Source organism: Acaryochloris marina MBIC11017 (assembly GCF_000018105.1).
In the GTDB taxonomy this organism is placed as follows: Bacteria; Cyanobacteriota; Cyanobacteriia; order Thermosynechococcales; family Thermosynechococcaceae; genus Acaryochloris; species Acaryochloris marina.
On sequence record NC_009925.1, the window covers coordinates 403,273 to 518,615 of the forward strand.

88 protein-coding genes, 1 tRNA gene, 1 other RNA gene and 11 pseudogenes (2 of these 101 only partly in view) are annotated in these 115,343 nt (G+C 47.9%); 53 read left to right on the forward strand and 48 right to left on the reverse strand.

The features are described 5' to 3' along the window. Positions 1-109 carry the 3' end of a photosystem II repair protein Psb32 gene (psb32, locus tag AM1_RS01855; RefSeq protein ID WP_012161092.1) on the forward strand. Its footprint begins 611 nt before the window's first position, so 109 of the gene's 720 nt are visible here — the last part of the coding sequence; its start codon lies beyond the left edge, outside the window; it ends in the stop codon at positions 107-109. Positions 110-206: 97 nt separating this feature from the next. Here psb32 and AM1_RS01860 read toward each other — a convergent pair whose 3' ends face one another. Beyond that, positions 207-1,214, reverse strand: coding sequence for a septal ring lytic transglycosylase RlpA family protein (locus AM1_RS01860; protein WP_012161093.1), 1,008 nt, complete (start codon positions 1,212-1,214; stop codon positions 207-209). Positions 1,215-1,939: 725 nt separating this feature from the next. Here AM1_RS01860 and purM point away from each other — a divergent pair. Continuing rightward, positions 1,940-3,001: a phosphoribosylformylglycinamidine cyclo-ligase gene (purM, locus tag AM1_RS01865; protein ID WP_012161094.1), complete on the forward strand. Its 1,062-nt coding sequence runs from the start codon at positions 1,940-1,942 to the stop codon at positions 2,999-3,001. A 51-nt stretch (positions 3,002-3,052) separates the two neighbouring features. Here purM and AM1_RS01870 read toward each other — a convergent pair whose 3' ends face one another. From AM1_RS01870 to ffs, 3 genes are all read right to left on the reverse strand, one after another. Next, positions 3,053-3,448 (reverse strand): hypothetical protein, encoded by a 396-nt coding sequence (locus AM1_RS01870; RefSeq protein ID WP_012161095.1) that lies wholly within the window; start codon positions 3,446-3,448, stop codon positions 3,053-3,055. 44 nt (positions 3,449-3,492) lie between these two features. Beyond that, complete coding sequence (locus AM1_RS01875) at positions 3,493-3,852, reverse strand: hypothetical protein (protein WP_012161096.1); 360 nt, start codon at positions 3,850-3,852, stop codon at positions 3,493-3,495. Positions 3,853-3,964: 112 nt separating this feature from the next. Beyond that, positions 3,965-4,061: signal recognition particle sRNA small type (ffs, locus tag AM1_RS38215), an RNA gene on the reverse strand. Between the two features lie 233 nt (positions 4,062-4,294). Between ffs and AM1_RS01880 the strand changes: the two genes are divergently transcribed. Both AM1_RS01880 and AM1_RS01885 read left to right on the forward strand, forming a co-directional pair. Next, positions 4,295-4,368 (forward strand) — tRNA-Pro (locus AM1_RS01880). A gap of 244 nt (positions 4,369-4,612) precedes the next feature. Continuing rightward, positions 4,613-4,795, forward strand: coding sequence for an Arm DNA-binding domain-containing protein (locus AM1_RS01885; RefSeq protein WP_041658739.1), 183 nt, complete (start codon positions 4,613-4,615; stop codon positions 4,793-4,795). On the opposite strand, the gene AM1_RS01890 is transcribed toward AM1_RS01885, so the two are convergent. Next, positions 4,792-5,592, reverse strand: coding sequence for an IS5 family transposase (locus AM1_RS01890; RefSeq protein ID WP_012161097.1), 801 nt, complete (start codon positions 5,590-5,592; stop codon positions 4,792-4,794). The genes AM1_RS01885 and AM1_RS01890 overlap by 4 nt on opposite strands. Positions 5,593-5,639: 47 nt before the next feature. Here AM1_RS01890 and AM1_RS01895 point away from each other — a divergent pair, with 47 nt between their 5' ends. Beyond that, positions 5,640-6,617 (forward strand): site-specific integrase, encoded by a 978-nt coding sequence (locus AM1_RS01895; protein WP_012161098.1) that lies wholly within the window; start codon positions 5,640-5,642, stop codon positions 6,615-6,617. Then, positions 6,566-6,812, forward strand: a pseudogene (locus tag AM1_RS44195) (amino acid ABC transporter substrate-binding protein); the annotation flags it as partial. The gene AM1_RS01895 and the pseudogene AM1_RS44195, both read left to right, overlap by 52 nt. Positions 6,813-6,885: 73 nt before the next feature. Here the strand turns inward: AM1_RS44195 and AM1_RS01900 are convergent. After that, positions 6,886-9,639 (reverse strand): bifunctional acetate--CoA ligase family protein/GNAT family N-acetyltransferase, encoded by a 2,754-nt coding sequence (locus tag AM1_RS01900; RefSeq protein ID WP_012161100.1) that lies wholly within the window; start codon positions 9,637-9,639, stop codon positions 6,886-6,888. A 789-nt stretch (positions 9,640-10,428) separates the two neighbouring features. Here AM1_RS01900 and pflB point away from each other — a divergent pair. The 7 genes from pflB to AM1_RS01935 all read left to right on the forward strand — a co-directional run bounded on the left by pflB (position 10,429) and on the right by AM1_RS01935 (position 24,468). After that, a complete protein-coding gene (pflB, locus tag AM1_RS01905; protein WP_041658748.1) occupies positions 10,429-12,657 on the forward strand; it encodes a formate C-acetyltransferase in 2,229 nt (742 codons plus the stop codon). Between the two features lie 69 nt (positions 12,658-12,726). Further along, complete coding sequence (ppsA, locus tag AM1_RS01910) at positions 12,727-15,252, forward strand: phosphoenolpyruvate synthase (RefSeq protein ID WP_012161103.1); 2,526 nt, start codon at positions 12,727-12,729, stop codon at positions 15,250-15,252. 47 nt (positions 15,253-15,299) lie between these two features. Beyond that, positions 15,300-16,127 carry a pyruvate formate-lyase-activating protein gene (pflA, locus tag AM1_RS01915; protein ID WP_083776679.1) on the forward strand — a complete coding sequence of 276 codons (828 nt, stop codon included), beginning with the start codon at positions 15,300-15,302 and terminating at the stop codon, positions 16,125-16,127. 42 nt (positions 16,128-16,169) lie between these two features. Further along, entirely contained in the window at positions 16,170-18,878 is a 2,709-nt protein-coding gene (adhE, locus tag AM1_RS01920) for a bifunctional acetaldehyde-CoA/alcohol dehydrogenase (protein ID WP_012161105.1), read from the forward strand. A gap of 81 nt (positions 18,879-18,959) precedes the next feature. After that, entirely contained in the window at positions 18,960-21,380 is a 2,421-nt protein-coding gene (locus tag AM1_RS01925; RefSeq protein ID WP_012161106.1) for a phosphoketolase family protein, read from the forward strand. Further along, positions 21,361-23,220 (forward strand): pyruvate kinase, encoded by a 1,860-nt coding sequence (locus tag AM1_RS01930; protein ID WP_041658777.1) that lies wholly within the window; start codon positions 21,361-21,363, stop codon positions 23,218-23,220. Before AM1_RS01925 ends, AM1_RS01930 begins: the two co-directional genes overlap by 20 nt. A 51-nt stretch (positions 23,221-23,271) precedes the next feature. Continuing rightward, the gene (locus tag AM1_RS01935) at positions 23,272-24,468 is read left to right on the forward strand and encodes an acetate kinase (protein ID WP_012161108.1); all 1,197 of its coding nucleotides are present in this window, start codon (positions 23,272-23,274) and stop codon (positions 24,466-24,468) included. Positions 24,469-24,624: 156 nt separating this feature from the next. On the opposite strand, the gene AM1_RS01940 is transcribed toward AM1_RS01935, so the two are convergent. The 5 genes from AM1_RS01940 to AM1_RS01960 all read right to left on the reverse strand — a co-directional run bounded on the left by AM1_RS01940 (position 24,625) and on the right by AM1_RS01960 (position 28,263). Further along, complete coding sequence (locus AM1_RS01940) at positions 24,625-25,023, reverse strand: pentapeptide repeat-containing protein (RefSeq protein ID WP_238549139.1); 399 nt, start codon at positions 25,021-25,023, stop codon at positions 24,625-24,627. A gap of 356 nt (positions 25,024-25,379) precedes the next feature. Further along, a complete protein-coding gene (locus tag AM1_RS01945; RefSeq protein WP_012161111.1) occupies positions 25,380-26,471 on the reverse strand; it encodes a photosystem II protein D1 1 in 1,092 nt (363 codons plus the stop codon). A 34-nt stretch (positions 26,472-26,505) separates the two neighbouring features. Then, complete coding sequence (locus AM1_RS01950) at positions 26,506-26,937, reverse strand: rhodanese-like domain-containing protein (protein ID WP_041658790.1); 432 nt, start codon at positions 26,935-26,937, stop codon at positions 26,506-26,508. A gap of 51 nt (positions 26,938-26,988) precedes the next feature. Next, positions 26,989-28,020, reverse strand: a complete 1,032-nt coding sequence (gene petC / locus AM1_RS44200) for a cytochrome b6-f complex iron-sulfur subunit (RefSeq protein ID WP_012161113.1) — start codon at positions 28,018-28,020, stop codon at positions 26,989-26,991. A 30-nt stretch (positions 28,021-28,050) separates the two neighbouring features. After that, positions 28,051-28,263, reverse strand: coding sequence for a YgaP family membrane protein (locus tag AM1_RS01960; protein ID WP_012161114.1), 213 nt, complete (start codon positions 28,261-28,263; stop codon positions 28,051-28,053). Between the two features lie 531 nt (positions 28,264-28,794). Between AM1_RS01960 and AM1_RS01965 the strand changes: the two genes are divergently transcribed. The 12 genes from AM1_RS01965 (at position 28,795) to hetL (ending at position 39,222) form a co-directional block, all read left to right on the forward strand. Then, positions 28,795-30,105, forward strand: a complete 1,311-nt coding sequence (locus AM1_RS01965; RefSeq protein WP_012161115.1) for an NAD(P)/FAD-dependent oxidoreductase — start codon at positions 28,795-28,797, stop codon at positions 30,103-30,105. A 250-nt stretch (positions 30,106-30,355) separates the two neighbouring features. Next, positions 30,356-31,630, forward strand: coding sequence for an efflux RND transporter periplasmic adaptor subunit (locus AM1_RS01970; RefSeq protein WP_238549140.1), 1,275 nt, complete (start codon positions 30,356-30,358; stop codon positions 31,628-31,630). 279 nt (positions 31,631-31,909) lie between these two features. Continuing rightward, a complete protein-coding gene (locus AM1_RS01975; protein ID WP_012161118.1) occupies positions 31,910-32,362 on the forward strand; it encodes a hypothetical protein in 453 nt (150 codons plus the stop codon). Positions 32,363-32,409: 47 nt separating this feature from the next. Further along, on the forward strand, positions 32,410-32,817 hold the full coding sequence (locus AM1_RS01980; RefSeq protein ID WP_012161119.1) for a hypothetical protein: 408 nt from the start codon (positions 32,410-32,412) through the stop codon (positions 32,815-32,817). Between the two features lie 49 nt (positions 32,818-32,866). Beyond that, positions 32,867-33,490, forward strand: a complete 624-nt coding sequence (locus AM1_RS01985; RefSeq protein ID WP_012161120.1) for a 4Fe-4S single cluster domain-containing protein — start codon at positions 32,867-32,869, stop codon at positions 33,488-33,490. Positions 33,491-33,857: 367 nt separating this feature from the next. Beyond that, a complete protein-coding gene (locus tag AM1_RS01990; protein WP_012161122.1) occupies positions 33,858-34,958 on the forward strand; it encodes an NAD(P)H-dependent flavin oxidoreductase in 1,101 nt (366 codons plus the stop codon). Positions 34,959-35,006: 48 nt separating this feature from the next. Continuing rightward, complete coding sequence (locus tag AM1_RS01995) at positions 35,007-36,005, forward strand: NAD(P)/FAD-dependent oxidoreductase (protein ID WP_012161123.1); 999 nt, start codon at positions 35,007-35,009, stop codon at positions 36,003-36,005. Between the two features lie 313 nt (positions 36,006-36,318). Further along, positions 36,319-36,456, forward strand: coding sequence for an ATP-binding protein (locus tag AM1_RS44365; RefSeq protein WP_390610032.1), 138 nt, complete (start codon positions 36,319-36,321; stop codon positions 36,454-36,456). Next, a complete protein-coding gene (locus tag AM1_RS02000; protein WP_012161124.1) occupies positions 36,440-36,916 on the forward strand; it encodes an ankyrin repeat domain-containing protein in 477 nt (158 codons plus the stop codon). Before AM1_RS44365 ends, AM1_RS02000 begins: the two co-directional genes overlap by 17 nt. Positions 36,917-36,976: 60 nt before the next feature. Then, entirely contained in the window at positions 36,977-37,777 is an 801-nt protein-coding gene (locus AM1_RS02005) for an IS5 family transposase (RefSeq protein WP_012161125.1), read from the forward strand. A 263-nt stretch (positions 37,778-38,040) separates the two neighbouring features. Beyond that, on the forward strand, positions 38,041-38,403 hold the full coding sequence (locus tag AM1_RS02010; protein ID WP_010481444.1) for an ArsR/SmtB family transcription factor: 363 nt from the start codon (positions 38,041-38,043) through the stop codon (positions 38,401-38,403). A 102-nt stretch (positions 38,404-38,505) separates the two neighbouring features. Continuing rightward, a complete protein-coding gene (gene hetL, locus AM1_RS02015) occupies positions 38,506-39,222 on the forward strand; it encodes a heterocyst differentiation pentapeptide repeat protein HetL (RefSeq protein ID WP_012161126.1) in 717 nt (238 codons plus the stop codon). 19 nt (positions 39,223-39,241) lie between these two features. On the opposite strand, the gene acsF is transcribed toward hetL, so the two are convergent. Then, positions 39,242-40,309, reverse strand: coding sequence for a magnesium-protoporphyrin IX monomethyl ester (oxidative) cyclase (gene acsF, locus AM1_RS02020; RefSeq protein WP_012161127.1), 1,068 nt, complete (start codon positions 40,307-40,309; stop codon positions 39,242-39,244). 321 nt (positions 40,310-40,630) lie between these two features. On the opposite strand from acsF, the gene AM1_RS02025 reads away from it, so the two are divergent. From AM1_RS02025 to AM1_RS02045, 5 genes are all read left to right on the forward strand, one after another. After that, positions 40,631-41,359, forward strand: coding sequence for a biliverdin-producing heme oxygenase (locus tag AM1_RS02025; protein WP_012161128.1), 729 nt, complete (start codon positions 40,631-40,633; stop codon positions 41,357-41,359). Positions 41,360-41,456: 97 nt separating this feature from the next. After that, positions 41,457-42,851, forward strand: coding sequence for an oxygen-independent coproporphyrinogen III oxidase (gene hemN, locus AM1_RS02030; RefSeq protein WP_012161129.1), 1,395 nt, complete (start codon positions 41,457-41,459; stop codon positions 42,849-42,851). Positions 42,852-42,940: 89 nt separating this feature from the next. Continuing rightward, entirely contained in the window at positions 42,941-43,483 is a 543-nt protein-coding gene (locus AM1_RS02035) for an NUDIX domain-containing protein (protein ID WP_012161130.1), read from the forward strand. Positions 43,484-43,866: 383 nt separating this feature from the next. Beyond that, positions 43,867-46,173 carry a PAS domain S-box protein gene (locus AM1_RS02040; protein WP_012161131.1) on the forward strand — a complete coding sequence of 769 codons (2,307 nt, stop codon included), beginning with the start codon at positions 43,867-43,869 and terminating at the stop codon, positions 46,171-46,173. Between the two features lie 730 nt (positions 46,174-46,903). Beyond that, on the forward strand, positions 46,904-50,128 hold the full coding sequence (locus tag AM1_RS02045) for an efflux RND transporter permease subunit (protein WP_012161133.1): 3,225 nt from the start codon (positions 46,904-46,906) through the stop codon (positions 50,126-50,128). A gap of 162 nt (positions 50,129-50,290) precedes the next feature. On the opposite strand, the gene AM1_RS37450 is transcribed toward AM1_RS02045, so the two are convergent. The 3 genes from AM1_RS37450 to AM1_RS02060 are packed head-to-tail and all read right to left on the reverse strand — an operon-like array spanning position 50,291 to position 53,589. Further along, positions 50,291-50,635 (reverse strand): FeoC-like transcriptional regulator, encoded by a 345-nt coding sequence (locus tag AM1_RS37450; RefSeq protein WP_012161134.1) that lies wholly within the window; start codon positions 50,633-50,635, stop codon positions 50,291-50,293. A gap of 36 nt (positions 50,636-50,671) precedes the next feature. Beyond that, positions 50,672-53,032, reverse strand: a complete 2,361-nt coding sequence (gene feoB, locus AM1_RS02055) for a Fe(2+) transporter permease subunit FeoB (RefSeq protein WP_012161135.1) — start codon at positions 53,030-53,032, stop codon at positions 50,672-50,674. A gap of 2 nt (positions 53,033-53,034) precedes the next feature. Continuing rightward, positions 53,035-53,589, reverse strand: a complete 555-nt coding sequence (locus AM1_RS02060) for a FeoA family protein (RefSeq protein WP_012161136.1) — start codon at positions 53,587-53,589, stop codon at positions 53,035-53,037. Between the two features lie 461 nt (positions 53,590-54,050). On the opposite strand from AM1_RS02060, the pseudogene AM1_RS02065 reads away from it, so the two are divergent. Further along, positions 54,051-54,946 (forward strand): annotated as a pseudogene (locus AM1_RS02065) (cation diffusion facilitator family transporter). Positions 54,947-55,040: 94 nt separating this feature from the next. Here the strand turns inward: AM1_RS02065 and AM1_RS02070 are convergent. Beyond that, a complete protein-coding gene (locus AM1_RS02070; RefSeq protein ID WP_238549141.1) occupies positions 55,041-55,451 on the reverse strand; it encodes a hypothetical protein in 411 nt (136 codons plus the stop codon). Positions 55,452-55,734: 283 nt separating this feature from the next. Between AM1_RS02070 and AM1_RS02075 the strand changes: the two genes are divergently transcribed. After that, the gene (locus AM1_RS02075; RefSeq protein WP_012161139.1) at positions 55,735-57,036 is read left to right on the forward strand and encodes an NAD(P)/FAD-dependent oxidoreductase; all 1,302 of its coding nucleotides are present in this window, start codon (positions 55,735-55,737) and stop codon (positions 57,034-57,036) included. 65 nt (positions 57,037-57,101) lie between these two features. Here the strand turns inward: AM1_RS02075 and AM1_RS02080 are convergent, their stop codons facing one another. Beyond that, positions 57,102-57,794 (reverse strand): Crp/Fnr family transcriptional regulator, encoded by a 693-nt coding sequence (locus tag AM1_RS02080; RefSeq protein ID WP_012161140.1) that lies wholly within the window; start codon positions 57,792-57,794, stop codon positions 57,102-57,104. 294 nt (positions 57,795-58,088) lie between these two features. On the opposite strand from AM1_RS02080, the gene AM1_RS02085 reads away from it, so the two are divergent. The 4 genes and pseudogenes from AM1_RS02085 to AM1_RS02100 all read left to right on the forward strand — a co-directional run bounded on the left by AM1_RS02085 (position 58,089) and on the right by AM1_RS02100 (position 62,167). Then, entirely contained in the window at positions 58,089-60,383 is a 2,295-nt protein-coding gene (locus AM1_RS02085; protein ID WP_012161141.1) for a nitric-oxide reductase large subunit, read from the forward strand. Positions 60,384-60,452: 69 nt separating this feature from the next. After that, on the forward strand, positions 60,453-60,827 hold the full coding sequence (locus AM1_RS02090) for a group I truncated hemoglobin (RefSeq protein ID WP_012161142.1): 375 nt from the start codon (positions 60,453-60,455) through the stop codon (positions 60,825-60,827). An 89-nt stretch (positions 60,828-60,916) separates the two neighbouring features. After that, positions 60,917-61,598, forward strand: a pseudogene (locus AM1_RS02095) (alternative oxidase). Between the two features lie 122 nt (positions 61,599-61,720). Then, complete coding sequence (locus AM1_RS02100) at positions 61,721-62,167, forward strand: CopD family protein (protein WP_012161144.1); 447 nt, start codon at positions 61,721-61,723, stop codon at positions 62,165-62,167. A 130-nt stretch (positions 62,168-62,297) separates the two neighbouring features. Here the strand turns inward: AM1_RS02100 and AM1_RS02105 are convergent. Then, a pseudogene (locus AM1_RS02105) lies at positions 62,298-62,705 on the reverse strand (transposase); the annotation flags it as partial. A 9-nt stretch (positions 62,706-62,714) separates the two neighbouring features. After that, positions 62,715-63,047: pseudogene (locus AM1_RS02110) on the reverse strand (transposase); the annotation flags it as partial. A gap of 65 nt (positions 63,048-63,112) precedes the next feature. Between AM1_RS02110 and AM1_RS02115 the strand changes: the two are divergent. Then, positions 63,113-64,150 (forward strand): IS701-like element ISAcma42 family transposase, encoded by a 1,038-nt coding sequence (locus tag AM1_RS02115; protein ID WP_012161146.1) that lies wholly within the window; start codon positions 63,113-63,115, stop codon positions 64,148-64,150. Between the two features lie 6 nt (positions 64,151-64,156). Here the strand turns inward: AM1_RS02115 and AM1_RS02120 are convergent, their stop codons facing one another. Next, a complete protein-coding gene (locus AM1_RS02120) occupies positions 64,157-65,575 on the reverse strand; it encodes an IS4-like element ISAcma16 family transposase (protein WP_012161147.1) in 1,419 nt (472 codons plus the stop codon). Between the two features lie 170 nt (positions 65,576-65,745). Here AM1_RS02120 and AM1_RS39570 point away from each other — a divergent pair. Next, positions 65,746-66,629, forward strand: a protein-coding gene (locus tag AM1_RS39570) for an IS630-like element ISAcma31 family transposase (protein WP_076611717.1) whose coding sequence is annotated in 2 segments (ribosomal slippage) — positions 65,746-66,072 and positions 66,075-66,629 — 882 coding nt in all. Because the reading frame shifts where the segments join, the coding sequence is not laid out codon by codon here. On the opposite strand, the pseudogene AM1_RS39575 reads toward AM1_RS39570, so the two are convergent. Beyond that, positions 66,585-67,297, reverse strand: a pseudogene (locus AM1_RS39575) (IS630 family transposase); the annotation flags it as partial. The gene AM1_RS39570 and the pseudogene AM1_RS39575 overlap by 45 nt on opposite strands. An 83-nt stretch (positions 67,298-67,380) precedes the next feature. On the opposite strand from AM1_RS39575, the gene AM1_RS39580 reads away from it, so the two are divergent. Continuing rightward, a protein-coding gene (locus AM1_RS39580; RefSeq protein WP_451991884.1) for an IS1-like element ISAcma33 family transposase occupies positions 67,381-68,210 on the forward strand; the annotation gives its coding sequence in 2 pieces (ribosomal slippage) (positions 67,381-67,723 and positions 67,723-68,210; 831 coding nt in all). Here the strand turns inward: AM1_RS39580 and AM1_RS02150 are convergent. Further along, the gene (locus tag AM1_RS02150; RefSeq protein ID WP_012161153.1) at positions 68,188-68,559 is read right to left on the reverse strand and encodes a hypothetical protein; all 372 of its coding nucleotides are present in this window, start codon (positions 68,557-68,559) and stop codon (positions 68,188-68,190) included. The two genes, AM1_RS39580 and AM1_RS02150, sit on opposite strands and share 23 nt — an antisense overlap. 43 nt (positions 68,560-68,602) lie before the next feature. Continuing rightward, positions 68,603-69,271 (reverse strand): annotated as a pseudogene (locus tag AM1_RS02155) (IS3-like element ISAcma13 family transposase); the annotation flags it as partial. 87 nt (positions 69,272-69,358) lie between these two features. On the opposite strand from AM1_RS02155, the gene AM1_RS02160 reads away from it, so the two are divergent. Continuing rightward, positions 69,359-70,660 (forward strand): NF041680 family putative transposase, encoded by a 1,302-nt coding sequence (locus tag AM1_RS02160; RefSeq protein WP_012161155.1) that lies wholly within the window; start codon positions 69,359-69,361, stop codon positions 70,658-70,660. A gap of 96 nt (positions 70,661-70,756) precedes the next feature. Here the strand turns inward: AM1_RS02160 and AM1_RS40785 are convergent. The 7 genes and pseudogenes from AM1_RS40785 to AM1_RS02195 form a co-directional block, all read right to left on the reverse strand. Continuing rightward, a pseudogene (locus AM1_RS40785) lies at positions 70,757-70,930 on the reverse strand (IS3-like element ISAcma13 family transposase); the annotation flags it as partial. A gap of 169 nt (positions 70,931-71,099) precedes the next feature. Next, positions 71,100-71,918 (reverse strand): IS21-like element ISAcma26 family helper ATPase IstB, encoded by an 819-nt coding sequence (gene istB, locus AM1_RS02165; RefSeq protein WP_083776682.1) that lies wholly within the window; start codon positions 71,916-71,918, stop codon positions 71,100-71,102. Positions 71,919-72,300: 382 nt separating this feature from the next. Next, positions 72,301-73,353 (reverse strand): annotated as a pseudogene (gene istA / locus AM1_RS42985) (IS21-like element ISAcma26 family transposase); the annotation flags it as partial. A 463-nt stretch (positions 73,354-73,816) separates the two neighbouring features. Then, a protein-coding gene (locus AM1_RS39590; RefSeq protein ID WP_076611717.1) for an IS630-like element ISAcma31 family transposase occupies positions 73,817-74,700 on the reverse strand; the annotation gives its coding sequence in 2 pieces (ribosomal slippage) (positions 73,817-74,371 and positions 74,374-74,700; 882 coding nt in all). Positions 74,701-74,913: 213 nt separating this feature from the next. Beyond that, a complete protein-coding gene (locus AM1_RS02185; RefSeq protein WP_012161159.1) occupies positions 74,914-75,822 on the reverse strand; it encodes a CPBP family intramembrane glutamic endopeptidase in 909 nt (302 codons plus the stop codon). Between the two features lie 369 nt (positions 75,823-76,191). Further along, positions 76,192-76,887 (reverse strand): sulfotransferase family 2 domain-containing protein, encoded by a 696-nt coding sequence (locus AM1_RS02190; protein WP_012161160.1) that lies wholly within the window; start codon positions 76,885-76,887, stop codon positions 76,192-76,194. A 189-nt stretch (positions 76,888-77,076) separates the two neighbouring features. Further along, positions 77,077-77,906, reverse strand: a protein-coding gene (locus tag AM1_RS02195; protein ID WP_238549142.1) for an IS5 family transposase whose coding sequence is annotated in 2 segments (ribosomal slippage) — positions 77,077-77,489 and positions 77,489-77,906 — 831 coding nt in all. Because the reading frame shifts where the segments join, the coding sequence is not laid out codon by codon here. A 647-nt stretch (positions 77,907-78,553) separates the two neighbouring features. Between AM1_RS02195 and AM1_RS39595 the strand changes: the two are divergent. Beyond that, positions 78,554-78,775, forward strand: a pseudogene (locus tag AM1_RS39595) (NF041680 family putative transposase); the annotation flags it as partial. Here AM1_RS39595 and AM1_RS02200 read toward each other — a convergent pair. After that, positions 78,773-80,356: an IS5-like element ISAcma17 family transposase gene (locus AM1_RS02200; protein WP_012161164.1), complete on the reverse strand. Its 1,584-nt coding sequence runs from the start codon at positions 80,354-80,356 to the stop codon at positions 78,773-78,775. The pseudogene AM1_RS39595 and the gene AM1_RS02200 overlap by 3 nt on opposite strands. A 116-nt stretch (positions 80,357-80,472) precedes the next feature. Between AM1_RS02200 and AM1_RS02205 the strand changes: the two are divergent. Further along, a pseudogene (locus AM1_RS02205) lies at positions 80,473-81,558 on the forward strand (NF041680 family putative transposase); the annotation flags it as partial. A 192-nt stretch (positions 81,559-81,750) separates the two neighbouring features. On the opposite strand, the gene sodX reads toward AM1_RS02205, so the two are convergent. The 3 genes from sodX to AM1_RS02220 form a co-directional block, all read right to left on the reverse strand. Beyond that, positions 81,751-82,023, reverse strand: coding sequence for a nickel-type superoxide dismutase maturation protease (sodX, locus tag AM1_RS02210; protein ID WP_148215860.1), 273 nt, complete (start codon positions 82,021-82,023; stop codon positions 81,751-81,753). A gap of 88 nt (positions 82,024-82,111) precedes the next feature. After that, positions 82,112-82,591: a superoxide dismutase, Ni gene (gene sodN, locus AM1_RS02215; RefSeq protein ID WP_012161167.1), complete on the reverse strand. Its 480-nt coding sequence runs from the start codon at positions 82,589-82,591 to the stop codon at positions 82,112-82,114. A gap of 61 nt (positions 82,592-82,652) precedes the next feature. Next, positions 82,653-83,141 (reverse strand): hypothetical protein, encoded by a 489-nt coding sequence (locus AM1_RS02220; RefSeq protein WP_012161168.1) that lies wholly within the window; start codon positions 83,139-83,141, stop codon positions 82,653-82,655. Positions 83,142-83,706: 565 nt separating this feature from the next. Here AM1_RS02220 and AM1_RS02225 point away from each other — a divergent pair. Both AM1_RS02225 and moeB read left to right on the forward strand, forming a co-directional pair. Beyond that, positions 83,707-84,213, forward strand: coding sequence for a Mov34/MPN/PAD-1 family protein (locus tag AM1_RS02225; protein ID WP_071819928.1), 507 nt, complete (start codon positions 83,707-83,709; stop codon positions 84,211-84,213). 35 nt (positions 84,214-84,248) lie between these two features. After that, entirely contained in the window at positions 84,249-85,421 is a 1,173-nt protein-coding gene (gene moeB, locus AM1_RS02230) for a molybdopterin-synthase adenylyltransferase MoeB (protein WP_012161170.1), read from the forward strand. Between the two features lie 62 nt (positions 85,422-85,483). Here moeB and AM1_RS02235 read toward each other — a convergent pair whose 3' ends face one another. From AM1_RS02235 to AM1_RS41980, 3 genes are all read right to left on the reverse strand, one after another. Further along, positions 85,484-86,113 (reverse strand): response regulator, encoded by a 630-nt coding sequence (locus AM1_RS02235; RefSeq protein WP_012161171.1) that lies wholly within the window; start codon positions 86,111-86,113, stop codon positions 85,484-85,486. Beyond that, positions 86,113-87,381, reverse strand: a complete 1,269-nt coding sequence (locus tag AM1_RS02240) for a sensor histidine kinase (protein WP_012161172.1) — start codon at positions 87,379-87,381, stop codon at positions 86,113-86,115. Before AM1_RS02240 ends, AM1_RS02235 begins: the two co-directional genes overlap by 1 nt. Positions 87,382-87,913: 532 nt before the next feature. Further along, positions 87,914-88,057: a hypothetical protein gene (locus tag AM1_RS41980; protein WP_187152918.1), complete on the reverse strand. Its 144-nt coding sequence runs from the start codon at positions 88,055-88,057 to the stop codon at positions 87,914-87,916. Between AM1_RS41980 and AM1_RS02245 the strand changes: the two genes are divergently transcribed. From AM1_RS02245 to AM1_RS02260, 4 genes are read left to right on the forward strand one after another with little or no spacing between them, the layout of a single operon-like run. Continuing rightward, positions 88,056-88,691 carry a sugar transferase gene (locus tag AM1_RS02245; RefSeq protein ID WP_041658814.1) on the forward strand — a complete coding sequence of 212 codons (636 nt, stop codon included), beginning with the start codon at positions 88,056-88,058 and terminating at the stop codon, positions 88,689-88,691. The two genes, AM1_RS41980 and AM1_RS02245, sit on opposite strands and share 2 nt — an antisense overlap. Then, positions 88,688-89,608 carry a phytanoyl-CoA dioxygenase family protein gene (locus AM1_RS02250; protein ID WP_012161175.1) on the forward strand — a complete coding sequence of 307 codons (921 nt, stop codon included), beginning with the start codon at positions 88,688-88,690 and terminating at the stop codon, positions 89,606-89,608. The genes AM1_RS02245 and AM1_RS02250 overlap by 4 nt, the downstream gene beginning before the upstream one ends. A 6-nt stretch (positions 89,609-89,614) precedes the next feature. Continuing rightward, positions 89,615-90,706 carry a GNAT family N-acetyltransferase gene (locus AM1_RS02255; protein WP_041658817.1) on the forward strand — a complete coding sequence of 364 codons (1,092 nt, stop codon included), beginning with the start codon at positions 89,615-89,617 and terminating at the stop codon, positions 90,704-90,706. Between the two features lie 53 nt (positions 90,707-90,759). After that, positions 90,760-91,836: a GNAT family N-acetyltransferase gene (locus AM1_RS02260; RefSeq protein ID WP_012161177.1), complete on the forward strand. Its 1,077-nt coding sequence runs from the start codon at positions 90,760-90,762 to the stop codon at positions 91,834-91,836. A 35-nt stretch (positions 91,837-91,871) separates the two neighbouring features. Here AM1_RS02260 and AM1_RS02265 read toward each other — a convergent pair whose 3' ends face one another. Continuing rightward, positions 91,872-94,532: a bifunctional diguanylate cyclase/phosphodiesterase gene (locus AM1_RS02265; RefSeq protein ID WP_012161178.1), complete on the reverse strand. Its 2,661-nt coding sequence runs from the start codon at positions 94,530-94,532 to the stop codon at positions 91,872-91,874. A gap of 675 nt (positions 94,533-95,207) precedes the next feature. Between AM1_RS02265 and AM1_RS02270 the strand changes: the two genes are divergently transcribed. Both AM1_RS02270 and AM1_RS02275 read left to right on the forward strand, forming a co-directional pair. Beyond that, positions 95,208-96,314 carry an amidinotransferase gene (locus AM1_RS02270; protein WP_012161179.1) on the forward strand — a complete coding sequence of 369 codons (1,107 nt, stop codon included), beginning with the start codon at positions 95,208-95,210 and terminating at the stop codon, positions 96,312-96,314. Positions 96,315-96,318: 4 nt separating this feature from the next. Then, positions 96,319-97,335, forward strand: a complete 1,017-nt coding sequence (locus tag AM1_RS02275; RefSeq protein ID WP_041658819.1) for an alpha/beta hydrolase — start codon at positions 96,319-96,321, stop codon at positions 97,333-97,335. On the opposite strand, the gene fmt is transcribed toward AM1_RS02275, so the two are convergent. The 6 genes from fmt to AM1_RS02305 all read right to left on the reverse strand — a co-directional run bounded on the left by fmt (position 97,263) and on the right by AM1_RS02305 (position 107,823). After that, on the reverse strand, positions 97,263-98,261 hold the full coding sequence (gene fmt, locus AM1_RS02280; RefSeq protein ID WP_041660721.1) for a methionyl-tRNA formyltransferase: 999 nt from the start codon (positions 98,259-98,261) through the stop codon (positions 97,263-97,265). The two genes, AM1_RS02275 and fmt, sit on opposite strands and share 73 nt — an antisense overlap. 91 nt (positions 98,262-98,352) lie before the next feature. Next, a complete protein-coding gene (locus AM1_RS02285) occupies positions 98,353-99,147 on the reverse strand; it encodes an RNA polymerase sigma factor SigF (protein ID WP_010478152.1) in 795 nt (264 codons plus the stop codon). A gap of 429 nt (positions 99,148-99,576) precedes the next feature. Further along, the gene (gene psbO, locus AM1_RS02290; RefSeq protein WP_012161181.1) at positions 99,577-100,380 is read right to left on the reverse strand and encodes a photosystem II manganese-stabilizing polypeptide; all 804 of its coding nucleotides are present in this window, start codon (positions 100,378-100,380) and stop codon (positions 99,577-99,579) included. A 686-nt stretch (positions 100,381-101,066) separates the two neighbouring features. Continuing rightward, positions 101,067-101,549, reverse strand: a complete 483-nt coding sequence (locus AM1_RS02295; protein ID WP_012161183.1) for a hypothetical protein — start codon at positions 101,547-101,549, stop codon at positions 101,067-101,069. 556 nt (positions 101,550-102,105) lie between these two features. After that, complete coding sequence (gene pgsA / locus AM1_RS02300; RefSeq protein WP_012161184.1) at positions 102,106-102,630, reverse strand: CDP-diacylglycerol--glycerol-3-phosphate 3-phosphatidyltransferase; 525 nt, start codon at positions 102,628-102,630, stop codon at positions 102,106-102,108. Positions 102,631-102,636: 6 nt separating this feature from the next. Next, positions 102,637-107,823 (reverse strand): translocation/assembly module TamB domain-containing protein, encoded by a 5,187-nt coding sequence (locus tag AM1_RS02305; protein WP_012161185.1) that lies wholly within the window; start codon positions 107,821-107,823, stop codon positions 102,637-102,639. A 328-nt stretch (positions 107,824-108,151) separates the two neighbouring features. Between AM1_RS02305 and AM1_RS02310 the strand changes: the two genes are divergently transcribed. Both AM1_RS02310 and AM1_RS02315 read left to right on the forward strand, forming a co-directional pair. Further along, positions 108,152-108,532: a DUF3110 domain-containing protein gene (locus AM1_RS02310; RefSeq protein ID WP_010478141.1), complete on the forward strand. Its 381-nt coding sequence runs from the start codon at positions 108,152-108,154 to the stop codon at positions 108,530-108,532. A gap of 25 nt (positions 108,533-108,557) precedes the next feature. Continuing rightward, a complete protein-coding gene (locus AM1_RS02315; protein ID WP_012161186.1) occupies positions 108,558-110,018 on the forward strand; it encodes a DUF3084 domain-containing protein in 1,461 nt (486 codons plus the stop codon). A gap of 7 nt (positions 110,019-110,025) precedes the next feature. Here AM1_RS02315 and bchD read toward each other — a convergent pair whose 3' ends face one another. Continuing rightward, complete coding sequence (gene bchD, locus AM1_RS02320) at positions 110,026-112,074, reverse strand: magnesium chelatase ATPase subunit D (protein ID WP_012161187.1); 2,049 nt, start codon at positions 112,072-112,074, stop codon at positions 110,026-110,028. A 593-nt stretch (positions 112,075-112,667) separates the two neighbouring features. Here bchD and AM1_RS02325 point away from each other — a divergent pair. After that, positions 112,668-113,978, forward strand: coding sequence for an IS701-like element ISAcma8 family transposase (locus AM1_RS02325; protein ID WP_012160919.1), 1,311 nt, complete (start codon positions 112,668-112,670; stop codon positions 113,976-113,978). A gap of 58 nt (positions 113,979-114,036) precedes the next feature. Here the strand turns inward: AM1_RS02325 and AM1_RS42990 are convergent, their stop codons facing one another. The 3 genes in view from AM1_RS42990 to AM1_RS02340 are tightly spaced (at most 3 nt apart) and all read right to left on the reverse strand, a layout consistent with a single transcriptional unit that may run on beyond the window. After that, positions 114,037-114,633: an IS630 family transposase gene (locus AM1_RS42990; protein WP_238549144.1), complete on the reverse strand. Its 597-nt coding sequence runs from the start codon at positions 114,631-114,633 to the stop codon at positions 114,037-114,039. Then, positions 114,593-115,096: a helix-turn-helix domain-containing protein gene (locus tag AM1_RS42995; RefSeq protein ID WP_049783679.1), complete on the reverse strand. Its 504-nt coding sequence runs from the start codon at positions 115,094-115,096 to the stop codon at positions 114,593-114,595. The genes AM1_RS42990 and AM1_RS42995 overlap by 41 nt, the downstream gene beginning before the upstream one ends. A gap of 3 nt (positions 115,097-115,099) precedes the next feature. Further along, a protein-coding gene (locus AM1_RS02340) for an IS4-like element ISAcma16 family transposase (protein ID WP_012161189.1) crosses the window boundary here: on the reverse strand, positions 115,100-115,343 show its 3' end. The gene runs 1,205 nt beyond the window's last position; only the last 244 of its 1,449 coding nucleotides appear in the window; the start codon falls outside the window, past its right edge; it ends in the stop codon at positions 115,100-115,102.

Genomic DNA, 115,343 nt, shown 5'->3' on the forward strand with positions numbered 1-115,343 from the left:
TACTGCAGAAGAAACCAATGACACCAGCTCCGCCATACTAGTCGTTGTTTTATTAATTCTGGCAACAGCCATTCCGATGCTGACCTATTTCTACTATCAGCGTTCATAGGCTAGAAGATCTTCTCATCCTGATTTTCTAGCAATTCAGCTTAAAAAAGCAGCCCCAGATTTGGAGCTGCTTTTTTAAGCTGAAAGCTAACGCTTAACTATTGCAGAATATCCATCTGTACGGGAGCGACACCACTACTGGTCACACCAATCAGTTGAGCAGCACCTTGGGATAAATCAATGATGCGTCCAGGGATAAACGGTCCACGGTCATTGATTCGTACAACCACAGAACGTCCGTTATACAGATTGGTGACTCTGACTCGGGTCCCAAAGGGCAAGGTTTTATGAGCTGCGGTCAATGCGTACTGATTATAAACTTCACCATTGGCAGTGTAGTTACCATGAAAGCCTGGGCCATACCAAGAGGCTTCGCCATTGACCTGATACCGGACAGATGTTGCGGCAACGGCAGGAGCAGGAGGCTTAGGGCGACCGGGAATGTCTTTTAGCGCCACAGTAGTCCCCATTTGACGACGCAGTAGATTCGTAATCTTCAGGGCGTCATCTCCCATATCCTTGGTAGTTTTGGGGAGTATCGTTAGCTCGCTCATTTCCAGGATGTGGGCGTCGCTAGTCTTAATTACATAGCTCTCGCGTTCTTTATCCCAAATGACCTTAATGTTATTGGCATCAACCCCATCTCGATCCAACTGATTAATCTTGGCGGCAACGGTTGTGGCCCGCCAGACCGGATCTTGCTGATTCGCTTCAGGTTGAGCGGTTTCTGATTTAGTTGTAGCGACTTTCTCTGTTTCAGCAGACTTTTCTGTCCCTAGAAACGTAACGACGGGGATATTACGCACATACAAGGTAGCGGCCGGTCGACCCGATTTTTCATAGGCGTGAATCTTTGCGATCGCAGGCTTGTCACTAACCGCGCCCTTAGGTTGACTGTCTCCGACCTTAACCGCATCAGCATCTTGAGCCTCTTCAGACGCATCGGCCTCATCCGAGGCTTCAATTGATGCATCTTGCTCACGGACTGTCTCTGGAGCAGACTTTTCTACTTCTAGGGTTTGATTGGCCTCACTCGTACTCAGTGCGCTCACAACGGATACCGTGAGTGCGGCAGCTAGGCCAGTTAAAACCAGTTTATTTCTCATGAATGCTCTTGCCTGGAGAGTATAGAAGGACAAGATTGAAAACAGTCTTCCTTAACACAAAGTACGGTGGAGACTCTATTAACCTTTACAGGATTCAACCTTCCTTTACAGAACTTAATTACCCTATCACGAACTTTGGGTTGCTGAAATCAGGGATTCTGCTGAGACCAAGACTAAAACTTACTTATTACAAACATTGTGTATTTGGCATTCACTAATGTTTAAAGTGCTGAAAGCAAGAAAAATTAATATCTTCAGGCGATTAAGAACTCCAGACAATTGATTAGTAAAAACTATCAGTACATTTCTGCCGTTTGAATATTCAAATACTTTAATCAGCTGAGGATATCATTTTTCATAGATATTTTTAGCACAGGAATAATATTGACAGTTGCAAATATCACCCAAAAAGCCCCACATACTCCCATCCTTCAAAAAGCCTTAAAACCCATCTATATATAGTCATCAGAGATTTTGAGTAGATTTTATAGCGATAGATATCAGAGAACCCATAGGTTATTTTTATCGATCAGTTCTGGCAAATTTATTAATAGTAGATGGCGTTAATAATTAAGAGGTAAATATCGTTCTTAGTCAGCAATTTTTTAAGATCATTTTTCTAGCTGACTATAACTAGATTGATTTGGTCTTGATGATGTATTGCTTTGGTGGATCATAATCTGTCAATATGTCATGTTGCTCTTAGGTATCGGAAAGGTTTGGGCATGGATTATCGTGACGCTGGTGTGGACGTACAGGCAGGACGGACCTTTGTCAGTGATATCAAGCAGATGGTGGCCGACACCATTCGCCCAGAAGTTTTAGGCAATCTAGGGGGGTTCAATGGCCTATTTCAATTACCGACAGGCTATCAAGAACCAGTTCTAGTCTCAGGGACTGACGGCGTCGGCACTAAGCTGAAGTTGGCCCAGGCTCTCAATCAGCATCACACCGTTGGCATCGATCTAGTCGCCATGTGTGTTAATGACGTGCTGACTTGTGGAGCAGAGCCTTTATTCTTCCTGGATTATCTCGCCACTAGCCAACTCCAACCTGAACAGCTCAAACAAGTCATCGCTGGGATCGCCCAAGGCTGCAAAACAGCTGGATGTGCCCTGCTAGGGGGAGAGACCGCCGAAATGCCTGGGTTTTATCAGCCCAGTGAATATGACCTCGCAGGCTTTTGCGTTGGGATTGTCGATAAACAGAAACTGTTGAATGGAACCAAGATCAACATTGGAGATTCTGTAATTGGTTTAGCCAGTCAGGGCGTTCACAGTAATGGATTTAGCCTAGTGAGAAAGATCGTAGCTGAAGGCATCAATCCCCATCGAGCAGAACCTGGATGGGATTGGCAAGACTGTCCTGAAAGGCTAGGGGGAATGAGCCTAGGCGAAACTCTTCTGACGCCAACTCAAATTTACGTCAAGCCCGTCTTGTCTGCTCTTCGCTCCGGCTTAGATATTCACGGCATGGCCCATATCACCGGAGGCGGATTACCTGAGAATGGGCCTCGCTGCTTACAACCCGATCAATCCCTACAGCTCAACACCGGACAATGGCCGATTCCACCTATTTTTGCATGGCTTGCAGAGGCTGGACAGGTGAGTCCAGCCGATATGTTTGAGACCTTCAATATGGGGATCGGATTTATGTTGGTCGTTGCCCCAGAGCAAACCCAAACAACCCTAGACTGGTTGGGTAAACATCAAATTTTAGCTTATGAGATTGGTTCAGTGGTTCCGGGAGACCAGTCAGTGCTGGGATTACCAATTGCTGAGAGTTAAACCATGGGTTGTCCCAAAAAGACTCAGACATCCCTGAACCCAGAAAGCACCTTAACAAGACTCCCAATCTGGACAGGAATTGGTAGAAGCACCATAAGGATGCATGCCACACACTAGAAAGGTCTCTCCATAGGTTTTGCCATAATAATGGCGACAGCCAACACAAGCAGGCTGCTGATCGAATAGGGGATAAAGCCGTTGGGTTAAGGGTGAAGCCATCTCTTCCAGCTCATGCTCAAACGCAATGAGATCGACAATAATGGGATCAAGCACCTCGTCTAGTCCCTGTTCAATCTCTTTCACTATTGGTTCAACATACTCCTCCACCCCTTGCTCAATCTGGGAAAGGGTTTGATCCAGCATGTCTACAGAAGCATCAAACATCTGCTCAGATTGATGAAGAATCTGCTGTAGACATGCTTGTATATCCCTAGACAAATCAGCCATTAACAGTCCTTTAATCTGGCAAAAGGCATTATGAGGAGTGCTATTTATGAATCCTGGAGGCGGCGTAGTTCTTCTTCAAGCTCATTAACTTGTGCGTGAATATCCTCTGACTCAGATGGATCCCTCTCTTCAGCTTCGTCTCCTGTCACAAGTTCAATCGTTTGAGGCTGATCGGGATAGGGAACCTCTTCTACCGAGACTTGTGCGGGGGTGTCATTAAATTGATTGAGCCACCGATTTGCCTCGTCAGTACTCATCTCGCCACGTCGAATCATTTCGTCGGCCAGCTGCTGAGCTCGCTCTTGGATTTCAGCAACTTTATTGCCAGCCTGTTCCCCTGCATAGGAGGCAACGCCAACTCCAAGGTAAAAGGCCTTTTTGACAAAATCAGGAAGGTCGTTCATTGCCTATTAGGAATCCAATCGTTTTGTGGGACAGGGGTAAAGGCAGGTCTAAAATCTTGAGAGAAACGTAGCGATTTTAGGCTCCTTCAATATCATTATATCCAGATACAAAAGTGACCCGGAGTCCACGCCTATCACAAGCATCCCGTATTGCTGCTACCTTCCGGTCCTGACAAGATTGAGGCGTTGTAATCGCATGGGTCCGAGCCAACATATAGTCTAACACCGTTGTCTCGGATTAACCCAACAAAATGCAAAAAAGGGCATCAACGACTGGCCGTGTTTCGTCTTGATGCCCTTTTTTAGTTCGCTCCTCACACAGTGGTGATTATATATAATCTGTTGCTAGTTGTCATCTATAAACAAACTGTTTACCAGTCTGAAGGGTAAGCCATCATGATGCTAGGCTAAGGTGCGAGGGTATTCAATACATACTCTATAACGGGATGTAGCGCAGTTTGGTAGCGCACTTCGTTCGGGACGAAGGGGCCGGAGGTTCAAATCCTCTCATCCCGATTTCTTCAAAAGTATTTCTAGTAAAGGGTCTAGGGCTTCGAATCAAGACTTCTAGGCTTTTTTCTATTGTCACTAAGTCGACGAGTTTAGGCGTGTTTGGGCACAGTTGGGTGCTAAACTGGTAGGAAATTGGTAGAAAATAAAATCACTGAAAGTCTTACCATATCTAAACTTCGCTGGAATGAGGGCCAGCAAAACTGGCAGGACGGCAAGTAGCAGGAAATAAAATCGCTAAAACTCTATCATGGCAAGCACTTCAAAGTCAGGAAGCACAAAAAGTGGTAGGAAGCTCGTCAAAGTTGAGAATGACGATGGACGTCTTCGGCTACGGTGGAACTATGAGGGAAAGCGCTATGCCATGGCAGTGGGCTTGCCCGATACTGCCGTCAATCGGACTTTTGCTAAGAGGCTGTTTGAGAAGTTTTAGTGCTCCTGCGCTAGCCTTCGAACCATGAGTCGAATCATCGCCACATAAACAAGCGCTTCAGCCGTCCTAGTCAGCACCTCATAATCTTTATTAAGACGTCGAGACCACAACAACCATCCAAACGTCCGTTCTACAATCCATCGTTTGGGAACAACCTGAAACCCCGCTAGATTATCTGAGCGTTTGATCACTTCCAAGACATATTGAAAACGGTCCATTACCCACTTCATCAAAGCTTGTCCTTGATAGCCTGCATCAGCCCATATCCGAACTAGACGGGACAAACTCGCACCTTGGCGTTGAGCTTTCCAAAACAGTATTTTGGCCCCTCGTTGGTCAGAGATATTTGCAGCGGTGACCATCACCATCAGAACCAGCCCCAAAGTATCAACGAGCACATGACGTTTACGACCTTTGACCATTTTCCCACCATCAAACCCAATCAAGTGACACCGAGGATTGCCGACTTTGACCGATTGAGCATCGCAGATAGCGGCACTGGGACTGGGATGACGGTCTTCACTCACCCGCACTTGCATGCGTAGATGTTCATTGATTTGACTCCAAGTCCCATCATCGCGCCACCTTCGAAAATAGCTATAGACCGTTGACCAACAGGGAAAATCATGAGGTAGTTGTCTCCACTGACAACCTGTAACCACGAGATAAAAAATGGCATTGAGAACACTGAGCATATCAGTGGTGCGAGGTCTACCTCCAGGTTTAGCAGCAGGAATCAAAGGCTCAAGTAATTCCCATTGCAGGGTGGTGAGGTCGCTATCATATGCTGTAGGCATTGCTCTCTAGGTCCTGTCCAGTGTTTGTGTATTGACAGATTAGTACCTTGAGAGCTTTACTCACTTCTCAAACAGCCTCTAAGCAGAAGGCTTCCCAAATCGAGCTGGATATTATTTCTGGCAACTTTGACAGCACCCTCAAGAAATACAAACCCAAACGAGCCTCTCACAAACATCTTGAGCAGATTACAGCGGGAGAAGTGTTCGAGAAATTTATGACCGATCAGGAGAAGGAGAAAGGACTACAGGTGGGTAGTCTCTGCCGGTACACTGGGGCATTGAGGCAGTTACAGCGTTTTTTTGAGCACAAACCAGTTGAGTATATCGGTATTGCTGACACGGGTGATTTTGCCGCCCATTTAAAAGAACACTGTAGCGATCGAACGACGAAAGACTATCTGATTCTGATCCGGGCTTGCTGGGATTGGGGCAGACTCAAGCATCTGATTGAATTCAATGCTAATCCTTGGGATGGGGTTCTTGAACGGGTGAAGGTTGCACCGAAGCAGCGGGTTAAGCCGTTTACGGCGGCAGAGGTGAAGGCCATTGAAGCGGCGTTTAGATCAGATCGCTACTATGCCCACTACGCTGACTTTGTCACGTTTCTCTTTGGGACGGGTTGCCGATTAGGGGAAGCCGCAGGTCTGCAGTGGCAGCATATTGCAGATGACCTGAAGACGGTGTGGTTTGGCGAGTCTGTTTCTCGGGGAGTGCGGAAAACAACGAAGACCGGCAAAGCAAGAACCATTATTCTGACTTCAAAAATCAGCCAATTGTTAGCTGCCCGCAAACCTCCATTGTTTCAGCCACAGGATTTGGTCTTCCCAGCCCCCAAAGGCGGGCCAATCAATGACCATACCTTTCGGCGTCGAGCCTGGAAGGGCGTGCTGAATAAGACGGGGATTGAATATCGGAAGCCTTACGCAACGCGCCATACCGTGATCAGTCATGCCCTCGCTAATGATGAAAGAGCGCGAAAGAGGGAATTGCCTGCATGGTCCCGGAGAACAATTCCAAGTTTGTAGACCAAGTGAACTACACCCTGGTTCGCTTTATGGAGGGGTATCTCAAGAGCAAAGAACCTTACGTCACCACCTTCCGATCGTTGGTTTGGGCCACAGGCCAAAGTGCCTCTTTCTAAAGACTTACGGGGACTCGTTTTGGAAACCATGCAGCTTGTGATTGATTTTAAGGAAGAGATTCCTGAAGATGATCTGTAGATGGTTTGAATCTCTCTATTTGGACTGCCATTGCCCTAATGCTTCTGATAGGTGAAGCGTTAGAGGGAATTGTTTAGCAATTCAACCCTGATAGATTCACTGAAGTTGGCAGCTTCTGGTGGATAGCTTCAATCGAATCTCCTTGGTGCTTGAGCTGAAATCCCATCTTTTTGCAAAGAGACTGCATCGCTCTGTTGTCCGGGAGAATATCTGCCTTGATAGCTTCTAAACCTTCCACTTCGCCAATTTGTAACAGTGATTTAAGCAGCTCTGTCCCCAATCCTTGGCCTTGAAATTGATCCTGAATCAGGATGCCAAACTCCGCCGATTGAGTGCCATGCAGTTTACTCAATCGGGCGACGCCTAAGATCTGATGATCTAGAGATTGGGGATCTCGATACTCGGCGACCAGAGCGATTTCACGGTCATAATCAACAAAGCAGATGCGAGTGAGTCGTTCATGGGAGACCCGAGTTTGTAGCTTCATCAGATGAAAGTAGCGAAAATACACACTCTCCTCGGAGAGATTTTGATGGAATTGAACGATCAGAGGTTCATCTTCAGGACGGATGGGCCGAATCGTCACTGGCCAGCCATGACCCATGGTCCACTGGTGGACATATTGAGAAGGGTAGGGTCGAATGGCAGTGCGAATGGGCTGCTTTTCGGCTTGGGGATAGAGAATAATCCGGGCATCTAAGGCTACGATGTGATGCTCTGAGACAAGCAGAGGATTAATATCAATTTCCTTGATCTGGGGATACTCAACGATGAGATGACTAAACTTAACTAAAATCTGCTCTAGCTGATCCAAATTAACGGATTGGTGTCCCCTCACTCCCTGTAATGCTTGATAGATTTTGGTCTGTTCCATCAGGCGGCGGGCCAGGGTGGAATTGAGGGGTGGCAATCCTAAGGCCCGGTCTTGGAAGACTTCCACCAACTGTCCACCCAACCCAAAGAGGATGATGGGGCCAAATTGAGGATCAGAACTACTTCCTAGAATCAGTTCATAGCCCTCGTGGTTTAGCATCGGTTGGACGGTTACGCCTAAAAAGGCTTGCTTACCATAGGGCTGCATATTCTGCTGAATCGAGGTGAAGGCGGCTTGCACTGCGGCAGCATTAGGGAGATTAAGATGGACACCCCCCACATCCGTTTTATGGGTAATGGTGTGGGAGTGGAGTTTGAGGACAACGGGATAGCCGAGGGTCTCCGCAAACGCGACGGCTTGTTCAGGGGTTTGGGCCAAATGGCTAAGCACAGTCGGAATACCGTAGGACTGGAGGAATTGCTTGGATTCCCATTCGCTCAGAAGGGTGCGATCACATGCCGTAGCATCCACTAATATCTGCTCCATGCGCTGCCGATCCAAAGTCTCAGCGTTTTCAATGACAGGGGTTTCATAGAGAGAACGCAGCCGATAGCTATATTGACTCATTAAGTTAAAAACCTGAGCAGCTGTATCGGGATAGGGCAGCGTAAACAGACCCGCTTGATTGAGCAGGGCTTCCCCTGCCGCAACATCCTCTCCACCCATCCAGCTCGCCAAGAGGGGCTTATGGGTAATGCCTTGGGCTGTTTGAATCAGGGTTTGGGCGGTTTGCCGGGGATCGGTCATGGCTTGGGGTGTGAGAATTACCAATAGGCCATCACTGCCTGGGTCTTGGGCGGCAATTTGGAGGGCTTGAGCGTAGCGTTCGGGGGTAGCATCTCCCAAAATATCAATGGGATTATGGTGACTCCATTCTGTAGGTAAACAGTTATCTAAAGCTTGGTGGGTTTCGGGTGCTAGCGGAGTGAGATGACCACCTCCGCGAATTAAGGAATCTGTTGCTAGGACACCGGGTCCCCCAGCATTAGTCACGATGGTCAGGCGATTGCCTTGAGGACGCGGCTGCTTCGCCAGTACCTCGGCCATATTAAATAGCTCATCAATGGTGTTCACCCGCAACACCCCACATCTGCGGAAAGCGGCGTCTAAGACATCATCACTGCCCATCAGCGACCCCGTATGGGAGGCAGCTGCTTTAGCAGCTTCTTGAGTTCGCCCGCCTTTGATCACAATGATGGGCTTACTTAGGGCAACTTCCCGCGCTGCCGAGAGGAAAGATCGGGCATCTCCAATCGCTTCCATATAGATGACAATGCTGTGGGTATGGGGGTCGTCGCCTAGGTGGTAAATTAAGTCTCCCCAACTGATATCTAGCATGGAGCCAATGGAGACAAAGGCACTAAAACCCACATTTTCCCGCAGGCTCCAGTCCAGAATTGAGGTGCATAATGCGCCACTCTGACTCAAGAACCCAACGTTTCCTGGGCGCGCCATCGTACTGGCAAAGGTGGTATTCAAACCATAGGGTGGACACATGAGACCCAGACAATTTGGTCCAATAATTCGTAAATTGCCCTGACGAGCCGTTTGCAAAATCTCCTGCTCTAATTGCTGTCCCGCTTCACCAATTTCCTTAAAACCCGCAGAAATGATGATCGCTCCTCTGACGCCAGCCTGAATACATTGCTGGACTGCAGACAGTACTCGAGGGGCAGGTATGGCAATAACAGCCAGATCGATTTGCTCAGGGATCGAGAGAATATCTGTATAAGCCTTAATCCCAAGCACACTAGAACGCTTGGGATTAACAGGGAATACAGTGCCGCCAAAGGGACTACTAACTAGATTCCACAGAAGGGTGCGTCCGACACTATTGGGTTTTTCTGTGGCGCCAATCACAGCAACCCGTCGGGGGGCAAAAAAAGGCTGTAGGGGGGTGTAGTCGTAGCGAAGAATATCATGGGCTGGATCAACGGAGGGCGTTGTCATCATGGGCTTATGTCATGCAATGAAGAGGTCGGTGAGGTTAGTTAAAGGAATGATGAGCTGAGTGTGGCCTGGACTGAAGCTTTGGTTGGATCGACTTCAGGAGCTAGTGATAGGCAACTTGGAGAGGTGATGGCTACCTCAATGATTACTGGGTGAAAGTGTTGTGGAGCATCAGTGAGTCTAGAGTCTATTTCATGGCGATTGCTACAGATGGGCCGAATTATAATTGCTGCTAGTCAGATTGAGTGTCAACAAAAATACAATCGCCCCTGCGATTTCAATGAATAAGTAAATATTAGACGAAAGCGCTTTTGACTTAAGTCAATTAAGTCACTATTTTACATATAGATCAACCTTTTTAAAAAGAGGTTAAGATCTATAATTCCTGGGTCCTTAATGGAAGTTATATAGCCATATCATAATCAAATCTCTTCAAGCTGCTCTTTCTCAATATTTGTGAGATGCTATCTCTTCAGATAACTCTATACAAGGGATAGAAAGGTTCCTTCTCTGTGAAATATGGCTCGACAAAATGATTATATTCTCTTGTTCATAGAATATTCTAGCTATAAAAACAACAAAACTATTGTTTTAATTGACTATTTTCAAACAATAAAGTTGTTAATTAAGAAATAGTTTAAAGTAGGATCTTGTTGCTCAGATCACGGATTTTTAGGGTTGAATTTTGTATATTAAAAGCAAGGATAAATGCGCGATTTGCAAAAGAGTCGTGAGCAACAATAATTCACTATTTACGATCACTTTGGTGTGATGACTGGAGGTGCCTGCACGATGTTTAAACAGTGGACAGGTTTTCAGGCCGGGCAGTGGATGCAAGAGGTAAACGTCCGTGCCTTTATTCAAAGTAACTACACCCCTTATGTCGGGGATGAGACTTTTTTAGCAGCAGCGAGCGATCGCACCTCGTTACTCTGGGACAAAGTCTCTTTTTCGATGGATGTGGAGCGGCAACAGGGCATTCTGGATGCCGACACTCAAGTCCCGGCGGGGATTACGGCCCATGCGCCGGGCTATATTGCTCCTGATCTCGAACAAATTGTGGGCTTACAAACGGATCAGCCCCTCAAGCGAGCCATTATGCCCCTGGGGGGAATTCGGGTGGTGCAGAAATCTTTGGAAGCCTATGGCTATAAGCTCGATCCAGGCACCCTGAAGACGTTTACCCAATATCGCAAAACCCATAATGATGGGGTATTTGATGCCTATACTCGCGAGATGCGGTTGGCCCGCCACTCTGGCATTATCACGGGCTTACCTGATGCCTATGGCCGGGGCCGAATTATTGGTGACTATCGCCGGGTGGCCCTGTATGGGGTTGATTTCCTGATCAACGATAAGCGACAGCAACTACTGTCTTTGGAAGTAGATGCGATCAACGAAACCGTAATTCGGCACCGGGAGGAACTCTCGGAGCAGATTCGTGCCCTGCAAGAGCTAAAAGAGATGGCGGATCAATATGGGTTTGATATTGGTCAACCCGCCGCCACCGCCCAAGAAGCCGTGCAGTGGACCTACTTTGGCTATCTAGGGGCGATCAAAGAGCAGAATGGGGCAGCCATGTCCTTAGGCCGAGTCTCCACCTTTTTAGATATTTATATTCAGCGGGATCTGAACCAAGGCACCCTAACAGAAGCGGAAGCCCAAGAACTAATTGACCATTTTGTGATGAAGTTGCGGATGGTCCGGTTTCTGCGCACCCCGGCCTATAACGAACTGTTTTCCGGTGATCCCGTATGGGTCACAGAATCGATTGGGGGCATGGGCCTGGACGGACGGACCTTGGTCACCCGCACCAGTTTTCGATTCCTCCATACCCTCTATAACCTTGGTCCTGCGCCAGAGCCCAACCTCACCGTGCTGTGGTCAGAACAACTCCCCGACAACTTTAAGCGCTTCTGTGCACAGGTTTCCATTGATACCAGCTCCATCCAGTATGAAAACGACGACTTGATGCGAACCGAGTATGGGGATGACTATGGTATTGCCTGCTGTGTGTCCGCTATGCGCATTGGCAAGCAAATGCAGTTCTTTGGAGCCCGGGTGAATCTGGCGAAAGCGCTGCTGTATGCCATTAACGGCGGCAAGGATGAAAAATCGGGGGAGCAAATTGCCCCCGCTTATGCGCCGATTACGGCAGACATCCTGGACTACGACGAGGTGATGGCCAAGTTTGATGTGCTGATGGGCTGGTTAGCCAAGCTCTACGTCAATACCCTCAATGTCATTCACTATATGCATGACAAGTATTGTTATGAGCGCCTGGAAATGGCCCTCCATGATCGTGATGTGTATCGCACCATGGCCTGCGGCATTGCCGGGCTATCGGTGGTAGCGGACTCTCTCTCAGCGATCAAACATACCCAAGTCAAGGTGATTCGCGATGACGCGGGACTGGCCATCGATTATAAGTTAATGGGCAACTACCCGGCCTTTGGCAACAATGACGAACGGGTGGATTCGATTGCCCAGGAGGTGGTGCGGCGGTTTATGAATCATGTTCGCCAGCATCAAACCTATCGGGATGCAGTACCCACCCAATCCATTCTGACGATTACGTCCAACGTGGTCTATGGCAAAAAGACTGGCAGTACCCCCGATGGCCGCAAGGCGGGTGAACCCTTTGGGCCAGGGGCGAACCCCATGCATGGTCGTGATACGAAGGGTGCGATCGCAGCCTGCGAATCCGTCGCCCAGCTCCCCTATCAACATGCCCAAGACGGCATTTCCTATACCTTTTCCATCGTGCCCCAGGCCTTGGGCAAAGGGGAGACTGACCAAGACCGCAATCTCGTCGGCTTACTGGATGGCTACTTCCACAATACGGGCCAGCATATCAACATCAATGTGCTCAACCGTGACACCCTACTGGATGCCATGGAACATCCCGAGCAGTATCCTCAACTGACCATTCGGGTTTCTGGCTATGCCGTCAACTTTATCAAGCTGACTCGCGAACAACAGCGAGACGTGGTCAGCCGCACCTTTCACAGTCGGTTCTAGCTACCCCTGCTTCCCCTTACCTGACTAAGGGGAAGTTTCCCTCCCTTTCGAGTTCTCTGGAGGTTTGAGATGAATATTCGTACTGCCCCTCGCCCCACCCCTGAAACCAGCCGTGACCAGGCATTGATCTTAGGTTTTGATGAGGTAGGCATTGCCGATATCCCCCTAGTGGGCGGCAAAAATGCCTCCCTAGGGGAAATGATCCAGCATTTGGTTCCCCTAGGCGTGAACGTCCCCAATGGCTTTGCCACCACCGCCTATGCCTATCGATATTTTGTTCAGCAGGCAGGCATTGAAACCCAACTGCGGCAGATTTTTGCTGATTTAGATGTTGAGGATGTTGACAATTTACGCCAGCGAGGACGACAGGCGCGATCGCTCATTCTCCACACCCCCTTTCCCAAGGATCTGGAGTTAGCGATTTCCACTGCCTATTGCCAACTGTGCGAACAATATGGCGTAGGCAATGCCGCTTCCGAAGGGCAAGCTTCCAAAGAGCAAGAACGCCTGCAGGCCTATCACTACAACGTTGACGTCGCCGTCCGCTCCAGTGCCACAGCAGAAGACCTACCCGATGCGAGCTTTGCGGGACAACAGGAAACCTACCTCAATGTCCATGGTGTTAAACAGGTTTTGGAATCCTGCCACAAATGCTTTGCCTCCATCTTTACAGATCGGGCGATTTCCTATCGCACCCTTAAAGGCTTTGACCATTTCCAGGTGGCCCTATCCGTGGGCGTGCAGAAAATGGTGCGATCGGATCTAGCCGCTTCTGGAGTGATGTTCTCCATCGATACGGAAACGGGGTTTAAGAACGCAGCCTTGGTCACCGCCGCCTACGGTCTGGGAGAAAATGTGGTTCAAGGCGCAGTCAACCCCGATGAATTTCTAGTCTTTAAACCGACCTTACTTGACGGCTTTCGTCCCATCCTGAGCAAACATCTGGGCAGTAAAGAGATCAAAATGGTCTACGATTTGGGGGGTAGCAAACTTACAAAAAATATTGCCGTTCCAGAAGCAGACCGGACCAAGTTTGCCGTCAACGACGATGAAATCCTCACCTTAGCCAGCTGGGCCTGCATTATTGAAGACCATTATTCCCAGGTCCGGGGGATGGACACCCCCATGGATATCGAATGGGCCAAGGACGGCCAAACGGGAGTCTTATTTATTGTCCAAGCCCGACCAGAAACGGTCCAGTCCCAGAAGGTCGCCAATCGACTCTCTGCCTATCGAATGACGGTGGATACTTTGCCTACCCCGTTTATTGAGGGTCGAGCTGTGGGTGATCGCATTGGCCAGGGGGCAGCTCGGGTGATTGCTTCGGTGCAAGGGATTAAGGAATTCCAGGCGGGAGAGGTCTTGGTGACCAACCGCACGGACCCCGACTGGGAACCAATTATGAAAAAGGCCAGTGCCATTGTCACCAATCAAGGGGGACGCACCTGCCATGCCGCGATTATCGCTCGGGAAATGGGTATTCCCGCCATTGTTGGTTGCAGCACCGCTACCGAAGTCCTGAAAACAGGTCAGAATATCACCGTCTCCTGTGCTGAAGGTGAAACGGGACAGGTCTATCCCGGACTGCTGCCCTTTGTCGTGGAAGAAACCGCCTTAGATGAACTGCCTCCCACCCGAACCCAAATTCTCATGAATGTGGGCAACCCCGATGAAGCCTTTGGGCTGGCAGCCATCCCCTGTGATGGGGTGGGGCTAGCGCGATTGGAGTTTATTATCGCCAATCAGATTAAAACCCATCCTTTGGCGCTGTTGAAATATGACGAGTTGATGGATGTAGAAGCCAAGTTGGCCATTGCTCAACTGACTGCTGATTACACCTACAAACCGGATTTCTTTATCGATAAGCTGGCCCAAGGGGTGGGCATGATTGCGGCGGCTTTCTATCCGAATCCTGTGATCGTCCGCATGTCCGACTTTAAGAGTAATGAATATGCCAACTTAATCGGCGGACGCCAGTATGAACCCACAGAAGAAAACCCAATGATTGGCTGGCGGGGAGCCTCTCGCTATTACGACCCCAATTACCGTCAAGCCTATGCCCTAGAATGTCAGGCCCTGAAGAGGGTTCGCGATGAGATGGGACTGCGGAATCTCATTCCCATGATTCCCTTCTGTCGTACTCCTGAAGAAGGCCAGCAGGTCCTCGAGGAAATGGCCCAGCATGGTCTGAAACGGGGTGAAAACGGCTTGCAGGTTTATGTGATGTGCGAAGTACCCAGCAATGTGGTGCTGGCAGAGGAATTTGCTGAGGTGTTTGATGGCTTCTCCATCGGCTCCAATGACTTGACCCAACTCACCCTAGGACTAGACCGAGACTCCGCCCTTGTTGCCCATATTTTTGATGAGCGTAATGCCGCCGTGAAGAAGTTGGTGCGCCAAGTAATTGCTGTTGCCAAGGCTAAGGAGCGCAAAATTGGCATCTGTGGTCAGGCCCCCAGTGACTATCCTGAGTTTGCCCAGTTCTTGGTGGAGGAAGGGATTGACTCCATCAGCCTTAATCCAGATACGGTGCTCAAAACTCGGTTGGCCATTGCCCAAGTTGAAGACCAATCGACGGGTGTCGTTCAGAACTGACGGCTAGTCTATGGACCGGACGTCACAAAACTGTAAGGAGAGACCAGATGCCATATCACTCTGTGCCCCATCGAGATCAACGGTCACCGTCAGGTGAAACAATCTCAGCTCCTGCCTCTCTCCTTGCGGTTTCCTCTCCCAATTCTGGTCTGACAGGTCGCATCCATTCTGTAGAAACTTGTGGTAGTGTCGATGGCCCAGGGCTGCGATTTGTAGTGTTTATGCAAGGCTGTCCCTTGCGCTGTCTCTACTGCCATAACCCAGACTGCCGAGATGTAACAGGTGGACAGGTGACGACCGTCGAGGCATTGATAGCAGAGATTCAACGCTATCGATCCTATATGCAGGCATCTGGTGGCGGCGTCACTGTGAGTGGGGGGGAGCCCTTACTTCAGCCCGAATTTGTTGCGGAACTCATGCGCCAATGTCAGGCCCTAGGCATTCATACCGCCTTAGATACCTCAGGCTTTTCTGATCTCACCAGCGCTCAGCGGGTACTGCAATATACCGATTTGGTGCTATTAGATATCAAATCCTACGACCCTAAACGATTTATCCAAGTGACCCAAGTTTCACGGGAACCTACGCTTTGCCTTGCCCGTTATTTGCATCAAATAGGCAAACCCACCTGGATTCGGTTTGTGTTAGTGCCGGGCTTAACAGATGACGTTGAGAATGTGGCCGCGCTCGCCCAGTTCGTAGCCCATCTCACCAATATTGAACGGGTGGAGGTTCTGCCGTTCCACCAAATGGGGGCCTACAAATGGGAAGAACTGGGCTATGACTATCTTTTAAAGGAGACTCAGCCCCCCTCACCTGAGCTAGTTGAGCGGGTTCGCCTACAGTTTCGTGAGTATGGGGTATCGGTCCGCTGACCCCGCTATTTGAATAGGATTGCATTTACCTAAGGAGCACACATGATGACGACTCAAACCCAGCCTCAAGTCACCGATATTCCTTCCCTAGAAGATCTGATTGCCCGAGTGAAGCAAGCCCAGGAGGTCTATGCCACCTATACCCAGGAGCAGGTGGACCATATCTTTAAGCAAGTTGCGATCGCAGCCAATGCCGAACGCATTCCTCTAGCCAAACAGGCCGTGGCTGAGACGGGGATGGGGGTGATTGAAGACAAGGTGATCAAAAACCACTTTGCTTCCGAATATATCTATAACAAGTACAAACACGAAAAAACCTGCGGCGTCGTGTCAGCGGATGCCCATTACGGCATCCAAAAAGTGGCGGAACCCCTAGGCATTGTGGCGGGGATTATCCCCACCACCAACCCCACTTCAACCGCTATTTTTAAGGCGTTGCTCTGTCTCAAGACCCGCAACGCCATTATTTTTTCTCCTCATCCTCGGGCCAAACACTGCACAGTGCGAGCGGTTGAAATTATCCGCGATGCTGCCCTTCAAGCCGGGGCACCTCCCGATATCGTCGGCTGGATTGACGAACCGACCTTGGACCTCTCCCAAGCCCTGATGCAGCATGCCGATATTAAGCTGATTCTGGCCACCGGTGGCCCCGGTATGGTCAAAGCAGCTTACTCGTCGGGGCATCCCTCCTTAGGGGTCGGTGCTGGCAATACCCCTGCCGTGATTGATGAAACGGCGGATATCCAAGTTGCTGTCAGCTCCATCTTGCTCAGCAAAACCTTTGACAATGGCATGATCTGCGCCTCTGAGCAGTCAGTTGTGGTGACAGAAGCCGTCTACGAGCAGGTCAAACAAGAGTTTCGCAAGCGAGGGGCTTACTTCCTTACCTCTGAAGAAAAGGATAAAGTCGCCCAGACCATCCTCAAGAACGGCAAGTTAAACCCGGCCATTGTGGGTCAACCCATTTCAGAGTTAGCCACTTTGGCAGGGATTGAGGGTCCCCAGGATCATAAAGTCTTAATTGGTGAAGTCTCCACTATTGGTAGTAGCGAACCCTTTGCCTATGAGAAGCTATCCCCGATTTTGGCCATGTATCGGGCCGCGGATTTTACCGATGCTGTGGATCAGGCCAAACAGTTGGTCAACTTTGGGGGTCGCGGCCATACCTCCGTGCTGTATACGGCGGCATCCAATTGCGATCGCATCCGCATTTTCGAAACGGAACTCGCCACAGCCCGAGTCTTGATCAACACCCCCTCTTCCCAAGGGGCCATTGGCGACCTCTATAACTTCAAGCTAGATCCATCTTTGACCCTAGGCTGTGGCACCTGGGGCGGTAACTCCATCTCTGGCAATGTCAACGTTCAGCATCTGCTCAATATCAAAACTGTCACCGAGCGCCGGGAAAATATGCTGTGGTTCCGGGTGCCGCCTAAAATCTACTTTAAATACGGCTGTATTCCCGTTGCTTTGAGAGATTTAGCCGAGAAAAAGCGAGCCTTTATTATCACCGATCGTCCTCTGTTTGATCTGGGCTTGACTAAGGAAATTACCGAGACCTTAGATCAACTGGGCATCGAGCACCATCTATTTTTCGATGTCGAACCCGATCCAGACCTATCCACGGTGAAACGGGGCTTAGATGTAATTAATACCTTCCAACCGGACGTGATTATTGCTTTAGGCGGCGGTTCACCCATGGATGCAGCTAAGGTGATGTGGCTGATGTATGAACATCCCGAAGTCGAGTTTGACGGTCTAGCCATGCGGTTTATGGATATCCGAAAGCGCGTCTATGAACTGCCTCCCTTGGGAAATAAAGCCATCCTGGTGGCTGTCCCCACCACCTCAGGCACCGGGTCGGAGGTCACCCCCTTTGCCGTGGTCACGGATGATCGGGTGGGCATTAAATATCCCTTGGCCGACTATGCCCTGACTCCGACGATGGCCATCGTTGATCCAGAGCTGGTCCTCAATATGCCCAAAAAGCTGACGGCCTATGGTGGGGTTGATGCCCTGACCCATGCTCTGGAAGCCTATGTATCGGTCTTGGCAACGGAGTTCACGGATGGACTGGCCTTAGAAGCCATTAGTTTATTAATGACTTACTTGCCCAGAGCCTATCATCAGGGCAGTGCTGATCCAGAAGCCCGAGAAAAGGTCCACTACGCGGCAACGATTGCTGGTTTGGCCTTTGCCAACGCCTTCTTAGGAATTTGCCACTCTCTGGCCCACAAATTGGGATCTACCTTCCATGTCCCCCATGGGTTGGCGAATGCGTTGATGATTTCCCATGTGATTCGCTATAACGCCACGGATGCCCCCTTTAAGCAGGCTATTTTTCCCCAGTACGAATATCCCCAGGCTAAGGGTCGCTACGCTGCGATCGCAGATTCCCTCAACTTAAGGGGAACCACCGCCGATGAAAAAGTAGAGCGCTTGATAACAGCCATCGAAAACCTGAAGCAAGAGTTGGATATTCCATCCTCGATTCGTGAAGTCTTATCCGTCGATGAGCAGACCTTTTTTGAGCACCTAGATCTGATGTCGGAACAAGCCTTTGACGATCAGTGCACAGGGGCCAATCCTCGCTATCCATTGATTCGCGATTTAAAAGCCCTCTACCTTGAGGCTTACCAGAATTCTTCGCAGGCGACGACTTTAGCGACCGAAATTGCCCTAGAAGCGGCAGCACACAATCAGGCCCTGCTCGGTAAAAACATTAACTTCACATCTATAGAGAACAGTTGAGCCATCGAGGGGTGTCCCGCGCTGATGCCCCTGCTCAATCTGGGCCAACCCCTAACGTATTTCTCGGAGGATTCCAAGAAGATGGTTCACACTCCTGTTGCCCCCACATCCAGACCCCTCAGCGAATTAGAGCTGCACAATATTGATGCCTACTGGCGAGCCTGCAACTATCTGGCCGTGGGCATGATCTACCTACGCGATAACCCCTTGTTGAAAGAACCGCTCCAATCTGCCCATGTCAAGCATCGCTTACTGGGACACTGGGGTGCCTCTCCAGCCCTGAGCTTTACCTATATTCACTGCAATCGACTGATTAAAAAATATGCTCTGGATATGATCTTTATGGCGGGTCCAGGCCACGGTGCACCGGGTGTCCTGGGGCCTGTCTACTTGGAAGGGACCTATTCAGAAATTTATCCCGATAAAAGCGAAGATTCAGAAGGGATGCGGCGGTTCTTTAAGCAATTTTCTTTCCCTGGCTTTATCGGCAGTCATGTCACCCCTGAAACCCCTGGTTCCATCCATGAGGGGGGAGAGCTGGGCTATAGTGTTTCCCATGCCTATGGTGCTGTCTTAGATAATCCCGATCTCATTGTGACTTGTGTAGTGGGGGATGGTGAAGCGGAGACCGGCCCCCTAGCAACGTCTTGGCATTCTAATAAATTTATCAATCCTGCTCGGGATGGGGCAGTGTTGCCTGTACTCAACCTCAATGGCTACAAGATTGCCAACCCCACCCTTTTGGCCCGCATCTCCCATGAAGAGTTGGAATATTTATTCCGAGGCTACGGCTACACTCCTTATTTTGTCGAAGGCAAGAATCCAGCGGAAATGCATCAAAAGATGGCCGCCGTGATGGAGGAATGCATTCTCACGATTAAAAAGGTGCAGAGAGAGGCCCGTATCAACGGCACCCTGGAGCGCCCCCGCTGGCCGATGATTGTCCTACGCACCCCCAAGGGCTGGACCGGTCCCAAAGAAGTCGATGGTAAAAAAGTCGAAGATTTTTGGCGATCGCACCAGGTTCCCATGGGTGGTATGCAGGATAACCCCGATCACCTGCAACAGCTGGAAGCTTGGATGCGCAGCTACAAGCCGGAGGAGCTGTTTGACGAACACGGAACCTTAATTCCTGAATTGAAAGCCCTAACCCCGGTCGGTAATCGGCGCATGGGATCGAATCCCCATGCCAATGGGGGTTTATTGCGGAAGGCCCTAAAACTTCCCAGCTTCCAGGATCTAGCGATTGATATTGGGGAGCAACATGGCACCGTCACCTTTGAAAACACCAAGGCTTTAGGGATATTTATGCGGGAAATTATCCGTAAGAATCCCAACAACTTTAGGTTGATGGGTCCCGATGAAACGGCCTCCAATCGTCTCCAAGATGTGTATCAAGTCACGAAGAAAGTCTGGATGGCAGACCTATATCCAGAAGATGAAGATGGGACCGAACTGTCTCGGGACGGTCGGGTGATGGAAATGCTCAGTGAGCATACGCTACAGGGCTGGCTAGAAACCTATTTATTAACGGGACGCCATGGTCTATTCCATACCTATGAAGCCTTTGCTCATGTCGTGGACTCGATGTTTAATCAACATGCGAAGTGGCTGGATATCTGCCGCAATCATGTCCCTTGGCGACGGTCGGTATCGTCGTTAAATATTTTGCTCTCCTCCCTGGTTTGGCGTCAGGACCATAATGGCTTTAGTCACCAGGATCCAGGCTATGTGGACTTGGTAACCAACAAAAGTCCAGATGTGGTGCGGCTTTACTTTCCACCGGATGCTAACTGTTTGCTGTCGGTCGCCGATCACTGTTTTCGGAGTGTGGACTATATCAATGTGATCATTTCGGATAAACAAAAACATCTACAGTATCTGTCCATCGATGAGGCGGTTGCTCACTGCACTAAGGGCATCGGCATTTGGGACTGGGCCAGCAATGATGACTGTGGCACTGAACCCGATGAACCCGATGTGGTGATGGCTTCCTGTGGCGATATTCCCACCATGGAGGCGTTAGCGGCAACGGCCATTCTGCGGGAAGAATTTCCTTGGCTGAAGGTCCGCTTTGTCAATGTAGTGGACCTATTTAAGTTAGTGTCTGAAGGCGAACATCCCCACGGGTTATCTGATCGGGACTTCGATTCTCTGTTTACGCCCGATAAACCAATCATTTTTAACTTTCATGGCTATCCCTGGCTGATCCATAAGTTGGTCTATCGCCGTTCTCACCAAGAGCGCATTCATGTGCGGGGCTACAAGGAGCAGGGCAATATCAATACGCCCCTGGAGTTAGCGATTAAAAATGAGGTGGATCGCTTTAACCTGGTGATTGATGTGATTGATCGGGTGCCAAAGCTGGGGTCGGCAGCGGGCCATGCCAAGGAACGGATGCGCAACAAGATCATCGAATGTCTCGCCTATGCCCATGAGCATGGTAAGGATCAAGATGAGATTGTCAACTGGACCTGGCCCTATGTTGGAGTCTGTGAATAATATCGATGCTCCGCGCATTGAGAGTGCCATTCGGGCGCTGGAGCAGCTCAAAGCGCGCGCCTTGGCCCTTGAGCAGGATTTCGAAATTGCTCTCCAGCGCACCGCTCCCTCTCATCGCAATAGTGCTCGTAATCTCCTCCACTATCTGGCACTGCGCCGCCATGATATCCGCGAGCTGCAGCTTGAACTCAGCCACCTGGGCCTGAGTTCCCTGGGGTTAACCGAACTGCACGTGATGGCCTCTCTCAATGCCGTCCTGATTGCCTTGCATCGACTAGTAGAACGAGCGGTGCCTCCTCAACTTCAAGCCCCGACCCCTGTGACCTTTGCCAATGGTCAGGCTCTCCTGGTGGAACATACCCTCACAGCCCTAGGGCCTAAACCAGAACAGCGAGCCACTCGGATCATGGTGACGATGCCCACTACAGCAGCAGAGGATCCAGCTCTGATTCGTCGGTTTTTGGCTGCTGGGATGGATATTATGCGGATTAACTGCGCCCATGATGGTCCTGATGCTTGGCTGCAAATGATTCAGCATCTGCGACAAGCGGAAGCGGAATTGGGACTATCCTGCAAAGTCTCTTTTGATTTGGCCGGTCCCAAACTGAGAACCGAGGCTTTGGCCCCTGATGTTGAAGTGATCAAATGGCAGCCCCACCGAGATCGTCTGGGGCACATCGTGCAACCGGCACGGCTCTGGTTGACCTCAACGTCCTCCCAGACTGCTGACTTAGATTGCACTACCATCCCGATTCAGTCTCCCATCTCAGTCCAAATGGGAGATATGATCCAGCTTACGGATGCCCGTCACCGTCGCCGCCGCTTATCAGTGGTGGAGGTGAGGGATAATGGCTGTCTCTGTGAATGCGATCGCACCGGCTATATCACTTCAGGACTGCCCTTTGAGATTCAGCGTCATCAGGCCGTAGTAGGAACGGGCAAGATCGGTCAGCTTCCTGCCCTTGAAAACAACCTCACCCTCCAACCTGGAGATGTCCTGCGCATTCTTCGGGGTGATATTCTAGGCCAGCCCGCCATCTTAGATGCCACCGGACAGGTTCTGCAGCCTGCCCACGTGGGCTGCACCTTGCCCCAAGTGTTCCAGGATGTGAAGCCAGGAGAGCGGATCTTTTTTGACGATGGCAAGATTGAGGGGCTGATTCAAAAGGTTAGTGAGACTGAACTGAGGGTGGAAATTGTTTCTGCAGTCAAAGGAATCGCCAAGCTCAAGGGAGAAAAGGGTATCAACCTGCCTGACACCCAACTTAACCTGCCAGCCCTCACCCCCAAGGATATTAGCGATCTCAGCTTTGTGGCCCAACAGGGAGACTTAGTGGCCCTCTCCTTTGTCCAATCCCCAGAGGATGTAGAACATCTGGTGCAAAAGCTCGATCAATTGGGGGCAACAGACTTAGGCATTATTCTCAAAATTGAAACCCGACTCGGGTTTGAGAATTTACCCAAACTATTGCTGGCTGCAATGCAGCATCGATCTGTAGCTGTGATGATTGCGCGGGGCGATTTGGGGGTTGAGGTGGGCTTTGAGCGGATGTCGGAGGTGCAGGAGCAAATTTTGCTGTTGTGCCAAGCGGCCCATGTTCCCGTTATCTGGGCAACTCAGGTCCTAGAGTCCCTGGCGAAGGGAGGCCTACCGTCACGGGCGGAGGTTACAGATGCAGCGATGGGCAGTCGAGCCGAATGCGTCATGCTCAACAAAGGCCCCTATATTGAGCGGGCGATGGAATTTCTCAACAATATTCTTCAGCGGATGCAGGAAAATGTGGCTAAGAATATGGCCACCCTTCGCAAACTCCGGGTTTCCGAGATTGAAGCGGAGTAGTCTCGTCCTCAAGCCCTGTTTGCTCGTTACCAGCCATCTGTGGGCCAGATCATGAAGATTTTAGTTCTCAATGCCGGTTCTAGCAGCCACAAATGTTGCCTTTACGCGATTGAAGGGCCTCTCCCCGACCATCCAGCACCTCCGCTTTGGGAAGCTCAGCTGGATTGGCATGACCCCAATCATGCCTCGTTAAAAGTCAAAACCAAACGAGAAAATCTGGAGGAAGACCTATCTGATGTATCACGCGCCGACGCGCTCTCTCATCTTTTAACCACCCTATGGCATGGGCCTACCCAAGTCATCCAAATGGCACAGGAGATTAATGTTGTCGGTCATCGTGTGGTGCATGGGGGACAAGACTATCAGTCCAGTGTGGTGGTGACATCGGAGGTTAAAACTGCGATCGCAGATCTGATTCCTTTAGCCCCCAACCATAATCCAGCCAATTTAGAAGGCATTAAATTGATCGAACAATTGTTAGGAAATGTTCGCCAAGTAGCTGTCTTCGATACTGCCTTTCACAGTCATCTTCCCGAAGTTGCGGCCATCTATCCCGGTCCCTATGATTGGCAACAACAAGGCATTCGTCGGTATGGGTTTCATGGCATTAGTCATCAATATTGCACCCAGCGAACGGCAGAAATTCTGGGCCGAGGGGTGGACCGCCTGATTATTTGTCATTTGGGAAATGGAGCATCTCTGACAGCGGTTAAACAAGGTCAGAGTATCGACACCTCGATGGGCTTCACCCCCTTAGAAGGATTGATGATGGGTACGCGTTCAGGGTCGATTGATCCAGGCATTTTAATTCATCTGATGCGGCAAGGATATGATGCCGATCAGCTAGATCACATGCTTAATAAAGCCTCTGGCTTAAAGGGGATCTCAGGGGTCTCCCATGATCTGCGGGAGATTGAGCAGGCCATTGCCCAAGACAATGCCCAAGCTAAGCTAGCGCGAGACTTATATCTCCATCGATTGAAAGCTTGTTTGGGGTCCATGCTGATGAGCTTAGGTGGAGTTGATGTCTTAGTGTTTACGGGTGGTATAGGGGAGCATTCTGCTTCAGTGAGAGCTGAGACCTGTGAAGCACTGGCTTTTTTGGGCCTTAAGCTTGATCCGATTCTGAATCGAAAGTCTCCTGTAGATCAGGATATTGCAGCAGTTGACTCTAAGGTGCGGGTATTAGTGATTAAGACCCAGGAAGATTGGGCCATTGCTCAATCTTGTTATGAACAGTGTTGTTAGGGCTGCAGAGGAATGTTGCCGATGCTAGAGAGCAAGATGAGAGGGGTTGCGATGGCGAAAGGCTGCTCTTTGAGCATCGCAACTGCAATACCATCCCCTAGGCAAACTAGCTGAATCCTGAACCCAATCTAAATCAAAGCTTCTAGGCATTCACCACTAAGAGACTAAATGCATCTTCGCCGTTTCGGGGTGAAATCCTGTGGGGAAATGAGTGTTGCGATCGTAATCGGCAGCAGCTAACCGAGCATCGCTTAATTCAGCTTCTCTCAGATCGGCCCCCATCAAATTAGCCCCTCGTAGATCCGCTCCTTTGAGATTGGCACTTTGCAAAAAAGCTCCGCCTAAGTCTGCACCTCTGAGGTTAGATCCTTGCAAATTGGCTTCGCCCAGATCCACAGACTCTAGATCTGCCCCTGCCAAGTAGACGTCTTGGAAGTTCACTGCACTCAAATCCATCTCACTGAGGGCAATACCGCGTAAATTAGCCCCTGCAAAATCTCGCTTTCCTGAAGCGTATTGGGCAACAAAATCATCTCGATTCATCACTGTCATCATGGCTTCACCCCTATCTAGATGGATCGAGTTCAAGGCAAAGTGATCTCTACTTTGATCATAGACCAGCAGTCGCATTTGAACAGAAAGTTACGCTTTTAATTTTCTGAATTAGTGTAAACCTTGCCAGCTTATAATTTTCGCTGTAGGTCATCAATGAAATATGTCACAGTCCATGCAAGGGTCACACTTTTCTTTGTGGACAAGTGCGGAGAGCTACTTTTAGGTAAGGGTTTAAGATTTTTTTAGCTGCCAGAAAGTGGCCTCTGGCATTGTTAAATAGATTGACTGTATTCTGGAGCCTAGAAGGAGATCGTTCAGCGGATTGAGGCTGAAGCAACCTCCTTTTCAACGTGCTCTTAGCTCGTCATTATCGGAATCGTAGGAATTTCCTTAGACTCGGTTGAAGCTAGCGTTAAGGAGAAGTGATGGGCATTAACTGAATGCATCACCTGTAGTCCCATCGTGGCCCGATTCAAGAGATCGGCTTCGGTGCGGATGGGTCGTCCACTGCTATCGAGCAGAGAGTGATTGAAATTAAACCCATTCAAATTGAATGCCATCGTGCCGATGCCTAAAGCGGCAAACCAGATACCGATCGTGGGCAGTACCGCCAATAGAAAATGAATGGAACGGCTATTACGAAAGGCAATATCAGGGATAAACAAGCGTCCTAGATATCCAGCATGTCCCGCGAGTAAATTATAGGTGGCTTCCTGTTGGCCAAATTTATACCCCGTATTAACAGATTTCAGGCTAGAGGTTTCCTGAACCAAGCTGGAGGTGACTAAAGAGCCATGCATGGCACTGAGGAAGGCTCCACCAAAGACACCGACTACCCCCAACATATGAAACGGATGCATCAAGATATTATGTTCCGCTTGAACCGCCATCATAAAGTGGAAGGTGCCGGAAATTCCTAGGGGTAACCCTTCGGAGAAGCTTCCTTGTCCCATTGGGTACACCAATAGCACTGCCGTGGCAGCAGCAACTGGGGCAGAAAAAGCCATAGCAATCCAGGGACGCATACCCAGACGATAGCTCAACTCCCACTGTCGCCCCAGATAGGTCCAAATAGCGATCAAAAAATGCAAGATGATCAGTTGATAAGGCCCTCCGTTGTAGAGCCACTCATCCATCGATGTAGCTTCCCATAAGGGGTATAAGTGTAAACCTATTGCGGCTGAAGTAGGTATCACCGCAGCAGTAATCACATTACTTCCACCTAGAAGAGAACTGATAATAGGTTCACGAATACCTTCCATATCAACAGAAGGGGCCGCCACCCAGGCGAGCATGAAGGTTATGGCTGAAACGAATAGGGATGGAATCATCAGTAGGCCAAACCAACCAACATAGAGCCGATTGTGGGTACTGGTAATCCACTCACAAAATTGGTCCCAGGCGGAAACAGTGGGTAATCTCGATGGAGTTTGAAACGTAGTAGACATAGTTATTGCTCCTGTTAGCGTGATGGAGTTGAGATTAAGTATTGGGTTTGGGCCCTAAATGTCCTGGAGTCGTAACTGTAAAGCCAGATGGATAACCCGAAATCGTGTTGAAACCGCACTGACGCCAATGCTGCATGCCACCCGATAAATTGAATACCTGAGTGAACCCAGCCTTGAGCAATTGGGCTGCTGCCAGGGGACTACGATGGGATGTTAGACACACCACTACTATGGGCTGGTCCTTAGATAAGGCTTGAAACCAATCAGGAAGGACCCACCGGTTGATGATGGGGAGTTGGCCGATGAGCAGGCGTAATAAACTGAGATTGATGGCATTAGGGATATGTTCTGCTCGGTATTCTCCGACACTGCGAACATCCAGTAGCAGTGGGGGTGGAATGAGTTTGGTGTAGGCCAACGGCGAAACCTGAGTCACCGAAGCGCGGTGTGAATGATAGTTATACATAGTCGTAGAAATAGAATTGGGGTGAGAAATGAATGGTCAGTGGTGATGGCGCTAGGCCACGGTGCCGAGGGGTTGGGCGTCAACGTAGTCTTGGATAAAGTGCAGCAGTTGGGGGTGTGCGGCTAGGGGCAGGTCCAGTTTGTGAACTTGGGCCAATAGCTGGTCTGTGGTCCATTGCTGATGAACGGCTTCGTAGAGCAATGCCATCGCACCAGAGCGTAACCCTCCTTTGCAATGCAAGAGAATGGGTTTGGATAGCTGATCTATGATCGTCAACACTTGTTCAGCCGTGGCCTCTGAGAGGTCTGCTGGATTAATGGGTAGATTGGCATAGTTCATGCCTGCGCTGTGCACAAGTTGGGACTCATTGATGAGAAAGCCGTCTTCCTGAGGCGATCTCAAATTCAATACAGACTTAAACCCCAGTTGGGCCGCATCTTGAATCTGGTCAGGGGTTGGCTGGAGCATAGCGACGGAGAGCTGCTCATTGATTTGAAGGGTATATTGCATGAGATTTTCCGGTGTAGGGTGGTCATCAAAGGTATCCGCCTTGACCCACCAGGGGCGGTCCCCGGTGCGTGGGTCAAGCTCGGTCCAAGGCAGAATCCAGATTTGTTCACCTTCAACTTGGACATGCACCAACTTGAGGGGTCGATCGGCAGGACCGCGCACCACGGAACCATCGGCTGCAAAGCGAGATCCGTGGCAAGGACATTGAAATTGATCGGCAGCACCATTCCAGGGAAATGTGCAGCCTAAATGGGTGCAGTTATCGACGATGCCCCGATCCTCAATTTGACCTGTGATCGTCAGGGTTAAATAGGTCGGTTCACTATCTAGTCCTGCCACGAGGGCACGAGTGCCAGGCGGTTCTGCCAAGAGTTGACTAGTGGGGATGGGGTTGCCCAGGGCATCCTTTGCTAGAACCCGCCCCGCCCCTCTGCTGGAGTTTGGGGGTACAAAAACACGACTGATGGGATAGAGGGTTGCACCTGCCGTGATGGCTACCGCCGACCCGGTCAAGAAATTGAGAAACCGTCGCCGGGAGAGAGAGGGCTGAGAAATAGATAAACTCTCGTTCATAGAGATTCTCCGAGCTGAGGGTGGGTAGAGTTATTGGGAAAGTTGACGAGCATTAGTGTGAATCCCCAACAATCGATAAATCGGACAGAACCCCAGTAAGGCGGTAAAGGTTGGAATTGCGGCTGCGATCGCTAACCCCATACCGAGGGTTGAGCCGCTATAGGTGCCTAATCCTAAATAAAGTAGTAATCCACCCAAACCTATTCGAAACAGGCGATCCATTAAGCCCAGATTTTTGGTCATCTTTTTTGCCTCCTAGATTTGTAGAGTGATAAGCAAGATGATATTAATCATTATATAACTATATAGTAATTAAAGCAATATATTCTTTAAATGACATTCTGTAAGTCTTGCCAGCCCTATTCTTATTTAGCGGTTTAGACGTTGTATTTGACGACTGTTTGGACTAAATAAAATTCTCTAAAAGTATCTTTTATGTACTTCAAGACCTTTCTAAGTCTAGATCAGTCTCCTTCAGATTCATCAACAGTATCCTCTGGTGAAAGCGGAGTTGATGCTGCAAGCAGGAATGGCCTGATGAAATTAAATTTGACTATATTGCTATTTAGTTATATATTGAAGATCAGCTTAAAATCGAATGATTAGTATCAAAGCTCAGGTCTTGTTTTATCTCTAGTGCTGCTTGCAGTGACCTATCTAGTACAACCCGCTTGCTCCAAGCCTATGGAGATTTAGAAGAAGGCTAGCCCCCTTCAACCTGCGCAACTTAATTAATTGAAATCCTTTTCAGACCGACCTTTGAGAGGTTTATATATGGCTCATATTGTTGTCATTGGAGCAGGATTGGCAGGATTGCCGACTGCCTATGAGTTGAGGTACCTGTTACCTAGTCAGCATCAAATTACCCTGATCTCCAATACCTCTAAATTCACATTTATTCCATCCCTTCCTTGGGTCGCGCTAGGGCTGATCCCCTTGGCTAAGATTCAGTTAGAACTGGAGGAGTTGGTGATTCAACAGGGAATAAGATGGCTCCCTGAAGCGGTGGTTCACCTGAATCCTCGGACTCAAACTGTTTATACAGATTCTCAGTCTTTGGCCTATGACTACGTCGTCATTGCCACCGGAGCCGAGTTAGCCTTGGATACGGTATCCGGCCTGGGACCAGAGCAGGGCTTTACCCAGTCGATTTGCAATCCTCACCATGCTTTAATGGCCAACAGTGCTTGGCAAAATTTTTTACAGAATCCGGGTCCTTTAGTGGTGGGGGCAGTGCCCGGGGCAAGCTGTTTTGGCCCTGCCTATGAGTTTGCCTTATTAGCCGATTACACTCTTCGCCAGCAAGGGTTGCGGGATCAAGTTTCCCTTACATTTGTGACACCGGAACCCTATGCGGGGCATTTGGGGATTGGCGGCATGGCAAATTCTAGCCAGCTCGTGACGGAGTTGATGGCGGCCAGAGACGTGGCAGTTTTGGAGAATACCGCCATCGACTCCGTCACATCTCAGGAGATTATTTTGGCCAATGGCGACGCGGTGCCCTTCCAGTACGCTATGTTGCTGCCGCAGTTTCGAGGGCCTGGCTTTGTTCGTGAGACAGCGGGGTTAGGGGATACCAAGGGGTTTCTGCCCATATTGCCCACCTATCAGCATCCTGTTTTTCCCTCAGTGTTTAGTGCAGGTGTTGTCACTCAATTAGCACCACCAGAGGTAACTCCGATAGCAATCGGGGTGCCAAAAACTGGACAAATGGTTGAAGCAATGGGGATGGCAGTGGCTCACAATATTGCCCTGGCCTTAGGGGCCATCTCAGATCAGCCTGTTACCCCCACCTTAGAAGCCATCTGCTTTGCAGACTTTGGAGATACAGGATTACTCTTTTTGGCGGACCCCGTTCTGCCTGATCCAGTGACGGGACGGCGACGCCGCGCCATTACCCTAGGGGGGCGTTGGGTGGGTTGGTTGAAAACAGCATTTGAACGCTATTTTCTAGCCAAAATGCGCTGGGGAGCTGCCGTCCCTTGGTTTGAGCGCTTGGGGCTTCGGGCCGCGGGTTTTTCTTTGTTAGAGGCCGCTCCTTCGACGGAACCTGACTCGGTACGCGAGGACGTCCTGATTCATTGAGAGCTGACGCGTTCTTTCAATAGGCATACATGTTGATTCCCCTGCAATGGATCAACTTACTCTGCGAGCTAGCGCTTTATGCTTTTCAGTTGACCAAGGGATTTCTAGCACTATCTCAGAATCTAAGAAAGGTAGATTTTTTTACCAATACTGCTGATATGGAGGGTATGGAGTCATTGTGATCGATGTTTTGACTCAAAGAATAGGGGCGAGGCCGAGACTTCCACGCTGGAGTGCTTTAGCATTGCTCTTGGCGGTATCAAGTGGAGCAGCCTGGTGGGTTTTTAATCTACGTCTATCCCGAGAGACACCGACGGTTGCTGCGCATTCGCCGATGGTCGTGAAGACTGCGATCGCAACTCGGCAACCCATAGCCATAGATCGGATCCTTACAGGCACCGTTGAATCATCTGAAGCGGTCACTCTGACCAGTCGAGTCATGGGCCAAATTCGGCAGCTGACGGTGCGCGAAGGAGATATCGTTCAAGCGGGACAACGGATCGCTGAAATCGATGTCCGCGATATTCAAGCCCAACAGCAGCAAGCAACTGCGGCGATTCCTCAAGCGCAATCAGCAGTCAGTATTGCCCACTCAGCGAAACTGACCGCCCAAGCGCAAAAAAGTCAGGCCCAAGCTCGTGTCCAAGAGGCTCAAGCTCAACTGACCGAAGCGCAAGCCGAACTCGCAGATGCCCAACTCCATCAACAAAGGATGGTGATGCTAAGGCGAGAAGGAGCGGTGAGCCAATCTCGTTTGGATGAGGCGAATACGCGCTTGTCGGTGATTCAGGCTCGTATCAGTCAAGCGAAAGCCGGACTGACTCAATCCCGCACGACGGTGAGGCAAGCCCAGGCTGCCGTGGTTCAGGCCCAAGCTCAAATCCGTCAAGCTCAAGCCCAAGTTGAACAAGCTCAGGCTCAAGTGAAACAAACTCAAGCCAACCTTGACTATGGGACTGTGATTGCCCCCTTCACAGGCGTGATCAGGCATAAATACACCGAAGTGGGGGCAATGGCAGGTCCCGGCGAATCAATTGTGAAGTTAGAACGCAGCGGTCATCTGAGACTGAGTGTTGATGCTCCTGAATCTCTGGTAGGCCAAATTCAACGAGGCAAATCCGTCTTAGTTCAAATCGACGCGCTTAATCGCCAGATCGCAGGCCGCATTAATCAAATCATCCCTGCTGCTGATCCCAGATCTCGAAACTTCACCGTTAAGATCGCCTTGAAGCCAAACCAAGACTTGCTACCAGGCATGTTTGGTCGATTACAGTTCAGCTCCATTACTCGTCAAAATGCTGCTGCTCGCCAGGGTCTCATGATTCCTGAAGATGCGATAGTCAAGCAATTTGGCATCACAGGGGTCTTCAAAGTCGTAGGCCAGCAGGCTCAGTTTAATCCTATTACCACGGGACAGATTGAGGGCAAAACAGTGGAGGTCTATTCAGGACTAGAGAGGGGAGATCGCATCATTGTCAATCCCAGCCCCAAACTTGAGAACGGAACGGCTCTTCAAGTGAGTTAGAGAGGGAGAAAGTGATGCACCCATCCCATCGAATTCTAGTCGGCAGCCTTATTGCCTTGTTAATGCTTAGTTTTTAGTCCCCATTAGCCCGAACTCAGACCCATGCAACAGAAATCGCCCATGTAGTTATAGAAGTTGAGTCAATAGATATCCTACGTTCCCATCTGACGTCCACCTTAGAAAGACAGACTAAAGTACCAACGCTGCGAACTTATAACACAATCATGTGGGTCGACCCCCACCCTGACAAACCATCTACTCCCAAAGGAGGTTATTCAAATGAAGTGGATTCATTTGTTCATATCGATTGCCCTGTTGACTAGCACGATATTTATGGCTCCAGCCTATGCCCAAAACACGTCCTCCGACTCTGCTTCTGTCAATACTGTCAGCATCCGAAGACCTCGGCACTTCAACCCCGCCATTGTTGAAACTCTCAGTGGCAAAATTGTTCGGGTTGATCGGGTTGCTAGTCCAGGTCGTCGATCTGGAAAGGGGGTACATTTATCTCTGCAAACGTCTGAAGAAACTGTGGATGTTCATTTAGGACCCTCCTGGTATCTGGATGAACAGCAATTGAATCTCAAATCTGGCGATCCGGTCGAAGTCACTGGCTCCCGAGTCACTGATGCCAGCCCGCCCGCGATCATTGCCACCCAAGTGAAATCAGGGGATACCGTTCTCAACCTCAGAGATGAAAGCGGTCAGCCTACCTGGAGAGGTATGGAGTGAGGTAGGAACCTTTAAAAAAAATTATTTTACATGATGAGGTTAACCTAATGAGCGACCTTTTTTCCCCTACATGGATGCAGGCTTATCTCAATCAATGGAATGCTGAACCCGAACTGGCCTCTGCCTTAGCAACCATTCATTTTAATTCCACAATTGCTTATGGGTTTAAGGATGTAGCTATGCCCAAAGGGGTGTTGACTAGCGAAAATGGACGGGCGATCAAAGCCAAGCCTTACATCGATCAACCTTTGAACTGGGACTTGCGAGCCACTCCAGAAGACTGGCAAAAATGGCAATCCAATGGCTTAAGCATGATGGGGCTAAGCATGGCCTATATGAGCGGCAAGCTCAAGTTTGAGGTGGGCGATTATACCTCAATCATTAAAGATCCACGTATGGTGGGGCCTTTCCTGATGTCTTTCTCTGTTATGGGTCGGGTATTGAGCCACGCCTAAAGATACTTCTTAATTCTCATCGGTACTCATCTCTTCGAAATTAAAGTCAATGAATACTCAGAATAACCTGCCACCAAAAGCTCTCTTGGATATTCCTCCCGGATATCTGAACATCATGGGATATGTTGACGAATCTGAAGTGAATGGTCCCGGTTGTCGAGCTGTCATCTGGATGCAAGGGTGCCATCGGGCCTGCCCTGGTTGTTTCAACCCTGACTCATGGTCGTTTGAAATTAACCAGTTAATCGACGTAAAATCTTTGGTCCAGAATGTTCTCAGCAATCCGCGCCATGAAGGCGTCACTTTTTCTGGTGGAGAGCCCTTCTGGCAAGCTCCTGCCCTCATTGAACTCGCTCATCAAGTCAAGGCTGCTGGATTAAATGTGATGTCATTTACGGGATTTACGTTGGCTCAGTTACAGGCAGACTCGGCACCCGTCGGTGCCCAAAATCTGCTGGACCAGTTGGATATCCTCATTGATGGCCCATATATCGAAGTTCTCAAAATTCACTCCCCAGATTCGCCTGTTGCATCCAGCAATCAGCAGGTTCATATCTTCAATCCATCTCTCCAAGACAAAATCACGTGGGCGAGTGACCAGCTGGAGATTCATATTCAACCAGACGGAAGCCGAACCTTTACGGGGTATCACGGCCAGTTGCTCGGGTCTTAATGAATATCCTGACAGTATCTCTGGGAACAGAAATCTCACTCTAGGAGGACAAAGAGTGCTGCCGAGTATTCCATTGAAATGATTGCTACGACCGTCCAACCTGACCATCCAGTCCACCACTATTAATGTCCATCGCTTATTAGAAGACTTAACGGGGACTCAGCAGATAGCTCGAGATCTCGTCCTTCAAGAGACCAGATGTGGCCATCATTTATGCTTCAGCACTCAAGTGACTCAATAGCCAGCAACGCAAAGCTATCAAAAAGTCTATCGCCCTTAAGAAAGGCAAATGACACACGATTCGTTCGAATTTAGGTTCCAACCCTAGAAACGGCGCACTTACTTCTGAACTGATTTGGAAAAAGACATGAATACACTTCCCCCCCTTCGCATTGGTCAACATATAGCTCGCTATCCCATTATCCAAGGAGGGATGGGCATCCGTATCTCTGGGGCTAAACTGGCGGCTGCTGTCGCCAATGCAGGTGGTATCGGTATTATCTCTGCCGTGGGTTTAGGACTAAATTCCCCCTACTTTGACCCCAGCCAGAAAGCAGGACGGCAACGACGAGAGCAATTTTTTACAGCTAATCGATTGGCCCTTATTGACGAATTAAACCTCGCCCGTTCCCTCAGCCCAGAAGGCATCATTGGCATCAACATTATGGTTGCTGCCAATGATTATGAGACTTTGGTTCGCACCGCTGTCGAACATGGAGTCAACTTAATTATTGCGGGCGCAGGATTGCCCCTCGGATTGCCTGCTTATACTCAGGCTCACCCCGAAGTGGCGCTGGTGCCAATTGTGTCCACTACACGAGCCGCTAAACTCATCTGTCAAAAGTGGCAGCGCCAACATCACCGCTTGCCCGATGCCTTCATTGTTGAAAATCCCCAGACGGCAGGGGGGCACCTCGGGGCCAAACTAGAAGATCTCAATAGCCCTCGCTTAGCAGCGAAACAGGTGATTCCTGAACTTACAAATTATCTCCAATCGGAAATTAGTGAAGAGATTCCCGTAATTGCAGCGGGTGGTGTCTGGGACCGAACGGATATTGACTGGATGCTAGCGTTGGGGGCCAGTGGTGTGCAGATGGGGACGCGTTTTATTACCACTAATGAATGCGATGCCGATCGCCGCTACAAAGAGTTTCACCTTCACGCTCACCCTGAAGATGTAGTCTTAGTGCCTAGCCCCGTAGGAATGCCGGGACGAGCGTTGCGAAATTCTTTTGCTGAACGAGCAATAGCCAATTCTCCTGATTTAGAGAAGCGTTGTCTGACCAGTTGTTTGCATGTTTGCCGCTGTCGAGATACCCAAGAGACCTACTGCATTGTGAGGGCATTAGATAGGGCTTCCCAGGGCGATGTCGAAAATGGCTTGATTTTTGCTGGATCCAATGCCGGACGTGCTCAGCAGATCATTCCCGTCGCTGAGTTGATGCAAGAGCTAACAGCATCCCTTTAACTCCGTTCCTTATCCTTAGTCCGATTGCACTCATAACTAAAGAGACCGATGAAGCTCAATAGAACCAACCTTGAACAACGTTTAGACCATCTCTATGATGTCATTGTCGTGGGGGGTGGGGCAGGCGGTCTATCTGCAGGAATCTATCTACAGCGATTTCGCCTCTCCAGTCTGATTATTGACAAAGGTAAGGCTCGTTCATCCTGGATGCAGTCATTACACAACTATTTGGGACTGCCACCGGATACGTCCGGTCGAAAACTACTGCAACAGGGAAAAAAACACTATGACTCCTTGGCGGGAGACTTCCTCGATGGTTATGTCGAAGAGGTCACTGACGCGGAGAACATCTTTGAGATCCAAGTTAAGGTGGGTCGTCAAAACAGCCGCAACGTCAAGTTTTATTCTAAATATTTGATCGTCGCCAGCGGCATTATTGATCATCTGCTGCCTTTGGAAGATATGCAAAATGTTTATGACTATGCGGGGTATAACCTTCATGTCTGCATGGTTTGTGATGGCTATGAAATGACCGACAAACTTTGTGGCTTCTTTGCAGGTAGTGAAGCCAGCATTGAAGAAATGGTGTTTAACCTCAGTTGGTTTACGCCCAAGATCACCATCTTTACCCATGGCCTATTTGAGGTGAGTGGTCAGATGCGCAGCCAATTACAAGAGTATGGATATCGTTTGGTAGAAACCCCCATCCAGAAATTTTTAGGTGAGAACCACCAAATGACGGGTGTAGAGTTGGTGAACGGTTCAGTCATTGAATTGGAAACGGGGCTAATCTCAATGGGGGCTCGCTATCACAACACCTATCTTCAGGAATTGAGCTTAGAGATGAAAGGCGGTAACTTAGTCACTGATAAATTGGGTCGCACCTCCCATCCTCGGATTTTTGCGATCGGAGATTTAAAGGTTGGTCTGAATCAAGTGGTAGTCGCAGCAGGGGATGGTGCTTTGGCCGCCACTCAGATTTGGAGAGAGATTCGCAAAGATATTGGTCCTAGAAAATGGCTGATGAATCTCAAGCTTCCGACATAGATGGCTTGAATAAATTGTCGTCTCAAGGTACTGGTTAAGGCCATACTGGTTGAACCAAGACTCATTTATCGATTTTGACAGGCGAGCAATGATTAATCTGAATAAACGAGTGAAATTCTCCAATGCCATCGCCTAGGTTCAACATCTCCAGGTAGTAAAACAGCAGCTTCAACTCCCAGTGACTCTGGCCCGAATTGACCGCTTTGATTTACTTTTTCTTGATAATGTTGGCGATGTCAAAAAGTTGGATTTTGAAACCTCAGTGCTGTTTGAGTAGATTGCTCATCAGTATAAGCGGTGCTCATTTCTGATTATCGCTAACTATCCTTTCTCGGAGTGGGACATTATCTTCCGTGACTCAATGATGATGGTAGTTGCTGTAGATCGCCTTGTTCATCATGCCTTAATTATTGAGATCAAGGCTGAGAGCTATCATGTCAGATACAGATGATCGGTATGAAACATTCCAAGACTTCGTTAGAGTAGGGAGCATCACCCAAATCAGCGACTACCTGGCCAGAGGAGAAATTGATATCAATAAAACAATCTGGCCTAACAGTGAAACCCCTTTAGAGATTGCTGCAGAGAAAGGGAGAGATAAAATTGTTCCTATCCTTCTCTCCGCAGGGTTTTCGCCAGATTCAGGGAATACAGATCCGCCACTCTATTGCGCAGCAGGAGAGGGTTTCTTGGAAATTGTACAATTGCTGATTGAAGCAGGCGCTGATGTCAATATCAGAAGTTCTGATGGACTGACTCCACTTATGTCTGCCGCCGCTGGGGGATACTTGGATGTGGTTAGGCTGCTAGTTGAGTCTGGAGCTGGTGTGCAGTTTGAAACAGAAGATGAAGAAACGGCATTAAGCTGTGTTGAAATGAACCAGCATTTTCAGAGGCTGTTTGAGAAGTGAGTAAAGCTCTCAAGGTACTAATCTGTCAATACACAAACACTGGACAGGACCTAGAGAGCAATGCCTACAGCATATGATAGCGACCTCACCACCCTGCAATGGGAATTACTTGAGCCTTTGATTCCTGCTGCTAAACCTGGAGGTAGACCTCGCACCACTGATATGCTCAGTGTTCTCAATGCCATTTTTTATCTCGTGGTTACAGGTTGTCAGTGGAGACAACTACCTCATGATTTTCCCTGTTGGTCAACGGTCTATAGCTATTTTCGAAGGTGGCGCGATGATGGGACTTGGAGTCAAATCAATGAACATCTACGCATGCAAGTGCGGGTGAGTGAAGACCGTCATCCCAGTCCCAGTGCCGCTATCTGCGATGCTCAATCGGTCAAAGTCGGCAATCCTCGGTGTCACTTGATTGGGTTTGATGGTGGGAAAATGGTCAAAGGTCGTAAACGTCATGTGCTCGTTGATACTTTAGGGCTGGTTTTGATGGTGATGGTCACTGCTGCCAATATCTCTGACCAACGAGGGGCCAAAATACTGTTTTGGAAAGCTCGACGCCAAGGTGCGAGTTTGTCCCGTCTAGTTCGGATATGGGCCGATGCTGGCTATCAAGGACAAGCTTTGATGAAGTGGGTAATGGACCGTTCTCAATATGTCTTGGAAGTGATCAAACGCTCAGATAATCTAGCGGGGTTTCAGGTTGTTTCCAAACGATGGATTGTAGAACGGACGTTTGGATGGTTGTTGTGGTCTCGACGTCTTAATAAAGATTATGAGGTGCTGACTAGGACGGCTGAAGCGCTTGTTTATGTGGCGATGATTCGACTCATGGTTCGAAGGCTAGCGCAGGAGCACTAAAACTTCTCAAACAGCCTCTCAGATTGTGAGCTATTTGAATGGGCAAAGATGACAATTACAATCGCTCTCAATTGGTGACCAGAATACAGATGAGATGCCTTCAAATGACTCTGAATCCTTCCTCGGGCGTGAAAGGGGCAGGGGCGGATCGAGAATCGACAAAGATCCAAATACTGATCATCACCTGAGAGGAAGATTCATCTATGAAAGGTTATATAGTTATATAATTGTACTGATAGCCTTCTTTTTAGTTTAATTTCCTCATGTCCGACATTGTTGATAAACAAGTTTCTCCAGAAGTACTCGTAGCTGTGGCTGACTATTTTAAGGTTCTTTCAGAGGTCAGCCGCTTGCAGATCCTCAGCAACCTTAGATCAGGCCCCATGACGGTTAATGATCTGGTGGATGCGACAGGTCTTGGACAGGCCAATCTTTCCAAACATTTAAAGGTGTTGACTCAGGCGGGTCTTCTCTCCCGCACCCCCAGTGGCGTCAGTGCTTACTATGAGATTGTCGATCCACTGGTGTTTGAACTGTGTGAATCAGTGTGTGATTCCATTAGCGATCGCTTATTGCAGCAGGCACAGAAATTTAATCAATTCAAATCCTTCAGCAAATCGTCATAGTACTGAACACGCAAGGGATTAACTGCGTCCAACCCTCACGGTTTAAACTGTGAGGGCTTTCTCTTGTTGACCCGTTCGTGAAGCTCAGGAGAACCGTAATCGATGCAGTCCCTTAACCAGCTGATGGAGTCCTATGCTGCCGGACAGCGAGACTTTGCCCACAGCCAACTTCTCGAAGCAGAAATTGTGAAGGCTGATTTGGCAGGTATTGATCTGAGTCGGGCGGATCTGCGGCAAGCTCGGCTTGGACGTACCAATTTCAGTCATGGAACGTTTAGGGAGGCAGATTTAAGTGAAGCCCTGCTATGGGGGGCGGATTTAAGCGGGGCCGATCTTAGCAGCGCAGTATTGCGCGAAGCTGATTTGAGTGGGGCTAAATTAGTCCAGGTTAATCTGGCCAAGGCCAACCTCTACAAAGCCAGCCTGTGTGGGACTAATCTAAGGCAGGCCAATCTCACGGAGACCATTTTGTATGAGGTGGATTTAAGACCTTCCTTGGATCAGGGAACCGATTTGGGGGAGGCCGATCTGACCAATGCGGAGTTGAATTATGCCCATCTGAGTGGGGCAACGTTGGCCCACGCTATCTTAGTGGGGGCTAAACTTTGCCGCGCAAACTTGAGTCAGCAAGGATGGGGGGGACAGGTGCCGACGGATTTAAGGGGAGCTGACCTCCAACAGGCTGATTTGAGCTATGCAGATTTGCGTGGTGCTTGGTTACAAGAGGCCAACCTCCGCCGAGCGGATTTAACGGGGACCGATTTAGGGGGTGCCCAATTGACAGGGGCCATTATGCCGGATGGGCGGACTTATACCTAAGCGCTGGAACGTTTGAGGTTTAGTGAATTTCGTCACGCAGGTGTTCCGCATTGAGGGGTGCAATCAGATAGAGACGTAGAAAATCTCCAATGATGCCTAATAGGTGGGGGGCTTTACGTAGCCACTTGAGTAGTTTGGGGGGATTCGCTGCGTCAATGGCTTTGAGTTGAAGGTTGCGATCGCTACAACGATGCAGTCGAGGAAAAAACTGAGGATGGTCCACGTTGAGGTACACCGGGAAGGCTCGCGCGGCGGTTTCATTGGTTTTTCGAATCACTTCCGTATCAAAGTCCGTGGGGTCGAGGCCCAACATTTCATAGAAGGTATGGCGCTCCTGCACGGTCAAAGAATGGGTGACAAACACCGTGAGTAGAAAGAAGCGACTCCACAATCTCGATTTCCAGGTATTCCACAGTTGGGGTTGAGATCGCACCAATGCCTTAAAGATATCGCCATGACGATTTTCATCCTGACACCAGCTTTCGAAGTAGTTAAACAAGGGATAAAAGTGATGTTCGGGGTGCTGTTCTAAATGCCGATAAATAATGATGTAGCGCCAATAACCAATTTTTTCAGAGAGATAAACCGTATAGAGCACCCATTCAATGGGGAAAAAGGTGTAAGTCCGCTGTTTCGTAAGCTTGCCTAAATCCAGTGAGAGCTTAAAATCCCCCATGGACTTATTGAGAAAGCCTGCATGACGCGCTTCATCCCGTGCCATTAAGCTAAAAATCTCTGCCAGTAACGGGCTTTTCCCTTTTAGTCGCCGGGATAATTCCTTAAAGAGTAAAAACCCTGAAAATTCAGAGACGCAGGATCGCTCCAGATAGTCTAAAAATGCTTCTCGCTCTTCACCTGTGATGTGATCCCAAGACTGCTCAAAGGCGTCATCTCGAACAAAGTGGAAACGGTTATAGTCGGCCTTCATCTCCGCCAACATCGCTTCTAAACCGTCTGCTTGGGCGGATAAATCTAACGCTGCGGCCTTTTCAAAATCGGTGATGTAGAAGCGAGGAGTCAAAATATTCTCTTGAACATCCTGCTTGACAACAGACGGTGAGCTGGGTTGAGGGGCGGTTTGAACCATGGGGATCTGCTCTCTTATGCTCTAAAGTGGAGTGCTAAATAATTTTATAGCCATGAAGTAGTTTAAAGGGGTATTTACAAGAAACACCTTGCATTATGGTTTTTTAATAAAAAGAGACATGGCTTAAAAGTCCTTTAAACAGAACTTATGGTGTGGGTAGACAATATTTCGGTAAAAATTTTTGCTATTTCAATTAAACAACCATATAGTTATTATTAAATTACTCTTATTGAACTGTTCCTTGAGTAATTTAGGTCTCAAACCTTTGTGATGACAGGAGTGCCTAGTGCACACCCATTTGCCCAGGAGGTCAAATTCGTTATGAGCTGTAATTTAGCCTGTGCCCTCCGTCAAGGGACCCAGCATGCCCACGTTCTTGCTGAGAACACAGCCCTGATGAAGGCCTGGATGAAGGGCATGGTCGCCTTAGACGCGTTTCGAGAGCTACTGGTGAACCTCTATTTTGTCTATGGCAGTTTGGAGCAGCAGCTCTATTCCCATCAAACTCATCCAGTCTTGGGTCAGATTTACTGGCCTTCTCTGAATCGTCAGGATAATCTGCGTCAGGACTTGGTGTATTTTTACGGCCAGGATTGGCAGCAGCATATCCGTCCTCGGACAGCGGGTTTGCAATATGCGGCTCGCATTGGCGTTGTAGGTCTTACGGCTCCAGAACGGTTGGTTGCTCATGCCTATGTTCGCTATATGGGAGATTTATCGGGAGGACAACAGCTTCAAAGAATTGCTCGAACCGCCTTATCGTTACCCCTCAAACAAGGGACACGATTATACGATTTTGAGGATTTGCCTTCCGTAGAGGCCAAAAAGCGATTTAAACAGCGCTATCGGGATGCTTTAAATCATTTACCCATTGGACCAGAGACAGTTCAGCAGATTGTGGAGGAAGCGAATCTCGCCTTTCGGCTGACTTGCGACTTGATGCAGTCCCTAGAAGCCGATTTGCAAGCAGCTCTGGGAGAAGAAGCGTTCCAGTCCATTCTTCAAGGGAATCGTCCTCCCCTCCATCCTGCCCGCCCCTCCGTGGCCTGATTGACAGGAAGCAAACCGTGACATACCAGACCCGCCGCCCATTGTTGGGAGAGGTGGGCTACCATCCCCCACTATTACTGAATAAGGTCAGTCCCCTATGGAATTACTGTCTACAGTTCGCTGCGATCTCGGATTACTGAATAAGTATGATCAACCCTTGCCGCGCTATACCAGCTATCCACCCGCCACAGAATTTAGCTCCGAATTGACCCCTGAGCGGTTCCAGCAAGCCCTGGCAAAGGGAAATGATCAGCAAATTCCCCTATCCCTTTATTGCCATATTCCTTTTTGCGAAACCCCTTGCTTTTTTTGTGGGTGCAATACGGTGATCACTCAGCGTAAACAGGTGGCCGATCCCTATCTGCAATACCTGATCCGGAATATTCGGCAAGTGGCTGAACAAGTGGGAAGCGATCGCAACGTTCACCAACTCCACTGGGGGGGAGGAACGCCTAATTATTTAAGTTGGCCCCAAATTGAGCTGCTCTGGAATGCCTTGCAAGATGCCTTCTCTTTCGATCCGGCGGCAGAAATATCTATTGAGGTGAATCCCTGCTATATCGATCGCAACACGGTATTTTTTCTGCGAGAGCTGGGGTTCAACCGGATTAGCTTTGGCATTCAAGATTTTGATCCGCAGGTTCAGATTGCTGTCAACCGGATTCAGTCTGAGGAACTGCTGTTTAACGTGATCAGCTGGATTCAAGAAGCGGACTTTGACAGTGTAAATGTGGACTTAATCTATGGCTTGCCCCATCAGACGGTGACGACCTTTGCCAACACAGTACAAAAAACGATTCAGCTTAATCCTGACCGGATTGCTGTGTTCAACTTTGCTTATATGCCCCAGTTAATCCCCGTCCAGCGCCAATTGCCTGCCCATGCCCTTCCCCACAAAGCAGAAAAGCTAGAGATGTTGCAGCAGACCATCGACCAGCTGGAGGGCAATGGATATCGCTTTATTGGGATGGATCATTTTGCTAAACCCAAGGATGAGTTGGCTTTAGCCCAAACAGCAGGACAGCTACACCGAAACTTTCAGGGATATACGACTAAACCGGAGTCGGATTTACTGGGTTTTGGGCTCTCGGCCATCAGTATGCTCCAGGATGTTTATACCCAAAACCATAAACGCCTCAAGGATTATTACCATGCCTTAGACACCACCCCATTCCCCATTGCCAAAGGGGTGGGGTTAAGTGAGGATGATCAGGTGCGTCGAGCTGTGATTATGGAACTGATGTGCCAGTTTCAGCTGTCGCAGGTAGCGCTTGAAGAAAAGTACCAGTTGAAATTTGACCCAGATTTTGAGCAATATTTCGCATCTGAAAAGACTGCCCTGCAAGCGTTGGCAGCAGATGGTCTGGTGGAGTTATCTCCTAATCAGATTCAGGTGACACCCACTGGACGCTTACTGATTCGCAATATTGCAGCGGTATTCGATATCTATTTACAATCTCACGCTGATCAACGTTTCTCACAATCGATTTAGCGAACTATACCGATTGGATTTCAGAGAGGCTGGTGCTTTCAGGAGACATGGCGCTAATATGAGCTGATCCAGCGTTTGGACCCTCATAAATGGCATCTCAAGATTGGCAGGTTTGCGATCGCATCTTGGAATTGCGATCTAAATGGCTCACCCTGATCAGCGAACAATGGCAAACTGACCAGGGACAACGACTCGAATATTGGCGGGTTGAAAAAGCAGATTCAGTCATTGTGTTGCCCTTGCTGAATCAGCAGCTGATTTTGGCATCGCCGATGTATCGCCCAGGGGTGCACACTCAGACCCTAGATTTTCCTGGAGGACGGCTTGCTGAGGGGCAGTCGCCGAAGGATGCAGCGATGGTTATTCTCCAACGAGAGTTGGGAATTGATGCCCACGATTTAAGGTCTATCACGCCTGTGAATCACCAGGGATGGGCAATCAATAGTTCTTTCTCGAATCAATATCTCTATGGGGTTGTGGCTGAACTGCATCCCCAAACTCAGCTGGATCCTGAGTATGTGGGGGCCACTTATGATGTTTCCCGTGCAGGTCTGCAGTCGTTGCTAGATGTTCTGCTTTGCCTCCAATGTCGGGCTATTCACCTAGAGTGGTCCCTGTATCAGCCGATATAAGAATCCATAAAAAACTGGAATAAACCATTGAATGCACTTGGATAGTTGGAAAGAATCAACTTAATGCAGGACACTATACTGACCTATGCCTTGCCCTCCTAAAATAGCTGCCATATAAATCATCTATTTCATCAAAAAAAATAAAATTGTTAAATATGTGAGATTACACTTATTCCAAAAATATTTGAAAGATCTAATATGTAGAACTTTTGCATAATAGATAGATAGCGGCCTGTCAATAAATCTACCTATTTTGTGCTTGCAGCTTATTGAGATATCAATTTCAGCTGCCTCAACCTCACAAAAGATTGGAAAATCATAAGGTATAGGAATAGCTCAATGACTGTCCATTCGCATCTCTAGAGAAGGGCAAGGTTGAAGATATGACTGAAGACTTTGTAACCTCATCGCCTCAGCATTCACAGTCCTGGCAGCAAGCCATTCTAGATAGTGCCGATTTCGTTATTGTTTCAACAGATATTAATGGGTTAATTCAAACCCTAAATGCAGGAGCATTAAAACAATTTGGCTATTCACCTGAGGAAATCATTGATAGAGTCACCCCAATCATCTTTCATGACCCAGAAGAAGTCGAGCAGCGGGCGCAAGTCCTCTCCCATGAGTTGGGCCATGCCATTGAACCAGGTATGGAGACCCTTATCGTCAAAGCACGTATGGGGATGGTCGATGAAAATATCTGGACCTTGATTCGCAAAGATCACAGTCGGTTCCCCGTTCGCTTATCTGTTACAGCACTTAGGAATGATTTAGGCCATTTAACAGGGTTTCTCGGGATTGGCAAAGATATTACTGCGCAACAAGCTGCTGAAGCCTCTCTAGTCGAAAGCGAAGCGCGATTCTCAGCCGCGTTTCAAAATGCTCCTATAGGCATGGCTTTAGTGTCTCCCAGTGGTCAGTGCCTAAGAGTGAATCATGCCCTAGCTCATTTACTGGGATATCCCCAAACCAAACTGATGGATCTCATCCTCACTGAGATGATCCATCCCAAAGATCGATCCATAGAAGAAACGAACCGACTACGACTTGTTGCAAGAGAGATTGGCAACTACTGCTTAGAGCTACGCTGTCTTCATCAGCAGGGGCATGAGGTATGGGTTTTGATGAATGTATCTCTGGTCAATGGCCAAGAGGTTTACCCTCCCTACTGCATTGTCCAAGTACAAGATATTACCAGGCGCAAACAAGCAGAAGCACAACTCCAGCGCCTCAACGCCAATCTGGAGCAACTGGTTGAGGAACGGACTCGCCAACTCAAAGAAGCGATTGAAACCACTGAAATCGCCAATCAAGCCAAAAGCCGATTTATCGCCAATATGAGCCATGAGTTTCGCACGCCTCTCAACGGCATCATGGGTTTTAGTCAACTCTTGCTTCAAGATCGTCGCATTACGTCAGATCAGCAATCTAACCTCAATGTCATCCTTCGCAGTGGTGAGCACTTACTCTCGCTGGTCAACGAAGTCATTACCCTCTCCAAGATTGAAGCAGGAATGCTTGCCTATGAGTCCAAAGATGTCAATCTGCACCATCTTTGTGAGGGGGTGGAAGACTTATTATCCCTACAGGCGAATTCCAAAGACATTCAGTTTCAAATTCATATCGCTCCTGACGTTCCCCAATACGTGAGAACAGATGCTAAAAAACTACGGCAAATCTTGATTAACTTACTGGGTAATGCCTTGAAGTTTACGAAACGAGGCAGTGTCGTGTGTCAGGTGCAGTGGCGGCCTTCGGCACCGGAGCGCTCTGCCCATGAATTACATTTCATCATTCAAGATACAGGTCCAGGGATTCCTGGGCATTTACTACCTCAACTTTTTGAACCCTTTGCTCAAGACCCGTTGAATCGTGAGACATTTGGTGGCATTGGCTTGGGGCTAACCATTTGCCAAAGATTTATCCATCTGATGAAGGGGGACATTTCCATTGAGAGTGTTGAGGGGCAAGGAACAACCGTTAGTTTTTACATTCAAGTTGAATCAGGTGAGCCTGTTCTAGAACCAGCAATATCTGAGACAACCGTTGAGGGTCTTGCAGAGAATACTCCCTCCTATCGCGTTTTAGTCGTAGAAGATTATCCTGATAACCGCGAGATTTTGCTCATGATGCTTGAAGTAGTGGGGTTTGAGGTCAAAGAGGCTGTGAATGGCCAAGAGGCAGTGGACCTTAACCGAACATGGCAACCCCATTTAATTTGGATGGATTTACAGCTGCCTGTATTAAATGGCCTGGAGGCTACTCAATTAATCAAATCCCAGAATCCAAATCCACCTGTCATCATTGCCATCACCGCCCAGGCGCTGGAATCTGACGAAGTGAAAGCGCTCAAAGCTGGGTGCGATGACTATCTTCGTAAACCCTATCAAGCCGCTCAAGTTTTTGAGAAAATGGCTCAACATTTAGATATCACCTATCGTTATAAAACGTCCAATTCATCTCATACTTCAGCAGATCCGATTTCTCTCTCGGCAGATGAGTTAGCCAACATGCCCCCTTCCTGGATACAGCTTCTGTATGATGCTGCCATTATGTTGGATGAAGATATGCTTGATCTCTTGCTTAGAGACATTCCTGATGACCAGCACTCCCTTAAATCTTCTTTGGAGTATCTAATGGCCACTTATCAATATGACGTCATTATGGAGAAGGCTCAAGCGGTTTTGAGATAGTTAACGACGTGCCAACCTTTGGTCAGGGACTACGCGGGTCAACAAAATCTAACAATGGGAAAATCTGTGAGCATTGCTGAGCTGTTCTGGGTGTCAGAATATAGAATGCACAGAATACCCAACACTCAGTGAACCCGAATATCCTAGCGGCCTGGTAAAACGTTGAGACTTTCCTCAATGTCCGTTTGAGACATAATTATGATGGATCTGCTTTTGGATATGGCATGAGATCCAGCCACAGCTCCAAAGAAGATTGCTGTTTGGATGCTGACGACAGCCACTTGCATCTGTAACCTACTTTTTGCAGGTGCAATAAACGCCAAATGAGGGCTTAAAAAGGGCTTGAATTACATTGAATAATCATCAAAATACTGATCAAAGCCAGAAAACGGCTTTTTTCGGTTTATTCGAATTTATCGTTATTGATAATTACAGTGAGTGAAATTTCAAGATCTGGTGGCTAACGAAGTATCAGCCTTTGAGGTTTCATGCATTTGTCAGGCGTTGTCAAGTTCTAGCATCACGCTGTCTGGTTTATTCCCAAAACGTTGAGTACCTGATTGCTCTGTAAACATTGATCAACTGCTCATTGTCTTCAAGCCGATGGTGCTTTGAATTATCCTACCTGCAGCCAACTCACTATCAGCCTGTGTGCATAACGCTCTTTATATAGCTAAATAGATATATGGCTATATAATTTAATTAGACTGAATTGCGATTCCTCTTCGTTATGGTCCACTCCTCTGTTGTTGCTCCGTCGCATAAATTGAGCCTTGTGGGTCGGATTACGGCTTACTTTATCAACTCTCAAGTGACGGTTTTGCTGATTGCTGCCCTTGTTCTGTTTGGAGTTGGGGCAGCCGTCTTCACCCCGCAAGAAGAAAATCCTCAAATTGTGGTTCCAGCGGCTGAGGTTATCCTGCCTTATCCCGGTGTTTCTGCGGAGGTGGTAGAGAATATGGTCACTAACCCCATAGAGGCTAAGTTGCGAGAACTCACAGGAGTGGAGCATCTCTATTCCGTCTCCCAAAACTCAGGGGCCAAAATTACTGTGCAGTATTTTGTGGGGGAAGACTGGGAAGATTCTCTCTTCAAACTGCAAAATCATCTCTACAATCATCAAGATCTACTGCCCCCAGAGGCGTCCTATCTCGTCAAACCAGTGATTATCGATGATGTTCCTATTGTGACCCTGACGTTGACAGGGAAAGGCTATACCGATAACCAGCTTCGTCGAGTGGGAGAGCGACTTCTCAATGATTTACGTAGTATTCCAGACACCGCCAATTTGACGATGGTGGGTGGGAAACCCCGTGCCATTCGGGTGGACTTGGACCCCGATAAACTGGCTAGTTATCGCCTCTCCCCTGCTCAGATTAGTCAGCAACTCCAGGTGGAGAATGTCCAACTGCCCACGGGGGATGTATCTGTTGGAGAAACCCGCCTATTTTTAGAAGGGGGCAATCTGTTTCAGTCTGCCGCAGATGTGGGGGAGATTATGGTGGGCTTTGGCACTGCCACGGATCAGGGCCATCCCCGTCCCATTTACCTCAAAGATGTGGCGGCGGTCGTGGATGATTTTGGCGATCTCACCACGGTATCGCGAATTCATTATCGACCAGACTGGGATATTGCCAATCCCTATCCAGACCCCAGCAGTCAGGCTCAAGGGGAATTTATCACCCAGCCTGCGATGACGATTGGAATCGCTAAGAAAAAAGGCACGAATGCGGTTACCGTTGCCCAGCAGATTTTTGATCGAGTGGATGATCTCCAATCCCAACTGCCACCGGGGGTGCAAATTGCCGTTACCCGGAATGATGGTCAGACCGCTGCCAGGGCCGTCGGCGATCTCTACCAAAGTTTGCTGATCGCCATTGCCACTGTCGTGGGGCTACTTGTGATGTTCCTGGGGTGGCGGGAAGCTGCCATTGTCGCCTTTGTGATTCCCCTGACCTTAGCGGGGACACTAGCCGTAGGCTGGTTAGCGGGACAGACGATTAATCGTATTACCCTGTTTGCCCTGATCTTGGCCTTGGGGACGTTGGTGGATGATGCGATCGCAGTTACCGAGAATATTCACCGCCACTTTGAATCTGTGCTGCCATCTGACCGACGGCAGAAAACGGCTGCCGCCATTAGCGCTGTTAATGAACTGGGCACCCCGATCCTGTTATCGACAATCACCGTTATATTGGCCTTCTTACCGATGAGATTTGTGACGGGAATGATGGGACCATATATGGGACCGATTCCCTTTAATGTGCCGGTGGCGATGCTGATTAGCACAACCCTAGCCGTAACGGTGACGCCTTTTTTAGCCCTACGTTTAATTCAGCTACAGCCCCACTCAAAGACATTGCCCAGTATTCAACAGACCCGCATTTATCGCGGCTATCGCTGGGTGATGGCTCCCCTCCTTGACTCCGCGTCCCGACGACGATTTGTATTGCTGGGGGTGACGGGATTACTCTTAGCAACAATGATCTTACCCCTGACTCAGGCGGTGCGGTTTCGGATGCTGCCGAAAGCCGATAAAGATACCTTCCTGGTGCAAGTAGATGCCCCCTTGGGGACGGAGTTAGCGACCACCAATCACCTGGTTGAAGATTTAGAGGCTGTCCTCCAACAAGAGACTGACATTACTCATTTTGAAACCTATGTCGGTACGGGGTCACCCCTTGACTTCAATGGGATGCTGCGAGGAGCCACAGATCGCCAAGCCGAACATTTTGCCGATATCCGGGTCCATCTCACGAATAAAGACGCTCGATCGCGCCAATCAGAAGCCATTGTCTTTGCCCTGCGTCCCCAGTTAGAACAGATGGCGACACGCCATAATGCCCTCGTCAAGCTCGTGGAAGATCCCCCTGGTCCTCCGGTTCGCTCAACGATGTTGGCGGAAGTGTATGGTCCTGACTATGGGCAACTGCGGGCATTAGCCAAGCAAGTGCGACAAGTCTTTGCCCAAACTGATGCCGTGGTGGATATTGACGATTCAGTTAAAAATCAAATGCCCCAAATGCGACTGGTCGTGGATCGAGAGAAAGCCCAGCGAGCAAGATTGGCAACCCAAGAGATTGCTCAGACGTTACGGGTTGCGATCGCAGGTGCCCAAGTCTCCACCCTGAAAGTTGCCGATGAACTGAGTCCCGTCGGCATCCAAGTCCGCTTTGCAGATGCCAATCGCCAGAGTATGGATGACCTGCATCGGATTCAACTGCCCACTGCCAACGACGCTTTAGTGTCCCTCTCAGAACTGGTGCAGTTTCAACCTACCACCGTCGATCAACCTATTTTCCATAAGGATCAGCGGGCCGTCAGCTATGTGATGGGGGAAATGGGCGATCGATCGTCTGTGTATGCTGTCATCGATCAATTGGTCTACTTTTGGCGGCATCCTTTACCCCAGGGTTATTGGATTCAGTGGGATGGTGAATGGAAGCTTACCCTGGATGTGTTTAGAGATTTAGGCTTAGCCATGCTGGTGGCAGTCCTACTGATTTATCTGATTCTCGTCGGTCAGTTTCGCAGCTTTAAGGTGCCCTTGATTATTCTGGGCAGCATTCCTCTCGCCTTAATTGGAATTTTGATTGGTTTTTCCCTCAACGGCGTCTACTTCAGTGCCACAGCCATGATTGGGGTGATTGCCTTAGCGGGAATCGTCGTCCGCAATGCCATCGTCTTGCTAGAGTTCGTGGGGGATAAATTGCGAGAAGGGACTGACTTGAAGCTGGCTATTCTCGAAGCAGGGGCGACTCGTTTTCGCCCCATCCTTCTCACGAGTGTCACTACGATGTTAGGCACCCTCTCCATCCTCAGCGATCCAGTTTGGTCGGGATTAGCTTGGACACTACTTAGTGGAATGCTAGCGTCATCCCTGCTGACCTTAGTTGTGATTCCACTCATGTACTACGGTGAATGTCGGAATCCTGATAGTCTCACCAACCCATAACAGGAGAAGTTAAGCTGTTTCATGAGCAAACATTGCCGTAGTGGACGTCTAGAGAGAAATGGTTCGGTACGGTCCAAACAAGGGCAACACTTTTGAATTGACAGAATGAATTAAAACTACAATCAGACATAGGCTTTAAGAATTTATCTACTGCAGAAAGTGTCACCCAAATTTCTTTGACGTTGAACCGTACTGATTGAAAAGCTCAGGTTCTAAGCTATGGATGGGTTGATCTTGGCAGCAGGGAATAGAGCATCGGGACCCATGATGCGGTTCAGGGCGATTTTGCTCATCTACCCATTCATAAAACGTCAGGGCATGACCATCACAAAAGGTACAGCCATGACATTTTGTAGGAACAGGGGCTTGCCGCACCCGACCCTTACGAATCAGTTTATGGATCATCGCCTGTAGGGCTTGGCCTTCAATATGGAAATGTTGCTCCATCTCGGCCAGAGAAACCAGATGACCGTTATGGATAAAGTCTTGAACGTCCTGCAAAATCATAACGGTCATCCTGCAATGTTTGATACGAGCTGGGCTTTAACGCCTACCTGCGGTTACTTTTGGTCTATTAGTGCTTTTGATTGGACTAATGGAGATGGTATTTCGCTGAGTACCGAAGCTTTTCAAAAGACCAATCACTGCAACCATCACCACTACTCCGCCTCCAATCCAAACAGTAGAGAACCCAGGATGCTGGGCGAATGTAGCCATTTGGTAAAACATGGTCGCCACCCAATAGGCCAAGCCAGTCGTCCAAGCCGCGACCAAGGCCGTCCAGCCTAAATTGGTTTCTCGGTAAACCGCTCCAGTTGCTGCGACACAGGGAAAATACATCAGCACGAACAAGAGATAGGCAAAAGCCGCCGTTGAAGTACCAAACCGCTGAGCCATTTGGCCAAAGGTACTTGTGGAGAGTTCTTGTTCCTCAGCCACTGCACTCTGATCTTGGACATCACCAACATTTAATCCCAGCGGATCGAGCAATTGATTCCCCAAACTGACTATATTGGTCGGGATGCTAACAAAGGCAGCCTGAAGATTCTCACCCAAATTAAAGGGAGGATCTGCCTCGCTGGGTGCTGCTTCTTCGGCCAGTTGACCGTAGAGCGAATCCAACGATCCCACCATGGCCTCCTTAGCAAAGACACCTGTAAAAATACCCACCGTCGCTGGCCAATTCTCGGCTTGAACGCCCATAGGGGCAAACATAGGCGTAATGGTTCGACTGCTGGCTGACAACACTGAGTTTTGGCTATCCTGCTGACCAAAGGAGCCATCAGTGCCAACAGAATTTAAGAAGGCCAGAACCATCACCATCAGCACAATCATCTTGCCCGCTTTCAGCAAGAAGGTTTTGAGGCGATCCCCAGCCCGCAGAAAAACCCCTTTAATTTTAGGGATGTGATATGGGGGTAATTCCATTACCAGTGGGGATGCTTCGCCCTGCATAATCGTGTTTTTCATTACAAACCCGGTAAAGACGGCGGCAGCGATCCCAATTAGGTATAGGCCAAATACCAAATTCTGACCATTACGGGGAAAAAAGGCCGCTGCAAACAGTGCATACACAGGTAACCTGGCCCCACAGGACATAAAGGGATTCATCATGATTGTCATCAGGCGATCGCGTCGGTTTTCCAAAGTTCGAGTCGCCATAATTGCCGGTACATTACAGCCAAATCCCACCAACATGGGAATAAACGATTTACCCGGCAAGCCGACAAACCGCATCAGCTTATCCATCACAAACGCGGCTCTGGCCATATAGCCTGAATCTTCTAGCAACGCCAGAATCAGAAACAGCAGACCAATTTGGGGGATAAACGTCGCGACGGTTTGGATGCCACTCCCCGCTGCGATGATGATACCCGTGAGCCAGCCCGGTGTGCCAATGGACTCAAGCCAAGTTTGAGGCGCATCGACAAATAGTGTCCCCACGGCAATATCGAAAAAGTCGATAAAGGCCCCACCGATATTAATGGCAATGAAAAACATCAAATACATCACCACCAAAAATAGGGGAATGCCAATCCAGCGATTGAGGACGACCTGATCAATCTGATCCGATTTGGAGTGACTGACCTGATGGGTTTGTTGAACCGCCGCTTGCATCAGACTGCGGATATAGCCATAGCGGGTATCCGCCACCAAAATATCGATATCCTCATGCAACAACTGGTGAACTTGGCGACGATGTTTGGCAATGATTTGCTCAAGCTGCTGTCCCTGCAACTCTGGGGCCACCCGATTTTCATATTCCAGCAACTTCAAAGCGGTCCAGCGAGGCGCAATTTTAGAATTATGCCCCTGTTGTTGGACGATCGGCTCTAGCTGATGGATGGCATCCTCAATCACTGCAGGGTAAGTGACAAAGGTAGGATGATTTTTCGGATCATCAACATAGCTATTAATAATATCTTTGATTTCGTGGATGCCCTCTCCTAGAAACGCACTCATGGTACTCACGGGGCAGCCTATACGTTGGGATAGCACCTGCGCATCAATGTCCAAGTCGTGATCCTGAGCAATGTCCATCATATTTAGGGCAACCACCATGGGCAGTCCCATTTCCATGATTTGGGTGGTGAGGTAGAGATTTCGCTCCAAGTTAGAGGCATCGACAATATTCAAAATTAAATCGGCCTCGGTGGACAGTAGATAGTCGCGGGCAATCACTTCGTCTAAACCCGTACTGTCATCTTCGCCATCTAGGGAATACACCCCAGGCAAATCCACCACCGTCGTTTTGGTGCCATTGTAGTGATAGTGTCCCGTTTTCTGATCAACGGTCACCCCTGGCCAATTACCCGTTCGCTGGTTCGTTCCAGTTAAATCGTTAAAAAGAGTGGTTTTACCACAGTTTGGGTTGCCAATTAAGGCAATGGTCGGTGTTGACATGACTATTCCTGCACCTCTTGGACAATCAATAAGGCGGCTTCCGCTTGACGAAGGCTAAGCCGAAACCCTCGAACTTTGATTTCTACGGGATCACCGAGGGGAGCTATATGGGTCACGGTAAATTCAGTGCCCGGGGTAAGGCCCATGGCCAATAGCTTCTTTTTATAGGCTCTGAGGTCTGGGGTATCCGTAGCGGCAAAACCTTTGACCTTGCCTGTTTGGTGAAGCTGAAAATCTTTAAGGGTTAAGGGGGCGGTTTGTTCCATGTTGGCAGGGTCTCCCATGACGTTTTCTGGAGCTGTTAACGGCTGATCCGACACTAAAATTTGCTCAGCAATATTCTGGTTGAGGCCAATGCGGGTTTCGCCGATACGAACCACCAAATTTCCAGCGACCATCTGTAAGACTTCAATGGCAGTCCCAGGTGCCAACCCCATGCCGATTAGTTGATTCGTCTTGGCACTGTTTCGATAGCCAACAATCCACAGTTGTTGTGGCGGTTGCATATTTGCCAAACTCTGACAAGAATCAGTAGGGCCATATAGGTTAATCGTCACAACCAGAATTTCCTCAACAAGCGAATCAGAAACGGTCTGCTGACCATTCGTATCAGCAGAAAAAATATAATTTTGAAAAGATCAAAGAATTACTGCTGATCGCAGCAGCAAGCTATGTGAAATTTGATAGCTATTTCTAACTAACTCACAAGCTGTATGGTGAAACGTTAGATTTACGGCTTATTCAATTAATAGAAATTATCAATAAGCTGCTTTTTTGTGTCTACCCCTTTAAGACTGATTTAACAAAGTTATTGCTCGTTAAGACCGTAGAAATGCTTTCACCACAATCAATTCATCTCGGAAAGGGAGTTTTTGGGGTTCTATAACAACAAATAATTTTTTTGATTTAAATCAAAAAATACTCGTTCTACTTAATTCCAAAGTTGCAGCAAACCATATTGATGACTGAAGATAGATCTCAATAGCAGTTCGTAAATAAAAACAGCCTCAGTAGCTCCATGATCTTCGATAATCGCCAAGATGTGCGCAATGTGCTCGTCACAGTCTTGTTTTTAAATGTGACGGTGATGCTCATTAAAGCTGGACTCGGCTGGTGGACTGGGTCCCTTAGCTTATTTGCCGATGCCCTCCATAGCATTACGGATAGTGCCAATAATGTCCTGGGATTGACGATGAATCGATTGGCATCCCCTGAACCGGATCGAGAACATCCCTATGGACATCAGAAATTTGATGCTATCGGCGCATTAGGTATTGCTGCATTTTTAGGAATTGCCTGCTTTGAAATTTTAGAAGGGGCGGTGGGACACCTCTTCAACCATGAGTCTCCCGGGGAGATGTCTCCCCAAGTCTTAGAGCTATTGCTGGTGGTGTTGGGCATCAATATTGTGGTGGCGGTGTACGAACGCCGCGTGGGTGAGCGGGTTGGCAGCAGTATTCTGCTATCGGATGCACAACATACAATGAGCGATATTTGGATAACTGCCATGGTCATGCTTGGCTTAGTTGGCGTGGGGTTTGGCTATCAGTGGGTCGATGTGTTGCTGGCCTTTCCCGTTTGTGTTTTGGTGTTTGCCAGTGGCTAGTCAGTATTGCAGCGCAATTTGCTCTGGTTGGTAGATGAAATGGCCGAGCCATCCATGACGCCGTCATTAATGTGCCAGGGGTATTGAACGCTTCTCGGGGGTTGTTGGGACGACAAGCCTTTATTGAAATGCACCTGGTGGTTGACTCAGATAGCGTTGAAGTGGCCCATAACATCACGGAAGAGGTGGAAGCCATTCTGGAGCAAAAATATGCCCCTGTCCGGGCCACCATTCACATTGAGCCCCGGTCTTATTCCTCCGAACAAATTAGTTTTGGTGAAGTGTCTGCCACAGAGCAAGGCGTCTAATCCGAAGAGTTTGGGGATTGACTTAAGGCTATAAGGCGATCGAAATCAGGCCATCAATATTGATCCCCCTCTGAGACAGCGTTGCGACACAACCCTAGCTATCGATAATGAGTTTTAAGCCATGGACTGGGCAAACAGGAATTTCATCTTCCCGATTCTTGCGATACCAATCCTGGTTGCATTTTTCGACCGGACAGATATATCGAGGACTTTCAACGGAATTCTCGATTCCTGGAAGGGGATAATAAACTCTGAGAGCCTTGAGAATATCTTCAGCAGGATATTGTTCCTCCAGATATAACCGGATCCAATCTTGGGTTGATTCATGCTCTGCTAAAAGATGGGAGAGTTGAGTATGGCTGCCTTGTTTTAGTGAAGACTGGGACAGTAACCCTTCTAGCTGTCTCTCTAGTCGCTGAGCGTTTGGAGCATCAAGAAGTTCTGCTATATATGGCTGGATTGCTATAGCTGCTTTACGGATCTCATCAGGTGAATATTTCATCATTCGTTACTCCCGACAATTATTTGAATTGTTCAGATAGCCTCAACGCTAATGATACTGATCGAGAAGTGGAACTATTCTCCTATGGAAAAGTAGCAAGTGCAGATATTGCCAATCATCTCGTCTTTGGTGGTCTCTTACTAGACTTAGCAATACATAGTAGAGAAATCCCTCGAAACTAGAGCCTGAGTCAAAATTAGATTATTTAAATATTAATTAGCTCTCATAACTTGGAAAAATTTTTCCCAGATAATGCATGGGAGAACAATCCAAGAGACCTAATGTAATGACTGCAACTCAACCTGCTGCAGATACGACTGATCAATATTCCATCTCTCATCAAATCGTCATTGTTGGGGGTGGATCTGCTGGAATTACCGTCGCAGCTCAATTACTAAAGCAAATGCGGTCCCTCGATATTCTCATTATTGAGCCCTCTGAGCAGCATTATTATCAACCCGGATGGACGCTAGTTGGGGGTGGCTGTATTTCCTTTGAGGCCACCGTTCAACCTCAGCAAACCCTTATTCCACAGGATGCAACCTGGCTTCAAGATAAGGTCGTGCAGTTTGATCCTGATCAAAATTGCCTCCACACCCAAAATGGTACTCAGGTAACCTATGACTATCTGGTGGTTTGCCCTGGTATTCAGATCAATTGGAATCAGATCAAAGGGCTCCAAGAGGCGCTAGGCAAAGGAGAGGTATGTAGTAACTATGCTATCGGTGGCGCAACTCACACCTGGGAAACGATTAAACGGTTCCAGGGCGGAAACGCCATTTTCACGTATCCTGCAACCCCCATCAAGTGTGCAGGGGCTCCCCAAAAAATTATGTATCTTGCTGATGAAGCCTTTGGGAAAAACGGCGTTCGAAAGAAAACCCAAATTAGCTATTGCACAGCAACCGGAAAAATCTTTGGCGTTGATGCGTTTGTCCCCGCGTTGATGAAGGTTGTAGAGCGTAAAGGCATTGATCTAAGAACTCAGCATAATTTGACAGAAATTCGTCCAGATCAAAAAGTTGCCCTCTTTGCAGTTAGTAACGGCAACGAAACAGAAACGATCTCTTTGCCCTATGACATGATTCATGTGACACCGCCCATGAGTGCTCCTGATGTGCTCAAGCACAGTCCGCTTGCGGTGGAAGGACCGGGAGGCTGGGTGGATGTGGATAAATTCACAACCCAACATAATCGGTATCCAAATATTTTTAGCTTAGGGGATGCATCCTCGTTGCCCACCTCTAAAACGGCAGCCGCCATTCGCAGAGAAGCCCCTGTACTCGTGCAGAATTTGTTAGCCCATATGAATCAAACCCCATTGATGGGTCAATACAATGGCTATAGTTGTTGCCCCCTCATCACCGGATATGACAAAACGATTCTGGCAGAGTTTGATTATGAGGCTCAACCTTATCCCAGTTTCCCCCTGGATGCGACCAAAGAACGCACGAGTATGTGGTTATTAAAACGCCATGTCTTGCCCTGGGTTTACTGGAATCGGATGCTTAAAGGAAAAGAACATGAGGGCAATTTTATCCGCCGCCTTCTTCCCAATACAGCTTTTGAGTTGAGTAAAAAAGCGTAATTACCGACGGCTATTTCATCAGAGTAGTTGAGTTTTGGTGCCTTGCCTCCAAAAGTCTACGGTATCTATTCGGAGGATTCTGGGGATTGACTTAATGCTGTGAGGCGATCGCGATCCAGTATCGTTACTTTGGGACCTGCGATCGCAATCATGCCATCACTACTCAGTTGATAAAACGCCCGAGACAGGGTCGCTGGAATAGTTCCCAGCCTTGCTGCCAGTTGGCTTTTGGTTAAGTCCAGATAGACCGTATCGCTGGCCGTATCACCCAAACTTAACAGGTAGGTTGCCAAACGCTGCGGCACACTTTTAAATGACAATTGCTCAACCAGTTGGGCCAGATGGCGCAGGTGGCTAGAGAGGCTAATCAACATTTGCACCGCCACATCGGGGTTGTGGTGGAGAAACTCCAGAAACGGGTAGCGCGGGAAAAAAATTAGGTCTGCAGGTTCTAGGGCTGCAGCGGAAGCCGGAAAGGCTTGGCCATCTAAAGCAGGGACATCTGCAAAGTTATCCCCCTCGGTAAAAATATTCAAAATTTGCTCTTTGCCATTGGCAGACATCTGAAAGACTTTGACTCGCCCCGACTTCACCACATAAAATCCCGTCGCTTCTTGGTCTTGGCGGAAGATTTGCTCACCCTTCTTAAAGGATTGAATTTGAGCAATTTGGGTCAGGGCCTGGCGTTGTTCTGCGGATAAGCCGCGAAAAATCACGGTTATCTCCAACCAATCTGCCACGTTAGCGGTGTCTATCATCTACCTACACTCTGCCCTGAATTCCAAGTATGACGAAGGTCCGTTCGTAACCTCCACAACACTTTAGCCCCTGGCTTAGACTCTGCACCTTTTAATTACCAGGACTTAGATTTAAGCATCTTTTAATTGCCTGCTTGACTTAAGTCAAAGAATGAATCAAGTCGAGTCTCTTACAGTGAGAGGCATCTCCTCCAGACCCGCTCAGCATTGGGCGAACCTTGTCCTTAGGGTTCGACTCCTCCCCACTCAAAAGATGGGCTGTTAGGAGCAAAACCATTTTTGGGGATAGCAACGATGGCCAACCCAGCTTTAGATACCACTGTAGCGACGAACTTGCGATCGCGTCGCCCCTCTATGGGCTTACCCGCATGGCTAGCCCTGATTTGTATCGTCACCTTTACCGTTCTACTCACGGCGGGGGCAGCCATTTATAAAAATGCACCGCCCATCCCCGCTCAGATCGTGTCGCCTCAACAGGAAACGATCCTCACTCAGGCGGAGATCCAAACGGGTCAAGAAACCTACCTGGCCCGAGGTGGCCAGCATATTGGCAGCATCTGGGGACATGGCAGCTATCTAGCTCCAGACTGGACCGCAGATGTCCTCCATCGCTGGGGATTAGCCACTGCGGGTGTCCTGTATGACGGTGATCCTGACTTCAGTCAAGCGGATTTTGAGCAATTATCAGAGGTTGACCGCGCCACCCTGATCGTCCAAGTCCAGCAGGATTTTAAGGCCAATCGTTACGATGCTCACTCGGACACCTTGGCCCTCACTTCAGCCCAAACCCAAGGACTGCAAAGGGTCTTTGAAGACTATCAAACCTTGCTCTCCCAAGGATCTTCGATCCACTCCATTCCTAGTGGCTGGTTTCCTGATGAGGGACAAATCCACTCGGTTACTGCCTTTTTTAGCTGGACTGCCTGGGCAGCCTCAGCCAACCGCCCCAATGCTCCCTTCTCTTACACCGCAAACTTTCCCCACGATGATCTGATTGGTAATCAAGCGCCTGGACAATTTCTGATCTGGTCCATTGTGTCAGTGGTGGTCTTAATTGCGGCCATTGCCTTTTTTCTGTTCGTCTACATCATCCAAGAAGATGCAGAAGACGTGCAGCCCGTTGCCATCCGACCCGACATTCGCCTCGCCACCCCCAGCCAAAAAGTGACAACCCTCTTTTTTGGGGTGGCCATGATCCTATTTTTAGTCCAAATCTTGATGGGCATGGTAACCGCCCACTATGCCGTCGAAGGCGATGGTTTTTACGGGGTCCCGATTCAACAATTTATGCCCTATGCCGCCTCCCGAACTTGGCACCTACAGATTGCGGTATTTTGGATTGCCACTTGCTGGTTAGCGGCAGGGCTTTACTTTGGCCCTCGCTTTGGTAAGCATGAACCTAAGTTTCAATCCTGGGGCAATGGCGGACTATTGGCCGCTCTGACCGTGGTTGTCGTCGGTTCTCTGTTAGGCACTTGGGCCGGTGTCCAGGGCTGGCTAGGAGATAAAAGTTTCTGGTTCGGTCACCAAGGCTATGAGTATGTAGAGCTGGGCCGTCTTTGGCAGTTGCTGTTAATTGGTGGCATGGTGTTTTGGCTATGGCTGATGTTCCGAGCCCTGAAACCTGCCCTTAAGGCGGAAGGCAACAAAACGGGACTCAATCATTTCTTCCTGTACAGCGCCATTACCATTCCCTTGTTCTATGCGTCCGGCTTGATGTATTCCAACCATACGCCCTTGAGCATTGCCGAATATTGGCGTTGGTGGGTGGTCCATCTTTGGGTTGAGGGATTCTTTGAAGTGTTTGCCACGGTGGCGATTGCCTACCTTTGCAGCGAACTGGGCTTTCTGAAACGATCGACTGCACTGAAAGCCACCTACCTCACCACGATTCTCTATCTAGGGAGTGGTGTGATTGGCACACTCCACCATCTCTACTTTGCGGGCACCCCGGTCTTTATTACGGCGATGGGGTCTGTAGCCTCGGCTCTAGAGGTGGTCCCTCTTACCCTCATCGGGTTTGAAGTCGTTAAGTCCCTGAAGCTCTCTAAAGAGGCTCAAGGCTTTTATCGGCTACCCCTTAAGTTTTTTATCGCCACTTGTTTCTGGAATCTAGTGGGTGCTGGTGTGTTTGGCTTCCTGATCAATCCACCGATTGTTCTGTACTATTCCCAAGGTCTAAATACAACTCCCATTCATGCCCACTCCGCCCTGTATGGCGTATATGGCTCCCTCGCCATCGCCCTAATGCTATTTGCCTTACGGGAAATCACGCCGGATCATGCCTGGGATGAGAAAAATTTCAACTTCTCCTTTTGGTGGATTAACGGGGGCTTAGTGATCATGATGGTATTTGGCTTGATTCCCAACGGCTTCTATCAACTGGTGCAGTCCATCAACCATGGTACTTGGTATGCCCGCAGCGCAGAGGTCATCAATTCCGCCTGGATGCACTGGACCGTTTGGCTGAGAATTCCTGGCGATATGGTCTTTGCTGTGGGGGCTTTGGTACTGGTGATGAGCGTTGGCCGAGCTGTGATTGCCATTTGGCAACAGCCCACTCAAGCACAACCTTTAAGAGATCCCTAGAAACCTGAAAAACTCAACCCAATAAACATGAGTTGAATCACACTTAAACTCAATCGAAGCAGGAGCAATATGCCAACTTTATTTGACAAACTTGGTGGTTCAGCCGCCGTTGACTTAGCAGTGGACAAGTTTTATGAGCGCGTCTTACAAGATGAGCGCATCAATCACTTTTTTGCTAACACCGATATGGTGAGACAGCGAGCACATCAAAAAGCCTTTCTGACCTACGCTTTTGGCGGCACCGATAAATATGATGGTCGCCATATGCGAGCAGCTCATAATGAGCTAGTAGAGAAACAAGGCTTAAAGGGAGAGCATTTTGACGCCGTAGCGGAGAATCTCATAGCAACTCTTAAAGACATGGGAGTTTCTGAGGAGCTGATGGCAGAAGTCGCAGCGGTAGCAGCAGCCCCTCAACATAAAAAAGATGTCTTGAACCAGTAAAAATCAATGTGCAATGCCCATTCGGCTCATTCTGAAGCATTGCAATGGTCTAAATCTAGGAATCATCTACCGTACCAGGAGAACAACCAATGACTCGTGTTTTAGTTGGCATTTTGGTGTTTTTCATCAATTAAGATCTATGCCAATCGTCCCTATCCCCGGTTTTACGTACTTGAAACCGTTGCCCGTGTCCCCTACTTTTCCTATCTATCCGTTCTCCACTTGTACGAAACGCTAGGCCTCTGGCGTAAGGCGGACTGGCTTAAAATTCACTTTGCCGAATCTTGGAATGAGCTTCATCACCTCCTGATTATGGAATCTCTAGGGGGTGCCGAATTTTGGGGTGATCGCCTCTTGGCCAAAACCACCGCCTTGATTTACTACTGGGTGATTGCGGCATTATACGTAGTTTCTCCCCGCTCGGCCTACCATTTTATGGAGCTAGTGGAAGAGCATGCCTATGCCTCCTACGACAAGTTCTTGCAGTCAGAAGCTGAACACCTCAAAACCCTACCAGCCCCAGACGTCGCGATTCAGTATTACCAAGATGGTGATCTCTACATGTTTGATGAATTCCAAACTGCACATCAAGCAGCAGAACGCCGTCCTCAGGTTGATACACTATATGACGTATTTGTGGCCATCCGCGATGATGAGATGGAACATGTCAAAACAATTTTGGCCTGCCAGCAACCTGAAGCCCAGCAAGCCCTTCTCAGTCCACATACTCCCCCCGCATTGACTACTGAAGATACTCCCGTAGTGTCCTAAGTTTGTTCTTGCTGAAAATCTTGAGTTCCCTCATCTCTTTTTTTGAGCGGTGAGGGATATCGATTATAAACAGTGGACATTGCTCAATTTTCTATCAGGTTCAGGAAGCAGAAACCACGGCGATGCTATTCAAACTCCTAGTTATTCTGCATACATTGGGTGCAACAGTTTGGACGGGTGGGCATTTGGTTCTGGCAGTTACGGTGTTGCCTTTGGCCATGCAAAATCGCGATCCAGATCGCATCCATACCTTTGAAGAGCACTTTGAAGGATTTGGCCTTGCGGCATTGCTGCTTCAGACGATTACTGGGGTGTGGCTGACCTGGATTTATTTCCCCGGCTTCCAGAACTTCTTGGCTTTCCAGTCCTATCTATCGATCTACATTGTCATCAAGCTATCCTTACTTCTGAGCACATTGGCCCTCGCCCTTTATGCTCGCTTTTTTATCATTCCGAAGCTGACCCAAGAGACCTTGAATGAGCTGGCCTTTCACATTATTGGTGTCACTACCCTAGCTGTATTATTCGTGGTGATGGGGGTAGGTATTCGGTTGGGCAGTTTGAGCTAAGTCTGATTGTTATTAATCGCTAAAAGTAATAGAGCCAGGTGAGCCTTCATTCATCCTGGTCACTATACACTGGAAGACATCAAAGTGTACCAGAGGTCATGGTGAGTCATGTCTTATACCAATTCACCTATTAGGTGACTTGTATAGGTAAAGCATCCAAGATGTAAGAATATTCAGTTAATGAAGCCACCACTTTCTTAGAGAGGGTATTGATGTGCTCAAATAAAGCGGTCTCCAGTGCCCCAATGGAGCCAAAGTTTTTGCCCTTGAAAGGCTTTCTCAAGTCCTGCCATAAGCGCTCTACTGGATTGAGTTCTGGACTATGAGACGGTTGTACAATCGACAACACATTCTCAGGCCATCGAATCCAAGTCGCCATATGAGCTGGAGCTTGATCGATTTGCATCAGATTGAGGCTCTGAGGAAACGCTAAGCTGAATTGCTCCAGAAATCGCTCAAAACAAACACTATCGAGATGAGAAAACCGATAGAAGAAACTCTCTCCTGTGAGAGGTTCAACAGCGCCATAGAGCCAGAATGTAAGCACTTAGCTAAAATTAATTACATAATCATCACCGTAGGTTTTCAAAACTCTTTCCACATATTCGACCAAAGATGCCCACCCCCAGTAGGCACTCATTTCAATCCACTGATATTTCATGAATTGCCACAGACGCTCAATCAAATTTAGATGGGGAGAATAGCTTGGCAACTCAACCAAGGTAATTCCCCGTTCGGCCCACTCTGCCTTCATCTCATAGATTGATTGGCTCGTATGGATAGGGGCTTGATCCACCACAATGACGGTGGGCAACTCCACGTCAGCAAAAAAGGTATCAATGCAATGACTGACAACCTCACTGGTGATGGTCTCAGGACTAACGCATTGACATGGACTTTATTGTGTGAGTTGTAGAGATAAAGGTTGTTAACGTTCTACCTCTCTTGCGAATACCCAGTAAGCCTTCAACAGCTCATTGCACCCAAGACTTGTATGTCCGCTATCTCCTGGCTCAACCCAAAGGAGATGGGTGCAGCCATATGGCTGAAATCCTCCAAGATGTCTCTCACGACAGCATCAATCGCTTTTTGCTTCGAGAACGGTATGAACCCAAAGACCTATTTGATTTGCTGGTTGGTAATGGATGGGTTGAGCTTACTGGAGGCATTGTGAGTGCTGATGATACCATCCTCGAAAAACTCTACAGCAACCCCAAGAAAATGGACTTGCTGGGATATTACTGGAGTAGCAAATATAGCAAACCCATTTTAGGAATTCCCTTAATCACCCTGTACTACAGCAGTCCGAATGGCTTGAGAGTCCCCATCAACTATCGAATTTATGACAAACAGGAGGGTAAAACAAAGAATCAATATCTTCAGGAGATGCTCCAAGAAGTTCTGGATTGGGGGCTCCGACCGACGACCTTCACTAGCGATGCTTGGTATGCGTCCAAGGCCAATCTCAATTTACTCAAAGACGTGCAAATGGGATTCCTGGTTGGTGTTGCCAAAAATCGACAGGTGCGAGTGGGCGCTCAGCAGTATCAACGAGTGGATAACCTCATTATTTCAGAACAAGGATTACACGTTCATCTCAAAGGGGTGGGCATCGTCAAGTTTTTTTGCCAGCGGTTCAAAAACGGATCGTGTCGCTATTACCTTCTCTATGCGCCAGACCCGAAAGAGCTAGCTTATGCTGGTAAAGCAGAGTTTGAGCACTTACATACCCTGCACTGGGGTATTGAATGCTTTCATCGTGCAGGTAAACAACTGTGTGGGCTTCAGCGATTTCGGGTGCGTTTGACGGAAGCTGTTCATACCCATGTTTTTTGCGCTCTGAGGGCTTTTGTAGAGCTTGAATTACAAGTCTGGCACCAACAGATAGACAACTGGTATGCCCTCCAGCGTAATTTATATCAGGAGGTTGCGCGACAGTTCATTCTTGAACAACCACTGTTGGGATCAATGGCACTGACTTAAGCTCAATCAAACAGCTAGCTTAGCTTTGAGAGCAGAGCGAGGTTGTCGCATTCGCGGGAAAGATTTGGGTCTGCGTTTGACGACTCTCGGTTCGTGCCGATTCGGTCGAGAGGGTAATAGATCGGCTGCCATGGTCTCAAGTAGATGAGTAAACAACCGCTTTCTGGTCGCACGGTTGGCTGTCGCCAACAAAGCAAGCATCTGATTGAAGTGTTGTCGTGCTCCTTGCACAGACAGTTGAGTTCTAGCATTATCTGCTAGCGGTGCCGCAAGTTCCATGAGACTTCTGAGTAGGTTATAGCCCAACAAATGTACCCAAATGTCCTTGCGCACCATATCCGGAGTTTTGGCACTGAGCATCTCCATTTTTAAGGTGGTTTTGAGATGGCGCAGATTGACTTCCGCCACTGGCCAACGCCAGCCATACAAGCGAGTCAGTTGCCCAGCGCTGTAGCGTTGAGCATCCAGCAGCGTCGTCACCACAATAATGTGCTGGTCGCGAAAGCCCTTAAGGGATAAGCGCAAACACACCTCTCTAACGACCAATGTTTGAGGAATCAGGGCAAAATCTTGCTCACTCATGTGCTCAGGCCGTTGGGCTGGCTTATGCCATGTCACCTGATGATCACCAATGCCATGCTTGTTGCCTTTGCGGAAATCAGTCTTGCGAGCATGATGTTTACGCAACACTCCATCAGCCCTGTGTTGTTGAATGATGGCTAGATCAACATAGCTGCCATAAGCTTGGTCCGCCATGACCACATCACCGACCTCAAGGTCTTGATAGAGCAAACGACTCATGACAATTTCACTGGTGTCCCAGGAGGCAATACAAGCTGACGCCACTGCACCGGTAACCAAGCAGAAGAACACTACCAAGCGAGCGATGGGAAAACCACAGCCTGCTGTTTGATTGCCATGTTGTGGATATGATGCTTGGTTGGCCGCACTATCAGCCATCAACACGGTGGTTCCGTCGTAGACCTTGACGGGCCGACCACACCAGAGGTGCTCTGGGGAGAGGGGTTGCGCTAAGCACTCAGCGCTTTCGGGAATTAAACGTTGCAACAGTGACTCTGGAAAGCGACTTCTGGCTTTGCTGTAGGCTCCGGTATCAGATGAGGGCGGTTGGATGCCAGCCGCTGTGAGCCAAGTCGTGATGCATTTGACTGTGTTACGAAGGCTTTTATCGGCTGATAGCACTTGGTAAAGCATGGCCCACAGCGTAACGATGGGGCTATATATCCGGTTGCGATAGGAGAATGCTTCTTCTTTCAGGAGTTCCTCTAACCTTGAGGCTAGAAGGATATCTGTCCACGGTAAACCCAGGCTTTGGGAAAATTGCTGCTTGAGAATTTCGGCTGACTCAGACATAGTGAAAGGCAGAAGTTTATGGCGTGCAAGTCTTGATCCTATATCTATCAAGACTTGTAGCCTTTTCCTGACTTCTTAAGTCAGTGCCATTGACTGTTGGGATAGCTCTCTTGAACATTGGGTGTAATTTCTGTCAATGCGTTTGTCCTGGGTCTGTTCTGATGTATAGCCCTACGAAACTATGTTAGTACTATTGATATAGAAGATATCCCTACATTAGTATGCCAGCACCCTATAGTTATGACCTTCGTCGTAAAGCCGTTGATGCCTTCAAGAATGGTGAACGGAAAGTCGATATCTGTCGAATGTTGAACATCAGCCGTAATACCTTGCATCTATGGATAGTCCGCGAAGAAGCTACAGGTGACTGTCAGGCGATTACCAACTACCAACAAGGGGCTCGCCACAAGATCACAGATTGGGAGCGCTTTCGTGAATTTGCTCAAGAGCATGGGGGTAAAACCCAGGCCCAAATGGCTAAGCTATGGGGGGATAATGTCACCCAGCAAAATATCAGTGATGCCTTGAGAAAACTGGGATTGAGTCGAAAAAAAAGACCTATGGCTATCGAGAACGAGATGAAACACAACGTCAAGCATTTATAGAACGATTACAGACCAAACACCCTCATCAGATCGTCTATGTAGACGAAGCGGGTATCGATAATCGAGCGGACTATCCTTATGGATACTGCCCTGTGGGTCAACGATTTTATGACCTCAAATCAGGCAAGCGGACAGAGCGAGTCAGTTTTATTGCTGCGCTCAAAGAAGGCCAGTTATTTTCTCCCATGACCTTTGAAGGGTCTTGCAATCGGTTGTTATTCGAAGCGTGGTTACAGCAGAGTCTTATATCCCAGTTACAACTTGGCGATGTGATTGTGATTGATAATGCCAGTTTTCATCATGGCCAGAGGATCGAAGAAATCGTAGCTGAAGCAGGCTGTGAGATTTGGTATCTACCGAGCTATTCTCCAGATCTCAATAAAATCGAGCGATGGTGGTTTGTGCTCAAAAACTGGATGAAGCAGCGGTGGGATGAATTTGATACCTTTCGTGATTGTGTGGATGCTGCTTTCAAAGAGCGTACTAACATATATCCGTAGTGCTATATAAGCATGTAGCCCTTGTCGTCGACTCAAAAACCCCAGAACATTCAAGCGTTTACTTGAACGAGTCGGTATTTCCAGATACGTCCCTATGGGTTGCCATCCATAGGGAATACAGGGGACTAACGAAAAACCACTCTCATCCATAAAGAATAGATGGATGTCTCCCTTCTCTTCCTGTTCCTTGAGATGTTCTAACTGCTGTTTTTTTCGAGGTAGTGGGCATATAAAGGCTGGCCTGATGTCCCTTGGCGAAAGCGATGCCAGCTCATGTCCATCTGCTTCAAGACGCGTTTAACTGTGGCCTTTGACACGCGTACTGACCACTGTTGTTCAATCTGAGCTAACACCTGATTGAGTTGGATGGGAGATGCCTGAGTCCACTCATAAATCTGCTGTTGTTGGTCGGGATTAAACATCGGTTTTCGACCTCGACCTGGGTGATTATAGAGTCCTGCAAATCCTCGGTTGTTCCAAGCCTTAAGCCAGTTGTAAACCGTTTTAGGACTCACACTAAAAAGGGAGGCTAAGGTGTAGGGGGGCCAACCCTGGGCGAACAAAATGAGGCAATGGGCGCGTTGTCTGACCTGATGATGGCGACTACTGTGATAAATCCGATGCAATAAGCGTAAGCTTTCGGTGGAGATAGGACGGACTAATGACATCAAATCAATGGATGTAAAAGGTCGTGCATCAAAAAAGTGTGGGTTTGTTAAACCTATAGGGAGTTGAGTTTTCCTATCTTCTGATTCAATGCCCTCTATGTGGTCATCCAAAGACCCACAAGCACGGTAAAACCAGTAAAGGCAGCCAACGTTACCGTTGCCCCCACTGCCAGCAAACCTTCAGTGCAACCCTTGATACCCTCTATTATCGCCGTCAGATTTCTTCTGAAACGATTCAGACCATCCTTCAATCTCATGCTGAAGGCAGTAGTCTGAGGGGCCTATCTCGCATCACGGGTGTGGCCTTTAACACCTGTGTGAGTGTGATTCGTTCAGCGAGCCATAAAGCCCAAATGATTCACAACCAAGACGTTCAGGCCGTTTCGACTGACGTCATCAATGCGGATGAGTTATGGTCTTTTGTTAAAAAAAGCAAAAGCACTGTGAACCGGAAGAGTTGAGCGTCGGCGATTGCTGGATAGCGTTGAGTCTCGCCAAAGACAGTGGCTTGGTGCTCGGTGGACGGATTGGTAAACATACCGACGAGCTCGCTCAAGAATTGATGGAGAATACTGAAGGCAAAACCGCCTGTCACCATTGGCAAACTGATGGCTGGGAAGGGTATTCACGACAATTACCCAATGAGACGATCCATCACGTGAGTAAAGCCCTGACGCAGCGCTTAGAGCGGACCAATGGCATATTACGTCAACAGGCCGGGCGCTGGCATCGACGGCAGAACAAATTTGGCAAAGTCTGGCAACAGAGGGCAGTGACGTTAAGACTGGTGCTGACCTATTTCAACTGGATCTGGTGCCACTCTCGATTCAAAAATACGGCTGCCCAACGTGCTGGACTAGCGGAGCATCCCTGGCAATGGCAAGACTTAGTCAACTATCCCACACTTTATTGACGCACAATCGATTAATTGGGGTATAGCGCAAAGGCAATCGGAAGACCGTTTCTTCCCAAAGCGGAGCAAGTATCACCGCAAACAAAATAATTTGCCAGAAAGATACGGTTTGAGCGAACTCTAAGACTTTGTTACTCGATTCAAGATTCTCTGCCAATCTGGAACTCAACACACCGAGGGGTAAAACCATTACCAAAGCCAATGCGTAGAGCCTGAGAACATCAACTATGCCGTGATGCTCCGTGGCCACATTCACCGTATAGCGAGGATGTCTTAAAAACTTGAGAAAACGACCCAACAGGCTTTGAGATACATTTGACGGCTGAGAGGACGATGTGTGATAAATCATAATTTGAAGTGAACCCCTATATTCGGACAGGGCAATAGATGAATTAAGCGCTATCCTCCTTATTCATACAATAGTGATTGTTCTGTTGTCTCCACTGCTGCTCATATTCACAGGGTGTCAAATACCCCAGTGATGAATGAATCCGCTTATGCATATACACATCTTCTAGAAACTGCTCAATGTGCTCATACGCTTCAGTAAAATTTCGATAGTCTGATAAATCGACCTCTTCTTCTTTTATCGTTCTCATCAATCGCTCAGCATAGCCATTTTGCCAAGCCTGTCCCACCTCGGCCATACTGATTTGCACTTGGTGTTGTTGGAGCAATTGCATATAGGCTGCAGCGGCATACTGAACCCCTTGGTCAGAATGGTGAATCTCAGGCGTTGCCCGCTCCAACGCCTTGTTCAACGCCCTCAACGTTAGTTGCTGGTCGATATGGCGGGACAGATGCCAGCCACGAATGGCGCGAGTAAAGACATCCATCACGACGGCCAAATAGACAAACTCCTGCTGTAAGCGAATGTACGTGATGTCCGCCACCCACACCTGCTCAGGATGGTCGATGGAGAGATTCAACACTCGATTGCCATAGCGAGGGAACGAATGTTCGCTATTGGTGGTGCGTTTGCGTTTGACTTTGGTCTTGGCCATAATCCCTATCTGTCGCATTAGTCGAGCCACGCGTTTATGGTTAACGCAATACCCCTTGAGTTTGGACTAAAGCAAACGAGAAAAGCAGTCAATGAAGTACACCGACTGCTTTAAGGTCAATGAATCATCACACTCATTGCCCTTATGATTTTCGACCATCTGCGTCAATTCCGCCAAACTCTGTATAGCTGCTTTGGCGCCAGTAAAGACGCGTTATTTGAGCTAATGGATGCGGTATTGATGAGTCCGAGCCTGCGTTCATTTGTGTGTTTGTCTCAACATCCTATCTTCCGTCGTCAATGGTCGAGTACCTATTCAGCCCTGCATGATGGTCGTATCCATCGTGCCAAACTTCACCGATATTTAGTTCGACAAGTTTCCACTCAAGACCAGCCGCTCTTCGTGGGAGATAGTAGTCCTTGGCTGCGTCCCGAGGCCAAGACCCTCAAAGACAGAGGTTTTCATCATCAAGGGGGACATACTGTCGGGGTAGGCCAAAGTTATAGCACCCTTTCTTGGGTCCCAGACGAAAGTCAGCATTGGGCACTGCCCCTACGCCATGAACGAATCACGAGCTTTGAGACCGCTTTGACCAAAGCCACGTTTCAATTAAAGCAAGTCTGTCGTCATTTGCCGGTGCGTCCTCTAGCCGCGTTTGACCGTCACTACGGTAATGGCATCTTTCTCAATCACACTGCAGGGATTGAAGTCGACCTGTTATTGCGCTTAGCATCCAATCGCTGTGTCTATGGTATTCCCCTCGCCTATTCAGGACGAGGGGCTCCTCGTAAGCATGGACATAAGTTCAAATTGAATGCCCCTAATACATATCCAGAAGCCAGCGAAATATTGGAGATAGAAGACACCCAACTTGGACAGGTCAGAGTAACTCGCTGGAGCCAATTCCATTTCCGTAATTCGGCCAAACGAGAAATGGAAATTTTGCGCGTTGAGATCATCCAACCGAAAGGTAAACGACGAAAGTTTAAGCCGCTTTGGCTGGCCTGGACTGGAGAATGCATGCCAAGTCTGGAGCGATTATGGCGAAGATATCTGCAGCGCTTTAGCATTGAGCATTGGTATCGATTTGCCAAACAACGGCTCTATTGGACGACCCCTCAACTCACGTCCAATGAAGCGACAGAGCGATGGAGTACTTTGATTGGGATGATATCTTGGCAATTGTGGTTTGCTCGGTCAGACTGTATGGATACGCCTTTACCCTGGCAGTCTCCTCAACAAGTTCTATCACCAGGACGCGTCGCTCAAGCATTCCCAAGTATTATTGCGGCGATTGGAACACCTACTCAAGCACCAAAAACTCGCGGTAAATCACCCGGACGCAAGCAAGGCCAATCTCAACCACCAAGAACTCGATATCCAACGGTCAAAAAACGAGTCTCCAAACGCAGGAAAGCAAAGATTGTCTCAAAAACCGCTGCTTAACTGCTGAGTTAATACCAGAAAAACTTATGCTCAGGCTTTCAAGGGCCATGGGATATTTTACTCTGTCTGGAGATTTAAACTTAGTCCAAACTCAAGATACCCCTGACGCTGCAGTTGGGCGGTGATTCGACGATAGCCATAAGTCGGATAGGCTCCAGCAACTCCAGCAATGGCCGCTTTTAGTTCGCTCTCATCCGGTTGGCCTCTGGCATGGTAATACACTTGAGAGCGTGGGTAATTGAGTACCTGACAAATTTGGGCTATTGGATGTCAACCCCATAGGCGATGTCGCGACAACCACAAGGCGGATCAACCCCCAAATTTGGACCGTATTATTTGGCGTACACTCCCTTTGCGTTAGCTCTTTTTCAGACCTCATACGATACCTTCAGAACAAAACGACAACCCGTGATCGAAATGACAACCAGTGATCGCTCGATTATTTGGACTGGGATTTTTGAGGTGGAGACTGAGTTTGAGCCGTTCTCTGAGTCGCTGATTTGCGCCGATAACTATCGGCTTGAATTTTGATAATCAAGCCATGATGAATTAAGCGATCAATGGCAGCCACCGCCATCATCGAATCAGTGAAAATGTCATCCCATTGGCTGAAGGGTTGATTCGCTGTAATCAACAAACTTTTTCGTTCATAGCGATGCGCAATTAATTCAAACAGAACGGACGTTTCCGCTTCCGACTTTTTGCAATAGCCCAAGTCATCCAAGACCAACAGATCATAGCGGTCCAGTTTTTTGAGCATTGGATGCAGCTGCAGTTGGAGCTTCGCCTGTTGCAAGTGTTGAACCAATGCGTTGGCTGCAAAGAACTTCACCCGCTTACCGAATTCCAGCATCTTTTTGGACACTCCAGTGGCCAGATGTGTTTTTCCAACGCCCGAGGGTCCCAAAATAAGGCAGTTCTCGGCGCGCTCCAACCAACCCGGATCTGCGGCTAATTGCATCAAGGGAGCAGGATTGAGCTGGGGACAATGGCTAAAGTCAAAGTTGGTAAAACTTTTTGCGTTTGGGAGCCTGGCTTCGGTGAGAGCACGTTTTAGCCGAGCTTGTTCTCTTCTTTGGGCCTTCGTTTCGCACAAGGCTAGTAAGAATTCCGCATAAGACCAGTTTTCCTGCATAGCTTGGGATTCGATAGATTCCCAATGGGTCAACATGTGGGAGAGCCTGAGCTTTTTTAGATAGAGGCTCAGGTGCTGGTAGGGGCTCAGCGGGGACTGAGCAGGAGGGGAGGAGTTTGTCATAAAGTTCAAGTGAATGTTGTTCAATGCTGAGGTCAGGAACCTGCTTCATCTGAGGCGGCTCAAACTGTTTTTTCAGGCGATTGAGGGTGAGACTGGATGCCTGGAGTTGCTGCTGTAAGTACACTGCTACGGCCTGTTCTTTATCTTGAACCGCAGCAATATACAGGGCTTCCACGATGATCTTGGCAGCCTGCTCCAGGTCAAATTGGGCTTTGAGCTGTTCCCAGATTTGGCGGTATTCAGGATTGGGAAGTAGGTCTGATTGCCAGGTGCAATAGATAAAAGCACGAGGCTTCAATCGCATTGAACCAATGACATGGCGATAGTTGATGCAACGGTCGCGACGTTTGCCTTTGCCACTGACACGCTTCCTCGGCAATTCCACGACTGGATGTCGCTCCAGATAGCCGACAATCCGGTCGTGGTAGAGATGCAGTTCCAATTGACGACCAATCAGTCGAGAAGGGACGGTGTATAGAATGCAGCGAACATCGATGGTGCTGCGTTTGCTGACTTTAGCGGTGAGCACTTCATAGTCAGGGGTTCGATATTTGGGCAAGGGTTGTAGATGGTCTTTCTCTTGCTCATACTTGGTTTGGCACTGCTGATTCAACTTGGCGACCTGTGCATCAATTAAGGCTTGATACTCAGCAACGCTCGTAAAATCTGCACTGCCGCGCAGATAGATCGCCTGCTTAATTCGGTTTTTGAGATGGCCATGGGGAGACTCGATGGAGCCGTTCTCATGGGCAATACCTTTGTTGTTACGAGTGGGTTCTAGCCGATAGTGGTCACACAGTTCGTCGTACAAACGCGTGAGGTTTTTGGACCGGCGGCCGCCCATGTTGCGATAGGCTGCACTCAAACTATCAGTACGATGCTGTTGGGGGACACCTCCACAGGCTGCAAAGGCATTTTGCAATCCTTCTGAGAGGGCAACAAAGCTTTCGCCTCCTTGGATGATCTGGGCATATCGCCAGCCGCTGTATCCCAGACGGTAATGGTATATCAGGTGCTCAAAGGGTTGACCGGCAATGGTAATCGTGATGCCTTTGAGTTCTGTAAAACCGGAGAACCCTTGTACCCCGGGTTCATGACGCAATTCAAACATCACTTCGGGGCTCGGGCCATGCAAGGCTTTCCACGTTCTCACCCGACGTTGCAAGGTCCGCAGGACTTGGGGATACTGGCCTGGATACTTATCCTGCAGATACTCATACAGAGTCATGGGTTTGAGACGCGGGTCTCGACGCAGCATTGGTTCTAGCTCGTCTTCCCACACATCAGCTAAGGGGTCGGGAACGGTGCGTTGGTCCTGAAGGCGGCCGCGATTAGGTTGATGGGTGCCGGCCTCAATTCGTTGTCCGGTTCTTGTAGATATTTCGGCAATGTAAGCTGCTTCAGCTTGTTTCAAGCCGAGGTCTCTTCCGTTCATATAAACACGAGTATGATAGGAATCAATTCTTTTGTTAGGCACTTGTACAGCCCTCTATTGATTAGGGATGTAAAAAGTGTCTTTTTTCTTGAGATTGAATTCTAGAAACGCGATCTCACACATCATTTCTAGGGAATTGAGATCTAGTTTTATCCTTCTCAGGGGATGCCTGGTTTCTTCATAGCTATAGCCGACGTGACATCGTCATTGATCCGTCAGCTCGATTGTCGTCTAATAAGCTTTGAACTCAGCACTATATTGACGACGTTTTGATGACATTAATTTCCCTCATTCGGTACAAGATTACGATGCTTAAGGACTTGTCCGAATCTTGGGGGTCACTTCAATTTTAATCCGCATTAATCGCCAGGCAAGACACTACCCAGCACTCATAGGAAAATGTTCTAAACCACTGCCTTGGAGATTTGGCCAATGGCAACAGCCGTAATGAAGACGTATAGCACTACGGATATATGTTAGTACGCTCTTTGAAAGCAGCATCCACACAATCACGAAAGGTATCAAATTCATCCCACCGCTGCTTCATCCAGTTTTTGAGCACAAACCACCATCGCTCGATTTTATTGAGATCTGGAGAATAGCTCGGTAGATACCAAATCTCACAGCCTGCTTCAGCTACGATTTCTTCGATCCTCTGGCCATGATGAAAACTGGCATTATCAATCACAATCACATCGCCAAGTTGTAACTGGGATATAAGACTCTGCTGTAACCACGCTTCGAATAACAACCGATTGCAAGACCCTTCAAAGGTCATGGGAGAAAATAACTGGCCTTCTTTGAGCGCAGCAATAAAACTGACTCGCTCTGTCCGCTTGCCTGATTTGAGGTCATAAAATCGTTGACCCACAGGGCAGTATCCATAAGGATAGTCCGCTCGATTATCGATACCCGCTTCGTCTACATAGACGATCTGATGAGGGTGTTTGGTCTGTAATCGTTCTATAAATGCTTGACGTTGTGTTTCATCTCGTTCTCGATAGCCATAGGTCTTTTTTTTCGACTCAATCCCAGTTTTCTCAAGGCATCACTGATATTTTGCTGGGTGACATTATCCCCCCATAGCTTAGCCATTTGGGCCTGGGTTTTACCCCCATGCTCTTGAGCAAATTCACGAAAGCGCTCCCAATCTGTGATCTTGTGGCGAGCCCCTTGTTGGTAGTTGGTAATCGCCTGACAGTCACCTGTAGCTTCTTCGCGGACTATCCATAGATGCAAGGTATTACGGCTGATGTTCAACATTCGACAGATATCGACTTTCCGTTCACCATTCTTGAAGGCATCAACGGCTTTACGACGAAGGTCATAACTATAGGGTGCTGGCATACTAATGTAGGGATATCTTCTATATCAATAGTACTAACATAGTTTCGTAGGGCTATATCTTCACTGTAAAGCCAAACTTCATCAAGCATTGTCCTCAGCTAAAGCTGAGGACAACAGGATTTATCCCAACAAATGATATTTCCCCTGATGACTTGGGCGCTGAATGCCGGTACGCTATTGGCTCAAAGCCTTGTCTTTACTACGAGAGTGGCCCTAGCTACTTGCTTGGGAAACTTGCCCTTCCGCTCGCCACTCATGCACCATTCTCACCACAATAAAAAGACACAATAGAAGAAACGCGATCTGGCTAAGACTAAAAATCACTGTAATCAGTTTTTGATTGATGGTAATTTTGTCCACTTCTGTGGACGTCGATGTGGACGAGAACATCCGATACAACAGCATCTGTCCGACCAATAAACCATTATGGAAAGCATGGGTAAACACGCCCCACCAAAACCCATATCTCAGTCGGACAAAGGCAAAGAAAACACCGAGTAATACCTGAGGAGTGACGAGAAGTGGTGCCAATAGTAGAGCCGAATCATTAATGAGCTGATAGTTGGGTATATGAATCAACCCAAAAATGATGGTGGAACCATAAAAGAACCATCCAATCCATTTTTCATAATGTTTATGAATGGGTTGGGCAGACATCTTTTCTTTAAGCCAAACTCGCAAAAACACACATCCTAGAAAAGCCAGGCATAACAAAGGCAACATCGATACAGCGGATACAATCTTTGCACTAGCTAATGTGCCCAGAATGATAAGTACCCATAGAAATAGGGGTAATGTCAAATTTATCGGTGTGTAACGCAGAGGCAGCCGAAACAGAACTTCTTCCAATGGCGGAGCAATAATCACTGCCATGGTAAAGATCAATAATGGTTGATCAGCCATCTCAGTGATGGCATGGCTACTGGACAGCTTCTCCGCTAGGAGACCCACCATAATTGCGAGAGGCAACACGAGCACTAACGCTAATGCATATAGCCTAAGAATATCTCTAAGAGGTTGAGTTTGAGATGGAACATTGACGGTATAAAATGGACGCCGTAAAAACCGATAGAATCTACCGAGCAAGCTGCCTAAGGGCTGAGAAGCCAAACTTGAAGTCATGGAATAAACAAACCAGTATTAATTTAAATTGATGGTTCACAGACTGAGTAGAGCATAACTGGCAAGTGTTGCTAAATTCTACTCACTGAAGGTTAGGAGCAGTGAACATCAATAGACTTAGGGTGCCCATATCTCAGCGTAAGCTAAGGCATCGTAAAGTACCTTCCAGCAAAAGGCATACATCATGGTGGTTGCAGATAGCTTGAGAGTCCTAAAACTTCACAGATTAATGCTTAACGCAAATATAGATTTTAAATGATTTGATAGAAGTCTACTCATTAAGGGTAGGACTACCTGATTTCCTGTCGGGCTCGCATGAACTTAATAGGTAAGTCATAAAGGCAACTTTGCTTTTTAGCCAAGCTGGATTTAGTACTGGTAAGAAAAAAGATTGATGTCAATTTTATAAAGATCCGCAACTTTATCAGCAAGTTCTGGGGTGTAGTAGTTTTTGTAGTTGTTTCTGTCTTTAGATGAATTCTTCTTTTGTATTTCTACCTGGTCAATTTTAAGAATGTCGGCTACCTTCAAAAGATCTTCCTCGAAGCTCTCAAATCTTCCAATAAAATTAAGATTGTTTAAGTCAATTAATTTTGATTGTCGACGAATATGATTGTCACAGTTATCTAAGTCTAAATCATCGAGATACTGAATAAAGTAATCAAAATTTTGCATTTTTGAGAGAGTACTCTCACTAAAACCAAAATGATTGCTATTAACGACTTTATTTAACCAGCAAGAAACCAGCCTATCCCAGGGATTTCTAACAAAAGCAAATTTAAAGTAGTTTTGATAAACACCTAATGGGTAATGACACCAATATGGATATTCTGCATCTAGAACTAAGTCGGACTTCTCAAATAAATTAAAGATACTTCTCGTTCCTACCTTGGCAACACGAAACCAAAGAAACCTTTTTTCGTTGCATATCGTTATATTGTAGCGATACTTAGATGGTACTGCAGGAAATGCCTTCAGAAATGTTCTACTCACCCCCTGATATACGAGACTTGGTATGGTTAATTGAGTGGATAAATCATCTAGCTTTCTCGTAGTTCTTATCATGGGCTTATATATGGGGATTTAAAGAATGCTAATTTTTTACTATCTCATAGAACAATAAACTATTATGAATGTTCCCACTGATCATTTGGAATATATGGATTTGCGCAGCTTTGGATTGATTGATACTATTTATTCATTAGACCTCTTGCAATATTCATTTGACGATGTGGTATTGCTGTTTGCCATCCCTCAAGTTGTCAAAGATAGCTCGTAGTTATAGATAGCTGCAATCAAGTTACACCGCAGCGCGTAGCGACGACGACGATTGCGATAGCGCTCCGACAGAATTCTGAAAATCTTCAGGCTGCGATTAATGTGTTCAATGCCCATTCGTTCCTGACTCAGAGCACGGTTATACTCTCGCTGCAGGGAAGTCAGTTCACCGTGTTGTGGCTTCTTGAGAGGAACATAGCTGTTGGTATGATAGGCTGCAATCCCTTGATATCCGCTATCTTGCAGACTCTCGGTATCTGGATGGATATGGATACCTGAAACCTTGAAGATCTGAAAATCATGCCGACGACCTGGACCAACGTTAAGGCAGATAATCTCTAAAGTGTTGCGGTTAGCGATAATCTGGTATTTGAAGGTATGTCTCTTTTTTTTCCTGAATAATACGCTTTTTGTCTTGTCTGGGGACGTTCAATGGGCGTTTCAGTCACATCCATCACAACGACATCCGGTCGCTCGAACCCTTGTAGCAGAGATTTCTGACCGGGTAAGCGAAAGAGTCCTGAGTTCATCAGAGCGGTCTCGACCTGGTGGACAATACGGCAGACGGTTGATTCAGAGACTTCCCAATCTCCAGCAATGTGGAAATAGGTCCGATATTCTCGCCAATATTGAAGGGCTACCAACAGTTGATCACATCGACACAACTTTGGAGGACGCCCTGCATTAGAGCGACTCAGGTGATAGGTATGCCATGCATGGAGCATGGGTTTAAAGGTTCGCTTGTAGACTCCAGTTCGTCGCTTAAAGTCCTTCGCACTCAGCTGTTGGGCTGTTTCGTAATTCATTGGATATGGCACTGAATAGAAAGAACATCAGGCTCAATACCATATCGCACATTCAATTATGCAAGAGGTCTATTAAGAAATTAGAAGGTTTTTCTGGTTTTCTGAGGTTGAGCTGGGCACTAGTTTGCTAATGGGCTCTATAAATCATGCTTCCGACGTAAAACGAGTAGATACTGTGGAATACTCGATCTGACGGAGCTGGGAGGTCAATCCGTAGGGCTTTGATTTCTACAAAAGGTGGTGTTTCAATAAAGGCACCGGTCCCCCACTAGTTCAGTGGGCTATGCCATCAAGGCTCGCGCGAAAGATATAAGGGCGATGAACTGTAGGTCGCACCATTGGTCCATCCAATAACCTCATCATGGGTTGGCAAACTCCCTTGGCAGACCAAGCATGAAACTGGCCACCCCTAGCACTAGCTGACGGTTGAAAGGTATGAGGTTACCTGTGCGAACGAGAAACTTTCCCCATCCAGGCTTAAGGCTGGACCATTCAATTTATTGAATGTGAGAGTTGCTTTTGGGTTACAGCATGGGTTAGGCGCTGGTCTTTAACTGCTTGAGTTTGGACTAAAGCAAACGAGAAAAGCAGTCAATGAAGTACACCGACTGCTTTAAGGTCAATGAATCATCACACTCATTGCCCTTATGATTTTCGACCATCTGCGTCAATTCCGCCAAACTCTGTATAGCTGCTTTGGCGCCAGTAAAGACGCGTTATTTGAGCTAATGGATGCGGTATTGATGAGTCCGAGCCTGCGTTCATTTGTGTGTTTGTCTCAACATCCTATCTTCCGTCGTCAATGGTCGAGTACCTATTCAGCCCTGCATGATGGTCGTATCCATCGTGCCAAACTTCACCGATATTTAGGGTTTGCTGAGAAAGTAAATTGAGCAAATTCCATGCATCAAATCGTACAAGCAACCCATTTGTGACGGCCAGAGCCATATCCTTTGACTGGCCCTAGCAAAGCCCCAAGGAAGTCCTGACAGCTCCATAACGCTTTCCAAAACCAGCAATCCCACCCCAAAAATGAACGATAAAAAGTGGCTGAGCCACCGCTCCAGATTCATGACCAAGAACGTGATAGCAATCGCACTGGCAGCCGTATCCGCTAACTTCGCCATCACTCGATTCAAGCCAAACCGTCGCTTGGCCTGCCCAAACTTACCCTCAATCTGGACCCTCACCTTTTCATCCTCACACGCTTGTTGCTTGAGTTGGGTCTGTACTTGTGGGTCTTGTTGAGGTCTTCCTAACGGCGGTCCACTCAAGCGAATCCCCCGAGCTTTACACCATCGTCGATTAGCCCGAGTCCGATAGATTTGGTCAGCATGGACTGAGAAAGGATAATGGCCAAAGCGACGACGAAAGGCTTCCACTTGATGTTGAAGATGCTGGGATTCATTGAACGCATCCCAACTCAAGCGCTCCAGAAACACACATCCACGCACACAACTGAGGGATAGCTTGGCTCCAAACTCAACGGGTGTTCCAGCTTTGCCTCGGACCATCGGTCGGACATGAGGCTGACTCATACTGACAATCCGGTCGTCCACTCGACGTACTGACTGTTGATACATCCATTCTTGCTGTCGAAAGACTTCATGAATCACCAGCAACAGACGGTACTGCCGCCGGGACAATTGGGATAGGGAAGCCCCCAATGTTATCAACCCATCAATATGGGCTAGATTGCGACGCACATAGCCCAACTGCTGACGAATCCCTTTACGAATCAGCTTGCGGCTCGGTTGACGTTTTTTGGCAATGGCCAGATAGGCTTTGCGGGCCTTCTGGCGGTAGGTGCGAGGTTTGCACTTGAGGGACAGCATGACTTGAGCATATAAAGCATCGAGGATGGCTTCGCTTGCTTTGCGGGCATCATTGAGCAAATCCAAGTCTGTCGGATAGCGAATATCGGCTGGTGCACAGGTCGCATCTATCAACAATTGGCCCTGGTTGGGAGGGGCAGGAGGCTCATCTTCATCATCGTCAGAGGGAGGAGATGACTCAGGGGACATCGCCACAGGAGACCCCTCGGATGCCAGCACAGAGTCCACGACTGCGTCATTGACTTGAGCTAGCAGCTCTAGATTCAACCGTTGGCGAAAGTGAACCAGCATGGAGGCATCAAACGGAGCACTCTCTCGATATTCACTAAACCCCAGAAAGTACTGCAAGTAGGGGTTCTCTCGAATCTGTTCTACGGTCTCTGCGTCGGATATACCCAGTTTCTCTTTGATGATTAAGGTCCCTAAGGCCACACGAAAGGGTTTGGCAGGTGCCCCCATGGTCTGACTGAATTGGTCTGCATATTCTGACTCAAAGCTCTCCCAAGGAATCAACTCGGCTAGTTTGACCCAGCGATTCTCTCCTGAAAGTTTCCCTCCAAAGGGCAAGTAGAAGTTCTCAAAGGACAGTTGACCGGGGGATGGACGGCGATACATCGGGTTGCAGGTGCAAGGGTTTTAAATATTTTGAATGATTTTCCTTGCACTTCTCAAGGGCCCTCAACACTTGGATACACTGCAAATATTGGAACTTAGACTTCCGAAGCAAGCCCTATTTAGTTCGACAAGTTTCCACTCAAGACCAGCCGCTCTTCGTGGGAGATAGTAGTCCTTGGCTGCGTCCCGAGGCCAAGACCCTCAAAGACAGAGGTTTTCATCATCAAGGGGGACATACTGTCGGGGTAGGCCAAAGTTATAGCACCCTTTCTTGGGTCCCAGACGAAAGTCAGCATTGGGCACTGCCCCTACGCCATGAACGAATCACGAGCTTTGAGACCGCTTTGACCAAAGCCACGTTTCAATTAAAGCAAGTCTGTCGTCATTTGCCGGTGCGTCCTCTAGCCGCGTTTGACCGTCACTACGGTAATGGCATCTTTCTCAATCACACTGCAGGGATTGAAGTCGACCTGTTATTGCGCTTAGCATCCAATCGCTGTGTCTATGGTATTCCCCTCGCCTATTCAGGACGAGGGGCTCCTCGTAAGCATGGACATAAGTTCAAATTGAATGCCCCTAATACATATCCAGAAGCCAGCGAAATATTGGAGATAGAAGACACCCAACTTGGACAGGTCAGAGTAACTCGCTGGAGCCAATTCCATTTCCGTAATTCGGCCAAACGAGAAATGGAAATTTTGCGCGTTGAGATCATCCAACCGAAAGGTAAACGACGAAAGTTTAAGCCGCTTTGGCTGGCCTGGACTGGAGAATGCATGCCAAGTCTGGAGCGATTATGGCGAAGATATCTGCAGCGCTTTAGCATTGAGCATTGGTATCGATTTGCCAAACAACGGCTCTATTGGACGACCCCTCAACTCACGTCCAATGAAGCGACAGAGCGATGGAGTACTTTGATTGGGATGATATCTTGGCAATTGTGGTTTGCTCGGTCAGACTGTATGGATACGCCTTTACCCTGGCAGTCTCCTCAACAAGTTCTATCACCAGGACGCGTCGCTCAAGCATTCCCAAGTATTATTGCGGCGATTGGAACACCTGCTCAAGCACCAAAAACTCGCGGTAAATCACCCGGACGCAAGCAAGGCCAATCTCAACCACCAAGAACTCGATATCCAACGGTCAAAAAACGAGTCTCCAAACGCAGGAAAGCAAAGATTGTCTCAAAAACCGCTGCTTAACTGCTGAGTTAATACCAGAAAAACTTATGCTCAGGCTTTCAAGGGCCATGGGATATTTTACTCTGTCTGGAGATTTAAACTTAGTCCAAACTCAAGTAACTGGCCAATGTCGATGGAAATTTGGCTATCGTAGAGATTGGGAGATTGAAGCACTTCTCCCGTTGCATCTGTTGGAATATCCTTGCTTGAATCCTAAAAAAAGCTGGTTACTTTACCGACAATACAATCTAAAGGAACAGCATGAAATACCCGACTATCAGTACTTTCAGGCGCATTATCTCCTATTAGAAAATAGGAATTGTCGTCCACTGACTGAATACGCTTGATTAAATAAAGCTGACTTTGAAAAGGGTGCCGAGCCAACACGATATCACCAACTTGAGGAGTTGTTAGTCGATAGGCTCGCGGATCAATTAAAACTTGGTCGCCAGGGCTTAGGGTTGGCATCATTGATCGCCCCTGCACCTCCCAACGCCGTCGTCGTCGACAGCACCATAGCAAGAACTCCCAAACTGAGCAGTCTGGGAGTGGTGAACTTACGGGGAAATCTGGTTTAACTAGCTTTGTACCAAGACACATCCGTTCGGTTTTTAGTTGCCCAAAAGACTTTATGAACTTCTTCAACTGCTGCTAGCAACTCCTCTGCATGCTGGAGATTGACCTCCACCTTGCAAGAAGAACAAAGCTTAGCTGCTTTCCAAAACATATCGTGCAGATTGGGATACTGCTCTAGGTGCTGAGGCTTAAAATAGTCCGTCCACAGGATTAAAATTTCTTCTTTAGCCTTTTGAGCCTGCTCTTCTTTAATTTGGATATATCGCGACATCGTATTCAGATAAGTCGCCATAGCCTGCGGGTTTTGATCGGCTGGTGGTTGCAGATCCAAAATCTTACGTGTCATCGACACTACCGCTTCGGTATAAATTCTGGCTGTCGCTGGATCATATACCCCACAGGGACCATCACAGTGAGCGTGAGCAACAGGAGTCGGGAACCAACGCTTAATTAGAGTCTTAATTTGTCGCAGAACCATAACTAATCCTTAATCTGAATCGAAACAATCTTCGCCAAGGTGTCAGTCAAATCCATGATTACTATACACTCAACAACCGGGGTTGTATCTGACTAAAAAACATCTGAGCAAGCTCAGTGTTATGTTCGAACACCCTGCGAGCTTTATCCTGCTGTCCTAGACGCAGATAAAACTCATAGACCTTGAGGCTAACCATTTTCAATGCTTTTGCAGCTTCGATGCGGAGGCATTGAAAATAGTGGGTGGCATGCATCAAATCAACCACTCGATCCAACGCTTGTTGCATCGTGGTTTCTGCAACCTGGAAATCCTCAAGTTTTACTAAATTATCGGCCAAATTGTGGCAAGCCATCACATAAGCATGGATAGCTTCCGGGTGACGACGCTCTTTTTTGGCAGTCATCAACATTAACTCAGCTAAGGCAATGGCTTTGCGATAGGCATGAAGCGCTTCCAGATATGAACCTGCAAGCAGGCACTGATTGCCTGCTTGAGTGTGCAACTGCCAGTTCAATTCGTAGGAAGAGTAAATCTGAGGATCGTAAGCCATATCGAGCGATTCTTTTGAGTGAAGTAGACCAGGATTACCCGTCGATCAACTATTTCTACCGTCAGGGTATGAATTAAATATCTTTTTTTCAGCCTTGAACTGAAGATAGAGTTGGGCTGCCTCCCTGAGGGTAGAAACTGCTAAACACCTTTTTCTGCCTTGATTCACAAACGATATCGGTAAAGACTTATCAGCACGACTCACCGATTCAAACCATTAGCTACTGAGTATTTTGCTGGCTAAGCCATCACCATAGACCTTATGCTGTCATATCTAGTCACCAATTGCAAACTGTTATCAATAAGCAGTTTAAGGGGTTTCAGCACATCATCTCAGGGATCCTTACTCCTGGAGTTTTGCTTGCAGTCCAGCCTTTTTTCAAGCCGATAGATACAAAGGGGGGCATAGCCAAAGAGAGAGCATGTTCAGATACCTACCTTGGGGGAGCGACGTTCATAACAATCCCCGCAAAGAGATGTTGAAAAGCTTGAAATCTTCTGTCGTTTGAAAACACTCAGGAAAAAATCATGGCAGGGTAAGGTTGAATCGATTTAATTAAGTTGCCGTGCTAACGCTTCACCCCCATCAAATGGATCAGATTTATGACCATGCCCAGGACTGCTATCCCGAAGAGTGCTGCGGGCTAATGCTTGGGAAAATCCTAGAACCAGATGCTCAATTAGAAAAGAAACTGTTTGAACTCTATCCTCTAGATAATGCTTGGGAGCAAGCCGAATCATCTATACGAATAGAAGAGTCAGGAACACCGTTAACCGCAACCCGCCGCTATTGGATTGCCCCTCAAGATTTATTTAACGCTCAGAAATACGCACGCACACAGGGGTGGGATATTATAGGGGTCTACCACTCACATCCCGATCACGAAGCCGTGCCTTCTGAATGCGATCGCAAATGGGCTTGGCCCCAATATTCCTATGTGATAGTTGCCGTCAAAAACGGTGTACCCCACGACTTTCGCAATTGGATATTGGATGACCAGCAGCAATTTCGAGCAGAACCAGTAACGGTTGTGGATGATGTGGTCCCGTCAACCCTTGAAACAGATATTTAGAAACCTCATACATCTTTCCTTTAAGGATGTCCGCCATGCTTAATCCGAATTTGGACCAGATTCAGCTCAATAAAGAAGAATATGAGCGGTTCTCTCGCCACCTCATTTTGCCGGAGGTGGGCCTAGAGGGACAAAAACGCTTAAAAGCCGCTAGCATCCTTTGTGTTGGTACCGGAGGCTTAGGGTCACCGTTATTACTCTATTTGGCCGCCGCTGGAGTTGGCCGTTTGGGCATTGTCGATGCCGATGTGGTCGATAGCTCTAACCTCCAACGCCAGGTGATTCACGGTACCTCTTGGGTGGGCAAGCCTAAGATCGAATCCGCTAAAAATCGAATTCATGAGATCAACCCGCTCTGTCAGGTGGACCTGTATAACACCTGGCTCACCTCAGAGAACGCCCTAGAAATTGCTGAACCTTATGACATTGTTATTGACGGTACGGACAATTTCCCGACTCGGTATCTGGTCAACGATGCCTGCGTCTTGTTAGATAAGCCCAATGTGTATGGGTCGATCTACCGCTTTGAAGGCCAAGCCACTGTATTTAATTACGAGGGTGGTCCCAACTATCGGGATTTGTATCCAGAACCCCCACCTCCTGGACTGGTGCCCTCTTGTGCTGAAGGGGGTGTTCTAGGGATATTGCCAGGTATTATTGGTATTATTCAAGCCACCGAAGCGATTAAGATTATTTTGGGCCAGGGCACAACGTTAAGTGGCCGTTTACTGCTCTTTAACTCCCTTGACATGAAGTTTCGAGAGTTAAAGCTCAGACCCAACCCAGAGCGTCCTGTGATCGAAAAGCTGGTGGATTACCAAGAGTTCTGTGGTATTCCTCAAGCCCAAGCAGCCGAAGCGGAGCAAAAAGCCAATATGGAAGAAATGACCGTTCAAGATCTCAAGCAACTGCTCGATAGCGGTGCGGATGATTTTGTCCTCTTGGATGTGCGTAATCCCCATGAATATGAGATTGCCCGCATCCCTGGCTCAGTCTTGATCCCCTTGTCTGAGATTGAGAGTGGCGAAGCCATTCCCAAAGTCAAAGAGCTGCTGAATGGCCACCGCCTGATTGCTCACTGCAAGATGGGGGGACGCTCGGCTAAGGCCCTGGGCTTCCTCCAAGAAGCAGGGATTTCAGGCACCAATGTGACCGGCGGAATCACGGCCTGGAGCCGTGAAATCGATTCTTCTGTACCTGAATACTAAGCCCTGAATTAATAGGTATAGATGAATTTAATTTCAGGTGCGATATGCCCCAACCTATACTGCTAGCGCTGTTGTAGGTTGGTGGCTAGGATCGCAGCTTGAGTGCGATCACGCACATTTAACCGTTTCAAAATACTATTGACGTGGTTTTTGACCGTCCGTTCAGAAATATACAGGGCCTCAGCAATTTCTCGATTGCTCTGGCCCTCTGCGATTAAAGCCAAAACTTCCGTCTCTCGGGGCGTCAGTTCGGCCAATTCGGGCGGTTCTTCCACCGTTGGCGTTGCCGTGATCATCTTCTCAAACAAACCAGGGCCAAAGTGAGTGTACCCTTTGTGAACCGCTCGAATGGCCTCTGCTAATTCATCAGAGGGGGTATCCTTGAGCAGATAGCCCTTGGCCCCTAAGCGCATAGCTTGAGAGACATAGTCCTCATCATCGAACGTGGTTAAGACCAATATATTGATTTGAGGAGCCTGCTGCCGGATGGCTTGGGTCGCAGCAACTCCATCCATCACCGGCATACGCATATCCATCAGGATAATATCGGGCTGGATTTCCAAAGCTTTCTCAAGGGCAACTTGACCGTTCTCTGCCTCACCCACGACTTCTAAATCGGGTTTGGTGTTGAGCAGACTGGAGAGCCCTTCCCGCACAATCCCTTGATCATCTACCAACATCACTCGAATCATTATTCTTCTCCTAATCGAGGAATCTTGATCTGAATATGGCAGCCTGTTTGAGGTTGGCTCCAGAGTTCGAATAGGCCGCCCAAGGCTACTGTCCGTTCCTGCATCCCTTGGAGACCAAAGCCTGTTGTATTTTTCTCTGGCAGAAACCCTTTGCCATTGTCAGAAATGTTGAGGGACAGTTCCATTTCTTGCTCCGTCAACTCAATCGTAACTTGGGTCGCTTCGCTGTGTTTTGAAACATTAGTGAGGGCTTCTTGCACTAAACGATAGAGGGCTGCAGCCATTTCTCGAGGGACTGGCATCTCAAGGTGGGTAGAGAATTGGACCTGAATCGATGTGGTTCGTTCAAACTCTTGGGTTAGGTGGGATAGCGCTTGGGACAAGGATTGACCTTGTAGGGGGTTATTCCGCAAGGTGGCAACGGTATGGCGGACATTTTGAAGAGCCTCTTTCCCCAAAGATCGCGCTTTCGCCAGGTGATCTGTGGCTTTGGCCCGATCAGAGGCCATCCATACATCCACATTCTCCAGCTGAATACTTTGAGCCGTGAGGGAATGGCCAACGGAATCATGCATTTCCCGGGCAATTCGGTTCCGCTCCTGTAGAGTGGCTTGATTTTCGATCATTAGGGCATATTGCCGCAGGCGTTGGTTCGCAGCTGCTAATTCTGTCCGACTCTGACGCTCAGTCAAAAGCGCCCCTACCATCAGGAAGACAAAGACCAAGACTAACCCAAATAAAAGTGCACTTCTGATCTGCAAGCTCGCCAGTAATTCTTGGGGCAGTCCTCTGCTCCGCCAAGGCGGTGGAGGCCCTAACCTGGGAAATGGACGCATCCGCTGGGCCCCCGTCATTAAGCGGACAAGAAAAGAGCCATAGGCAACAGAGGCTGCTATCAATCGCTGCCGACAAGGAAACAGTAAGCAGGCTCGAATCACCACAATTAAGAGCATCGGGGTGAAGAAGTCTCGAAACCGCCCTCCCATAAACACTGTTGCCCAACAGAGCAGAAAGCCCAAACAGGTATACAGCACTTTCACCTTTTGAGATTGATGGATGGGGAGTTTAAGGCCTAAACCCGCTAATGCCAGAATACTCAGGAAGATGCCCAAGGGAAACCTTAACGCTCCCCTTGGCGTAAAGTGGGGCAGGAGAAAATGGTGGCGAGGAAAAGGTACAAACAACGTTAATAGAGCAACTCCCAACAAAATCCATTCCAAATACAGCAGTAAGTGAAATGGATGGTTGGAACGAAACAACCGAGACATATAGGCTCCCAGTCCAGGAATGGATTTACCAGGCCGCTAGGGCTCTGATGTTCTCCCACTATAGGCGACGGTTTCTAGGTTGGTTTGTCTCCCAGCGCTTCTTGGGCTTAAGCTACATCCTTTGTCTCCCAGAATACAAGTTGATAGAGCAAGGGGGACTATATCTGTTAGAAAAGAGATCTTAACGGTCAATGTGAATGTGTTCTTGGCCTCATATAAAAAAATTCGATATGGGGTGTAAAACATCTATGGAATTTCTAAAAAATAGTTAACCTTTACCCCCTGCACACTTTGAAGTATGAGGAAAACATTTAATTCTACAGTTATCTGTTCGATTGATAATGATCACTTCTGAACTGTTGGCAACCCGTCAATATCCTTTCCTTTCTCGATAGTGATCAACCTCGAATCCTCTTGACTGTTCAATTTTTTTTCATAAAGGACTATACTGATGCAAAGGTTAGTGATTGTTGTGAATTCAATAATTAATTAATATTTTTTGGTCTATAAAAATATTAGTTCTTCTCAAGATCTATTCAGGTTCTATCAAAGAAAATTTTCGCAGTAATTGAATCAGTTGATCGTATTGCTGTAATGTCCTCTCGCAGAGTGAGGGGTCTATCAGTAACCAAGGTAATTCGTTCATCTTTTGGCGACTTTGACGATTGATCATCATGGCTCCTTCCTCTGTTCACCGCCAAATTCAGATTGTGTTGAAGTGGGTGATTGATCGCACCGTTGCTTTGTTGGCGCTAATCCTGCTTACTCCGGTCTTGGGGATGATTGCGATCGCAATCTGTATCAAGATGGGTTGGCCCCCCTGGTTTACCCAACCTCGCCCTGGTAAAAATGGTCAAATTTTTACCTTCTATAAATTCCGGACCATGACTAATCAGCTGGATGGCAATGGCCAGCTACTGCCGGATGAACAGCGATTGACGCCCTTTGGCCAGTTTATCCGTAAAACCAGTTTGGACGAGCTGCCTCAATTATGGAATGTTCTGCTGGGTCATATGAGTCTTGTGGGGCCTCGCCCCTTAATTGTCGAGTATCTTGATCGCTATACTCCAGAACAAAATCGCCGCCATGAAGTATTACCGGGGATTACAGGGCTAGCCCAAATTAATGGCCGCAACGCCATTAGTTGGGAATCTAAATTTGAAATGGATGTTTGGTACATCGACCACTGGTCTCTATGGCTTGACTGTAAAATCTTGGCCCTGACTGTGTGGAAAGTTTTGAAGCGAGATGGCATTAACCAAGAGGGCTTTGCGACCTCAGAAGAGTTTATGGGGACCCTAGATCCATGAGGCCTCAAGCCCTATCCACCATGCAATGGGAGCCTCTGGAGCAATCCTTAAGTGCCCAGCAACGAGCTCTGCTACCCACGGACCAAGATATTGCTTTCTATCGTCAGCATGGCTGGTTTGTTACTCCACCTGTTATCTCGGATGACATTATAGAGCAAGCTATTGCGGGAGCAGAACGCTACTATCAGGGGGAGCGAGATGCGGTTCTTCCCGTCAACGAAGGTTTCAGTGATTGGCAGCCCAGGGATGGTTTGGACCTGGTGCGCAATAACGAGTTTGTATCTCTACAAAGTCAAGCCCTGAGACAACTGGCACTCCAGCCGGTGGTGGGAGCAATTGCTGCAAAATTAGCAGGTACTCAACAAATCCGACTTCTGGATGATCAACTGGTTTACAAGCCCCCTCAAGATCACACTGCCCAAACGAGCGTCGGTTGGCATGCGGATCGGGCCTACTGGGCCAACTGCACCTCAGATCAGTTGCTGACTGCTTGGATCCCTTTTCATGATTGTGATATTGATATGGGGCCGTTAGTTGTTATTGATGGTAGTCATCAATGGTCAGGCTTAGAGCATTTGCGAGGATTTCATCGGACAGACCTAACTCAGCTATCGGCGCAACTCCAACAGATGGGGATCGACCATTCGATCAAAGAAATTCCTCTCGCCCTACGGAAAGGCCAAGTCAGCTTCCATAACTGTTGGACCATCCATGGCAGCTACCCAAACCGTAGTCAACGAACCCGACTTGCGATCGCAGTACATCTTCAAGATGCAGCCAACCACTATCGCCCCTACCAGAATGACCAAGGTCAAGCCATTCATATGTTTGACGAACAGTTGTGTAGAACCCTCCCCAACGGCGATCCAGACTTTAGTGACCCGAGTGTTTTTCCAAAACTATGGTCAGAACCTTAAACAGTAATGAAAAGCAAAGTATTGGATTGGCGCGATCCCTTATGGTCAGACCTGCTGACTCACCTGTCTCACGACATTTACCACTTACCTGAATATCTGTATTGTGAGGCCCTGAGAACCCAAAGCATTCCAGAAGCAATCCTAATTACAGAGGGGCAAAAAGTCTGCCTAATTCCCTATCTACGACGGTCTTGCAATTTCATTCCAACAGCATCGTCCCCTACTAATATCTATGACATCACATCACCCAATGGGTATTCAGGATTTTTACTCAATCCAGCAGCCCTAGACGATTCAGCATTTGGCTTCCATGCTTGGCAGCAATTTCTTGACTTAGGAAAAGAACAGGGAATTTGCTCAGCGTTTCTTCGTCTTCACCCTAGTCTTAATACCATTCATCCCCAAGGGATAAATAATATCCTCGTCAAAAAAGTGGGGCATACGGTCTCCATTAACTTAGGGCTTTCAGAATCAGACCTCTGGAGTCATACCCATAAAAGCCAGCGAAACAAAATTAACCGAGGGAAACGACTGGGGTTAGTGGCAAAGATCAAGCCATTTTCTGAATACATCAATGAATTCTGCAACATCTATGAAGCTACGATGCAGCGGGTTGAAGCTGAGACCAGCTTTTTTTCATTTAATCGAGATTACTTTTACCTACTCCAAAAGCATCTTGGTCATAAACTATTCGTTTGTATTGTTGAATACCAAGATGAAATTATTTCTGCTGGACTCTATTCGGAATGTTCGGGTATTGTCCAAGGACTATTAGGAGGGACAACCCCTGAAGGGCTAAAACTTTCTCCCACAAGCCTAGAGTTTTATCAAACGAGTCTATGGGCAAAGCAGCGGGGGAATACAATCCTTCATTTAGGCGGTGGAGTCGGTTGTTCTGAAGATGGTCTTTATCAATACAAAGCAAACTTTTCGAAGCAAAGGCATGAGTTTTATACCGCATCTATCATTATTAAGCCGCTACAATATAAACTGCTCCTTGAATCCCATTCAAAAGCGCATAACATTGATCTTGACCATTTAAACTCTATTCAGTTTTTCCCAGCTTACCGATATAGACCCAATCCCAGTGAGTTTTAGAGATTAATCATTTTTTACCCAGTCTGAAAGATAAGTCATAGGTAAAATCGAAAATGGATGTGCAGATACTTGCATTAGATGATCCTCGCTGGCTCCAAGTTCTTGATGGTATTCGACATGATGTTTATCACTTGCCTACCTACGTTTCCATTGAATCCAAACGTTTAAAGGCTCCTGCAGAAGCGATTGTGGTTCAAGACAAAAACAAGATACTTTTTTTGCCTTACTTACTTCGGTCCTGTAAAGATGTTTGCTCTGACCATCTAAAAGATAAAGAGATACTCGATATTATTTCTCCCTATGGTTATTCAGGAATCGCCTTGAGTCCAGAAGCAATTGGAGACCCAATATTTATCCAATCATCACTCCAAGAGAGCATTAAAGCCTTCAAAGATAAAAACATTTGTTCAGCCTTCTTTCGGCTTCACCCGATTTTAAGCTCCCAGTATATCGAGCATCTTGATTCCCCTACGGCAACCCCAGACGGTGTAACCGTTTCAGTTGATTTATTGCAGCCAGAGTCAAAGATTTGGGCTCACACCAGAAAAGGGCATCAAAGTACTATTAACAAGTGCAAACGATTGGGACTGCAAGCCAGAATTGTTCCTTACGCTGAGAGTATTGAGGTCTTTACGTCTATTTACACCGAGACGATGAACCGGGTTTCAGCCACTCAATCCTATTACTTTAATCAAGACTATTTTGAAAACCTGCTCAATTTAGGTGACAAGCTACACTGCTGTATCGTCGAAAATGCTGACCAAATTGTTGCCGCTAGCTTATTTTTTGAATGTTGTGGCATTGTTCAAGCCCACCTCGGTGGAACCCGTACGGCGTTTATGCCCCAGTCTCCTTTTAGCTTGCTGCTTCATCATATGCGCCTCTGGGCAAAGGAGCAGGGAAATGAATTTCTACACCTAGGTGGGGGGGTGGGCGGATCGCAAGAGGATCGGTTATTTAAATTTAAGTCGGGCTTTTCTAAGCAGCAGCATGATTTTTACACCCTCAGGTTGATCGTCAATCCTGAAGTCTATGCTGAATTGCTTCAACATCGGGCGCAAGCTATAGATGTACCAGTTGAGCAATTACAGCAATCCACCTTTTTTCCGGCATATCGGACAGCCTCCTAACTGTGGGAATCGCTCCCCAAGAAGAGGTGATGTTATTAATGGACTTGAATTAGTTGAGGATTGTTGAGGATAAAGACTTCAGCTGCGTCACTAGACAGAGGTTGGGAGAAATAGTTCCCTTGAGCTTTCTGACACAATAGCTTCTTTAAGTAATTGAGTTGCTGTTTGGATTCTACGCCCTCAGAAATGGCATCCATATTTAATTGACTGGCTAAATTAATGATGGTTTCAATAATTTCTTGATTTTCTCCCTGGGCACCAATGCGAGTAATAAAAGACTGATCAATCTTGATGGTATTGAAGGGAAATAAATGAAGATAACTCAGGCTGGAATAGCCGGTACCAAAATCATCAATACTCAGTTGAATGCCTCTTTCCTTTAATTGATTTAAAATTACTTTTAATTCGATCACATTCTCCATCAAGATGCTTTCAGTCAGCTCCAAAGACAACTGGTGGCGGTTTAATCCCGATTGCTCTAAGGCTCTATCAACCTTCGTCAGCAGGTTTGGATCTTTAAGCTGCTTGATCGACATGTTTACACTGATGGTGTATTTCACTGCCGATGGATAGGTTTGTAGCCAAGTTGCCATCTGTTGACACGCTGATTGCAAGATCCATTCCCCTAACGGGATAATTAAGCCCGTTTCTTCGGCAATGGGTATAAATTCCGTTGGTGGAATAAATCCCCGTTGGGGATGAGGCCAGCGTCCTAAAGCTTCAAATCCTGATAATTTGCCCGTTTGGATATTGACGATGGGCTGATAAAACACCTGGAGCTGTTGATTGGCAATGGCTTGTCGCAAATCATTTTCTAATTGCAGCCGATCTAAGGCTTGCGTATACATCCGCTCATTAAAGATTTCAAAGCAAGCTTTTCCCCGATTTTTTGCCCGATACATGGCGATATCCGCATCCCTGAGAATGTCCGTGGCCTGACTGTAGTCCGGCGAACTGAGGGCAATGCCCACACTGGCTGAAATAAAGACCTGGCGATTACTCAAGTCAATCGGAGCGCTCAACTCTTGCACAATCCGATCGGCTACTCGCACGGCATCGTTGACTTCCTCAATGGGTTCGAGAAGAATAACAAACTCATCTCCACCTAATCGAGCCACAATATCAGTGGCTCTTACTAGGGAATGAAGCTGATGTGCGATCGCACCCAGTAACTGATCTCCCACTTCATGGCCCAGGCTATCATTGACGATCTTGAACCGATCTAAATCAATAAACAGTACGGCAAATAAATATTGTGAATGCCGCTGGGTCTGCTTCACTGCACGTTCCAATTGCTCCATAAAAAAAGCGCGATTGGGAAATCCCGTCAACGGATCGTGAAGGGCGAGATGCTTAAACTGTTCTTCTGCCCGTTGCCGTTCTGCTACTTCTTTCGTTAAAGCCAGATTGGCCGCTTCCAAATCAGAGAACGTGGCCTGTAGTTTCTCCGCCATACGGTTAAAGGATTGTTGGAGAACCCCAATCTCCTTAAATCCTTTGACGGCCACCGTTTGATCAAATTGCCCCGAGGATATGGCTTGACTTGCTTGACTAAAACGGAGAATCGGTCTGGCAATCCAACTGGCGGTACACACCCCCAAATAAATAGCACACCCCAACGCTAGGAAACACAGCAATAGGGTCGTTCGTGTGTTGGCATCGATCTGAGCCATAAAGCTGGATTCGGGGATAACCAACACACTGAGCCAATCTAATCCATGCTGATCCTGCAACGGCGTCACCTGCAGGAAATATCGCTGCCCCTTAATCGAGAATTGGATTTGGCGTCGAGCATTAATTTGCTGAAGCCCTCCAGCTTGCTTTGCTAAATAGGCTGCAGTGGCCTGGACAACACCATCTTCACTATGGGTTGCCATCAATCGGCCGGGTTTATGATTGCGCCAAACAAATGGCAGCTCATTGGACGATGTCGCAACAATGTCACCGGAGCGTTCCAGAATAAATGTCCGACTGGAGTCACATAGACTCAACTCTTTGAGAAAATCACTAATTTGGGCCAGGGAGAGATCTGTCGCTAAAATGCCCTGGAATTTTCCTTGAGCATCATAATAGGGCTGACCCAGGGTGATAGCTAAGGTGGGCGGGCTGACCCAGGGATAGATCTCTGTCCAGGCCGGTTTGTCGGCCTGTTGAGGCACAATGTACCAGGGACGCTGACGAGCATCAAAGTTAGGAGAGATTTTAAGATACTGCTTGCGATCTCCTTTTGTATCAATACTGTAGGTCTGCAGTGCTCCCGTCTCTTCTGTCACCTGGTAGGTGAGCGTCCCATCATCGTTGACCGCTAAGCCTACAAACTCCCCTTGCAAATTGCCAAATTGAATATAGCTAATCAACTTAAACACTTGGCTCTGACGCCAAAAATGGCGTTCCATACTCTGGAGATCATTCAGTTGGAGCTGCCCCATATCTAAGGCATCTTCATTGAGTTGATTGACTTGATGAGGGGTCAATAGATAAATATTGAGTCGCTCTGAAATCCGATCTCCCGTTTCTGACATCAACTGATTGGCTAAGTCTTCTATCGCCTCTTCGCCATTACGCAAAGACAAGTAGCCCACCAGACCCACAGAAACCAGTAGCTGCAGAACGAATAGAACAATCAGTGTAAAACGTAGCGGTAACGCTCGATGGAGTGGAAAACGAATCTTTTTCCAGCGTGATAACTGTTCCATGTCATCAATGCAACCCTTTTACTGCATTTGTTAGCTAGAAAATTGCTAATACAGTGATTTTATGGTTATACCACCATTAATTATTCATTAGTCAGAGAGGTTAAGTATTAACTGAATAAATTTATCAAGCTCAACCGATGGAGATGCTTTGAGGGCGAGGTTACATGGGCTGAATAAGACTGCCTTGATGGGGAACATCTTGCCAATAAAAGTATTCAAGATTGGACAATAGCGATTAAATCACCGACTTGTAAAACCCTCAAATTCCTCGTTAATTGAATAAATCAATAACTAAAGCTTAAAAAAACAATATTTTCTCATTAGTTTGAATTGAAATATTGAAGAAGCGTTCACGAGGGAACAGACTAATTTTTGTCGATTGTATTTGAAGGGGTTGAAGAACGCACAACGCTAAAGGGTGCCAAACTGCTTGATGGTTCACAATCAAGCTATAGATTGAAGTCGACAAAAGTGCACACTGCTGACGACTTCAATGACCGAGACGGGAGCCAAAACTCGATTATCGGAGTCTAAAACCCCGTCAAGACGGTGCAAATCGTTACAGACAAAGAACTCCCTGCTGGGCAAGATTGATTTTCTGAACAAGATCTCATACAGTTCTGAGGAAACTTTTGGCATCAACTAGGGGCCATTCGAAATAGGTGAGGAAAGATAATGACGGAATTGATGACAGACTCGACCGAATCGACCACCGCAACCCCCTGTCCAGTCAATTCCTATAATGAATGGGATCCACTAGAAGAGGTGATTGTCGGTCACTTAGAAGGGGCGATTATTCCTCCCTATCACGTGACCGTGACTTACAATATCCCCCCCAGTACCGCCCGGTTATATCGGATTTTTGCGGGACAAAAGTACCCTGGGTTCTTGCTCAAAAAAGCTCAGCGGGAACTGGATGAATTTATTCACATCCTAGAATCTGAAGGGGTGGTTGTTCGACGTCCTGAAGTAATTAAAGGCACCAAACGCTATAAGGCCTTGGATTGGTCTTCTAAGGGATTTTGTACCGCCTGTCCTCGCGATGGTTTTATGGTGCTGGGCGACGAAATCATTGAAACTCCAATGGCATGGCGGTGCCGCTATTTTGAAACCCATGCTTACCGTCCGCTCTTTAAGGAATATTTTGCTCAAGGGGCTCGTTGGACTTCAGCACCGAAGCCGGAGTTAACGGACGATCTATTCGATTATTCCTTTAAGCCCCCCGCTAAGGGAGAACCCATTCGTTATGTGATCAATGAGTTTGAACCCGTCTTTGATGCTGCTGATTTTGTCCGCTGTGGCCGCGATTTATTTGTGACCCAAAGTAATGTCACTAATCAAGCAGGAATTACTTGGCTGCGGCGTCACCTGGGTGATCGCTATCAAATTCACGAGATCAATAGCTCCTGTCCCACCCCCATGCACATTGACTCTACCTTTATTCCCTTGGCACCGGGGAAAGCCTTGATTAATCCTGAGTATATTGATGTGGATAAACTCCCTAAAGCCCTTAAATCTTGGGATATGCTAGTTCCCCCCGAACCAGATCCGATCAAGGGCGTTCCCTCCATGTGTAGTAAGTGGATTAGTCTCAACGTTCTCATGCTGGATGAGAAACGGGTGATCGTCGAAGAAGATCAAACCTCATTGATCGCAGCTTTTAAAGATTGGGGATTTGAACCGATTAAATGTCCCTTTATCAACTTTGCGCCCTTTGGGGGGTCTTTCCACTGCGCCACTTTGGATATTCGTCGGCGTGGTACTTTGCAGTCCTACTGTTAGGCCCATGCAGTCTTCAGCACAGAAGTATCGATTGGACTGGAAACTCCAGATTCTGAAGGGTTTATTAAACCGTTCTCAGCCGATTGAGCTGTTAAGTCCTGAAGCACTACGCCAGCGGAATGAAACATCGCGCCCGGCTGTCATTGATTGGCTCAAGCATGGGCGCAAACGCAAATTACCCAAAGTTCGCAATCAGTGGGTGACGGGTCGCCATGGCAATATCCCTATTCGGCTTTATTACCCCAGCTTGAACTCCCCTCTCCCCTGCGTTGTTTTCTTTCATGGTGGGGGTTGGGTAACGGGGAACCTGGGCACCCATGATGCCTTCTGTCGGCAGATTGCCTATCAAAGTGGGGCTTTGGTCCTGTCGGTGGCCTATCGCTTAGCCCCTGAATTTCCCTATCCCACTCCTTTAGAAGATTGCTATGACGCGACCCAATGGGCAGCTCAAAATGCGGATGCTTTAGGAGCTGATCCCCGGCAACTCATGGTTATGGGAGATAGTGCGGGAGGCAACCTGGCTGCAGCTGTCTGTCTAATGGCTCGCGATTTAGAGGGTCCTAATCTCCAAAAACAGATTTTGCTCTATCCAGCGTTGGATGGCACTCTCAACCATCCTTCCATGGATCAGTATGCGGATGCCCCCGTCCTCAAGAAAACTGCCATGGAGATCTTCATTAATCAATATGCCAATTCGCCTGCAGATATTCAGTCCCCCTATTTTTCGCCATTGTTAGCTGAGACCTTGAATCACTTACCGTCTGCCCTGGTAATTACGGCGGCCTATGATCCCTTACGAGATGAAGGCCAAGCCTATGCTCAGCGCTTACAGCAGGCTGGTGTTCCCACCCAAGTGACGGACTATCCAGGCATGGTTCATGGTTTTCTGAGTTTTCCCCGATTCTGTAGCGGTGCAAAGCTAGCCTGGGCTGAAATTACCCAATACCTTCAGGCCGCCACTTCTCCCAATTGTTCCCCTACCGATAGCCTTAATCCATTGGCAAAGTCTCCCCCCGACTGACGACGTTTACCGGCCATTTGCAAGGATCGCAATAGCAATAACCCTTCACCCGTTTGTACGACTGGACCTTGCTGAGGCGCAATATAAACGATGGTACCGGGAGAAGCATCTGAAGGGGGGATGACCGGGGTGAGAGCTGCTAACTCCTCGGGTAGAGCAGCTGCATAGGCTTCCCCCAGAGGGGCTGTGGCCATGATTTTAAGGCCAGATTCTCGAAATTGAGTGACACAGTTAGGTGAAAATCCTCGAATCTGATTGTGTAGTGCGATCGCAGATCGAGACCAATCTAATATAAAATCAGATTTTTGAATCAAGGGAGCATAGGTAGCTTGGTCAGAGTCTTGAGGGGTAGGCGTTAGGATTTGTTGATCAAGCTGGTTCAGGGTATCGATCAACAAATCACCGGACAAATCAGCCAAACGAATTGCCACATCCAGAGTATTTTCCAGTAGACCAATCTCAATGCTTTTGATCAGCAGCATATCGCCAGTATCCATGCCTTCATCCATCAGCATGGTGGTGATACCGGCTAAGGACTCACCATGATAGAGACCCCACTGAATAGGGGCCGCCCCCCGATATTTAGGGAGTAAGGAGCCATGGCTATTAATGCAGCCTAAGCGAGGCATAGCCAGGATCTCTGGGGATAGAAGTTGACCGTAGGCAACCACAACAAAGGCATCCGCCCCTTGCGATTTCAACTCTGTCAAAATCTCTTGATCTTTTTTAATATTATGAGATTGCCAAATCGGCAATCCTGCTTCCATGGCAACCGTTTTCACGGGAGATGGAGACACTTTGCTTCCCCTACCTCGTCGTTTATCCGGCTGAGTCACCACCCCTAATACCTGTATCTCAGGTGCATGGAGCAGACGTTCTAAACTAGGAACGGCGAACTGTGGAGTTCCCCAATAAATAAGCTTAATCACACCGCCAATCTTGGCTCTTGCTTACAACTTTGGCATCATACCCCAGCACAGCAAAGATCAAGCCCCGTTAGATTAAAAGCTAGGGAATCTAAACGGTTTTCTCTGCTGTCTCTTCAGAGCCTTTCAACATTTGGCGGAGAGCAACTAACCCTTTCTTGACTTGACGAGAGACCGTCACCGCACTGATACCCAAGACTTCAGCTGTTTCCTTTTGAGTTAAGTCATGGAAAAAGACAAACTCTAGGACATCCGAAGTTCGCTTTTCTAACTTAGATAAGGCTTGGCGCAATCGAATTTGATCTTCTTGAGCGAGCTGAAAACTATGATAGTGGCGATCAGGCAGTAGCTCACCCAAAGACATGGATTCTTGCTCAGAATTATGAACTGGAGCATCAAGGCTTAAAACTGAGCGATTGCAAGATGCCAGCTTTACTTCTTGCCATTCCTTTTGGCAAATGTCTAAGGCTGCAGCTACCTCAACGTCCGTAGGTTGCCGTTGTAATTCATCCCTCATTTCCCGGGTCACGTTAATGGCCTGCCGTTGGAGTTCGTGCCATTTGCGAGGGATCCGAACCTGAGGACTTTTATCTCGCAGATAATGTTGAATCTCTCCTCGGATGTAGGGAACTGCAAAGGAACTAAAGGCATGTCCTTTAAAGGGGTCAAACCGTTCGATGGCTCGAATTAAGCCAAGGGAACCTACCTGCATTAAATCATCAAAACTTTCAGTGGAATGGCCAACCCAGCGATGAGCCTCTCTCCTGACTAATCCCAAATTCATCTGTACGAGGCGATTTCGCAACTCAGTGCATGAAGACTGTTGATACTGCTGCAATAACTCCAAGCTTTCACTTTTAAGATTATTAGTAAGAGTTGCGGTCATGTCAAAAAAATATGAATTTGTTTTTAAGTCCGTTCTAATTCAGAGTTCTGAGGAGAAGAAAACGATTTCGAACCTTTCATTAACTTAAGAAGTCAAAGGATAAACGGACATCAGCAAATCCACGGAACTTTGTTGATCACTCCTTAACATTCCTTATCTATCTATCTTCTCCCCTTACGTCTGGGAGGATGAAGTTCTCGATAAACCATTGATAGAAGGGAATTTGAAGTGTGTAGGATCAAATCCTGGTCTCCCTTCAATTCAATAAAAATTTCCTTAGTATAGATGGGGCCAGTAAGAATACGCAGTTGCCTTATTCACTAAATTGAGACATAAAAAAGCAGGTGCGTTTGATTAAAACACACCTGCTTTTTGAATGTATATTTTAGGTTACAGAATAACCCTCAATGTTCAAGTTAATAGAATCTCTTAGTTGACACGACCATAGAAAATTCCACGGACTTTCACTTCTAAGGGGTCAATAGCACCTAAGTCACTATCTGAAAACTGTTCGCTTTCGAAGGTGCCACCAAATTCTCCAGTTTCGCTATCAACAGAAGCAACATCCATGGAGATACTACCTTTGGTGAGGTCAAAGCGCTTGGCATTGGCTCGGTTTAGCTTGTCAGCATCTGCAGAAGCAGGTAGTGCGACAGCATTGTCATAACCTGTGGAAACACCCCGACCTTTGGGATCTAAGAAACCTGAAGTTCGGTATGAAGGAACAGCATACTCTCCAGAGAAGCTAGTTCCGTCAGCGATGGAGCTACCGGAGGCAGAAGCTAGAAGCTCCTTGACGGTGAACAGCATGGGTACCCGTTCACGGCCAGAAATTTGTACGGTAATAGCTTGGAAATCCATACCGTCTTTTTCTTTGAACGTTAAACCGCCGCCATCAGCAGATAAAGGTCCTTCAATCTGCTCAAGGGTCGTTGTTTTCCGAGTCATAACGCTCGCAGGCACGAATTCGGCCTCTTGGCGAGGGTTCTTAGGCTCTTCTTTCACGAAGAAAGAAGTGGGTTGGAAACACAAATCTGTAATGTAGGCAGAGCCTCCGACTGATATGGTGTCACCGGTGCCTGTAGGAAGGGTTGGGCAGCTATCAGCCAGACCAGTGCCTTTTACCTGGTCGTAGGTCATAGAGCTGGGTACAACTGCCAAAGCTTTGGCGTTGACTGAGAAAACCCCCAGACAGACCGCTAAAAAAGTAACGATTAAAGTGCGAAATCTCATTGATCACCCTCTAGTATCAAAAGTTATGTTAATTCTTGCCAGATTGCCATCAAGGCACTGATGACCATGTTTGGTAAGACTTTTAGCTTTAGAGCCAACAATAATTTCTATCGGTAATGTCATAAAACGATGACCTTCGCAGAGTCTGCACTTTAGGGATGTAAGTGCTATGCTCTGGGTGCAAGTGCACCGAAGAAATCGTCTAGGAGAAGGGTAGAACCTTTGTAGATTCCACTTGAAAAAAACCACCTATACAATTGATGGGTGGTCTTCTGCGATCGCAGGAAGGATTCCCTCTCTCATAGAGCATTGTACACGGCGTTGACGCTTTTACTATGCTTGGTTTTAGAAATCATGTGTTTAATTTGCGACAGAGATTGCCGGGAGTCAGATGGGAATTCGCTATCCTGCCAGCATATATATTAGTGAATGATATCTATTTACTAGCGGCTGTTCCCAGTTAGATATTGGTGATACTTGATTGATCCCCCAATCGCTTCAACTCACAATTCCAGACCTAGTCCCTACAAAAATCACCAGCACCTCTATCGATTGGAGCTAAAACGCTAAACAATAGAAGTGCTGGTGATTCTGATATGTCAAAGCAGAATTGGGTGAAGTCAGTTGCCTCACCCAATTCTGCTTTGACATATCATCGAGTCTTTTGAAAGAGCAATGCTGTCAACCTAGGCAAACGCCACCTCATGGGACGCAAAACTGGGCTCAGGAGCAGAGGACTGTGAAGGGGCACTTGGCTTGCGGCCACCAGTCGATAATTGTTTCCAAGCTGTCGCCATTGTTGAAGGTAAAACCCCCACCAGCTTAGCCAAAACTTCATTGGGAATCATTTGGATCTCATCTTGGTAAAAATGCTGAGTTAGCATTTCAAGTACTGCAACTGCTCGTTCGATGGGTAGATCTTTTTCACAAATTAGCTGCATCTGTTCGATATCTTCCATTCTCCTTTGAAACGCGTTTTGGCGCTCATCCAACGTCTCAGGAGTACTGAGTTCAGCTTTGCCCAAAGGGTGAATCGTGACGCACTGGAGATCAAACATCCCACCTACGGCTGAACCCGGACCAATATACTCAGCATAATAAGGTTTTTGCAGAATGAGTCCTGCAGGGTAGCTCTCGGATAAGGATAATAGTTGTCCTTCTTTCAGCATCTCAATAGGCTGCTTGTTCTCTGAATTGCCGGAATTATCATGTGAATGGATAACTTTCATATGATTAATAAGGTGAAGTGACGATATGAGCGAGACGATGGGACTTGACTATTTCTGAAAACCTAAATGCTGCAAAACAAATGAACAAGAACGGCTCTTTCTCTAAATGCAGTGAGGTATACAGTTTGTCTAAGAAATACGAATCTACTATTAATATCTTGCTCTACCCTCACAGAAATATCTTCCGTAGGATCACTGGAAAAATACTTCCGTAAATTCACATAAGCCTTTTATAATCAGCTTTACAGAAACCGAATAGTTCGCTCGTTCCGTAATCTTGCGGAGAAAAAAACGAACGCTTTTCATATCTCAGATAACTTCTTATACATAGACAAAAGGTAAATATACAACTCAAACTCGTTTATATACCTCTGACTATTTATATCTTGGAAAAGAAGGTGCTACGGGAAATACTGAAATTACGATAAAATTAAAATATTATTAACTTTTAATCCAAGATCTTTGTGGAAATTTTTCTCCTTCATAACACCCCTCGTTATTGGACAGAAGGTGATTGAGGCAGTATATATACAATGCCAGAAACGACTGTTAGGCATATCGATGCGGCATAAATTCCTAAGGAAACGGGTACCCACACCCCTGACAAAGGTGCAATTAAGAAAGAGACGGCAATAATCTGCAGAACAGTTTTAACTTTGCCCCACCAATTGGCTCCTGAAATTTGGGTTTGCTGGACGCGCCATCCAGCAATGGCTAACTCTCGAGTCAGAATAATCACCACACTCCAAGCAGGGATCTGGCCTAATTCGACTAGTGCAATTAAGGGGCCCAAAATCAGTAACTTATCTACAAGGGGATCGAGGAATTTTCCCAGATCGGTCACTTGATCGAATTTACGGGCCAGATAACCATCTAACCAGTCAGTGCTAGCAGCCACAATAAAGATGGCTAAACAAATCCAGCGGGCAGAGAAATTCTCCGCAATACCGTCCTGTAAACCATAGAGCAAAAAGGGTAGAGCAAACAATCGGGAAATCGTGATCCAAGTGGCAAGGGTCATAGGGTGTCAAAAACGAATGCGATATTCGAGAATGCCAACAGCTTCTCCATCAGTACTGATAGCACTTCGCACCCGTAGTTGTTCATTAATGTCGTAACTCGCATTAAATAAAGTGGCTTCATCTAGTCCCGTTAAGATTTGCAAGGCCGACACGGAGAATCGATCCGTCACGTCATAACCCAATTCGGCTCCAAATGCCAACACAGACTGATCTTGGTCATCATTGGGAATTAATACGGGGAACAAGCGGAAGCTGGCCCGTGTTCCCAAGGCATCGGAGAATAATCCTTCAAATCCGGTTAGAAATGCCGAACTAGCCAAGTTAACTAAGGCAAGTTCAGTATTCCCATCTTCTAAATTATTGGTAACACTCCCCCCCAACAAAGCTAGGATTTCTCCCTCCGAACGGCTGGGCGTGCTTGTCAACTGCACCACTTGATTAAAGTTATTGACCAGCTCACTAGCCCGTCCTTCCACTGTTGCCCGGACGCGCACCGATTCAATGGCCCCGATTCGGCCTGCAGGGAGGTCCTCAAACTCATTCAGTTCCGTGGCCCGCCCTCCAGCAATGTCTGTGGCGGTCGTCACCATGCCAATGCTAAGAAAAGGATCCAACCCCAAGCTCGGATCGAATTCGGCAAAATTATCTCGACGCGAATCAATCCGAAAACGGCTAGTAAATAGATTGACAGACCCCTGACGAAATCGAATCCTACCGGCAGGACGAGGGGCATTCACCGAACCATTCGCAGTGACGTTACCCGCCGCAACAAAGCTAAGCAAGGGGGGCTGAGTAACCCGAACATTATTATTGAGCTGAACTTGCAGATTGTTAAATTCCAGAGGAGTGGTTTGTCCAAATTGGCCTGGAGCACTAGATGAGGCCACGTTGACATCAGCCAAAATAACTTGGCCATTGGTTAAGGCCATTACGCCCCCCAATTGAGGGGCTAGCAGGGAGCCAGAAATCTTCAGATCGCCATCAATTTGACCTTTATACAGTCCTTTGACATTGAGTTTGAGGGCTTTAAGCGCTAGTTGCAGCGATGCAGAAGAGGGAGGAGGCTCGGAAACAAATAAGGGGAGGCTGCCCGAAGCCTCCAGTTCGCCCTGGCTATAGAGGCCAATCAGGCGGTTAATCCGTAATTGATTGCGATCGAATTGAATGGTTCCGGTAACGTTGGTGAGGGGTTCAAATAATAGATCAGATGTCAGTGTGGCCTGGTTTAACTGGATACTCCCCTGCATGGAAGGTTGGGTTAGGGTACCAGTGACATTGAGATCGATTTCTCCCTGACCCTCTACCCAATTAAGCTGATCTGTAAATAAGTTAATCAGAGATAGGCCATCATCCTTCACTTTCAGAGATACGTCCAGGGCATCACTATCCGGTCCCACCGCAGTCAAGGGTAATTGATAGGGGATATTTCCTGTAAATCTGAAGGGAAGAGCCTCTGAGCCGCCCTCAAAGGTCAATCGCCCCCGGTTATAAGCAAAGGTTGTTCGAGCTTGATTGAGTGCCAGGGTATTCACCCTAGCCTCATCCCAATTCAGTTCACCCTGGAGACGTGGGTCGGCTAAAGTGCCAGCAAGGGTTGCCGTTCCATTCACCGTACCCGCAACCTCAAAGGGCAAATCGAGAAATTGATTCAGTCCTTGCAAAGGTAAATTCTTTAGGGTTAGCTGGCCGGACTGCTGCTGAAGACCAATCGTTCCCTGGAACTTGGCTTCCTGTTTTCCCGTTGCCACCAACAAAGGCCGGAGTTTTAAGCTGCCATCTGTATATTGCCCTTGTGCCGTAATACGATCAATGGCATAGTCCCCCCACTTCAAGGCTTTACTCTGCAGCGCAAAACGAGTATCTAGACCTGATTGTAGAGACCCTGAAAACTGTAGTCGGCCTGCCAGCTTACCGGATAATTCATTTAAATCGGGAAATAGAGGGTCTGGAGGAGCGTCAGCTTGTTGTTGCGTCGCCAAGGCATCTAACTCAGACAGGCGGCGAAGCTGCATCATTAAAGACTCTTGGGCGGAGCCAACGGGAAGGGTTTCAACATCTTTGGCTTTCCCTCGAGGCTGATCTGGAAGCGCTGATGGGTTGAGATTGAGGGATGTTGCCGCAGCGACCAAATCGGCAATTTCGGTTTGGCGAATGTTGAGAGTCCCTGAAAATTTGGGATTAATGCCAGGGATAACGTTGGCTTGGAGCTGGTATAGGTTGTTGCGATCGCGTAATTCACCTTGTTGCAACTGAATGGTATCGCTCGTCAGTTGAAACCGACCTAAAAATTGATCGCCCACTAATTTGCCCAGGGCAGGACGGGTCACCGCAAGGGTGCCAGCCCCCGCATAGGTGGTGGGATTAAGCGAGAATTCACCTGATGAGAGGCCAGAGATCGGCCCAAGGTTATCAACGGGCTTCCAGTTTAAGGCTGCGAGGGGAACCTCTTGAAACGCAAGGTTTAGCTTACCCTGCTCCGTTTTGCCTTTCGCCCAGGCTTGATCGCGACGGATATCAAAGGCGGTGGGTAATTGATTGGAATTTAATGCGAGGTTAATGCGATCTCGTTGTCCCGATACGCGTAAATCTAGCTTGGCCTGCTGTCCATACAGCATCTTGCCCTTGAGTTGATTTTCAAAGGGAATCCCTCCGACCAATAAGTTATTGATTTGTACTGTGGACTCTAAATAGGGATCCGCCACAGTCCCCGTGAGTTGCCCCACGAGGTTGGCTCGCCCCGCCATTTTGACCTGTGTAGGGCCAAAGGGAGGAAATAATCCCAAATCGTAACCCCGAGAACGGACTGCCAGATTAAGGGTCGTCAGCTGAGGACCTTGGGGCGTGTCAAAATCCAAGCCCACTTGGCCTTGAGACCAAAACCCTGGGGCTGTGGCTTGATCCACCAAAATTTGCTGTCCATCCCATCGCAGTTGGGCAGCGATGGGATCGTAGACAATGGCAATCCCATCAGAAAAGCGGGCCTGCCCTTTTACTCTGGCTGTATTGACGCTAAAGCCATCAAAAGGTCCAGTAATCCTAAGTTGTCCCGTCATGAGTCCCCGAGCATCAGGGGTATAAGCCTTTAGGGCTACTCCTGACGTCGTCGTTGTGACGTTGACCCGATTATCTTTAATCTGACCTTGGGTCCGCAGTTCTCCCCCCGGAATCTGAGTGACAATCCGTCTGAGTTGAGCAATGCTATCGCGAACAAAAACATTTCCCCTAGTCGGGAATTGTCCCTTCAGAGCTTGAAAATCGACATTGGTACGGATATCGTCTGGGGGACCAAATATCTTAATCTGTCCTTGGAGGGGACCCAAGGGAAAACCCGGATCGGCTTGGTAGGACTGGGCAATCCCATTCCCGGGGATATTGCTGGCTTCAAGTTGGGTTAATAACTGTCCCCCTGGCTCAACGTTAAAGCGTGCTGTCCCTCGAAACTGTCCCCCTGCCGTGGGCTCAGCTTTGATGTCCTCCATTTTTAGCAAGGCATCAGCCAATTGGAACTGAGCTGTCAGTTGTTTAAACGGTACCCGATCCACCTTTGGTTGCTTTGCCAATTGAACTGAACCCGAAAAAATGGGTTGGTCAATGGCACCATCAAATCGGAGATTATCCCCTTTGAACTGTCCCGTCACGGGAAACGGTAAACCTGTGACTTGGAGGGTTTCCAGGGTGGGTTGAGCGGCTACCCACTCTGTCTGCCCCACCAAGCTATAGCCGCGATCTGGGTCGATCCAGCCCGTAGCCTGCATGGGGATCTGCCCATAGTCCCCCTTGAGCCCTTCTAGGCGCACGGCGATTCCTTTAAATCGCAGAAATCCGCGTACACGACTGAAGGGTTGAGGAACATTGACAATTCCCATCTCAACACGTTTGAGTAGGGCCGTACCTTGGACATCCGGACGCTGTTTGGGACGGAGTTTTACCCGAATGCTGGCACTGACTTGCCCCGAATCTGCGGTGATGGGGAGTTGAAAGGCTTGGTCAAATAGGGGCGCTGGCAGATTCTGAAGCTGCAAGCGCATATTGGTCTGTTGTTCTAGGAAGGAGGCAGTGCCTCTAGCTTTCAGTCGCCCTGTTTGACCCATCCGTCCCTGGAGATCAAAGCGAAACCGCTGTTTGAGCCCCAGGAAATCAACGGTCCCCTGGAGTTGGGACAAACGGCGAGGCCGCTGACGTCGGTTATCGAGGATTAGATCTTCAGGAACATCTGCCCTTGCTCCATCAATATAGGCCTCTCCCTTCAGCTCCACCGGACGCTGAGGGGGCACCTCGATGCGAACATCGGTGCGAATGTTGTTGGCTTGGACCCGAATGGCTTGCCTGGGAATCCAAATATCCCCTTGGGATAAGGTGGCATCAGAATGAATGGTTACGGGGTGTTGGGGAAGCAGTTTGACCTGAAATTGCCCCTGTAATTGTCCTTTGTTGATTTCGAACGGAAGCTTGGGCAGTAGGCCCATCAAAGGAGCAGCCACGAGGTCCTTTGTTTGGGCATTCACCTCTAACTTTTTCTGTTTGGATTGCCATGCCCCTTTAACAGAAAGTTGGCCCCCCGAATCCACCTGGCTTTGGGTATTGAAGTATAGGGTTTCTGGGGTTGAGAAATTAAGGGTGCCGTTGAGCTGGCTAAATTGCCGAGCCTCGATGTTGGCCGGTTCAATCTGAGCCGTTCCCTGCTGCACCTGAAGCTGATTTAGTTTGACTTTAATCCAAGCCTTTGATGGTCCAGAGCGAAGTCGCGTCGCAATCCATTCCCCATCCTGGGTCTGGTCGAGGTACAGCTGGGGTTTGATCAGTGTTGCCTCTAGAGGCAGTTTGCGGCTCCAGAGAACTGGCAACAGGTTGAACCGGATATCAACAGCTTCCATTTTGGCGGAGTCAGCGTCTTCTTTCGCACATCCTTGCTGGGGCGAACAAGCCGGAATCTCCGACGGTCCAAACCGAATATGGGTGAGGGAGTAATTTTGTACCTCCCCCATTTTGACGGGCCGATTTAAAGTTTTGCTCAGCTCCTCTGCCACAAGGGGGGTTAAGTCTTCATCAATAAATCTCAACACCCACCAGCTCACCCCTGCGATCGCAGCCAGTAACAACCCAACTACAATGAGCAGAACGTGAAGACGAGTGAAGTGTCGATGGGGAGGAGATGGACGAGAAGCTTGCCCGGGAGGGGAAGGTTGGGGCATGACATCCCTCAGAGGGGTACCGTTGACAGATAAGTAGTGGGCCCTTTAACTCAAAATCTGAATCAATGAACTGTAACCTTATTACAGAAGGCTTTTTTAAGGGTTAGTTCCTCAACAATTTATAAAGTGCAACAGAATTAAAAATGATTTGAATCAAGTAACCCTCTTCAGATATTCTGTCCCCCAAGCAAATGTTGAGTCTGACTCACCATGGGTTAGCCTTGTTATCATTGCCCTGACAAAGAACGATTATAGAGGTAAATGTTATTCTTGTTCAGCACCCTCTAGTGGTCGATAAAAGGTATATATAAGATTTCAACTCAGGATCATGCGTGTATTTGTTTTGTTATTTAATGCTGGAACTGAGAACGAGGGCATTCACTCCTTACAAAAGCAGGTTTCCACCGATGAAGGCAGTTATACACAAGATGTAGTTCTGGCTTTTGAAGAGGAAGACGACGCCACTCGCTTTGCCTTAATGCTGGAAGCTCAAGATTTTCCAGCAGCCACGGTGGAGGGATTTGATCAAGAAGAGATTGAAGCATTTTGCGACAGTGCGGGCTTAGAACTGGAATTAATTCCCGTGGGCTCCCTTGCTGTACCGCCAGAGGCTAATGTCGATAAAACAGACTGGCAACCGGATCAACCGGAAGCCGATGTTAATGATTTAGATCAAATTCGTCGTCGCTTAGAGAATCTGCTGGATTAACCCGTTACGGTCTGCAAGGGTTTCCATGCTGGGTTACTTTCTAGTTGTTGTCATTATTATTTTGGGTGGTGCGATCGCGACTTTGGGCGATCGGATTGGTTCGAAGGTGGGCAAAGCTCGCCTCAGCCTCTTCAACCTCCGTCCTAAAAATACTGCCATTGTCATTACGATCATGACGGGTGCAGTGATTTCTGCCCTTACCTTAGGGATTGTATTTGCCTTCAGCCAACAGTTTCGGGATGCCCTGTTTCGGTTTGATGATATCCAGAAACGGAGTCGGATTGTCCAAAAGGAACTGGCGGAAACCCAGGCAGAGAAGGACTCCATTGAGGTTAATCTCACGCGGTCCCGCACCAGCCTTAGCCGGACCCGGCAACGCCTTAGGACGGCCAATCGTTCTTTGGTCAAAGCGATTACCCGAGAAAAGCGGATTGAACGCCAACTTAAGCAAACCCAAAGGCGCTTTCTCCAGTCCAAGCAGCAGATTACTCAGTTCGCGGGGCAAGCGAGACAGTTGCGATCGCAAATTCAATCCCTTCGCACAGAACAAAAAAACCTCCGAGTTCAGCGCAATCAATCTGAAGCCCGGCTCAAACAAGTTAACGCTCAAAAAAGGAAACTCGAAACCGCGATTACTCAAGCTCAAACACGACTCCGCCAAGTCGAGGTTCAAAAGCAGGAGTTAACCACAACGATTACAAAAGGGCGTCAGGAACTTCGAGCCGCCAATCAACAACGTCAACAACTCCAACAAGACGTTCAAGCCCTAGAAGCCAATCGTGAACGCTTAGAGAAAAATGTCGAATTTCTCCTATTGGGGCTACGTCGTGGCACCATTGCCATTCGCACTGGGCAAGTCCTGACCTCAGCGGTGATTCAAGACATTAATTCCAAAGCCGATGCGATCCAAGCCATCAACACGCTGCTCACCCAAGCCCGTCAAAGTGCGATTGCCTTGTCCAATCTGACAGACCTTCCGAATGAGCAGCAGGTTGTTCAAATGCGGCAGTCTGACGTTGAGCGGCTGGCCATTCGCATAGGGGATGGAAAATCTTATGTGGTCAAAATTCTAGCGGCTGCCAGTTATTTACAAGGAGAACGAACCATCTTTGTCGTTCCTCAGTTAGCTGCGAACCGAGTCATTTACCAAGCCGATACCCGAATTGCCCGAATTTCTGTCCAGCCCGCTCAAGTGAGTGATGAGCAACTCCTACTCCAAATTGAGCAATTGTTGAGGGTCGTCAATCGGCAAGCTATCGTTGCCGGTTTCTTGCCAGATCCCCTGACAGGTACCGTGGGTACCTTTCGACAAGTAGATTTATTCCGATTTATTTTGGCGTTGAAAGATCGGAACGATTCAGGTCCTGTCGATATTATTGCCATTACTCCGAATACAGTACTGACCGCAGGTCCACTAGCCATTGAGCTAATTGCGATTAAAGATCAACAAATCATTCTTCGAAGTAACGCTCCAGAGCCGTCATAAGCTAGGCCTAACCCGTCAAGTTGCTGATGGCATCTTGGGTGACTGCGGCAATCGCTTGATCGGTGGCTTTCGGCAAATGATAGTAGTTACCCCCTGCATTTTGGGCCAGCTCTTTGGCAAATCCAGTGGAAATAAACTTGTTCTCGGTATCAATCACCAGCAATTTCAAATTCAAGGCTCGAATGCGACCCGCAATTTCTAACAGTTCAGCCTTAATATCAGGTTTCTCCCCATCTACTGGCGGTTCACCCAAGGATGTTGTCAAGGGAATATTACCTCGACCATCCGTAATCGCGACCAATACCACCTGACCAATATCCCCGGATGAGAGGGCATTCATCCCCACCCGAACCGCTTGGGTCAAGCCGTGGGCTAAAGGAGATCCACCGCCACAGGGCAGCGTATCCAAACGGCGGCGAGCGGCTTCGATAGACCGAGTCGGGGGTAGGAGTACATCAGCCCGTTCCCCTCTAAAAGGGATCAAAGAAACCTGATCTCGATTTTGATAGGCTTCCGTTAATAAGCGCATCACGGCCCCTTTCGCCGACTGCATCCGGTTAAGGGCCATAGAACCTGACGCATCCACTACAAACACGACCAATGCTCCTGCTTTACGAGCCAACCGTTTGGTGCGGACATCGGACTGCTCAACAATGACTCGCCGATTCGGGTGGCGCAACCGCCGTGCCTTTTGGTAGGGAGCTGCCGCTCTCAACGTGGCGTCAACAGCAATTCGTTTAACACCGCCCTTGGGCAACATGGGTTTGACATAGCGTCCTCGATCTTCCGAAAAGACAATACTCCGACTACCTGATTTCCCTTGTCGGCTAGCATTTTGGGCAAAGTATAAGACTTGGGGATCGAGGACAACACCATCGGGATCGAACACAAATTCTTCGGGAATGCTGGGGGGCTCTTCTGGTTCCGGTGGATCTTCTTCGTTTTGATCGTCCTCTTCTTCTTCATCTTGATCTGACTGATCGGAATTATCTTGTTGAGGTGGAGGGGGAGGTGGGGGTTGTGGTTGTTCTGGGGGTGGGGCATCAATGACCGTTGCCCGAGGGACAATCACTAATTCAACAGCACGCCGTAAATCTTCTGCAGTGACTTCTGAACGGCCATTGAGGGCCGCATGGGCTTTGGCTACACGAACGGCAAATAGTTCGGCTCGATGACCTTGCACTCCGCCTCTGAGAGCTTCATCCACAAGATAGACAATCTGAGAGTGTTGAATCTGAACATCCTTGAGCCATTCTCGCGCCAGCAAAATCTGAGTTTTTAAATCATCTGTTTCATCCTCATACTGTGCTAAAAATGCTTGAGGAGAATTGGCATAGGCAGTAGCCTGCTCCACTGCCTGAACTCGCAGGTCAAGGCCCAACATCTGATCGGCTGAGAGGGAAATAGCGATACGATCTAGCAGATGTTCCCGTAGAGGACCTTCTTCTGGATTGTAAGTGGCAATAAAAATAGTAGAGCAAGGATGTTGGAAGCTGAGCCCCTCGCGTTCGATTTGATTTCGACCTTCCGTTAGGCTAGTCAGCAATAAATTGGAAATCTGGTCATCCAGTAGATTAATCTCATCCACATATAAGACGCCCCGATTGGCCTCTGCCAACAGTCCGGGTTGAAATACGGTTTCTCCTAGCTTTACGGATTGGCTAACATCCACAGAACCTAACAGCCGATCTTCTGTCACTCCTAAAGGAACCTGGACAAATGGGGTCGGAATAATTTCGGTTTCGGGTTGGGGCTGTCCATCCACTATCGGAATGGCACCAGCCTCTAGACTGGCCAATAGGTCATCATCCCAAGCAGAAGTATCCTCTGGATCGCCTTGGCAGATGGAGCCTTTGACCACTTCGATGGGGGGGAGAAGGGCATGAACCGCTCGGGCCATGACTGATTTCGCGGTCCCTCGCCGACCCGCAATAACGACCCCGCCCAGAGTTGGATCAACTGCTGTGAGCAATAATGCCAATTTAATCGCTTCTTGACCCACCACAGCTGTGAGGGGAAAGGTGGTTATTTTTTGGGGAAGTTCAGCAACTGGCATAGAAGATTTCATTGGTGTTCAGACCTTCAGAATACCAAGATCCATGCTTCAAAGGCGTTGTTTCAGGATTTTGTCTGCCCCATTACCTCATCTCAACGGATGAGAGATCTTAGAAACGTAGCGGCAACCACCGAACTATGCCAACCATCACTAAAGTCATTGCTAGCTGAGCAGAGGGAGGAGCGAGGGCAAAACTGCATAAGCTACTTAGGAGACCCGCACAGGTTGCAGCGATGGAATGGACTTCTTCAGCTCTTCTCAGTTTGATGGCAAGAGCGATACAAACAACAGCTATCACCAGAAAGAAACCACTAAACATTACAAACACCTCTTTCAAATGATGTTGTTTTGGATATAAACAGAAAGTAAGTATTTATTAAACTCAATCTAATGCGAATTAATCATTTTAATCAGTCTATCATGAGTGGACTGAGTATTTTTGCTCATCGATTGTGATTTCTTATCTGTTTCATTCAAATTCTTAAATCAATGGCACTGACTTAAGCTCAATCAAACAGCTAGCTTATCCCTCTTTTATCACTTTAGACAGATAAAAAATAGACTATTCTCAGTTTCTATTTTTCTAATGAGTGATGTCAGCTTCAAGAAGTCCAGAACCAACCATTGGCTTTGTTGATGAGTACTGCCAACTATTTGCAGAGTTATTTCCCCAAGTCCGCAGTTATGAAGCCTTCAAGCATCTCCATCTGGGGATGATTAGTGATATCAAACGTAAATCATTGCCCGCCATTGCAAGAGCAGTGGGCTTGGAGAACCATCAAAGCCTGCATCATTTTCTGAGTGAATCACCTTGGGTAGCGTCACATTTGTCTGACAAGAGATTGGACATCATCTTGAAAATACTGGATGGGCGCAGGTTAATTCTATTGATCGATGAGACGGGCGATTGCAAAAAAGGCAAGAGTACCGACTATGTGAAACGGCAGTATATCGGCAATGTGGGCAAGAAAGAGAATGGCATCGTCGCAGTCACTGCCTACGGGCTGTTTCAAGGGATGATTTTGCCTTTGTCCTTTGAAGTGTACAAACCCCGAGAACGTCTTAAAGAGGAGGATGAGTATCTCAGCAAACCCCAAATTGCTGCTGGAATGATCCGACAGTTGCAAGGGATGGGCTTTTGCTTTGAGCTCGTCCTGGCTGACAGCTTGTATGGGGAAGCTCAAACAAACTTTGTGAATGTCTTAGAGGAGTTAAAGCTGCCCTATATCCTAGCGATTCGTAGCAATCATGCGGTGTGGTTACCCGCAGAACAAGCAGTCTTTGCCGAACCGTGGCAGTCATTTGAACGAACCTTCAGCAATGGCACCACTGAAACTCGTTACAGGCAAGAGATCATTTATGGCCAGCGACACCACCAGAAGCGCTATTGGCTATTAACCACGGACCCCCAAACGCTACCAGAGAACTCAACCTCTTATGTCATGGCAGCGGCACCCGAGATCAAGCTGGATGAAATTGGGGATTGCTATGGCTTCAGAACTTGGATTGAGTATGGTCTCAAACAGTCTAAAGATACCTTGGGTTGGGCTGATTTTCGCATGACGCACTACGAACAAATTGAAAAGTGGTGGGAGATAGTGATGAGCGCTTTCTTGATGGTGAGTTTGTTCGCTGATGTCTTCAATGACTCTTGTCCAGTGGCACATCAACACTTTGCGCAGCATCCTTGGTGGGATAACCAAAACGGGTGGAAGAATCTGCTCAATAATGTGCGCTTGATCATTCAACCGTTAATCAGTTGGAATCTTCTAAAGCGCTGGTTAGAAGTCTTTCCCAGCCGTGCTTTGAAAAAGGGGTTTGAGCAACTCACATCAAAGATGGAGGCATTTTGCTGTCCACTGGTGAGGAAATTGCTCAAGCATCCTGATTTTCTCTCTGTCTAAAGTGATAAAAGAGGGTTATACCAAATCCGACTTACTAACCCCCGAAACATTTCATCTGTCAAGCTGGCCACCAATGGTAATGAGTTAGAGCTTTAATGTCCGATTGCATTGTCATTAAGGTTCGACAGCGCTGCTCGAGAACATCTTCGAGGTCATCCAGGGTCTCAAAACACTGATTAGCCAGTGGCTCGTCCGCTAGCCGCCACAACCGTTCAGCTGGCTGTAGCTCTGGAGAATAGGGGGGTAAAATCTTCAGATGAATGCCAGGTGGCACCACCCGATTCTTACAGGTATGCCATCCGGCTCCATCCAGAACGAGAAGAATCTGTTTGTGCTTTCCCGCTCCAACTTGCTGAGCAAAGCTTTGTAGGGCTTGATTAAACCATTCTCCATTGACCCGAGGTAGAATGAACCATTCGGTATCGCCGGTTGCGGGATGAACGAATCCGTATAGATAGGTCCATTCATAGCGATGGTCCACCTCAGCAATTGGACGCTGCCCCACAGGCGCCCAAATCTTTCGAATAATGGGTTTAAGGCCTAATCGGTGTTCATCAAAAGACCAAATTTCGACCTGAGCATCACGATAGCATCGCTCTAATTCTGCTTTGTATTCAGGAAGTTTTTTTAAAGGCGGCTTGGGCCTCCGGTTCACCTTTACGATGATGAGGACGTGGGCATTGCAGGGACTGCTCCAATCGCTTGAGATAGTCCCAACCCCGTTGGGGCCAAACCTTATCGACTCCTGTCATCTGAGCGATGACCTGGGCTACTTTGGGTCCGTTCCATAGACCACCGTCGGCGGGTGGTGTTTGTAGACGAGTCAACAATTGTGCACATTGGTCTTGAGTGAGAAGACTGCGAGATTGATGAGGTCGCTTATCTTTGCGTCGGTTGTGTAACCCATGGGCGCCATTGTGGTTATACTCCCTGACGATTTCTCGAGCGTAATCGTAGTTGAGACCCACCACTTGAGCTGCGTGAGTCAGGGTTGTTTGCTCACTGACGAGCCATAGTAGATGCCAGCGGCGCGATTCTACTGGGTCTTTGCTGGCTCGATAATGAGACTTCAGCTCGTCAGGCGAAAAATGAGGTTCGAGATATAGTTTTCTTGGCATTCTCTAATAATGCATCATATCGGGGTTATATAAATCGGATTTGGTATTAGCTTTGAGAGCAGAGCGAGGTTGTCGCATTCGCGGGAAAGATTTGGGTCTGCGTTTGACGACTCTCGGTTCGTGCCGATTCGGTCGAGAGGGTAATAGATCGGCTGCCATGGTCTCAAGTAGATGAGTAAACAACCGCTTTCTGGTCGCACGGTTGGCTGTCGCCAACAAAGCAAGCATCTGATTGAAGTGTTGTCGT

Bases quoted from the DNA above. Each gene is read 5' to 3' on its own strand.
- AM1_RS01940 (WP_238549139.1), bottom strand. From the start codon at position 25,023: ATGATGACAGTGATGAATCGAGATGATTTTGTTGCCCAATACGCTTCA.
- AM1_RS01985 (WP_012161120.1), top strand. From the start codon at position 32,867: ATGAATACTCAGAATAACCTGCCACCAAAAGCTCTCTTGGATATTCCT.
- AM1_RS02305 (WP_012161185.1), bottom strand. From the start codon at position 107,823: ATGCCCCAACCTTCCCCTCCCGGGCAAGCTTCTCGTCCATCTCCTCCC.
- AM1_RS41980 (WP_187152918.1), bottom strand. From the start codon at position 88,057: ATGATGATCAATCGTCAAAGTCGCCAAAAGATGAACGAATTACCTTGG.
- AM1_RS02325 (WP_012160919.1), top strand. From the start codon at position 112,668: ATGTCAGCTTCAAGAAGTCCAGAACCAACCATTGGCTTTGTTGATGAG.
- AM1_RS02045 (WP_012161133.1), top strand. From the start codon at position 46,904: ATGGTCCACTCCTCTGTTGTTGCTCCGTCGCATAAATTGAGCCTTGTG.
- hemN (WP_012161129.1), top strand. From the start codon at position 41,457: ATGGAATTACTGTCTACAGTTCGCTGCGATCTCGGATTACTGAATAAG.
- feoB (WP_012161135.1), bottom strand. From the start codon at position 53,032: ATGTCAACACCGACCATTGCCTTAATTGGCAACCCAAACTGTGGTAAA.
- AM1_RS01875 (WP_012161096.1), bottom strand. From the start codon at position 3,852: ATGAACGACCTTCCTGATTTTGTCAAAAAGGCCTTTTACCTTGGAGTT.
- AM1_RS02310 (WP_010478141.1), top strand. From the start codon at position 108,152: ATGCGTGTATTTGTTTTGTTATTTAATGCTGGAACTGAGAACGAGGGC.
- istB (WP_083776682.1), bottom strand. From the start codon at position 71,918: ATGACAAACTCCTCCCCTCCTGCTCAGTCCCCGCTGAGCCCCTACCAG.
- AM1_RS02185 (WP_012161159.1), bottom strand. From the start codon at position 75,822: ATGACTTCAAGTTTGGCTTCTCAGCCCTTAGGCAGCTTGCTCGGTAGA.
- pflB (WP_041658748.1), top strand. From the start codon at position 10,429: ATGTTTAAACAGTGGACAGGTTTTCAGGCCGGGCAGTGGATGCAAGAG.
- AM1_RS02090 (WP_012161142.1), top strand. From the start codon at position 60,453: ATGCCAACTTTATTTGACAAACTTGGTGGTTCAGCCGCCGTTGACTTA.
- AM1_RS02150 (WP_012161153.1), bottom strand. From the start codon at position 68,559: ATGATTTATCACACATCGTCCTCTCAGCCGTCAAATGTATCTCAAAGC.
- ppsA (WP_012161103.1), top strand. From the start codon at position 12,727: ATGAATATTCGTACTGCCCCTCGCCCCACCCCTGAAACCAGCCGTGAC.
- pflA (WP_083776679.1), top strand. From the start codon at position 15,300: ATGCCATATCACTCTGTGCCCCATCGAGATCAACGGTCACCGTCAGGT.
- adhE (WP_012161105.1), top strand. From the start codon at position 16,170: ATGATGACGACTCAAACCCAGCCTCAAGTCACCGATATTCCTTCCCTA.
- petC (WP_012161113.1), bottom strand. From the start codon at position 28,020: ATGAACGAGAGTTTATCTATTTCTCAGCCCTCTCTCTCCCGGCGACGG.
- AM1_RS01950 (WP_041658790.1), bottom strand. From the start codon at position 26,937: ATGTATAACTATCATTCACACCGCGCTTCGGTGACTCAGGTTTCGCCG.
- AM1_RS01935 (WP_012161108.1), top strand. From the start codon at position 23,272: ATGAAGATTTTAGTTCTCAATGCCGGTTCTAGCAGCCACAAATGTTGC.
- AM1_RS02025 (WP_012161128.1), top strand. From the start codon at position 40,631: ATGAGCTGTAATTTAGCCTGTGCCCTCCGTCAAGGGACCCAGCATGCC.
- AM1_RS02075 (WP_012161139.1), top strand. From the start codon at position 55,735: ATGACTGCAACTCAACCTGCTGCAGATACGACTGATCAATATTCCATC.
- AM1_RS02220 (WP_012161168.1), bottom strand. From the start codon at position 83,141: ATGGCTTACGATCCTCAGATTTACTCTTCCTACGAATTGAACTGGCAG.
- AM1_RS02000 (WP_012161124.1), top strand. From the start codon at position 36,440: ATGTCAGATACAGATGATCGGTATGAAACATTCCAAGACTTCGTTAGA.
- acsF (WP_012161127.1), bottom strand. From the start codon at position 40,309: ATGGTTCAAACCGCCCCTCAACCCAGCTCACCGTCTGTTGTCAAGCAG.
- AM1_RS02070 (WP_238549141.1), bottom strand. From the start codon at position 55,451: ATGATGAAATATTCACCTGATGAGATCCGTAAAGCAGCTATAGCAATC.
- AM1_RS02270 (WP_012161179.1), top strand. From the start codon at position 95,208: ATGACGGAATTGATGACAGACTCGACCGAATCGACCACCGCAACCCCC.
- AM1_RS02315 (WP_012161186.1), top strand. From the start codon at position 108,558: ATGCTGGGTTACTTTCTAGTTGTTGTCATTATTATTTTGGGTGGTGCG.
- AM1_RS01870 (WP_012161095.1), bottom strand. From the start codon at position 3,448: ATGGCTGATTTGTCTAGGGATATACAAGCATGTCTACAGCAGATTCTT.
- AM1_RS02005 (WP_012161125.1), top strand. From the start codon at position 36,977: ATGCCTACAGCATATGATAGCGACCTCACCACCCTGCAATGGGAATTA.
- AM1_RS02200 (WP_012161164.1), bottom strand. From the start codon at position 80,356: ATGTATCGCCGTCCATCCCCCGGTCAACTGTCCTTTGAGAACTTCTAC.
- AM1_RS02085 (WP_012161141.1), top strand. From the start codon at position 58,089: ATGGCCAACCCAGCTTTAGATACCACTGTAGCGACGAACTTGCGATCG.
- AM1_RS02235 (WP_012161171.1), bottom strand. From the start codon at position 86,113: ATGATTCGAGTGATGTTGGTAGATGATCAAGGGATTGTGCGGGAAGGG.
- AM1_RS02190 (WP_012161160.1), bottom strand. From the start codon at position 76,887: ATGATAAGAACTACGAGAAAGCTAGATGATTTATCCACTCAATTAACC.
- AM1_RS02035 (WP_012161130.1), top strand. From the start codon at position 42,941: ATGGCATCTCAAGATTGGCAGGTTTGCGATCGCATCTTGGAATTGCGA.
- psbO (WP_012161181.1), bottom strand. From the start codon at position 100,380: ATGAGATTTCGCACTTTAATCGTTACTTTTTTAGCGGTCTGTCTGGGG.
- AM1_RS02275 (WP_041658819.1), top strand. From the start codon at position 96,319: ATGCAGTCTTCAGCACAGAAGTATCGATTGGACTGGAAACTCCAGATT.
- AM1_RS01890 (WP_012161097.1), bottom strand. From the start codon at position 5,592: ATGCCTACAGCATATGATAGCGACCTCACCACCCTGCAATGGGAATTA.
- AM1_RS01925 (WP_012161106.1), top strand. From the start codon at position 18,960: ATGGTTCACACTCCTGTTGCCCCCACATCCAGACCCCTCAGCGAATTA.
- sodN (WP_012161167.1), bottom strand. From the start codon at position 82,591: ATGGTTCTGCGACAAATTAAGACTCTAATTAAGCGTTGGTTCCCGACT.
- AM1_RS01965 (WP_012161115.1), top strand. From the start codon at position 28,795: ATGGCTCATATTGTTGTCATTGGAGCAGGATTGGCAGGATTGCCGACT.
- AM1_RS01885 (WP_041658739.1), top strand. From the start codon at position 4,613: ATGGCAAGCACTTCAAAGTCAGGAAGCACAAAAAGTGGTAGGAAGCTC.
- AM1_RS02285 (WP_010478152.1), bottom strand. From the start codon at position 99,147: ATGACCGCAACTCTTACTAATAATCTTAAAAGTGAAAGCTTGGAGTTA.
- AM1_RS02010 (WP_010481444.1), top strand. From the start codon at position 38,041: ATGTCCGACATTGTTGATAAACAAGTTTCTCCAGAAGTACTCGTAGCT.
- moeB (WP_012161170.1), top strand. From the start codon at position 84,249: ATGCTTAATCCGAATTTGGACCAGATTCAGCTCAATAAAGAAGAATAT.
- AM1_RS01945 (WP_012161111.1), bottom strand. From the start codon at position 26,471: ATGTCTACTACGTTTCAAACTCCATCGAGATTACCCACTGTTTCCGCC.
- AM1_RS02040 (WP_012161131.1), top strand. From the start codon at position 43,867: ATGACTGAAGACTTTGTAACCTCATCGCCTCAGCATTCACAGTCCTGG.
- AM1_RS02100 (WP_012161144.1), top strand. From the start codon at position 61,721: ATGCTATTCAAACTCCTAGTTATTCTGCATACATTGGGTGCAACAGTT.
- AM1_RS02255 (WP_041658817.1), top strand. From the start codon at position 89,615: ATGAAAAGCAAAGTATTGGATTGGCGCGATCCCTTATGGTCAGACCTG.
- AM1_RS02080 (WP_012161140.1), bottom strand. From the start codon at position 57,794: ATGATAGACACCGCTAACGTGGCAGATTGGTTGGAGATAACCGTGATT.
- AM1_RS01860 (WP_012161093.1), bottom strand. From the start codon at position 1,214: ATGAGAAATAAACTGGTTTTAACTGGCCTAGCTGCCGCACTCACGGTA.
- AM1_RS02250 (WP_012161175.1), top strand. From the start codon at position 88,688: ATGAGGCCTCAAGCCCTATCCACCATGCAATGGGAGCCTCTGGAGCAA.
- AM1_RS02240 (WP_012161172.1), bottom strand. From the start codon at position 87,381: ATGTCTCGGTTGTTTCGTTCCAACCATCCATTTCACTTACTGCTGTAT.
- AM1_RS02245 (WP_041658814.1), top strand. From the start codon at position 88,056: ATGGCTCCTTCCTCTGTTCACCGCCAAATTCAGATTGTGTTGAAGTGG.
- AM1_RS37450 (WP_012161134.1), bottom strand. From the start codon at position 50,635: ATGATTTTGCAGGACGTTCAAGACTTTATCCATAACGGTCATCTGGTT.
- hetL (WP_012161126.1), top strand. From the start codon at position 38,506: ATGCAGTCCCTTAACCAGCTGATGGAGTCCTATGCTGCCGGACAGCGA.
- AM1_RS01980 (WP_012161119.1), top strand. From the start codon at position 32,410: ATGAGCGACCTTTTTTCCCCTACATGGATGCAGGCTTATCTCAATCAA.
- AM1_RS01960 (WP_012161114.1), bottom strand. From the start codon at position 28,263: ATGACCAAAAATCTGGGCTTAATGGATCGCCTGTTTCGAATAGGTTTG.
- AM1_RS02160 (WP_012161155.1), top strand. From the start codon at position 69,359: ATGATTTTCGACCATCTGCGTCAATTCCGCCAAACTCTGTATAGCTGC.
- purM (WP_012161094.1), top strand. From the start codon at position 1,940: ATGGATTATCGTGACGCTGGTGTGGACGTACAGGCAGGACGGACCTTT.
- AM1_RS01990 (WP_012161122.1), top strand. From the start codon at position 33,858: ATGAATACACTTCCCCCCCTTCGCATTGGTCAACATATAGCTCGCTAT.
- AM1_RS01900 (WP_012161100.1), bottom strand. From the start codon at position 9,639: ATGATGACAACGCCCTCCGTTGATCCAGCCCATGATATTCTTCGCTAC.
- pgsA (WP_012161184.1), bottom strand. From the start codon at position 102,630: ATGACCCTTGCCACTTGGATCACGATTTCCCGATTGTTTGCTCTACCC.
- AM1_RS42995 (WP_049783679.1), bottom strand. From the start codon at position 115,096: ATGCCAAGAAAACTATATCTCGAACCTCATTTTTCGCCTGACGAGCTG.
- AM1_RS02265 (WP_012161178.1), bottom strand. From the start codon at position 94,532: ATGGAACAGTTATCACGCTGGAAAAAGATTCGTTTTCCACTCCATCGA.
- AM1_RS01995 (WP_012161123.1), top strand. From the start codon at position 35,007: ATGAAGCTCAATAGAACCAACCTTGAACAACGTTTAGACCATCTCTAT.
- AM1_RS02295 (WP_012161183.1), bottom strand. From the start codon at position 101,549: ATGCTGAAAGAAGGACAACTATTATCCTTATCCGAGAGCTACCCTGCA.
- AM1_RS01975 (WP_012161118.1), top strand. From the start codon at position 31,910: ATGAAGTGGATTCATTTGTTCATATCGATTGCCCTGTTGACTAGCACG.
- AM1_RS02260 (WP_012161177.1), top strand. From the start codon at position 90,760: ATGGATGTGCAGATACTTGCATTAGATGATCCTCGCTGGCTCCAAGTT.
- AM1_RS01930 (WP_041658777.1), top strand. From the start codon at position 21,361: ATGTTGGAGTCTGTGAATAATATCGATGCTCCGCGCATTGAGAGTGCC.
- bchD (WP_012161187.1), bottom strand. From the start codon at position 112,074: ATGCCAGTTGCTGAACTTCCCCAAAAAATAACCACCTTTCCCCTCACA.